Source organism: Clostridium sardiniense (assembly GCF_019753795.1).
Taxonomy (GTDB): Bacteria; Bacillota; Clostridia; order Clostridiales; family Clostridiaceae; genus Clostridium; species Clostridium sardiniense.
On the sequence record NZ_JAIKTU010000014.1, the window covers coordinates 1 to 107,754 of the forward strand.

Here is a 107,754-nt window from a genome sequence, read left to right on the forward strand (position 1 = left end):
GCACCTTATAGGTGCAGTTTGTAAAAGTATGCGGTTGGCAAACCGTTTCAATGTGCGAGTAGCACAGCCAGTAACATGCCCTTATAGGGCTAGAGCAAACCACCCGTTTTACGGGTGGTCATGATTTAATTTTATAATTAAGTTATAGTATGATAAATAAAGCGTGATTTATTATAAATAATAAAGTTATAAAAGGTAAGCAATTAATTAAAGGAATATATAAGTTAGTAAATTATATAAGTTGATACTATAAAATAACTATGTTATTCTAGTAAAATGAGGTGAGAAAATGGAATCATTATTAGATTTAATAGAGGATAAAAAAGACGTTTTAAAAACAGCTGAAGTAATGGAGTTTTTAGGTGTTAGTAAACATAAATTAAATAAGTTAATTAAAGATGGTAAAATAGAGGTACATAAAAATGAGAAGAATAGGAATGAATTTTATAAGGACGAAATTGAGAAATATAAAGAGGAGCATGGAGATAGTTTAGAACCTAGAGTAGATGCAAGAAATAATCTAAATGACCTTACAGGAAAAGAGTGGTTACCTGAAACTAAGAGTTTCTGGTATCAAAAAGGCTTAGGAGCTAGTCATCCACATGCTCAAATAGAAAAGCAACATCCAGCGCCATTTTCATTTCAGGATGTACAAAGATTAGTATTATTTTTTACTAAAAAAGGTCAAAAAGTGTTAGATCCATTCAGTGGCACAGGGTCAACTATTAAAGCATGTGCTCTTTCAGAACGTATTGGGGTAGGAATTGAATTATCAAGTCATTGGTGTGATTTATCAAAGCATAGAATTGAATATGAAGTAGGTGAAGGAGAATCATCAAAACATGTTTTTATTAATAAAGATTGTAGAGAAGCTTTAGAAAATATGGAAAATAACAGTATTGATTTAGTTATTACCAGTCCTCCTTATTGGTCGATTCTAAATAAAAAAATAGACCATAAAACTAAAAAAAGAGTTGAAGAAGGATTAGCGACAAATTACTCTGACGATAAGAAAGATTTAGCTAATATAGATGATTATCAAGAGTTTTTAGAAGAATTAAAAGATGTATTTATAAAAAGTGCAAAAGTATTAAAAGACAATAAATATATGTGTATTATTGTATCAGATTTTAGGAATCAATCAGAGTTTGTAAGTTTTCATAGTGATATTATTCAAATTATGAATAAATGTAAAATAGATGATAAACATGAATTAATGCTACAGGGAGTAAAGGCATTATTACAAAATCATAAAAGCTTACTACCTTATGGATATCCTTTCTCATATGTTGAAAATATACATCATCAATATATTTTGATATTTAAAAAACAAGTAAAGAAAGTTAAAAAGAAAGCTAAAGAGAAAAGTAATGGGGGAAGTAAATAGTATGGATTGGGAATATAATAGAATCTATAATGGAAGTTGTGATGATATATTACCTGAAATGTTGAAAAGTGGTTTGAAATTCGACTTAATTCTAACAGACCCTCCATATAACTTAAAGAAAGATTTTGGAAATGATAGTGACAATTTGACACTCCCACAGTTTGTTGAGATAAACAAGCAACGATTAGAAATATGTAAGGAATTACTTACTAAGGATGGAAGTGTAATTTGGTTTGGAATTCATCATTATATTTGTTTTATTCAATGTATTATGTATGAACTAGGCTTATTTTATAGGAGAATGAATATATGGAGATATGAAAATGGATTTTCGCGTTCTAAAAAGGTACCGGGAGCACAATATGAACCATTCTTATGGTTTTCAAAGTCAGATAAGAAATGGACTTATAATGTAGATGATGTTAGGGTGCCGTATAAAAGTGAAGAGAGATTAAAAAATCCGGTATATTATAAGAATTCAAAGGGTGAAACCGTAGAGTGGAGACCAAATCCGTTAGGAGCGATGAGAGGAGATATTTGGGAATTTCCGACATTAGCTGGTAAAATATTTAAAAATGAAAGAACTGAACATCCTACTCAAAAACCAGAGAGTTTAATTACAGAGTTAATAAAAGCATTTTGTCCTAAAAATAAAGATGGATTTTATGAAGGTCTTATTCTAGACCCATTTCATGGCTCAGGAACATTAGGAGTTTGCTGTGAAAAATTAAATAGACAAGGTCATAGAATAAAATGGATTGGGATAGAATTAGAAGAAAAATGGTGTGATGTTGCAGAACAACGTTTGTTAAATATATTGTAGTAGGACTTTGTAATTAAACCCTTAAAGTATATTTTCATTGTAGTTATATTTTAAAAGAAAATATTCATATATTGAATATTTTCTTTTTTTTTTGTTGTATAATAAAACATATACTACATGGAAGGAGTTGACAAATATGATTCGTTTTAGAAACCCAGGGGTACAATTTTCAACACAAATACAGGTTTTAAAAGAGTTATATATAAATTTAAAGGATAAACAACCGTTTACGTTAGATGATATGGCAACTGTAATTGCACAGGGAAAGTTAATGACAGCGTATGGATATGCAGGAACTGAGGCACTAAAATTAAGTAATACTGAAAAGGAAAGTATGAATTCAGCTAAGATGAATGCCAAAATGTATGCAGAAGTATTTAGAATGTTAGGTTGGGTAACACCAAGTGGAACAAAATCATACCCATTAGAATTTACATACATTGGAGCACATATTGCATTGGCAGATGGTGATTCAAAAATGTTGTATGAACAGTGTGTTTTAGGAATTAATAACCCTACAGAATTAAGCGTAAGATTAAGCTATAATGAACAAGTTAGATTTTTTAAGTGTGTACTTCGTAGTTTTGTTGATTTAGATGAAGTTATGTACAAACATGAATTCTGTTTAGGACCAATGAGTGTAGATGATATAAATGATGATGCTTACAAAAAAATGATAGAAAATATAAAGTCCTTACGTGGTGATGATAAAAGGTTGAAAAAGGCTTTTACGGAACTAGCTAAATCATTAGGAATGAAAGAAACACCGGTAGATAATTGTACACGTATACCTGTAGCGCTATTAAAAAGTTGTGGATTAGCTGAAGAATACTCTACAAAGAAATTATATCCTAATAGAACTAAAGTGTGCTTAAAAATTACTACTCATGGGAAAAATGTGTTAAGTAGTTTAATGAAAATGAAGGATTTGAGATTAGATGAATTTAATTCTTATGATGAAGAAGTAAAAATGGCATTGATTAGGCTGGGTATATTTTCTATGTTAAAGCGGGCTGATTATAATATAGAGCCAGTTAAAGAACAGTTTGAAGCTGATGAAAAATTATGTGAAGGCGTATTAGATGGGAAAGAGCTACTATTTTCACCGTATCAAACTATTAGGCATGATTTAATAGATAAGGCTATGGGATTTAAAAAAGTAGATAAAACAAAGAAAAAGGATTTAGACGTATTAGATGAAAATGATAAAAAAATAACCAAAAGAGATGCTGTGAGTATTGTTGAAATGTGGGAGTTAGATGTAGCTACTGCTGCTAGATTAGACTTATTAACATTAGAAGAAGATAGAAGGTTTTTAGATAAGGTCCATAAGCTCTTAAAAAATGGCAAGAATGTTCAAGAAATAGTAGATTATTTATTTAAATATTATAGAACAGCTAAACAAGATACATTTTACCCTTTAATTTCTACTTTGTTTAAAATTATGGGATTTGAATGTAGCTTTTCTAGAGCAGGAGATAATGGAGCTCGTTGGGATGCGATTATAGATGATATACAAAAAAGTATACCAATTGAAATTAAATCTCCAACAGAGGAAGAAAATATTTCAATAAAGGCAATAAGACAAGCCTTAGAGAATAAGATTATTCTTTTATCTAGAAAGACACATGCTACAATTCCGGAAGTAACTTCATTGGCTGTGGGATATTGTTTACCTAATGATAGAGCAGAGGTTGGTAAATTAATCAAAGATTTTAAAAAAACTTATAATGTTAAAATAGGAGTTATAGATTTAAGAACATTATTGAAAATTTCTATAAGTATTTTAGTTGAAGGGGTAGGATTTGACAAAGAAAAACTATATAGTTTGGAGGGGATAATAGGTGCAAATTCTTAATGAGAATAATAAAAGAACAAAATTAGTTTTATTAAAGTATTGGGTGGATAAGATTGAATGCCAACCGCAAAAAAAGACAGTTTTAGACACAGAACAAGGTAAAATAATTTCAGGCTGCTTAAGATGTGATAATCCTAAGTGCATGTATTTTTATGAAGAAAGAATAAAGTGTTCAAGGTTGGATGAGTTTCCAGGTGAGAGGGAAAATAAAGTTTGTCCAGTTGATGCTTTGCTTTGGGATAACCAAAATGAAATACCCATAATAAATCAAAAAAAATGTATAAAGTGCGGTATTTGCGCAAGTGAGTGTCCTATTGGAGCAATTTATTTCAAAGATAATCAGTTTTTGATAAATAACGTTGCAAATTCGCATGAATATATAGAAGTACCTTTTAATTCTGAGGGAGTAAATGCTCAAAGAGAAATTATAAGTGCATTAGAAAAGTTAAAAAAGTATGGGAAACTGATAGATGAAAATGATGCAATAATGCAAATAGTGTATAACAACACAATAGTATCTAAATTAGTACCTGAAAAGTTAATAAGAAATATATTAGTAAGTTTGGGATGTGAGTGCTCAACAAGACGTATAGGCGATGTATATACAAGAATGGATGCAATATATAAAACAACGAGTGGTACCTTTGGAGCTGTAGAGGTTGAATTTGGAACAGATACGCTAGATGCTTCTAGAGCTATATTAGATGATATAGCAGTTTTGGAATCTAGATATGGTATAGATAAAAGTGAAAATATTGCACTTGTAGTATGCTTGTCTCTACCAAACCTAAGGCAAGGCTATTGGCAGGTTATAAAAGATATAAAAAATGTTGTGAATCTAAGAGTAAATACTCAAACATTAGGAGCTATGTTAATTTTACTGTGGAATTTCTCGGAAATAGATTTGAATACGAATGACTATTATTCTGACTATGATACTCCAACTATTAGAAAATATCTTGAAAGAGATTTAGGACGAAAGGTTAGGATATCAGATAAGTTCTTAGGAATACTGGAACCAATAAAATAGGTAGTGTATATTATTAAATAAATTAAATTATAAGTATATATAATAATTATGATAAAGACTCTTACTAAATAAGGTAAGGGTCTTTTTATTAAGGAGATAATAAATTGAAAAAGATAACAAATAAAAAACAAGCAATGCAGCTTGATAAGTACTGTAAGAAAGTAATGGATATTATAGTAGATACCATAATAACATTAGATGAAAACTATGGAAAGGATATAAATGTATATAATAGTTTAGGAGGATGTAAGAAAGTTATTAAATAACTTTAGTGGTTATGTGATAACCAGAAATATTCCAGCGTGCAAAAAGTTTATATAGGACTTTGTAAAAGAAGTTATAGTTTATAAAGAACACATTGAAGTGATATTCAATGTGTCTTTTTATTTTGTTCCAAAATAGTGGAGGGATAGAGGTTATAAGTAAAATTAAAAGGTATCAATTATATGAAAGATATAGTAATAGCTTTTATATTAAGGTTAGTTAAAGTATAAATTAGCATTTTTATAAGCAAAATATATGATATTACATTTTTATAACAATTTATATTTAAAATATTACAAATAAGTAATATATATGATTTATTTATTATATTTAGTGATATAATATTATTTATATAAACTATAAAAAAAGGTGGGATAATATGCAATTGAAATTTGAATTACTTAATAAAGGAGATTCTGTCGTTAATGCATGGGATAATAAAATAGCAATTAAGAGGAAAAATGGTGAAGTGGAGATTTTTTCATTTGACTATGATGAAGATAACCTTCCAAGATTATTAAAACAAACGATACTAATAACTTACGGAACTGGATCAATATCTGTAAAAAGTTATGATAAGAACATAGAAATAGGCACATTTTAGGAGCTGGATTCATGGCATGTTCAATTTGTGGAAAAGCAGGTCATAATGCTCGAAATTGTCCTAGTAAACATGAACAGGATCAGAAAGACCAGGCATTATGGGTAAAGTTTGATAATATATCCGAAGGTGAAGCTACTGATTTACTTTATGAAATTATGAAAAATAAAAATAAAATAGCTCCAGATGCTAGAGGAACATTTGCAAAAGCAAATAAAAAGCAATTACCTTCAGAAATAAAAAAAGCACTACAGTTAATTGGTGATAAGGATGAGTAAAAGGAGAAATTCTAATCATTTAAATGCACAAAAACAAGGGAAACAGTTAGATGAATATATGTGTTTTTTTTGTTTAACTGTATGTAAGGGAAATCACGGACATCATATAATTTTATATAGCGAAAATGGAGATGGCAGTATTAATAACATAATTACATTATGTCCTGACTGCCATAGAAAGTATCATAATGGAAGGCTAAAAATAGAGATTGGAAGATTTTAGAGTTAATAGTATAATGTTTTTGTCTGTATTTAGCTTAATTATATAGTCTAGTGGTGGGTTTTAAAGGTTATGCTTCGCCTCCACCAAATAAGAACAGTAAAAGTGATACAATGGAAAAACTTGATTTCAGGGGTTTGACCATTGTTTTGATTTTCATGGGGAATTTTTAAAAGGACAAAAAGAAGAATTTAAAAATGAACTACTAAATTTAGAAAATGTAAGATTATTGGATGGCTACAGTGTAACTATAAGCTTGAAAACTGGTAAAAAGCTTTAAAAATACCATTTTTTAATATGGATGATGGATTTATAAGCGAAGATATAGTAGATAAAAAATAATTTACTACTGACTAGTGGAGTTTAGGGAGTAGGAGAATTGTTTTATGTTCCACAAATTGACTCTAATGATAGAGGAGAAGTGTGGATGAGAGACTTTAAGCCATTTCAAGTTGCATTTGTAGATATAGATTATTATAAAGAATTAATAAAAAAATTTTCAATAGATGAATGGTTAGATTTAATTATATCAAGTATGGGGTTTAATCCAAATGTATATTCTGAATAGCAAAAGATAGTATTAATAACTAGAATTTTACCAATGATTGAACCAAGTATAAATTTAGTATGGGTAATACAGAGGCTACAGAAGAAGCTGGATTTGGTATGCTTGGTAATATAACTTTGGATGAGAAAAAAACTTGTATATAATGATGAAGGGATTTTTAAAGAGATACCAAATTTCTTATAAGAAACATCATTTATAGATAGAATACATGGAATAATACCAGGGTGGGAAATGCCAAGAATATATAAGGACGCACCTTCATCATACTTAGGATTTAAGGGTGATTTCTTTTCAGAAATACTTCATTCTTTAAGAAGTGATATTTATTATACAGACTATGTTAATTTAAATATGAAATTAGAAAATTGTAATGATCTAAGGGATAGAAAAGTAATAACAAGATTAGCTACTGGATATTTAAAAATATTATTTCCAGATTTAAAACTAATTAATAGCGAATTTAATAAATACTGTGTGAAACCAGCAGTTGAATTAAGGCAGCGAGTTAGAGATGAATTATACAAAATGGATAAAGAGTATAAAAAAGTTTCAATAGAAGTTAGTGAAAGCTAATCACATAAGTTAAGTGATTATAAGATATATCTTAAAGTAAATTATTCACGAAGTACATTAATTTAAGAAGCCATCGGTTATTTTAATCGGTGGTTTTCTTTTATAAACTATTAAACTTTATTAATCATAATAATATAGAAAGTGAAAAACACTTCTGATATTGTATAATTATAGTAAATAAATGAAATAGCAGCTTATGTAATTACTAAGTTCTTAGTAGATACAAAGTAAGATAATAATGAGGGTGAAGATAAGTGATTGCAGAATTACATGGGAAAATTAGTAGTAGAGGGACAAACTTAAGAGAAACATTAGAAGATAATTTAACAGGTAACTTTTTTGGATCTTTAAGATATATTCCTTTTAGTAAAGGGATTAAAAAAATATTACTTCAAGTTATTGGAGAAAATAATTTTAACCAATACGAAGTAGAAGAGTGGGCAGAAAGAATTAAATTTTGGCCATATCATAATGATGGTGAAGTAGATTTAGTTATTAATCTAAAGTTAGTTACTATTGCTATAGAAGTTAAATATAATAGTGGATTATCTTCAGATGATGAAGTATTGAACGATGACGAGAACATAGAGAAAAGTAGAAATCAATTAGCTAAGGAGTCACGAATAGTTAAAGAGTTAGCAGAAGTTAATGGAACAAATCCTATTCTATTATTCATTGCTAAAGAAAATGAAGGTAAAGAAATTGTAAGTAATGTAATTAATAGAAATATAATTGAAGAAGGTGTAACATTTAAATTTATTTCATGGGAAGACATATGTTTAATAACAGAAGAAATATATAAGAGTACGAAATTAAACTACTTTGAAAAGTTAGTTATTGAAGATATATATAAGCTTTTGGTAAGAAAAGGCTTTAATAGTTTTAAGGACTTTAAGAGTAGAGCTAATAACAAAGTAATTGGTAAAGATAAGTTTTATATATTTAAAGTTGGTAAAAATGCAAAATATAGTGATAAATTTAAGTTTATAAGTGATGTTGAAATAGAAAAGGATGGATATTATGAATTCGTATAGTGAAAATATAAAAAATGCATTTGCAGTAGTGTATAACACATTAGAAAATGTTAAAAAACTGATGGAGTATTGTGATAAGGTTGCAGAAAGTAACGGATATTATGCATGTACGCCAAAGTTTTTAAGGAACAACACAGATGGCAGTATTGATGGTTGGGTATATAATAAATTTTTTAAGGTATATCAAAGTGGTGAAGATGAAGAGTTAGAAAATGGCTGGAGGAATGGACCGCTATATGTACTAGAAATAAATCTTGAAGAAGCACCATCATACTATGTGTCTAAATTTGAATATGAAGATATAAAAGGCTGGAAAGGTGGGATATCTCCGTCATCGTGGTGGGCATTTTATTTTCCAATGGATATTAGTGATAATAGAATAGAATTTAATAAAGTAGATGATATTTATACAGTAGGGGTACCAAAAGGACCATACAAAAAATCTTATTGGGGGCTTGAAAGAACTATTTTTAAAAGTGGATATTTAATAGAACTTAATAGTGACAATGTTAATACTAATATTTTTGGAGAATTTAATAAATTAAAAGAAAACTAATATTATGATAATATAGTTATATAAAAGTAAGTTTTTAAAATTGATGCATTATAAGGGGAGAGGGCCGTTATGGACATAACTAAAATTATGAATAACTTAAGCAATAAAAGAAAATATTTGTACTAGAAGCAGAAATAAGACTAGAATACTGCCCTTTAGATATTGATCCATAAATGCATATAGATATATAAGTTAAAATAGGACAAGGTGTTTATCCTATAGAATTAAAATATATGACTAAACCATGTGATGTTACTGTAGATTATGAAAGATATATTTTAAAGGATCAAGGAGCTTAGGATATTAAAAGATATTTCTAGAGTAGAAATATTATTAGAAACTATGGATAACTTCAAAGAAGGATAGTGGATAGCTATCACAAATGGCCCAAGCTATTTGAATACAAGTAGCAATAATACATGTGATGATGAATTTAGAATTAATCATAATAGTATTAAAGAAGGTAAGTTAGAATGGGAACCACGTACAGGAAAGGGTACAAATAAAAATAGAGAAGAAGCTTTAATACTTAAAAATAGATATTATAGTTATTTGCAAGAGTATAGCAACAAAAATAATATTATGTTTTTAATAAAACATTGGAGTTAATTTATATGAATAAAGAAATAAATATATTTAAAGTTTCAAATTACGATAAGTTTAAGTGTACAGCTGATAGATGTAAGTTTACATGTTGGAAGGATGGGGTATTAGTATAGACACTAATATTTATAATAAATAGAAAAAGTAAACGATGATTCAAATAATCTTTTAAATAATGTAAAAGTAAAAAAATGTTATAATAAGGCAGAGTATTCTATAAATAAATTTTATTAATAGGTGTGGAGTTTTAAAAATTATTTAATGTTACAATAGATAATTTAATAAATCATTCAGAGAAGAAGTCATGGATAACAACACCACCTAGAAGAAAACACTTTTTTGAAACTGTTGTAGTTGGAGAGAATGGACAAGTTATTATACCTGAAAAAGCAAGAGAGAGATGTAATATTAATGTAGGTAATTAAGTAGTATTTTTTTATTCTATAAGAAGTTATATATGTCAGTAATATTGATAAAAAACAAATTTAAATTAATATTTAAAATTTATCTATAATTTTAGGCTGTAATACTAAGAATAATATAGTATTCAATGACAAATATAAATATTATAAGAGGTGAAAAAAATGAGTAATAAACATAAAAATAGTAAGAAAAAAATGGCATCTTTAGGGCTTAGAAAAGATGAAAATGGAGATTATAAATATATTGATCCTAATGATACAACTTCAGAATTTGTTCCAGTAAGAAATAATATATCAAAGTCTACAAAGCATTAATGAGTATACATAAAAACTATATTAATATTCCTTTAGATTAGTCTAGGGGATTTTTTGTTTAATAATCATGTAAAATTCTAAACTAAAATAATTAAATCTAATCCTGAAACGCTGTTAAAAAATAATCTATCATATACTTATTATGTACAATTAAAAATATGGGAGCAGAAGGGTAGTAAAATATAAAAAAATAATTATTAAATGTTTAGCTATCTTTATGATTATTTAGGTATAGTTGAATGTACAAGTAGTGGGGTAGCTTTAAGTCAGGTACATATACTGGAAAATTAGCAGGAAAAATGGTGATGTTAAAGTAGAATTTAGTAACATAATTAGCAATATGTAATATATTATATTGTAAAGAAAATTAAAATAATAAGGAGGTAACTCAATATGTCAAATTGTTGTTGTCCAGATCATGAACTATTAGAATTTAGATCATTAATATTTAATGGTGGAAGTATGAATGATGGTACTGAGAGTATACCTGATACTGTACCACTAGGAAGCGCTAATTCTAGTATCAGTATATTGGGATGGCTTTTGCCTCAAGGTGATACAGATGAATATTCATTAACTTTTAGTGTACCAAGAGATGCTCGCAATAAATGGCAAAGAGCTAAAGTGTTTGTTCATTTATTAACTGATAATTCAAATACACCAACTGGAAATATGTTTGCAATTAGACTTTCATCATTATTCACTAGAGCTAATGGTGTAGTAAATGCAGCTAATATAATGGTTAATAATAGTGGAAATATCCCAATTCAAAACTCACCTGGAAATTTCCAATATAATCATTATGTTTTAGAGTTTGACTTAGACGATATTATTAGAGCAGAAGATTTTGCATTATTAAGCGTTGCTCGTATAGCAGTTAATAATGACTATGCTGGTGCATTACTTTTAACTAGTATAGAATTTAGGTATTTAAGCGACGAAGCATAAAAATTAATTTAAAAACAAGACTAGCTAATCAAAGTGACTATTAAAAAGTATTTTACTTGAAATTTTGCATGACAAATAAACTCTTATAAAACACGTATAATTACAGAAAATATAAATAATTAAGCTGTATGGTTAAGATACATTTTAGAATGTATTTTCTCATACGGCTTTTAATTTTTTATTACCCAAATAAAAATGATACTTAAATATTTGCTTTTCATAATAGTAGATATAATTAAAGTAATTAAATTAGTTAATAATATTTTCCTATAAATAATTTCATATGTAATATAAATTAAGTAGATAAGAAAAAAGAAGGCTGATATAATATTTTTTAGAATGTTTGTTCAATGTCTAGAAGATGTAATTCATATCTTATAAAAGTGGGATATAATAGTATCTACAATATTGGGCAAGATCAGCTAAAGATTAGAGAGGTTAAAACTCTCTTTGATTAAGTTTCAGTTATAAAGGAGTTAACAAATGAAATATTATTTAGCACCAATGGAAGGAATTACAGGATACATATATAGAAATACTTATGAGAAATTTTTTCATAATATTGATAAATATTTTACACCATTTATTGTTCCAAATAACAGTAGAAGCCTAAAAACTAAAGAATTAAGAGATATTTTGCCTGAAAATAATGAGGGAATGAATATAGTTCCTCAAATACTTACGAATGATTCAGAAGGTTTTATCTTTACTTCTAGAAAGTTACAACAATTAGGTTATAATGAGATTAATTTAAATTTAGGATGTCCTGCTGGAACAGTTGTATCCAAAGGTAGGGGTTCAGGATTTCTAGCAAAAAGGGAAGAACTTGATAAGTTTTTAGATGAAATATATAAAATAGATGATATGAAAATTTCTATAAAAACTAGAATAGGAAAAGAGAGCCCAGAAGAATTTTATGAGCTAATAAAAATTTATAATAAATATCCCTTAGAAGAATTAATTATACATCCTAGAACTCAAAAAGATTTTTATGGAAACAAGCCGAACTTAGAGGTATTTAAAGATGCACTATCATTAAGTAATAGTCCAGTATGTTATAATGGAGATATTTTTACAAAAAGTGATTATAATAAATTAATAAAAGCGTTTCCGGAAGTAGATACAGTAATGCTAGGAAGAGGGTTACTAGCTAACCCAGGATTAATGAATGAGATTAAAGAGAATACTTTCATAGATAAGAAAGTATTGAAAGATTTTCATGATGAAATTTTTAATACATATAGAGAAGTATTCAATGAAGATAGAAATGCAATACTTAGAATGAAAGAGTTATGGGGATATATGATTTACATATTTTCAGATAATAAAAAATACGCTAAAAGAATAAAAAAGTCACAAAAAATAAGTGATTATAATGAAGCAGTAACAAGTTTATTTAATGATCAGGATATTATAGAGGGTGCTGGATTATTTAGTAATCAGTATTAAAAAATATATATGTTTTATTAGAAAGTAGAATTAATGAAAATAATAAAAAATGAAATTGAAATAAATTTATATTATTTAATGTTTTTAAACATAACTTTTAATTTCAATAATAAGACCCACGACAATACAAAGAGATTTTGTCGTGGGTTATTTTAATTTCTAGGAACTTAGAAAAATATTTTATATTAAAAAATATTTTATATTAAAAAATATTTTATATTTGTAATTACTAGTAAAGAAGAATTTTATATTAAAATTAAACTTTGAATACATATTTTTTATATGATTAACCTTTTGGTTTAAATATCATTGCAGCAATAAATCCAAAGACTATTGCAGCAGAAACTCCTCCACTGACTGTTCCTAAAAGACCAGTAAATATTCCTATAAAGCCCGTTTGCTGAGCTTCAGTTATAGCTGCTGTTACAAGGGTATTACCAAAACTACTTATAGGTATAAATGCTCCTGCACCTGCAAACTTAACTAAAGGATCATATAGACCAAAGCCACCTAAAATTGTACCAATAACAACTAGGGTACAAGTTGTGTGTGCTGGGGTGATTTTCAAAGTATCCATTATAAGTTGCCCAATAACACAAATAAGACCACCTATGATAAAAGCAAAAATAAATTTTTCCATAACGTAACTCACACCTTCTTTTTACATTTCTATAGAAACAGCATGTGCAATACTAGGTATGCTTTCCTTTTGTTGATAGGATATAGGAGACATTAAAGCACCTGTTGCAACAATTAATATTTTCTTTAGTTCTCCTTTTCGCATACGATTAAGTAAATGCCCATAAGTTACAGTAGCAGAACAACCACATCCACTACCACCAGAAAAGCTTGGTTGCTCTTTTGTATATATTAAAAGTCCGCAATCTGTAAATATGTCTGTTGGCATATCTATACCATGTTTTTTTAATAAAGCATTAGCAATTTCATGCCCAACTTTACCTAAATCACCAGTAGCAATAAGATCATAATGAGAAGCATCAATATTCAAATCTCTAAAGTGAGCTTCAATGGTATCTACAGCTGCTGGTGCCATAGCTGCTCCAACGTTATAGGGATCAGAAATGCCCATATCTACTACTTTGCCTATTGTGGCAGAAGTTATTTTAGGCCCATCGCCACTTTCTCCAAGGATTGCAGCTCCAGCTCCAGTTACTGTCCATTGAGCACTAGGTGGTCTTTGTACACCATAGTCTGTAGGATATCTAAATTGTTTTTCAGCAGCTGCATTATGACTACTTGCTGATGCTATAACGTATTTAGCTGCTTTACTTTCTATTAATTGAGCTGCTAATGATAAACTTTCCATAGAGCTAGAGCAAGCTCCAAATACTCCTAAAAAAGGTATCCCTAAGGTTCTTGCAGTAAAGCTACTAGAAATTATTTGATTCATTAAATCTCCACTTATAAAAAAGTTAATATCTTCTTTTCTTAGACTAGATTTTTCTATTGCTCTTTGACAAGCATGTTCAAGCATAACTTTTTCTGCTTTTTCATAGCTATCTTGCCCAAGCCATAAATCTTCATAAAGTATATCAAAATCATTAGCTAAAGCACCATTACCTTCGAAAGGACCACCGACAGCTGCAGAAGCTAATATTGTAGGCTTAGAATTAAAAATCCAAGATTGATGTCCTTTAAGCATTTACATCGCCCCCAACCATAGTATTGTCATTTTTATTGTAGCAACTATAAAAGCAGCAAAAACTCCATAAACAACAATAGCACCTGCGAGACTGAACATATTCCCGGCTACTCCAAGTACAAATCCTTCACTTTTATGTTCAATTGATGCAGAAGCTATAGAATTGGCAAATCCAGTAATAGGAACGGCAGTTCCACATCCAGCCCATTGACTAAGATGATCATAAACTCCAAGACCGGTAAATAAAACTGCAAAAAAGATTAAAACTATGGAGGTAGGGGCCATTGATGTCTTTTCATCAAAATTTAAATAGTTAATAAATATCCACTGTAATCCTTGAGCAATTGTGCATATTGCACCACCTACTATAAAAGCTCTAATACAGTTAGTAAAAATAGGTCTTTTAGGTTCTATACTAGTTACTAATTCATCATATTGCTGCTGAGCTGTGGACATTCTTTTCTTTTTCATATTTGACATTTATTTCACCCTCTAACGTAATAAATATGGTTCTAATTTTTTTATGACTCTTTCTAATTTTTTAGCATTTTGTAAGTACATGGATTTTGCATCTTCATCATCACAATCTAAAGAAAATGACATAAGATCTGCTTGACTTTTTTGAATACTAGCATATACCATTTCTTTAACCTGTGGTTTAGGGACCTGTATCATATCATCAAAAAGATCAACATATAAGTCTCCAGAAGAATCTACTTGACCAAGAAAAACATTTTCAAGAGAAACTCCTTTGATTTCTAGCTGAGTTGTAAGCCAGCTACGATTTAATCCAGCATTAGTAAGTCCTTGATTTAATATATTTCCATCTAAAATAACTACTTGTGGTTCAGTTTTAGAGCCTACTTGTTTTCCTAGATCATATGGAGTAACAGGTTTCTTATCAGCTTTTAAGCTAACATTTATATCTCCGTTTGTTTCTAGTATGGCAAATTCAACATCAGCTAAGTTAAATGCTTTTTTTGAACGCATTTCTTGTAGAAATTCTTGACCTGTAATTCTTTCTTTAGATAAGTTATCTTCCATGATTTTACCGTTTTTAACTAATACTCTTTTTTTACTATGTATTAGGTTATAAATCCACTTGCTCCTCATGGAAACATAATCTAAAATAAGAGGCATAAGTGCCCAAACTGCAAGTGTAATTAGTCCAAAGTAATTATTATTAAGTATATTTAAGGAAATTAAAGTAATTATAATAGCAATGACAGCATAAGAAATAAAGTCAAAAGGAGTAGCCCTAGATAAGTTTTTTTTCTTCATATATTTTGTTATAACTATTGTTAAAAAAAATAAAACTATTGAATTAAATAATATTATTAACCAAGAATTCATAATCCACCTCACTTAGTTACCTTTGTATTGGGGTTCCTCAAACTCCATAAGTCCTATTCTTTTTTCTAAATCAGTTTTGATTTTATTTATTTCTTCAGATGCGAGATTATAAATAGCTCTAGCTTCCTTGTCACGTTCCTGTAATGAGTACATTTTTAAAGTAGCTTCGGCTCCTTTTAGTGTAGTTAATGTTTGTTTTACTTTTGAAATCGCAGTCATAAAAATTCTCCTTTGTATTTATTAAATTGATTTCTAATTTACTTTAACCAATAAGCCTACTTTTAATTCATTTCTTACTATAAGTGCTTACTTATAGCATTAAAGGTAATTTAATAAATATAGAGTAAATTTGAAAGGAATATATTTCATTATCAATAATTTGAATATTTAAATTGATTACGAACAAAAATATAGGTGCGATAAAAAATTATAAAGGAGGAACTTTTATGCCAACAGGGACTAAACTTGAGACAGCATTAGCTAGTGCTAAAGGATTAGCTGCTGATATGAAGACATTTTCTTTAGATACAGATAGTCAAGAAGCAAAACAAATATTTAATCAACTTGCAAGTAAAATGGAAGAGGTAGAACAAACTATTCATTCAAGACTTGATTTTGTGAAACAAGAAGAGCCTCAATATAATAAATAATGAATGTACTCCCATATCTAGTTGAATTAATATTTTATAGATATAGGAGTATATTTATTTATAATAGTTCCTATATTATGTTAAAATATTTTTAGAATTTATAATGAACTTTGATGGTATTTAGAGGGGACTAGATGATGGACAAGGTAAAGCTAAGAGAAGAAGTTAAGCATGGAACAGATAGGTTTCCATTAGCAAGTTATAAGTGGAATAACAAAAGAGAGTTTTTCGTTAAACTTCATTGGCATGATGAGATAGAATTAATATTTTTTAAGAAGGGGAAATTTACTGTATATATTAACATGCTAAAGTACGAAATCAATGCTCCCTTATTTATGTTTATTACCTCAGGAGATATTCATTCAATTATTGGTGAAGAAGGGTGCAGAGAAAGTGCTTTAGTTTTTGATTTAAAGATGCTTAGTTTTGAGTATTTTGATGGAATACAATATGAGATTATTAGACCATTAATTGAAAAAAAGATACAGTTTCCACAGTTTATTTTCAAGGATGATAGTATATGGAATGAACTGCAAAGAATATATAAAGGAATAATGAAAGAGCCCAGAAATGATGGATTAGGTGCATGTATTAGGATTAAATCATATATGTATGAACTTATTGCTCTCTTATATGAAAATAAAAAGTTTAAGTATTTAGATGATATTAAGAAAGATGAAACTTACAAAATATCAAATGTTAAAAAGGTTTTGACATATATACATGATAATTATAAACATAAAATATATACAGATGATCTGGCAAAATTAATAGGTATGAATACGCAGTACTTTTGTAGATACTTTAAGAAGTTAGTAGGTAAAACACCTACTAAATATATTAATGAAATCCGTATTGAAAAAGCTACAGAGATGTTAGCTAAGACAGATAGAAAGATTATAGATATTGCTATGTCTTGTGGATATGATAATATTGGGTATTTCATTAAACGTTTTGATGAGCATAAACATATGACTCCATCAGAATATAGGAAACAAATAAAGATGTCAAAATAGTATAATGTTTTGTCAAAATTAAATAAGAAACATCCCTAATATGTATTTATAATGTAATTATAAATTGAAAAGGAGTTAGAATTATGACAGAAAAAGAAAAAATGTTATCGGGAAATTTATATATGGCTAATGATGAGGAACTTAGAAGAGATAATAAAAAATCAAGAATGCTTACTAGATTATTCAATAATTCGACAGAGGAGCAAATTCAGTATAGAAAAGAGTTATTAAAAGAATTATTTGAGAAAACAGGAGAGAACTTATATATTGAACCACCATTTAGGTGTGATTATGGGTGCCACATTTCTGTTGGGAATAATTTTTATGCAAATTATGATTGTATTATTGTTGATGTGTGTAAAGTAGAAATAGGAGAGAATGTATTATTTGGACCTAGAGTAGGTATATATACAGCGGGTCATCCAATAGATGCTGAAATTAGAGATACAGGATTGGAGTTTGGTAAGCCAGTAAAAATAGGAAATAGTGTATGGGTTGGAGGAAGTACAGTAATTAATCCAGGAGTTACAATTGGAAATAATGTTGTTATAGGTTCAGGATCAGTAGTAACAAAAGATATTCCAGACAATGTAGTAGCTGCAGGAAACCCATGTAGAGTTTTAAGACAGATCACTGATGAAGATAAGGCTTATTGGGATATGAAAAAAGAAGAATATTATAATACTAAAGGTTAAAATATTTGAAACTATATTTAAAATAATAAAAAAGCATTCATAGTTAAAGCTATGGATGCTTTTTTTATTTATAATATTTCTAATATTTCTACAGTGTAAGTATATTCAGGTGCATTAACTGTAACTATATCTCCAACTTTGTGGCCAGATAGTGCTTTCCCTAAATCAGATTCCACACTTATAAGCATATTTTCTGGGTCTAAATCCATTGTAGTTACTAGAGTTACTGTAACTTCATCATCATCTTCTACAAATTTAATTCTAGCTTTACTATTAATACCTAAGACTGATTTATCTAAACTCGTATCATCTACTACTGTTGCAGTTGAAATCATAGTTAATAAATACTGAATTCTATTATCATTTTCTCTATAATTTGCACAAGCTTCTTTATATTCCGCATTTTCTGATCTATCACCATGTGCAGCAGCAATTAATTTTTCTTTTGCGATTTCACCTCTTTTAACTGTCATTCTATATTCTAATTCTTCTCTTAATTTTTTTACATTTTCTTCTGTTAGTTGATTATTCATAAAAACTAACCCTCCCCTGAAATATATTATGTTAATATTATATAATATATAAAAGAAATTGAAAGGGACTTATGGTCTTTAATAATATATATTGAATTATTTTTCAATATGGACTCCAAGAATAAGAGGTAAATATGACTTTAAAGAAGAGAAAAAAAGAACGAATAAAAATTAATAATGTAAATGAATTTAAGAATGCACTAAAAAAAGAAGGATATAAGATAGATGAATTAGATGAAGAAAAATTCAAAGAAGAAATTACTAAAAATTTTAAGGTAGATAGTAGTGTAATAGATAAATTATATAAATGCATAAGTGATACTGAGATTACTTATAGAGCAAATGATACTCGAGATTTTATTGACTATATAGAAAAAATCATGATATTTGAAAATGAACACAATAAATTATGTGAAAAAATAAGCAAAATAAAAAGATTAATCATAGATAGGATTGAATATGACCGAATACCAAGCTCACAAGATAATGTTGATGATATATTAAAAGATATAGAAGAAATAAAAAAAATTATATCAGTAGAAATAAGCAGAGAAGAGAAAGAAAAGCTTGAAAGTTTAGAAAAGGAATTAAATAATGATTATCTTTATGCAAAGGATATTGAACTTCTAAAGAAAATGGTGCTTATTAGAAAAGAAGATGCAAAAGAAAAATATAATGCTGAAACTAGAGTTAAAACAATATTAATAGAAATACCCAATGAAATAAATTATCACTATATGAAAGTGAAGAAAGGAACTGTAGAATATCATCATCATTTAACAAGTAACATACCAAGAATGAAACGCTTAATAAAGAATATACATAAATATATTAAGGTCTCCGAAAAAGAAAAAAATACATTTAAAATAGATCAAAGCAAAGCATTACAAGATTCTATAAATATAGCAGTAGCAACATATAATAATAAGGAATTTAAAGCAATAAGCGGTAGTAATGATGTAAAAGGTTATTGTACGGCACCTTTATTAAAAGAAGCAAGTTTTAAAAGTATGAAAGTTAATAAATTAGGTAAATTAGGAACAGGATATAATCGAGTTAATGATAGTGAAAAAAAGATACTTGAAGAAATAGATAAACAAATAGAAGGAAAAATACTTAAGAATGAAGGAAATCTTATTTTGTATAGTAAATGGGAACCTTGTCCAAGTTGTTATTTTGTAATTAGTCAATTTTGCAAAAAGTATCCAAATATAAAAGTACAGGTGAAATATAGTAAAAGGTACGGTGAACAATAGGTAATCATAAGGCTATAGCAACTAAATATCAGAGAAATCTTACTTGGTATTTAACTATAGTAGCATAAATATGTTTATTTATATTTAAATTTTTATTTTCCTATAAATAGGAAAGTTTACAGATGAATAAACGTATACTCATAATAAGGTTAATATATACAACCTGTAATTTGTTAAATTTAAATAAAGGATTTAATGCAGACCAAGGAGTGCTTTGAATGTATGAGTTTATAGAAAAATTAGTTGATGAGATGAAAGATAAAATAATTGGATACAGAAGAGATTTTCACAAATATCCAGAGTTTGCATGGACAGAATTTAGAACAGCTTCCTTGATTGCGAAAGTATTAATAGATAATGGGTATAAGATTAAAATAGGAAAAGAAGTTATAAATGATAAATATAGAATGAATATTCCATCTAAAGAGGAACTAGATAAAAGTTATAAAAGAGCAATAAATCAAGGTGCATATGAAGATATATGCAAGTTAATGCGTGGTGGATATACTGCAGTAGTAGGAATTTTAGAAAATGGAGATGGTCCATCTATATCATTAAGATTTGATATGGATGGAGTTAGAATAAAAGAAAGTGAAGATTATAGTCACATACCATTTAAAAACAGTTTTTCATCTAATAATGATGGGATAATGCATGCTTGTGGTCATGATGGACATATAGCTATAGGACTTGGAGTTGCAGAAGTTATTGTAAAGATGAAAAAATATTTTAAGGGCACAATAAAACTTATATTTCAACCAGCCGAAGAGGGTGTAAGTGGAGCTAGAGCAATATCAGAATCAAATTTGTTAGATGGTGTAGATTATATAATTAGTGGGCATATAGGAATAAAGGCAAGAAAATCAGGAGAAATAATATGTGGGACAGATGGATTCCTAGCAACATCTAAGATCAATGCTGAATTTAAAGGTAAATCATCTCATGCAGGAGTAGCTCCAGAAAAGGGACATAATGCACTTTTATCAGCAGCAACAGCAGTTTTGAACTTAGATGCTATACCAAGAAATGGTGAGGGTGATACAAGAATAAATGTTGGAAAGTTAATAGCTGGAAGCGGAAGAAATGTAATTCCAGGAAGAGCATTTATGGAAATAGAGACTAGGGGAGAGACAACTGAATTAAATCGATATATGGAAAATTATGCAGAAAGAATATTAATGGCTTCAGCAGAAATGCATGACACACATGTTAATATAAAATGTGTAGGAAAATCTATAAGTGCAAGTAGTGATGATGAGTTAGTAAAATTAATTAAGAATGTTGCAAATAATATAAAAGAATATACTATTATAAGGGAAAAAGATAGTTTTGGAGCTAGTGAAGATGTTTGTTATATGATGAATAAGGTACAAGCTAATGGAGGAAAGGCATCGTATATTATGTTTGGTAGTAATTTAAAAGCTGAGCATCATTCACCTATGTTTGATTTTAATGAGAAGGATATGCTATGTGCGGTGAAGCTTTATAGTGAACTTATATTAAAAATAGCTGCGGATAGAGATGTTTAATTTAAGTAATATTTAAATTAAACGTAAAAATACTTAAAAAGAAAAACAATAAAAAGTTAAATCGATTAATAATATAATCAATATATATGTATAAAATTATGAATTGATTTTTATCTCCTAACTAAAATAATACAGCATTATTTCAGTTAGGAGATTTTAATAATTTAACTTTAAAAAGGTCTAATTTTAAAACGGATTAATTATTTAATAAATAATTAGCAAAAAGAAAATTATAATTTAGTACATGAAATTTTTATTAATTGAGTAATTGCCTTAATAGATATATCTGATATGTTAGAGCCATTTAAAATTAAATCTGCTTTCCATTTAGTGGGCTCAACATACTCATCATGTCTGTAACGAACCATATCTAAGTAAACATTTGAAATTTCATCAAATGTAAGCCCCCATTCCATATTTCTTTTAAGACGTCTTACTATTCTTTCATCAGGTCGACAATCTATAAATAGCTTTAAAGCTAATTTTGAATAGAGTTCCTTATCCCATAATGTAAGTAATCCTTCAATTATAACTACATCATAATTGTTATTTAATGCATTAGATAGATCAAGCTTTAACTTTAGTAAATCAATTGTTTCCGGATGATTATCATCAATATACATAGTTCCTACAATTGGTGCTTCAGAATAGGGTCTTTCACTTTCAGGTTTAAAATAGTCATCCATGTGAAAGATTTTAAGTTTTAATTCTGAAAGCTCTTTCTCAAGAATATTACAAAAAGTTGATTTTCCACTAGCGCTACCACCAGCAATTCCAAGAAAAAAAGGTTTATTCATATTGGTTCCTCACTTTATAAAATATAATATAATACTCTTATTTACTTAATTATAAAAATAAGAATTTTATAGATTTAATTATATTAATTCTATAAATTGAAGTTTATTCCTTTAAAAATATAAATAAAAATAAGTATTATAGGATACTAGATTTATTCTTTAATTCTTTCTATGATTTCTTGAAATTCAGTATTTTCTTTTATCTTATCAAATGTCTTATTATCTTCTAAAAGAGTAGTTATAGTTTCTTTTAAATACTCTTTAGAGATAGTCTTTTTACTAATCTCTAAGGTATCAAAAAATATATTATTTGATAAATCTTCATAAATATTTTCTAATTTAGATTTTATAAGAGGTTCAGATTTCTTTAATGCTTCTATGGATTCTTTTTCGCAACCATTACGAGCATATGCTTCAGCTAGCGTTATATAAGCTGACATTCCATTACTTGGGGAGTCAAACAAATTATGAAGCTTTATTAGAACTTCTAATAATTTTATTGATTTGTCAAATTCTTTATTTTTTTCTGCAATACGAGCTAAAGATAATAAATTCATACCACAGTTTCCTAAGTTTTTAATAAGCATTTCTTGATACATTTTCTTTGATTTTTCAATTTCTCCTTTATTATAGTGAATAGTAGCAATTAATAGATTAGTATCTGTAGATTCAGATGGTAACTTTTGTGCAGTTTCTAAAGCTTTATCATTATCCTGCAGCATTATATAATAACTTGTTAAACTTAAAAGAGCTGATTTTGATATTTCTATATCTTCACATACGGAAGCTTCTTTAGTTAGTTCCATAACTCTGTCCATTAGAGAGTTCTGACTTTCTTCTGTAGTTATAAGGGGAAGCTGAGTAAAATATAAACTTGCTATTTTAAGCTTTAAACCTAAATCATTTGGATATTCTTTTAAGTAATTTTCACAATCTTCATAAGCTTCCTTATAATCTTTATTTGTAAAATTATTTGAGCATGTTGATAAAATTTCTTCTATGTCTTTATCTGTTAGCTTTTCTTTAAATTCTAATAATCCATCAATTGTAGTATCAAGTAGACGAGCGATTGGAGAGAGTAATGTAATATCAGGATAAGCGTATCCATTTTCCCATTTTGATACTGCTGGCTTTGATACACCTACTGCTTCAGCAAGCTGTTCTTGAGTTAGACCTTTTATTCTTCTTAATCTTTGTATGACTTTTCCAACATTTAAAATCATAAGTTTTACTCCTTTATTTTGTGATAAGAAAGCTTTCTGAGTAAAGTATAGCTAATAATACAAAATATTACAATTGAATAGAAAGTAACTTAGATTATTAAAAAGTAAACTAATAGTAAACTAGAATATTATATTGGTGTGGTGGTAAAATGTGAAGTAAATAAAACTTTAGAGTAGCATAGTAAATTACATAGCTATTTAACAAAAAAAATTTTTATTGAAATATATTGTAAAAATAATCCATAGGTGGTAATATTTTGATGTGTTTTGAAATATGGAATTCATAGTATTAAGAGAAATTAAATAATTGCTGTAGATAATAAATCTAATTGGAATTAAAGGACTAAAGTAAAATATAAAAATATTTATATTTTGATTACAGGAGGATCTTAAAATGAATAAAACATCGAGAATTTATGGGAAATTAAGCAAAGAGGAATTAAGTAAGATAGTAGAGAATTATTTTGGAATAGGAACTAATTTTAAAGCAAAATTAATATCAGGTGGATTATTTAATACTACTTATCACATAGAAATATTCAAAGATAAACAACAAGTAATATTAAGGGTAGGCCCTAGTAATAGGAATTTACTTTTACCTTTTGAGAATAATTTAATGAAAGGTGAAGAGTATGTTTATAAACTTTGCATAGATAATGAAATACCATGTTCAAAGATACTTTTATGTGATACAGAAAAGAAAATTATAAATAGAGATTACATGATAGTTGATTATATTGATAGTAAAGTATTATATGATGTTAAAGTTAGTAAAGATATAGAAGACAGACTTTATAATGAGGTTGGAGAATATATATCTAAATTACATAATATAACTTCTAAAAAGTTTGGACGAGTTTATGATATATCAAAAGGCGATGGATTTGATTTATGGAGTGAATACTTAATAGATGAAATTTCAAAACTTAATGATAAAATTAGAGAGTTTGATATATTTTATGATGAGCAGTTAGAGTTATTTAAATCATGTATCTATAAATATAAAGAAATGTTAGATGAAGTTAAAATACCACATTTAGTTCATGGTGATTTATGGGCTGGCAATATTTTAGTAGAAGAGAGGAATGATAATTATAATATAGCGGCTATTATTGATGCAGATAGATCAATATTTGGTGATGTTGATTTTGAATTTGCTAGTCCTTGGATAATAAATGAATCTTTCATAAAAGGTTATGGAACAGAATTAAGCAGTGATATAAAAAGCCAAACTCGTAGAAAAATATATAGTCTTTTATATGCCTTAATGGATTCATATGTTTGGTATATAGAATATGACAATCAGGAATCTGGATTAGAAAATAAAGATAAAGCTATGCAATTATTAGAGGAATTATTAAATCAGCAGTAATAAAAAAGACTTGGTTACCTAAAAGTAACTTGTTGTGATATTTTAAGAAAAGTGGTATATTCACTCTATATAAAATAATATTTTTAAATATTATAAAGGGAGTATAGGGGTATAAATTTATGAAGTTAAGTAAAGTTAGTAATTATATTTCTAATATAGCCATTGTTGTAGCTATATATGCTGGGTATAAAGTATTTCAAAGTCGTATGCATTTACCACAAGGAGCATGTCCGGTAGAAGATAATAGTACATTATTATATGTATCTATAGCAGTTTTGATTTTATCAATAATATTATCATTTATTTCAGATAAGTTTGAAGTTAAGAATAGAAAAGAAATAGATAATAATTAGTTTATAAAGATACATTTCTATTGTAGAAAGTAATAAAATTAAATTTAAATAGTATATAATATAAATAGTATATAATATAATTAATACTATATTAGTTAAAAGTTGTATTGAGAGATATTGTTTCTCAATACAACTTTTTATTTATATTAAATTTACTAAATAATAATTTTTAAATATTAGATTATCGTAGTATAATTATTTTCTTAATATAATATTGTTTAAATTATAAGATATATAAATATAATCGATTATTTAATAATGGAGGAAGATAGATGAATTTTGTTGCTATAGATTTTGAGACTGCAAACGAAAAGAGGAATAGTCCTTGTTCTATAGGTATTGTTGTAGTAAAGAATGGAGAAATTATTGAAAGAATACATCATTTAATAAAGCCAAAGGAAATGAGGTTTATGCCAATAAATATTGGTATACATGGTATAAGACCTAAAATGGTTGAAAATGAATTAGAATTTAATGAGGTATGGGAAAAAATTAAACATCATTTTGATGAAAGTTTAGTAATAGCTCATAATGCTGGATTTGATATATCTGTTTTAAGAAATACCTTAGAACTTTATGGAATTGAAGCACCAACTTTTAATTATATATGTACAATGAAACTTGCTAAGAATTTCTACACAGGGCTTAATAATGTAAGATTAAACACAGTAAATAATTTTTTAGGATATAAGTTTAAGCATCATGATGCTTTAGCAGATGCTCTTGCATGTAGCAATATATTACTTAATATTTCAGAGGAATTAGATACTAAAGATGTTAATGAGATATCTAAAGCTTTAGGGGTAACTCTTGGAGTAGTTAATAGTGATGGATACAAGCCTTCTTCAAGTAGAGGAAGAATATTAATAACATCAAGAAGAGAGCCATCAATAGATAGTAATAATCCATTTGAATGTTTAGATAGTAATGCATTTAGAGATGAAGTTGTAGTATTTACAGGAGGATTAGCTTCTATGACAAGAGATGAAGCTATGATGTTAGTTAGAAAACTTGGAGGATGCACAGGAAGTTCGGTAACTAAGAAAACAACATGCTTAGTAACAAATACAAAAAATATAGAAGAATTAGATAGGTGTGAAATGAGCAATAAGCTTAAAAGAGCATCAGATTTAAGAGATAAAGGTCAGAAGATAAAATTCTTAGATGAAGAGAGATTTTTAGATATGATAAAAAAAGCTAATTAGGATTAGTAGATTATCTAAGAGATGTTTTAAGAGAATATAAATTTTCTATATATCTATATACGAAAATAAATAATATAATAAAAAGAAATGATATAGATATAAAGAAATGTATAGGGAGTTATAATATATGGACTTTTTTAATCTTATAAATAAAAGGGAAAGTGTCAGAGGATACTTAGAAAAACAAGTTGAAAGAGAAAAGATTATAAAAATTATTGAAGCTGCTAGATTAGCACCATCAGCTTGTAATGCACAACCTTGGAAGTTTGTTGTCGTAGATGATAAAGAGATTACAAAGGAAGTTGCAAATAATTTATATGAACCAATGATTGGTTTAAATAAATTTGCACTTACTGCTCCAGTATTTATTGTTGTTGTAGGTGAAAAACGTAATTTAACATCTAAGATGGGTGAACTTATTAAAAAGAAAGACTATACATCTATAGATATAGGTATTGCTTCAGAACATATTTGCTTAGCTGCAACTGAGTTAGGACTTGGAACTTGTATGATGGGATGGTTTAAAGAAAAAGCAATAAAGAAGTTATTGAATATAAATACAAATAAAGAAATACATCTTGTTATATCTTTAGGATATTATGATGATAGAGAGCCAAGAAAAAAGGTAAGAAAAGCAATTGATGATATTCTTTCCTTTAATGAATATAAGTAAAATGATTGCATGCTAATTAAAGCATGCAATTTTTTATAATTAACTTTTCTAAAGTACACATACTATTTATATAAAATATTTAGGAGAAGTATTATGAGAAAGATATTATTACCACAGAAAGCAAAAGTGACTCCTAAGGTAGTGTTAGAAGAAATTAATAAGTTTGACCATATTAATAAAAGTCCATATAGTTCAAGTTATTATAATGTTCCAAATGTTACTTGGGAGTATAAGCCCGAAGGAAGTCTTAGAATATCAGATCATTGGAATTTCATGTCTCATGGGGAGAAACATTGTATTTTAGAAGTTACAGAAGAAAAAGTAGAGAATAATTGGATTCTAGCAAAGTATATAGAGGGAAGGTATCATATATTAAAAGAGTTTGGAGAAAATGTTCCAGGCTATAGATTTATGGAGATAAATAAAAATGAATTAGAGCTACTTAAGGATTTGTATGATTTAGGTGGCTTAGTTAGTTCGAAAGAATGGCATAAGATACATAAAGAAAAAATCTATGCAATAAAAGAAACTCATATAAAGAATAGAAAGAAAGTATTAAAGGATATTAACCCTGATAAATTAAAGGAATTTAAAGAGAAAAATAAAAAGGTTAAGAAGGTAGTTTATATTAGAGAAAATGATTTATATAATATAAAATTAGCATTAACTTTATATAAAATAAGTAGAGACTTAGATGAATTATGTAAGACTAAAGAGGGATCTAGCAAATTAATAAATACTTACAAAGGTTATAGATTTAATGATGAAGAAGTCGAATCCTTTGAAGAGAAGTATGTTTTAGTATTAGATAATAAAATAGCTGTTGATTTTAGTAAGGAATACTTAGAAAAGATATATAAAGTTACTGATAAAAATGAATCATAATATATAAAAGAATTTTAGTTTATAAATAAAAGTGAAAATTATTATATTTTTATGCTACTATCTTCCTAGTAATAAGAACTTCATAAAATTACAATATACTTATATTACATTAAAAAGGGGAGAATAGCATGGTTAATAGAATTGTATTAAATGAAGTTTCTTATCATGGAGCTGGAGCTATAAAGGAAATTGTAACTGAAGTAAAAAGAAGAGGATTTAAGAAAGCTTTTTTATGTTCTGATCCAGATTTAATTAAATTTGGAGTAACAGGAAAAGTTACTGATATATTAGATGAGGCTGAGCTTGGTTATGAATTATACTCTAATATTAAAGCTAATCCAACAATTGAAAATGTACAAGTTGGTGTAGAAAATTATAAAGATTCAGGTGCAGATTATATAATTGCTGTTGGTGGAGGATCATCAATGGATACAGCAAAAGCAATAGGAATTATTATTAATAATCCAGAATTTGAAGATGTTATAAGCTTAGAAGGAGTAGCGCCAACTAAAAATAAATCTGTACCAATTATAGCTGTTCCAACAACAGCAGGTACAGCAGCTGAAGTTACTATTAACTATGTTATTACAGATACTGAGAAGAATAGAAAATTTGTTTGTGTAGATACACAGGATATTCCAATAGTAGCAGTTATTGATCCTGAAATGATGGCAAGTATGCCAAAAGGTCTTACAGCTGCTACAGGAATGGATGCTTTAACTCATGCAATAGAAGGATTTACAACATTAGCAGCATGGGAAATGACGGATATGTTCCATTTAAAAGCTATTGAATTAATTTCAAAAAGTTTAAGAGGAGCAGTTGAAAATATAACTGAGGGAAGAGAAGGAATGGCTCTTGGTCAATATATTGCAGGTATGGGATTTTCTAATGTAGGACTTGGAATTGTTCATTCTATGGCACATTCATTAGGTGCAGTTTATGATACACCTCATGGAGTTGCAAATGCAATTATTCTTCCAACTGTTATGGAATATAATGCAGATAAAACAGGTGATAAATACAAATATATTGCAGCGGCTATGGGCGTTGAAAATACAGAGAGTATGAGTGTAGAAGAATATAGAAAGTCAGCTATAGATGCGGTTAAAAAGCTTTCTAATGATGTTGGTATACCATCTAACTTAACAGATATAGTAAAGGAAGATGATATTCAATTTTTAGCAGAGTCTGCATACTTAGATGCATGTAGGCCTGGTAATCCAAAGGAAACATCAGTAGAAGATATAATAAAATTATATCAATCATTAATTTAACTAAAATATATTAATATAAAATATACAAAAATGAGCTACAGTATAAATCCTTATGATTTATTGTAGCTCATTTTTATATTTACTAATATTTAAATAAACTTATAAATTAAAATAAGTGCTCTATATAACATTAAGTGAATATGCTTTCAAATACTGTTTTGGAGTTACATTTTTATATTTTTTAAAAGTTTTAATAAAATAGCTTACATCGTTAAAGCCACAATTAAAAGCAATTTCTGTAACGGGTAAGTCAGTAGTTATAAGTTGTTCCGAAGCACTTTCAATTCGGTAGTAGTTTAGATACTCAATTGGAGTTTTATTAGTCATCTCATGAAAAAATCTACAAAAATATTTTGGAGTCATTCCAGCAGCTCTAGATAAATCTTCAAGGGAAATAGGGTTAGAATATTCATTTTCAATTATAGATAAGACTTTTTTAAATTGTAGAATCTTTTGCTGATTTCTTTTAGTATTTTTATTCTTATTTATATATAACTCATGCTTTAATATAATTCCTAATAAGTGATACAAAGACCCTTGTGTAACAAATTCATATCCAGTATTTTTTATCTGCATAGAATCAAATAGATTATTACAGCATGTCCTTAACTCTGAAATATCAGTAGGAAGTCTAGGCTCAATTACTTTGTTATGATTTATAATATTTTGTATTTGTTTTGTGCAAGCATGGTTTTGCTTTAATAGTAAATTCATATTAAATACAATACAGTCATATACACAGTCTTTTGGTGTTCCACCATGAAATATTCCGTCATGAATGAAAAGAATATCTCCTTTTTTAGCTAATATTTTTTCTTCGTTAATTATTATAAGCATATCGCCTTCTAAGATTCTTATGATTTCACATTCAGTATGCCAATGATAGGGCATATTGTATCTAGGATGATTTGGTGTTACGTGATAAAGTTCTATAGGAAAATCGAAAGTGCCATGTTGTTTATTTTCTTTATAATCAAAATACTTCATAGGAATACCTCCAATTTAAGATTTAAATGAAAAAGTGAATATAATTATATTTTTTGACTATTATAGCACAAGAAAACGTTTAACGAAAGAATTATAATGAATTTAACAACAAAAATACTAAAAAATGTAAATTGAAAGAATTTAAATATAAGAATATTTAGGGAGGAGTTATTATGGCAAAAAGTAGATTAGTAGGAGAGTATCCTGTAATTGGAATAAGACCAACAATAGATGGAAGAAGAGGAGTAATTGATGTAAGAGGTTCTCTTGAAGAACAAACAATGAATATGGCAAAGTCAGCTGCAAAACTTTTAGAAGAGAATTTAAAGTATTCAAATGGAGAAAAAGTAAAGGTTGTTATAGCTGATACTACAATAGGAAGAGTGCCAGAAGCTGCAGCTTGTGCAGATAAATTTAGACGAGAAGGTGTAGATATAACTCTTACAGTTACTCCATGTTGGTGCTACGGTGCAGAAACAATGGATATGGATCCAATGACTATAAAAGGAGTATGGGGATTTAATGGAACTGAAAGACCAGGGGCTGTTTATTTAGCATCTGTTCTAGCAACACATGCACAAAAAGGACTTCCTGCCTTTGGAATATATGGACATGATGTTCAAGATGCAGATAACACAGAAATACCTGAAGATGTAAAAGAGAAGTTATTAAGATTTGGTAGAGCAGCAGTTGCAGCAGTTTCTATGAGAGGAAAATCTTATCTTCAAATAGGCTCTATATGTATGGGAATAGGTGGTTCTATTATAGATCCTAATTTTATAGAAGAATATTTAGGAATGAGAGTAGAATCAGTTGATGAAGTGGAAATAATAAGAAGAATGTCTGAAGGAATATATGACGAAGAAGAATTTAAAAGAGCATTAAAATGGACTAAGGAAAAGTGTATAGAAGGCTTTGATAAAAATCCTGAAAGTGTTCAAAAGACGAGAGAAGAGAAAGATTCTGATTGGGAATTTGTTGTTAAGATGATGTGCATTATAAAAGATTTAATGAACGGAAATGAGAATTTACCTAAAGGATGCGAAGAAGAAAGACTTGGACATAATGCAATAGCAGCTGGATTCCAAGGGCAAAGACAATGGACTGATTTTTATCCAAACTGTGATTTTCCAGAAGCACTACTAAATACTTCATTTGATTGGGATGGAGCTAGGGAGCCTTATATATTAGCTACTGAAAATGATGTATTAAACGGAATTGGAATGTTATTTAATAAATTGCTTACAAATAAGGCTCAAATATTTGCTGACGTTCGTACTTATTGGAGCCCAGATGCAGTAAAGAAAGCTACTGGATATGATTTAGAGGGTGTAGCAAAAGAATCAGATGGATTTATACATTTAATAAATTCAGGAGCAGCTTGTTTAGATGCGTGCGGACAAGCAAAAGATGATGATGGAAATGGAACAATGAAAGCATGGTATGACATAACAGAAAATGATCAAGAAGAAATTCTAAAAGCAACTACTTGGAATGCTGCTGACAATGGATACTTTAGAGGGGGAGGATACTCTTCAAGATTCTTAACAGAAGCTGAAATGCCAGTAACAATGATGCGTTTAAACCTTGTAAAGGGACTTGGACCAGTTGTTCAGTTAGTTGAAGGGTATACAGTAAAACTTCCAGATGAAGTATCAGATAAGTTATGGAAGAGAACAGATTATACTTGGCCTTGTACTTGGTTTGCTCCAAGACTTACTGGCAAAGGTGCATTTACATCAGCATATGATGTAATGAATAATTGGGGTGCTAATCATGGTGCTATAAGTCATGGACATATAGGTGCAGATATAATAACTCTATGCTCAATATTAAGAATACCTGTAAGTATGCATAATGTACCTGAGGATAAGGTATTTAGACCAGCAGCTTGGAGTGCATTTGGAATGGATAAAGAAGGACAAGATTATAGAGCTTGCAAAGCTTATGGACCAATGTATAAATAAAAAAATTAGTAGGTGATACTATGGATAATAAAAGTATAGAGAAGAAAGTATTAGCTTTTGATTTTGGTGCATCTAGTGGAAGGGCAATGCTTGGAACTTTTGATGGAAATAAAATAGATATTAAAGAAATTCATAGATTTTCAAATGATCCAGTTACTTTAAATGGGACTATGTACTGGGATGTTTTAAGATTATTTTTTGAAATAAAGCAAAGTCTTATAAAGGCTAAAAGGTTTGGAAAGATTGATAGTATTGGAATAGATACATGGGGAGTTGATTTTGCTCTTTTAGATGAGTTTGGTCAATTACTTGAAAATCCAATTCATTATAGAGATAAAAGAACAACTGGAATGATAGAGAAAAGTTTTGAGAAAATATCAAAGGATGAATTTTATAATATAACTGGTAATCAATTTATGGAGATAAATACTGTATTTCAACTATTAGCATTAAAGGAAAAAAGATCACATCTGCTTGAAAAGGCGGATGTGATGCTCCTAATGCCTGATCTATTTAATTATTTATTAACAGGTAAAAAGGTTACGGAAAATTCTATAGCATCAACAACTCAGCTATTTAATGCTAAAAATAGAGCTTGGTCAGATAAAGTAATAGAATCTTTAGAGCTCCCTAGAAGAATATTTACAGAAATAGTACCAAGTGGAACGATAATAGGCAATATATCAGAGGAGATAATTGAGGAACTTAAAATAGATATGTGTGATGTTATTGCGGTAGCAGGGCATGATACACAAAGTGCATTAGTTTCTGTTCCAACTATAGAAAAAGATTTTGTATTTTTAAGTTGTGGAACATGGTCTTTACTTGGGACTGAGATTGATGAACCAATTATTAATGAAAAATCAAATAATTATAATATCACAAATGAGGGAGCGTATGGAGATAAAGCATCATTCTTAAAAAATATTATTGGATTGTGGCTTATACAAGAAAGTAAAAGACAATGGGAAAGAGAAGGCAGAGAATATGAATTCTCACAATTAGAAGAGATGGCAAAAGAGGCCAAACCATTTAAATGCTTTATAGATCCAGATGATCCTGTATTTGTACAAACTGGTGATATTCCAAGTAGAATCAAAGATTATTGCGTAAGAACTAATCAAGAAGTTCCGCAAAGTGAAGGTGAAATTGTTAGGTGTATAAATGAAAGTTTAGCAATGAAGTATAGATATTCTTTAGAAGAAATAAAAGATTGTATCAATAAAGATTATTCAGTTATTTATATGGTAGGTGGAGGTATTCAAAGTAAACTTTTATGCCAAATGACAGCAAGTGCATGTAATTGTAAAGTTTCAGCAGGTCCTATTGAAGCCACAGTACTAGGAAATATAGCAATACAGTTAATGGCTACAAAGCAAATAGAGAATTTATATAAAGCTCGTGAAGTTATAAAAAATTCTCAGGATATATATCAGTATTATCCTAATGATTTTGATTTATGGAATGGGGCATATGAAAGATTTAAAGATGTAATTAAATCTAAGGAGGTAGTTAAATGTTAAAGGGTGTACCACAAATTTTATCCCCAAATCTTCTTAAAGTGTTGTGTGAAATGGGACATAGCGATCAAATAGTAATAGCAGATGGTAACTTTCCTACTGAGAGTATGGGAAAAGATTGTATAGTAATTCGTTGCGATGGGAATGGAATACCAGAATTACTAGATGCAATATTAAAGGTATTTCCACTTGATACTTATGTAGAGAAACCAGTGAACTTAATGGAAGTTATGGCTGGAGATACTGTTTTAACACCAATTTGGGATGATTATAAAAAGATTATTAGTAAATATGATAATCGTGGAGAAGAGACAGTAGGGACTATAGAAAGATTTAAATTTTATGATGAAGCTAAAAAAGCATATGCAATAATTGCAACTGGAGAAAAAGCGCTATATGCAAATGTAATACTACAAAAAGGAGTAGTGGCTGAAGCTTAGTTAAAGAGTAGGGGGAGAATTTATGCAAGGTGAAAATAATAATTTAATGTATATGGAAATAAGAGAGCAAATATGTGATGTATGCCACAAAATGTGGCAATTAGGGTGGGTTGCAGCAAACGATGGAAATGTAACAGTAAAATTAGATGATGGTACATTTTTAGCTACACCTACTGGAATAAGTAAAAGCTTTATAACTCCAGAAAAATTAGTTCATATTGATGCAAGTGGAGAAGTTCTTGATGGACCAGAGGGAGCGAAACCTTCTTCAGAAATAAAAATGCATTTAAGGTGTTATGAGGAAAGAGAGGATGTTTGTGCAGTTGTTCATGCACATCCACCAACTGCGACAGGATTTGCAGTTGCTCATATTGACTTGGATAGATATACAATGATAGAAACTGTAATTGCAATAGGATCTATTCCAGTTACACCATATGGTACGCCATCAACTTATGAAGTTCCAGAATCAATAGCGCCATATCTACAGGAACATGATGTTGTATTGCTTGAAAATCATGGAGCATTAGCAGTAGGGTCCGATTTAATAACAGCTTATTATAGAATGGAAACATTAGAATTATATGCAAAAATAAGTTTAACAGCACATTTGTTAGGTGGAGAAAAAGAGATATCAAGAGAAAATGTTGATAGATTAATTAGTATGAGAAAAGCTTATGGAGTAAGTGGAAGACATCCTGGATTCAAGCGTTATAGAAAAGAAAAATAAATATATTATCTATAAATTTGTAGGGGGAGTTCTTAATGGAAGGGAAAATAAAGAGTACCGAGAAAACTAGTATTGTGCCAAAGAAATATAGAGTACATTTCATAATGCTTATATCATGTTTTGTACTTTGGGGTCTTCTAAATAATATGACTGATAATCTTGTACCAGCTTTTGGAAGAATATTCATGCTTGAAGCAGCGGATTCTTCGCTGGTTCAGGTTGCTTTTTACGGTTCATATGCAGTACTTGCATTACCAGCAGCAATGCTTATTAAGAAATATTCATATAGAAATGGTGTATTAGTAGGTCTTGGATTGTATATAATCGGAGCTATGGGATATATACCGGCTGCAATGTTACAAAACTTCAATTTATTTTTAGTATCAGTTTTCGTTTTAGCAGGTGGACTTTCTATATTAGAAACTACTTGTAATCCATATGTAATTTCATTAGGAGATGAAGAGACAAGTGTTCGTCGTCTTAATTTTGCCCAAGCATTTAATCCTATTGGTTCATTAACAGGTATTATATTAGCTAAATATTTAATATTAGGAAATTTAAATGCAGCAACTTATGAAGAACGTTTAAGTATGAGTGCAGAAGCTTTAAGTGATATACGTAATACTGAATTATTATGGGTGTGTGTACCATATGTGGGTTTAGTTGTTATAGCTATAATAATTTGGTGTTTCTTTAAGAAAAATAAAAGTTCTGAAAAAGATGATTCTGGTGAGCTTAATATAATAGAATCAATAAAGAAACTTATAAAGATTCCACGTTATGCATTTGGTGTAGTTGCTCAATTTTTCTATGTTGGAGTTCAAATAGCTGTATGGACTTGGACTATAAAATATGTAATGGTTACATTAGGATTAGATGAAGCATCATCAGCTAAATATTATCTTATAGCAATAGTTTCATTTATAGTATGTCGTTGGCTATGTACAGCACTTATGAAATATATAGAGCCTGCTGTAATGATGGCTATCTTTGCAATCGGTGGAATATTATCTAGCTTAGGAACAATATTCTTACCAACAAATATATCAGTTTGGTGTCTAGTTGCAATATCAGCTTGTATGTCATTAATGTTCCCAACAATTTATGGTATAGCACTTGAAGGATTAGGAACAGAAGTAAAGGTTGGGGCTGCAGGTCTTATAATGGCAATATTAGGAGGAGCAGTAATAACACCTATTATGGGAGCTCTTATAGATAGTGGAAAATTATCAAGTATGGTTCCAGCATATCAAGGTGCTGAAGCTGCTATCCGTTCAGCTTTCTTTATACCAGTAATTTGTTTTGCTGTAGTACTTCTTTATTCAGTATGTTTTAGAAAGAAAAAATCAGTATAGTATAAAGTATTAAACGGATATTTATATAATATATTGATATAAAAATATAAATATATTAGTCTCTCAATACTCAAATTTTAGAGTATTCAAATAAAAGTAAAATTATTTTATAAAAAACATCTTATTTATTATTATAATAAGATGTTTTTTATTTTTTTAATTGATTATTAAATTTATTTAGTAGGATGAAATTTAATATTAGCATACTGCATAGGTAAATAATGTTTATTAAAGGCAATAGGATATTTACTATTTTTATAAAGGCCTTCCTCAACTAAATAAAATTGCTTCTCACAAGAGATTGGATGACCTTTAGTGACAAAGTTTCCAGCTGTTGAAAATTTTATATCAACTAATGCATCAGTACATTCAGTATAAACTTTATCTTCAATAAACTTAAGAAGTTCTTCTCTATCATTTAAATCAAGATTAAAAGTAGAGATAGCTTCTATTGGAATTATAGTAAATGTATAAGCGACAGTATCTCCACTACACATATACCATCTATCTATACCAACTGTTGCTACAGATTTTTTACCTAATATTTTAGTGAAATAATCTGAAGGTGGTTGTATCTTAAAATCAAATTCAATAGTATCTATTTTATGATCTAAGCATTTATAAACAACGTGTCCTATTTTTTCTAATCCACTTTTCTTAGGTGAAATTTCTTTTGTAATATAATTTCCTTTTCCACGTATATTTTTAATTAAGCCATCATCTTGAAGTAATGCTAGTGCTTGACGAAGGGTACTTCTACTTACCCCTAATGTTTTTGCAAGATCTGGTTCGGATGGGAGTCTACTATTTTTAGGGAAAGTTCCTTCATTTATCATTTTAAAAAGTTTATTATATACAGTCACATATCGTAATTCTTTTGCTGTATCAATTATATTAATATCAATATTATCCATCATAATCACCTTTCTAATAAACGGACAAGTTATATACAAGTTTAACTTTGAAAGTTCATTTATTAATATAAATTATAAGATATTTTATAAAAATAGCAAATAAAAAATATGAAAAAATATGTAAACGATTGACGAATGATAAATTATCATGGTATTATCTATATATAAAAACATACAACAAAATAGACAAGTTGTACTTGTCCTAACAATAGGAGGAATTTAAATGATTTATTCACAAGGTTCAGAAAAACAATATCATATAGATGTCGCAAAAGGTGAAGTTGGAAGATACGTAATAATGCCAGGAGATCCAAAAAGATGTGCTAAGATAGCTAAATATTTTGATAATGCAGAACTTGTTGCAGATAAGAGAGAATATGTTACATATACTGGTTATTTAGATGGAGTTAAAGTAAGTGTTACTTCAACTGGTATCGGTGGACCATCAGCTGCTATTGCATTAGAAGAATTAGTTAAATGTGGAGCAGATACATTTATAAGAGTAGGTACATGTGGTGGTATGGATCTTGATGTAAAAGGTGGAGATATAGTAGTAGCAACAGGAGCTATAAGAGCAGAAGGAACTACTAGGGAATATGTTCCAATAGAATTCCCAGCAGTTGCAAATTTAGATGTAGTAAACTCTTTAGTACAAGCGTCAAAAAATTTAAATGAAACTTATCATGCTGGAGTTGTTCAATCAAAAGATTCTTTCTATGGTCAACATTCACCAGAAACTAAGCCAATAGGATATGACTTAATTAATAAGTGGGATGCATGGGTTAAATGTGGATGTCTTGCATCTGAAATGGAAGGTGCAGCATTATTTATAGTTGGAAGTTACTTAAAGGTAAGAGTCGGAGCTGTATTCCTAGCTATAGCTAACCAAGAAAGAGAAAAAGCTGGACTTGAAAATAAGCAAGCGCATGATACTGAAGGAGCTATAAAAGTAGCAGTTGAAGGAATTAGAAATCTAATAAAATTAGACAAAGAAAAGGGACTGTTATAAAATAGCATTAAAAAGTATAAGGAGTTGTGATTATGAGTAAATATAAAAGAGTTTTTACTATAGTAATAGATTCATTAGGAATTGGAGCTATGCCTGATTCAGAAAAATATGGTGATGTAGGTGTTGATACACTTGGACATATAGCTGAATCAGTGGAAAGTTTTAATATTCCTAATCTACAAAAGATGGGTATTTCAAACTTACACAAAGTAAAACATGTAGATGAAGTTTCAAAACCATTAGGATATCAAATGAAAATGCAAGAAGCAAGTGTTGGAAAAGATACAATGACAGGCCATTGGGAAATGATGGGACTTCATATTACAAAACCTTTCCAAACATTTACTGATACAGGATTCCCAAAGGAATTATTAGATGAATTAAGTAAAAGAACTGGTCATAAAATTGTTGGAAACAAGAGTGCTAGTGGAACAGAAATATTAGATGAACTTGGTGAACATCAAATGAAAACTGGAGATATGATAGTTTATACATCAGCAGATTCAGTTCTACAAATTTGTGGTCATGAAGAAACATTTGGATTAGACGAATTATACAGATGTTGTGAAATTGCAAGGGAATTAACACTTAAAGATGAGTGGAAAGTTGGAAGAATAATTGCAAGACCATATTTAGGAAATAAAAAAGGTGAATTCAAACGTACTAGTAATAGACATGACTATGCGTTAAAGCCATATGGAAAAACTGTTCTTAATGAATTAAAGGATAATAACTTTGACGTTATTTCTGTAGGTAAGATTAAGGATATATTTGATGGTGAAGGAATTACAGAAGGACATAAATCAAAGAGTTCAGTTCATGGAATGGAACAAACATTAGAAATAATGGATAAAGACTTTAATGGATTATGTTTCGTAAACTTAGTTGATTTTGATGCCCTTTGGGGACATAGAAGAAATCCACAAGGTTATGCAGAAGAATTAGAAAAATTCGATGTTAATTTAGGTAAAGTACTAGATAAATTAAAAGAAGATGATTTATTAATAATAACTGCTGACCATGGTAATGATCCAACTTATAAAGGAACAGATCATACAAGAGAACATGTACCATTCTTAGCATACTCACCTTCAATGAAAGGCGATGGAGAATTAGAAACAGCAAAAAGCTTTGCTACAATTGGAGCAACTATAGCTGATAACTTTGATCTTAAGATGCCTGAAGGAACTATAGGTGAATCTGTTTTAGAGAAACTTGTATAGTAGTATAAATAATATAGTAAAAAGTAGCTTATTTTAAGCTACTTTTTTTATTGTTGAAATTAAATGGAATCATAATATGAAAATATTATATTATGAAGTAAATATTGGTATAATTAAATGGGGCTAATAACTAAATGGGGAGAGGATGTTATGAATTATAAAATATATATTGTAGAAGATGATGTATCAATTAGTCTTTTATTAAAAGATTATATTACTAAATATGGTTTTGATGTAAAAGTAGCTAATGATTTTGAAGATATAATGAAAGAGTTTAACGAGTTTAATCCTGATCTTGTATTATTAGATATTAATCTTCCAAAGTATGATGGATTCTATTGGTGTAGAAAAATAAGACAAAAGTCTAAGATACCTATAGTTTTTATATCAGCTAGAGATAGCGGTATGGATCAAGTTATGGCCCTTGAAAGTGGTGGGGATGATTACATAACAAAGCCATTTTATTATGAAGTTGTTATTGCGAAAATAAAAAGTCAAATAAGAAGAGCTTTTGGAGATTATGCACCAAAAATTAATGAAAGAATAGTGGAGTTAGATGGACTTAAATTTTATAAGGATAGGTCAGAATTAGAGTTTAATGATAAAATCCTAATAATTACCAAAAAGGAAGGGATATTATTAGAATATCTTATAAAGAGGTATCCTAAAGTAGTAAGTAGAGATTTTCTTTTAGAGAAGATATGGGACGATATTGAGTTTGTAGAAGAGAATACTTTAAATGTTAATGTAAGCAGAATAAGAAAAAGGCTTAAAGAACTTGGAATAGAAAATGGTGTAGAAACTGTAAGAGGATTAGGATATAAATTGAATAAAACATGGTAAGGAGAAATTTATATGAAGTTATTTATAAAAGATAATATAGGATATATAAGTATATATTTTATAAGTATTTTTCTTACGTTAGGATATTTAATTCTTCTAGGTACAGTTGAATTTAGTGAATGCCTATATATATTGTTATTTAATACATTTATTTTATTATGTTTTTTAACTTATAGATATTATAAAAATAAAGAAGTATACAAGTTCTTAGAAGATGGTATAAAAAATGTTGATGAAGCATTTATTGATATTGGTAATTCTCTTTTAGGAGAAAATATATCTAATGTTTTAAAGAAAGAGCATAGCCTATATGAAAGTGAGATTATAAAACTTAATAATACTCATGAAGAGCATTTAACTTTTATAAATCAATGGGTTCATCAGATGAAGACACCACTATCTGCAATACAATTATATATTCAAGAGTATGAGGGTGAAGAAGCAATTGAAAGCATGAAAGCAGAGGTAAATAAATTAAATAAAGGTTTAAACATGGCTATGTATTTTGCTAGGCTTGATTCTTTTAGAAAAGATTTTGTAGTAGAAAAGTTTTCGTTGAATAATTTAGTTTTAAGTAAAATTAATGAAGAAAAACAGATGTTTATAAAAAGCAGAATAATGCCAAGGATTGAAATAGATAAGGATATACAAGTAAATAGTGATGCTAAGTGGATAAAATTCATATTAGAACAGCTTATAGTTAATGGATTAAAATATTCTAAAGGATATGGAAAGGAATTAATTATAAAAGCTTATGAAAGCACTGATGATATAAAATTAACCATAAGTGATGAAGGTATAGGAATACCTAAGAAAGATATTAAAAGAGTATTTGATCCTTTTTTTACAGGTGAAAATGGACGTAAATTTGGTGAATCTACTGGTATGGGATTATATATATCAAAGAAAGTTTGTGATTATTTAGGTCATGATATATCAATAGATTCAAAAGTTTTAGAAGGAACAACTGTAATAATAACATTTAATAAGTAGGATGATATGTTTTTAATATATCATTCTACTTATTTTATTAATAAATAAGTGTGACATACGTGTCACGTTTATGTAAGGTTTGGAGATAGTAACTTTATGGAACTCCATTTAAACTAGTCATATAAGCGGTAGTAATGAAGGAGAAAGAAGTATGAGAGACTATAAAATAATTACACTTAAAAATATTTTATTAAAAGAAAGAAGTTTAAAGGGGGAGTAGAGACGTGGACATATTAAAGGTTAAAAATTTAAAAAAAGTATATGGAAAGAAAGTAACATTTAATGCTTTAGATAATATAAATTTTACTATAGAAAAAGGTGAATTTGTAGGAATTATGGGGCCTTCAGGAAGTGGAAAAACGACACTTTTAAATATGATTTCTACTGTTGATAAACCAACTTCAGGTGAAATAACAATAAAGGGTAAGAACCCTCTAAAATTAAGAGGCGATAAATTAGCCTTATTTAGAAGAAGAGAGCTTGGATTTGTGTTTCAGGACTTTAATTTATTAGATACAGTAACTATAGGAGAAAATATAGTATTACCGTTAACGTTAGATGGGGTACCAGTTAAAGAACAGGATGAAAAACTTGATAAAGTATCAAAGATTCTTGGAATAGAGGATTTATTAAACAAGAGAACCTTCGAAGTATCAGGTGGTCAAGCGCAGAGAACAGCAATTGCAAGGGCGTTGATACATGATCCTTCTATTCTTCTAGCAGATGAACCTACTGGAAATTTAGACTCAAAGTCATCAAAGACAGTAATGGAACTATTTGAAAAGGTGAATAAAGAAGAGAAGGTAACAACTATGCTAGTTACTCATGATCCTTTAGCGGCAAGCTATTGTAGTAGAATTCTCTTCATAAAAGATGGATATATATATAATGAAATTTACAAAGGGGAAAGTAGAGAACAGTTTTATCAAGAGATAATAGATGTACTTGCATTATTAGGAGGAACAAACTAATGAATTTTAGACAGTTTGCAACTAAGAATGTATTAAGAAATATAAGAGCTTATTTTGGATATTTTTTAAGTAGTACTATATCAGCAGCATTATTATTTTCCTTTACTATGCTAGTAATGCATCCTGATTTGAATATTATCATTTTGCCAGAGCATTTACAACAAGGCTTTAAATTAACATCATCAATTGCATACTTATTTTTATGTTTTTTTGTATTCTACTCTGTAAGTGTATTCTTAAAAAGTAGGTTCAAAGAATTTGGAATACTATATATTTTAGGAATATCAAAAAGACAGATAAGAAAGATGATTGCAATTGAAAATATACTTATAAGCTCCTCAGCAGGATTTTTTGGAGTTTTAATAGGATTAGTATTTTCTAAGATATTTTTGGCCTTAAGTGGAAAGTTATTAGGAATTGATGCTTTAGGATTTTATTTTCCTATTAAAGCTATAGTAACAATTTTAATAGCATTTATTTTAATGGGAATTATAATATCTATTTTTACTACATCAATAATAAAAGAGGATAAGGTTTTAGGATTGCTTAAAGGAACTCAGAAACCAAAGGAGCAACCTAAGAGTTCTATAATATTATCAATATTAAGTATAATTTTACTTGTAGGAGGTTATTATTTCGCTGTTACATCAACTATGAGAAATATATCTTATAGAATTATACCTGTAACAGTAGTTGTTATAATAGCCACATATTTTTTATTTTCACAATTTAGTATTTTTATTATAAAAGTTATGAAGAGTAATAGAAATTTTTATATGCATAAAACAGCTGTATTATGGGTATCAAATCTTTTATATAGAGTTAAGGATAATTCAAGGATGTTCTTTTTAATAGCTATAACATCATCAGTAGTATTTACATCAATTGGTGGAGTGACAGCTTTTTGGATGAATAAAGAAGATGAAGTTCAAAAAAACTTTCCTCAAACATTTTTCTATTCAGGAGAAAAGATAAATAGCAACAGAATAGATTTTATTGAAGATGCCCTAAAAAGAGATGGATATTATTATACTAAGGATCAAGGTACAGTTAAATTTGTATGTCCATTGGATAATACTATAGCACTAAATGTAATTAGCCAAAGTACCTATAATAATTTAGCTAAATCTCTTGGAGAAAAAGAAGTGAACATTAAAGATAACGAAGCTTTATTAAGTACTCCACTTAATAATATTAAAAGGAAAAATATTTTAACAAATAATATGGATATAAAAGTAATAGGAAAACTGGAAAAAAGAATAGTACCTGCATATTATGATGATGTTTATGTTATAAGTGATTATGATTATAAGAAAATTGAAGGATCAGAATCTGTATTTATTGCCTTTAATGTAAAGAGTTATAAAGATACTTTAAATATATGTAATGACTATAATGAAAAATTTATGGATGAAAGATATAGTGGAGAGTATACTCTACTAATGAAGGCTGAGATGCTAGAAGCAAGCAAGATTGAATATGGAGAAGTTATGTTTTTAACTATATTCATAGGAATAATATTCTTTGTAACTACAGGAAGCTTTTTATATAACAAATGTTATATGGATGTTGAAGAAGATAAGATTAAATATAAAAAGTTAAATAAGATAGGGTTAACTTTTAAGGAGATAAAAAAAGTATCAACTATTGAAATTGGAGTGCTATTTTTATTGCCATATGTAATAGCTGTTATTCATTCCATGTTTGCACTAGAGGCATTAAAGAGTGCTTTTAATATAAATATAAGCATAGCTGCTTTTATTGTTATGGGAAGTTTTTTATTAGTACAAATAATATATTTCTTAATTATAAGAGGAAATTATTTGTTAGAAGTAAAAAGAAGTTTAAATAATAAATAATGAAGCTTAAATAATATAGAAGGGTGGTTACATTTTAGTAGCAACCCTTCTATCTTATTTATGGGTCTTGAAGTGTTGTTGGAATAGTTTTTTTAGTATTTTCGTTATTAATTGAGGTAGCCTTTACAAGCATAGTTGCATAGAAAGGTATTCCACTATCCACTGATATTATATATCTAAAAGATATATAAATACTATTTCCATGAGCGATGTTATTTAATAATGATGATGTTATATTAGCAGAAGTGTTTTGAGGAATAGATTGTACAAATGTTTCACCAATATAAACATCATAGTCATATTTAATTGGAGTCATTTCTAATCTATAGCTATCAAATCCTTGACCTATATTAGTTAAAATATATTCTATTTTAGTTGGTTCTCCAAGCTGAGATAGATTAATTGCAGCATCACTACCAATTAGACTGTAAAATGATAATGGTAAGAATTGTATTAAGCTATTTATATATAATTCATTATTATAAATCAAATCAGAAGTATATATCTTACTTGTATATATTTTATTGTAATATTGATTTGCATGACCAGTTATAATTAGTTTATTTTCAGCAATAGGTCCATTTAAAATATTAGATTCAAATACTAAATATTTATTAGATAAAGCAGAAATATAATCTATATTTATAGATAATATATGAGTAATACTGTTGTAAGATGAAGTAACTCCATTAGAAGATAAGATAATATTATTAAAGTTTAAATAGTCTGGAATACTTACATTAGCATAAATATTAGCAGCATCAGTGTTCCCTAAATTAGAAGCTTGAACCTTAGTATATATTTTATTAAAGCTTCCAAGGATAAAGAATTGTGTAAATCCATTCATAACTCCAGAAGAGCCAATATTTAAGTCAATATGAGGATGATTTATTATAAGTGAATTATTTATGCCTAAATTGGTAGTTTCGTTTAGCATATTTATATAAGTCAAATTACCATAAAAACTTTCTGTAGTATAGAGTGGATTTTGACTTGATACTATTGAGTCACTTATTAAGCACTTAATCTTATAATTATAGATAATTGAGCTAGATATTGTATCTATATTAGTTATAGTGTCAAAAATTACGGTTCTATTTGCCAAAGAAGAATCTATAGGAACATCATTTAGCCATGCTTCATTTAAATAAGTTTGATATGATGGTATCAATATCAAGTTAGATAATGATGATAACTTTTGCCCCATAGGAATTGTAATTTTAAGAGTATAATATACAATATCACCTACAATTTTTGTAGGAGAATCACTATTTAGTTGAAGTGTAATAACCTCTGAACGAAGTGTTGTGCTTTGTGTTAAAGCACCAATATCATATTGTAAATTTTCTAGAGTTGAATTATAACTTTGAGTATATGGTGATGTTGTAGAACTAGTAAAAGTAAAGGATTCATTAGGGCCTAGAGTATTAGAGATTGATATTTTATAGCTTAGCATAAAAATATCATTTGGTCCTAATTTATCAATATTAATAACTATAGAATTATTTTGTATTGTAAATGGAACTATAGCATCATTTACTTTAGCAATTATAGAGTTTTGATCTAGTATTACAGAACTTGGAATTGATTCAGTAAAGGTAATATTAAATGCATCAGTTACGTTATTTAGAGAATTATCATTTTTAAGAGAAGCATTAAAAGAATATATTTCTCCAATCTTTACTTTATTTATATTATTTCCAAATACGTTTCTATTTAAAATTAAATTTGGTTTTCCAAAAATAAATCCTACTTGGCTTCTACTTGAATAACCTATCCCATTAGAGTTTACAACTTGTAACTTAAATAGATTATAAGGGAAATTAGTATCTGAATTTATATAATCTATTTGAGTAGTATAATCTATATCAAAGGATTGACCTCCAGATATACTATTTACAAACCATAATACACCGTTTGGAGATACTGGAACAATTCCAGTGCCAGGATATTCATTTGATGAATAATTATAATTAATATTAAGAATATCTTTAGTCATATAAGGGTAAAAATCAAATATTTTAACTTGGCTAGAAGGAGCCAGTATATTGCTACTATTATAAGTTGATTTATAACTTATATAATCACCAGGAGCGACAATATTAAAAGGCTTTGGTGTATTATCTCTATAATAATATCCAGTAATAACTTTAGAGGTCAATGGGAAACCAATTCTTAGGACAGTAGAATCTGATGAGCTTATAAGTTTGTTAGTAGCAGTACTTATGGCATTACAATTTGTTGAAACAGTAAAGGTATCACCAGATAAGATATCTAACCCATTAGATAGATATTTATTAAGAATGCTACCATTAATTTTTACAATTGCTGTTTGCCCGGCAGATATAGTTCCTACATTGAATAAAACTTGAGTTATTCCACCAGAAGAAGTAGTTTTTGAGGTATACATAGGAGTGCTAGTATCATCAAGTATTTGTCCATCGCTTGTAGTTAGATAACCACTAAGATTCAATAACCCATGATATAGATTGTTATAAAAATATACATAGTAAGTCAATTCTTCATTTATATCAACTATATATTTGGATAAAACTATATTTAAAATTACTTCAAAAGCAATAAGGGTATAAACTTGAGAAAAACTCACATTATCTATAACCCAAGATAATTCATTTGAAATTGATGAATTATTCTCAATATATGAACCTAATATAGTACCATTAGTGTAATATCTTTCATTAATTTTTATATCAAAACGTATTGTTACAGTAGTATCTTCCGGTATTGAGACATTATTCCAAACTAAACTGAAATTATTACTTAAAGTGTTTGGAGAGAGAATTGTAAAATTATTAAGTTCCTGCGATGAATAACCTAATATAGACAAATTGCCCAAATAATTTATCCCATTGCCTAAAATATCTGTAAAACTATCAAAGAATATATCAGAATTTTTAGCTGTTTTAATTATTATAGATGATGAATAAATTTTACCTAATAATAATTTAGATGGATTTACTTTATAAATAATATATCTGCTTGCATTAAATGAAAAGGTAGATATAGATTCTATAATTTCGTTATTATTATCATAAATTCCACGAGGCATAGTATCAGCAAATGCAGTAATACTACATGATATTAATGAGCCAAAAGGCATAGTATCACCATTATTAAATTCAGTATTGAGTTTTAAATTAAAATTAATGCCATAATCTATTTCATTAGGAGCTAGATCCTTTATATTTGTAAATAAATAAATATTATCTGATACGCTTGTATATGGTACTGAAGAGCTAACAAACGTGATTCCATCACCTAAATTAAGAGTAAATGATAAGTTATATAAAGTGCTAGTACTATCAGTATTAGATACGGTAGTTAATACTGAAATAGTTCCTCCAGTAGTTAAATTAATAATTGAGTCATTATTTATACTGATTAGAAAATTTGAAGGGTTATACATGTTGCACCTCCATAAAAAGATTTTTATATATTATATTCGGCTAAATGTAGTTTGTTATAACACATTACTGTGTTTATTAATATAATACATTATAATATTTGAAAATTTTGTGATTTTAAGTAGAAGAATAAAGGAGAGAACTTTTATGGCAACGATAAAACAAGATATTTATGTGCTCGGTCAATCTCAAGCTAAACAAATTAATAGTGTAGGCCAAGAAATTAGGTTAGACTTATCTTTAAGACCACAAGTATTAAATAATACAGGAAAAGTTACAGGAACGGTAACTTCAGGTGGAAACCCAGTCCCTAATGCTTTAGTTAAGATTATGGATTCTAATTATAATCCAATATTACATGCTGTAACTGCACTAGATGGGACTTATACATTAGATAATCTTCCAGCTGGAACAGGCTATAATATATTCTGTACAGCAGCTGGAATGGCACTTCAACAAGGAGTAAGCTTTAGTATTACTGCTGGACAAGTTATAAATAGAGATTTTAATCTTGTTAGTGATCCAGCAGCCCAGCTTGGAATAATTGCAGGAGACTTAGTTGACTCTTCAAGCAATACACCTATAGGCGGTGCAGTTGTTTCATTATATTTGGTTAATCCAGATAATACAGAAGTTCTTCAAGCTATAACTTATACTAATGAGTATGGACAATTCGTATTTAGAGAGCTTGCAATTGGAAATTATTCAATAAGAGTATCAGCTTTAGGATATATAGGAACATCTAGTACTGTATCTATAAGCACACCTGGTCAAATAGTCCCTTCACTAATTACAATAGTGCAGGATCCAAATGCTTCAAGAGGTACTGTTTCAGGTATTATTACAGATAATAATAATCAACCAATTGCTAATGCCGATGTTGTCTTATATAAAGTAAATTCAGATGATTCACTTACAGCTATTTCATTTGGTAAAACTAATGCTTCAGGAGTATATTTGTTTATTAATGTTCCACAAGGAAACTACAAAGTTAAAGCGAACCAAACACAAGATGTTATTGTACCTTAATAAATTTAAAGAACTGGATTTTAATTCAGTTCTTTAAATATACATATAAGTAATTTTAATAAAGGTGAATATAACATATGATTAATAGATTTTTATTTATATTAATACTGATGATATTACCTAGAGAAAAATATAAAATAAATAGTAGAATATATATTAAATTTAATGTCAGAGATGAGAATAATGTTCCTATAAAAGATGCTAAAATTTCAATTAGGGCATATAAATCAAAAAAAATTATAAATATTTTGACATGTTATAGAGGAAGAGCACTCACTAGTGGAATCTGCAAAAATACTTATAAAATTACTATTTCTAAGAAGGGATATACAGAAAAAACATTTATAATTAAGGCATTCAAAAATATTAATTGTAATATAAGTTTATGTCATATAAATACTAATAGAATATATGGATATATTACTGATATAAATAATAGAGTCGTTAATAAGGCGATTGTAGTATTGTATAAAGTAATTTCTAAAAAAGTATATATACCAAAAAAATTTACCTATACAGATTTTACTGGAGAATATAATTTTTTTAATATACCAAAAGGAAAGTATATTATTAAGGCAATAAAATAAATTATATAAATAGGTATTAAAATAAATTATTTTATTGAATAAATATATAGAATAAAACAAAGCTCCACAACAATAAATGTTTTGTGGAGCTTTTATGTTTTATATTATTTATTATTTTTCTTATCCTTCTTGTCTATTCCACAAGGTACCCAAGGATAATCAGGATGTGATGGATCACAAGGATCTGTTACATCTACCTTTTTTTCTTCTTCTACGATTTGATCAAAAAATTCTGGTTTTATAGTTTTTTCTTTATTACTCATATTTAACATCTCCAATTCTCAATAAATTCTATATTTAAATTATATATTAAATAATAATTATTATCAACAAATAATTTATTGAATATTTTATTAATAATAAAAATACAATAATTAGAAACATATTTTATACACTTTTATATAGTTTGGTAATTGTTTTATTTAGTATTTGTAATTAATATTTTAATAATTCATTGCATTTATTTTAAGGTAAAAAAATACTTGGTAATAAATAGTTGATTAAAGATTTATTTTATGAACACAAATTTTATAAAATGAACCATAAATGAATATAATTGCGTATAAATGAACAATTGTTAATAAATTGTGATAAAAAAGCTCTTATTTTTAACTGAATTTTAATAAATACTCAATAAAAATATTTATCTAATTATTTTTATTATTTTATTTGCAAATGTTGATATATTAATATAAAATGTTTACAATGAGAGTGTAAGTAAATGCTTACATGTACGATGATTATTAATACTTTGAGTGAGCGAAGGATAATAATTTAAAGAGGTAAATATAGGGGATTGGGATTTGGAGTTGTTATTTCATATAAAAATATAGATGCTGGGTATATTTTAAAAGGTATAGAACAATTTACCAATATATTTAGGCCCAATTAATTATTTATAAAGAGAATGTTCATTAAGGGTATTGTAAACGTTGTTGTAATTATTTTAAAAACAATAGATGACAATGAAAGAATAGGATGGTGTATTTAAATGAAGGTACTTGTTATAAATTGTGGTAGTTCATCTTTAAAATATCAATTAATTGATATGACAAATGAAGAATGTATCGCACAAGGATTAGTTGAAAGAATTGGACTTGAAGGTTCTGTTTTAACACAAAAATCAGATAAAGGTAAATATAAGATAAATGAAGAGATTAAAAATCATAAAGATGCTATAAATTTAGTACTTAAAGCATTAGTTGATGAAGAAAATGGTGTAATTTCATCTATGGATGAAATATCAGCTGTAGGACATAGGGTAGTTCATGGCGGAGAAAGATACGCAAATTCTGTTGTTGTAGATGAAGAAGTAATTAAATATTTAGAGGAATGCGCAAAGCTAGCTCCTTTACATAATCCACCAAATATTATTGGAATAAGAGCATGCCAAGAAATTATGGGTGATACTCCTATGGTTGTAGTGTTTGATACAGCTTTCCATCAAACAATGCCAGAAGTTGCATATATTTATCCAATAGAATATGCATTATATGAAAATTATAAAATAAGAAAGTATGGATTCCATGGAACTTCTCATAAGTATGTATCAAATAAGCTTGCAGAAGTGATGGGTAAAGATATTAGAGATTTAAAAATAATAAGTTGTCACCTAGGAAATGGAGCGAGCTTAGCTGCTGTAAAGGGTGGTAAATCTGTTGATACTACTATGGGCTTTACACCACTTGAAGGTATTGCTATGGGAACAAGATCAGGAAGTATAGATCCATCTATTCCAACATATCTAATTAGTGAATGTAATTATACAGCAGAGGAAGTAGCTAATTTATTAAATAAAAAGTCAGGAGTTCTTGGAATATCAGGAGTTAGCTCAGATTTTAGAGATATAGAAAAAGCAGCTTCAGAAGGAAATAAAAGGGCTCAATTAGCTTTAGATATATTCCATTATAAAATTAAAGGACAAATTGGAGCATATGCAGCACAAATGGGTGGAGTAGATGCAATTATCTTTACAGCAGGAGTTGGAGAAAATGGTCCAGAAACTAGAGAAGCTTGCTTAAGTGGACTAGAGTTTTTAGGAATTAAAGTAGATAGTGAAAAAAATAAAGTAAGAGGTAAGTTAGCTGAAATTTCATCAGATGATTCAAAGGTAAAAGTCTATGTAGTTCCAACTAATGAAGAGCTTATGATTGCTAAAGACACTGTGAGATTACAAAAGTAAAATTTTAAATATGTAAGAATCCTAATATGTTATTAGGATTCTTATTTAATTACAAGTACTTTTAGTTACATTTTTTGTATTATGTAAGACTAATAATACAAAATTATTATGATATAATATGAAAAAGAAATACTACTGTATATATTAGAAGGAGTGATAGCAGTGAATTTTTGCTGGAGTACATTGACAGTATCAGATATAGAAAAATCATCAAAATTTTATAAGAATATAATTGGATTAAAAGAATTAAGAACTCTAAGGCCTAATGAAGAAATGACTATAATGTTTTTAAAGGATAATCATAATTTTAATTTAGAGCTTATAGAAAATAAAAAAAATGATGAAGAAAAAATATTTAAAGGAATAACTTTAGCTTTTAGAGTAGATTCATTAGATGAATCTATTGAGGATATGAAGAATAAGAATATAGATATAGTAAGAGGACCAATTAAAGTCTCTAAAGATACTAAGTTCTTCTTTATAAAAGATCCAGATGGATTAGAAATACAAATTGTTGAAAGCAATGAACTTTAATAAAAAAGATTCTACCTTTATAAATAAGGTAGAATCTTTTTTTATTAGTTAATATGTTGACTTTGAAAACCTTCGCGTTTAACTGAGTGTTTCTTTTGAGTTCTATTATGATTTTTACCTTCTTCACTAGTTATTGATGTTTGGTAATTACATTTTTTCATTCTATCTTTTTTATTATCAGGCTGACTATCTTTTGTCATATTTTCACCTCCAGTAATTGATAATATTAGTATGCATAAAATATGTTAAAAAAACACGAGAAAAGATAAGGAAAATATTTTTAAATATTCACAAAAAACACAAAAATTAGAGTTAAAATAATAATAGAAATAATTTTTAAAAATGTGTTAATATGTTTAAAGAATATTATAAATTTAAAAGTTAAATTTATGAATTCTATATTGCCGAAGTATAAGTATACTGGTATTATTAGTTGTGAACTCAAACTAGTAAAATTTTATATTTATTTTAACTAGATATTAAACATATAAAGCTAAAATTTTAGTTACCTAAATATAGGTTTTCTAGAAATCGCATTTTAATACACATGCTATACTCAGAGAGGTCTTGATGGAATTATTTTAAAAGATGTATTATAAGTAACATCAACTATTAAAATCCACCATAGCAATATAGTGGATTTTTTATTTTGAAAATTTTATTCCGTATGTGAAAAGTATTACTTAATTAAGCAATACAGGAACAATAAAAATAGGTTTGTAGTTGATAAGTCTTAACTATAATATTTTATTCTTTTAAAGAAAGTAATCCTAATTATAAGTATTAGTACATATTTATAGAATGTATTACCTAAGTAAAGAGATATATTTAAAATAAAATTTATAATTATATAATGGGTTAGGATCTAATATATGAATAAATTTTTAAAAGTAACAAGCGTATTTCTAAGTCATAAGTTAAAAAGTAGAAGTATTAAAATAAAATTTTATGTTGTGTGTAACAAGTACAGGGGAGAGTAATCATTATGGAAAAAGAAAAAAATAATCGCAAAAAAATAATTACAGGTATTATAATTGCAGTTTGTATTTTACTAGTAGCGTATTTAGGTATGTCATTTTATTTTACTAACCACTTTTATTTTGGATCTGAAATTAACGGTATAAGTGTGTCAGGTGAAACTGTGGAAGAGGCAAATGAAAAAATATCATCACAAATAGGAGCATATAAGTTAGAGTTACAAGGTAGAGATAACTTAGATGCAGAAATTACAGCATCTGATATAGGATTGCAGTATAATTCAACAGATAAGATTCAAGAGTTAAAAGATAGCCAAAATCCATTTGCTTGGATTATTCATATTTTTAAAGCGAAGAATTCAGAGGTTACTGAAATGGCTTCATATGATAAACAAAAATTAGATAAATACATCAATGAGCTACCTTATTTCAAGAAGAAAAATATAGTTGAACCTAAGAATGTTAGCTTTAAGTATGAGGATGGTCAATATAAAGTTGTAGATGAAGTATATGGAACTAAAGTTAATAAAGAAACTTTATATAATGAAATAGTGAAAGCTATAGCTAGTGGTAGACATACATTAAATTTAGAAGAAGCTAATTGTTATGAAAATCCAAAATATACTACAAAATCACCAGAAGTAGCACAGACTAAGGACAAGCTTGATAAATATGTCAAAACTAATGTGACTTATACAATAGGATATAATAAAGTTAACTTAGATGGTTCTACAATAAATAAATGGCTTGAAGTTAATAACGATTTAAATGCTATTATTAATGAAAATAAAGTTAGAAATTATGTAACTAATTTAGCTAAAACTTACAACACATACGGAAAAACAAGAGATTTTAAGACTACATTAGGAACTGTAGTAAAAGTTCCAGGTGGAGATTACGGATGGGCAATTAGTATTCCAAATGAGACACAAGCATTAATGGAAGATATAAAGAATGGAGAAACTGTAAAGAGAGACCCTAAATATTCTCAAACAGCAGCAGCTTATGGTATAGATGATATTGGAAATACTTATGTTGAACTTGACATGACAAAACAACATCTATGGTATTATAAAGATGGAGTTCTTGTAGCTGAGGGTGATGTAGTTACAGGTAATGAAAGCAAAAAATGGGGGACACCTGTAGGTACTTATAGGTTAAAGTATAAGGAAAAAAATGCAATACTAAAAGGCGATAATTATAGTTCAAAAGTTGATTATTGGATGCCATTTAATGGTGGAATCGGTCTTCATGATGCAAGTTGGAGAAATAAATTTGGTGGAGAAATCTATAAAAATAGTGGTTCTCATGGTTGTGTAAATGCACCACATGCTCTTGCAGAAAAAGTATTTAATAATATAGAACCTAACACACCAGTTGTTTGTTATTTTGAGTAAATAACTATAATAAATTATATAAAAGAACCTACATTAAATAATAATGTAGGTTTTTTTATTTTAAATTATTTTAACACAGTAAGATTCAATACAAGTGTTAACTTGAATTAAATAAGCAATTTTAGGTACTGTCTTTCTAGATAAAATTTATATATAAAATATCACTTTAATTCAAATTAGGTTACAAATATTAGATTTAATGATATACTTTATATGATTTAACATATACTTTTTCATATTAATAGTACTAAATTATAGGTTTATTTTGTCGGTTTATAATACTTTAAAAAGAAATATAAATAAAATAAATGTAATTATATTAAATTTTATTATACAAAATGTATTTATAGATATAAAATATTGATATATACTAATAACTAAAGAAGTTTTTTTGAGACAAGTATATTTTATTCTCAAAAATTATTAGAAGGAGAGATAAACAGATGAGTGAATTAAATCATGATCTTGGAATAATAGCATTAGAAAGCTGTAAAGAATTAGGTAATGCTGTAGATAAATATATTCAAGAAAAAAGAAATTGCACAGAAACTTTTTTAATACCAACTAATGAAATAAGATTTTCAAATGGAGAAGGAAAGGTTAAAATTTCTGAAACTGTTAGAGGAAAAGATATTTACATTTTATGTGATATTGGAAATTATAGTTGTAAATATAAAATGTTTGGGTTCACAAATCATAAAGGACCTGATGAACATTTCCAAGATATAAAGAGAACTATATCAGCTATCAAGGGAAAAGCTTCAAGAATTACTGTAATTATGCCACTTCTATATGAGTCAAGACAACATAGACGTAAGGGTAGAGAATCACTAGATTGCGCATTAGCACTTCAAGAGCTTGAAAGATTAGGTGTTGATGAAATTATTACTTTTGACGTTCATGATCCTAATGTTCAAAATGCTGTTCCTTTATTATCATTTGAAAACATATATCCAACATATGATATAGTAAAATCACTTACAAGTGATCAATCTTCATTAGAATTAAATAAGGAGAAGTTACTTGTAATAAGTCCAGATACAGGAGCTATGGATAGAGCTATTTATTATTCAAGTGTATTAGGTGTAGATGTTGGTTTATTTTACAAGAGAAGAGACCATTCATTAATAGTTAATGGTAAGAATCCTATAGTTGAACATGAGTATATGGGAAGAGATGTTTCTGGAAAAGATGTATTAATAGTTGATGATATGATAGCATCAGGAGAATCAGTTCTAGATATTGCTTTAGAATTAAAAGCAAGAAATGTTAGAAATGTATATGTTGCAACTACTTTTGCTTTCTTTACAGAAGGATTAGAAAAGTTCAATAAGTTCTATCAAGATGGAGTAATATCAAAAGTTTACTCAACTAACTTAACATATATACCAAAAGAGTTAAGTAATTCAAAATGGTTCTACGGTGTTGATATGTCAGAATTCTTAGCAAGAATAATCAATAGATTAAACTATGGTAAATCTATTGCTAAGTACATGGATGCGACAGAAATAATACGTAGATTATTAAATGAATAGTTTATAATTATATAAAGCAAATAACAGCAGAAATATTTAATATTTCTGCTTTTTTTTAGAATAACTTATATTATTATCTTGATATGTTAGTATTAAGTTGCTACTAAAAGGTCTTAACATATCAAAAGATTTCATTCCATGAAATATAATTTAATATAAGTGCTTTTAGTAAAAGTGTTATTAATTAAGATAATAAGGTTAAGTTTGGATATTTTTAGAGTTACAATGAATATAGTATTTAAAAATGTTGGAGGTGAGTGTAATGATTAATTTTGCACATAGAGGAGCAAGTGGTAATTTCCCAGAAAATACATTACTTGCATTTGAGAAAGCAATAAATATTAAAGTATCTGGTATTGAGCTAGATGTACATAAGACTAAGGATAATAGATTAGTTGTGATTCATGATGAGGATATAGAACGTACTTTTTATGGAAAAGGATTAGTTAAAGACTTTACTTTAGAAGAACTTAAAAAGTTTAAATGCAGAAAAGAACTATTTAGAGATAATGAAAAGTGTAAGATACCTACCTTAGAGGAAGTATTAGACTTAACTAGGAAAGCTGATTTAATACTTAATATAGAGATAAAAACAGATAACATCCATTATAAAGGAATAGAAAAAGATGTTATTGACTTAATTAACAGATATTCTTTAAGAAATAGAGTAATATTATCAAGTTTTAACCATGAAACAATTCAAATATGCAAAAAAATAGATAAAGATGTAGCTACTGGAATGCTGTATGATGAACCTATAGAAAATGTAGTTGAATATGCAAAAAGGATTAAAGTAAATGCAATTCATCCAAGTAAGGATTTAGTATCAAAAGAATTAATAGAAGAAGCTCATAAGAATAATATTTTGGTAAATATATATACTGTTAATGAAATAGATGATATGAAGAGATTAAAAGAATATAATGCAAATGGATTATTTACAGACTATCCAGAAATACTAAAAGAAATATTTTAGAAAGAGAAGTAAGTTTATTAGTTATATTTTATAATATTTATGTATTAAAAAAATGAAATAAGTTAGGGATATATCAGAAGAGAGGAGTGTTAAAGTACTCCTCTCTTTATTTTAAATTATTTTCTTTTATAAATAAATGTAATTTAGAATTAGTATTATTTATGGCTAACTTTCTAATTTTATTAAACTAATAATTTAAGCTAGCATAAATATATTTAATTTAATAACGTAACAAGTAATATTAAATAATATTTTTATATAAAATTTATTTATAGATTTGTTATTAAAGTTATTTATGCTGTATAGAAGAATCCTATTTCTCATAAAAGATATATATTTGTATAATTTAAACTGCTTTCAATATTAACAAATAATATATTTATAAACTGGAGATGAGAAGAATTAATTATGTAGTTTTTGAGGATTTAGTTAAGAGGTATAAAGGTAGCAATAAAAATGTTATAGAAAATTTTAATTTATCGATAGATAAAGGTGAGTTTATCGTAATTGTAGGTTCTAGCGGAAGTGGAAAATCTACTCTTTTAGAAATGATTTGTGGATTTGAAGAAATAACTGAAGGTAGTATATCAATAGATAATAAAATTATAAATGATATAGAACCGAAGGATAGAGATATATCTATGGTATTTCAAAATTATGCATTATTACCTCATTTAACAGCTTATGAGAATATAGCTTTTGGTATGAAAATTAGAAAAGTAAATAAAGAAGAAATAGATAAAAAAGTAATGTGGGTAGCTAAAATTTTGCACTTAGAAGAATATTTAAATGTAAAACCTAAAAAACTATCTGGTGGGCAAAGGCAAAGAATAGCCTTAGCTCGTGCAATTGTTAGGAAACCAAAGTTATTTTTAATGGATGAGCCACTTTCAAATTTAGATGCTAAGTTAAGAAATGAAACCTGTAATGAGATAGTCGCATTACATAAAAAGATAAATGCAACAACAATTTATGTTACTCATGATCAAACAGAAGCATTAACCATGGCGGATAGAATAGTTGTATTAAATGATGGAAGAGTAGAACAAGTAGGAACACCAAAAGAATTATATACAAATCCAAGTAGTATATTTGTAGCAACATTTCTTGGTAAACCTCAAATGAATTTGTTTGAGATGAAAATAAAAGATGAAAGAGTAATATTAAATGATCTTATAGATATAGGTATTTTAGATGAATCTAATAGACTAAATAAAGATGAATACATAATTGGATTTAGAGCTGAAGATATACAAATCAGTGAAGAAGGAAATTCATCTATAAGAGCAATAATTGAGAAAATAGAGTATTTAGGAAGTGAAACAATTCTTTATTTAGATTATGAAGGAATAAAGTTTACAACTAAAACTTATAAAATAAAAGATTTTAAAATAAATGAGAAGATTAATATTAGTTTTAATTTAAAAAATGCTAATATTTTCAATAAACATAATAAAAGGAATATAAGGGGAGAACAAAATGAAGAAAAGAATAATTAGTATGATGATAATGCTACCTCTTTTACTTACAGGGTGCGCAAAAGGGGATTCTTCTACTGTAGAAGGAGAAATAGGTGGAACTATTACAGTAATAACAGATAGAACTGATGCTGATAAATTATTTGAAGAAATGGAAGCTAAGTTTAAAAAATTACATCCTAAAGTAGAAGATATAGTTTTTGAATCATCAAGTGATTATGATAATTACATCACAACTCGTATGAATACAAAAAACTATGGAGATGTTTTATTTGTACCATTTAGTATGAATGCAAATCCAAATGAATATGAAAATTATTTTGAACCTTTAGGTAAAGTTGATGAATTAGAAAAGAAGTATATAGATGTTACAGAGGCAGATTTTAATGGAACTTCCTATGGTATACCAGCAGCTCTTAACTCTTTAGGAATTATCTATAATGAAGATGTTCTAAAAAAGGCAGGAGTAGAAAAAATGCCAACTTCATTAGAAGAAATGGTTGAAGCATGTGAAAAAATTAAAAAGAATACTGATGCAATTCCATTCTATACAAACTACAACAACACACTTGGAGTTTGGGGAGGATCTTTAACTTCTTATGGCGGAGAGCAATATAGATCAGAAATGCTTAAAAAGGGAACTGCTTTTAAAGAAGGACAACCAATAAGACAAGTTATGGATTTATTCTATACATTATCTTCAAAAGGTCTTACTGAAAAGGATCCAATTACAGGAGACTATGCTAAGTCACAACAAATGCTTGCAGATGGAGAAGTTGCAATGTTTATGATGGGATCACAAGAGATTCCAGATATTCAGAAGCTTATTAAGAATGGAAACAAAATAAATATAGCACCATTCCCAGTTAAATTTAATGGACAAACAAGTATACCATTTGGAGCACCAGCTGTAGTTGGAGTTAATAAAAATAGTGAAAATAAAGAAACTGCAAAAGCTTTCTTAGAGTTCTTAGTGTCTGATGAAAGTGGATATGCAAAAGAATTTGGTGGAATGCCACCAAATAGAGAAGATTTAAATGAAGAACAACAAAAAATGTTTAAAGAAAATAATATAATATTAACTGTTCCGACAGAAACACCAGAAAATGATAAACTATATAGTACTATAGCTAATGAGGTTGGAGTTGGAAGACTTACAGATGTATTACAAAAGACTATAAATATAGGTTTATATCCAAATCAAAATGAAAGTTATGATGAATATGTCAATAAATTAGAAGCTAAATGGGAAAAAGCTGTAAAGAATAATGAAAAATAGTACCTTAAAAAAAGAAAGAAAGATTATATTTATCTTTCTTTTTTTTCCAATATTATTATTAATTCTATTTGGATTTTTACCTATAATATCTTTGATTAGTTACAGCTTTACTTCATGGAATGGGTTATCCACTACAAAAGAATTTGTTGGATTCGATAATTTTATAAAGATACTTACAGATCCTAGCTACATAGAAGTGTTTAAAAATAGTCTATATTATTTTGTATCTGGTATATTACAAATTATAATTGGATTAACCTTTGCAATAATATTATCTTTTAAGGTTAAATTTAAAGGATTTTTTAAAGCTGCTTTTGTATTTCCTTGCCTTATAAGTGGTGTTGCAATATCAATGATGTTTAGAGTTTTTTTCTCACCAGATGGAACATTTGATCAAATATTAACTTCTTTAGGTCTTGCAGATATTATTCACTTTTGGCTTGGTGATCCAAGATTTGTAAACTATACTTTAGCAAGTATATCATTATGGAGATTTACTGGAATGAGCTTTATTATGTACTTTGGAGCAATTCAGTCTATTCCAAAGGAATATTTAAAGTGTGCTGAAATTGAAGGAGCATCAATTCTTCAAAAGGTTAGATATGTTATATTACCAAACATACACACAGTAATTAAGATAAACTTTATTCTTTTGATTGTAGGTTCAATTTCTGTATTTGAAATACCTATGATAATGACAAATGGATCTAATGGGACAAGTACCTTCTTACTTATGACTATGAAGACAGCCTTTGAAAAGAAGCAGATAGGTCTTGCAGCTAGTATGGCAGTTATAATAACTATCCTAATCGTAGTTATGACTTTAATACAAAAGAGGATGTATAGAAATGATGAAGATGAATATTAGGAAAATAACTTTAAAGACAATTAAATATATAGCCTTAATTTTATGGTTATTAATTTTATTTACACCTATTATAACTATATTTTTTGGTTCATTTAAAACTTATAATGAATTTAATAATACAGCTGGAATAACACCACCTGATAGCTTTTTAAATTTATCAAATTATAAGGATGCGTTTATAAATGGGAAGATGTTAGTAGGATTTTTTAATACATTTATTCTAATTCTTTTTGGAGTTGGAGGCAGTGTAATAATTGGTTCTATGGTAGCATTTGCTATAAATAGATTCAATTTTAGAGGCAAAAAAATAATTTTATTTATGTATTTATTAGTATCAATTGTTCCTATGGAAATATCACAAGTTGCAACATTTAAAATTATTGATGCAATGGGTATATATAATACACGCCTTGCACCTATAGTTTTATATTTAGGGGCAGATGTACTTATGGTATATATATATCTTCAAATGCTTGAAAAGATTCCAAAGGATATAGATAAAGCGGCAAGACTTGAAGGGGCAAGCTATTTCAAGATATATTGGAAGGTTATTTTTCCGCTACTAAAGCCAGCAACTGCAACAGCATGTATGATAAAAATAATTTCAATTTATAATGATTTTTATATACCGTTTTTATATATGCCTGGTGAGGGGTTAAATACAGTATCAACAGCTTTATTTAAGTTTATTGGACCAGCAAGAACAGATTGGCAGATTATATGTGCTGCCATAATAATTAGTATGATACCTATGATTATATTCTTTTGTTTTCTTCAAAAGCATATATACGGGGGTATAACGTCAGGGAGTATTAAATGATGAAAGAAAATAATTTTTTTAAGAGAGTATATACAGTATTAGAAGTAAGAACTGGTTTTGCAACTGGACTACCTGTTTTAAGTGGTGGTTTATTTGGAGCTTATTTAGCAGGGAAGCTAGACATAGCTTTATTAGTTCTTATGTTTATTTCGGGATTTAGTTTCAACATAGTATCTAATATAGCAAATGAAATAAGAGGATATTTAAAAAGTGAAGAAAGCGAAGAAACACTAACAGGACATATAGGAAGTGAAGGTCTTGCTAGAGGTGCAGCTAAGCTTAAGGATGCAGTTATTGCACTTATATTTATGACTATGCTTGGAGGTGCATCAGGACTTCTTATAGTATTTATAACTAGAGATTTAAATATATTATTTATAGGAGTTCTTAGTGCACTAGCTGCTATATGCTATTCTTTGGGACCTAAGCCATATATTATATATCCGGTAGGGGAACTTATATCTGGAATTTTTGTCGGATTTATAAGTTGTTTTGTATCTATATATATTCAATTAGGTAAAGTCACTGTAGATGTAGTTCTATATTCAATTATAGCCATGATAATGACAGTATTTTTAATGTCTACTAACAATACGTCGGATTATAATAAAGATATGGGAAGTAGAACAACCCTTCCTCATGTTATTGGATTTAGAAATTCAATTAAGATAATAATACCAGAGGCTATAATCATGGTGTTATGTTGGATAGGATTATTCTTTAATGGAAGTATAATGCTTATTATGTTTATAACTGGAATTATTACTTTCTATTATTATGGATATGTTCGTTGGTATAAAGACTATTATAAGATAAAAGAAGTTTATAAAGAAATGGGAAGAGAGTGGGGACCAAGACCATTATTATTAATATATAGCTTTCATATAGCGTTATCTTTAGAATTTTTAATTATGATAATAGCAAAGTAAAGAGGAGAGAATTATGAGTGTAATTAATATTACTTTAATAAAGAAAAACCCATTATGCATACCTACAATTATGGCAAGTAAAATGGGAATATTTAAAAAGCATAATATAGAGGTTAACTTGGAGCTTCCAGAGGATTTTGATTTTGGTGGTAAGAAGCCATTTCTAGAAGGTAAATCTCATGCTATGATGGGAGATATAACATTCTTTTTCTATATGCTTAAAAGAGGAAAGGATGCTGTTATAACAGCAAATTTAACTCGTACTATAAGTTTTTTAGTAAGGAAGGATGCCCCTAAAGATTTAAGGGGATTAAGAGTTGGAGTAAATAGATCTGGACTTTTCAAATTATTTTTAGAAAATGATTTAAAAAATAAATTAGAAGATGTAAAAATTACTTGGATTAATAACACATATGAAAGAATTAAAGCAATTGATAATGGAGAAATCGATGCTTTAGTTGCTATAGAACCATTTATAGGAGAACTTGTAGATAAGGGCTATCAAAAGGTATGGAGTTTAAGAGAAAGTGAAAAAAATTTAGTTATGTGGTGTTTTGAAGAGGAATTCTATAGAGAGAATAAGGAAGCAGTTAAAAGCTTTCATAAAGCTTTAGAAGAGGCTAAAGTAATATTTAATGAATCTAGTAAAGAAGAGAAAGTAAAGATTGCTATAGACTATGCTGGATATAGCTTAAATGCAGCAAAGAGATTAGAAGGTTTTACCTTCGAAAAAGGGGAAGTTTATAGGGAAGAAGACTTTAATCTTTGCCAAGAGTGGATGTATAGAGAAGGGGATATTGATAGATTATATAGTCCTAAAGATTTAATAATTAAAGATACATTTATATAAAATAATAAGCCAAAAGTAAAATATATATTTTACTTTTGGCTTTAAAACTTTTAAGGTACTATTAGATTTTAAAGTTTAATTAGTTCTAAAATAAGGTATCTTTCTTAAGTGTGATAATAAATAGTTTGCAGATAAACCTACAAATATCCCAGTTCCTATACCTGCTAATGATAGGACAGGTAAATATAAAAACACACCGAAATTCTCTAGTATAAGGGAGGCTACAAAAAGCTGACCTATATTATGAAATACTGCAGCAGAAGCGCTAACGCCTATTATTGATACATATTTACCACCAAGTTCCTTAACTAAAACTATAATTGCAAAGCTAAGTAGACCACCAGCTGCACTATATAAAAGTGTTGATATACTTCCTCCTAACATAGTTGATAAAAGTAGTCTTAAAAGCAACACTAGGAATGAGTCTTTATAGCTATCTAATGTATATACTGATATCATTATTACAAGATTTGCAAGTCCAAGTTTGGCACCAGGTGTTATAAATGGTACTGGTATCATACCTTCAAATATGTATAAAATTAGAGCCATAGCAACAAGTAGAGCCATATAAAGCATTTTTGAAGTTTTGTTAAATCTCATAATATCTAATGGGAAAGTATAGTATCAGAATCACTATTACTTTCATCTCCTTTAATTTCTATTATTAATTCATTGGGTAAACAAACAATGGTTTGTCCTACCTTGGATATAACTCCTTGCTTAATACAAAGGTCATCCCTGCAATCAGCTTCTATTATTTTAATTGTATTATCTTTTATTGAAATAGTGTTGTTTCCATGATTAGTTTTTACTACTAAAGTCTTTTCACCTTTAAAAGATGAAAGTGGAATATTATCATATACATCGCCAGAAACTTTGATGTTAGCATAAGTACTACTGTAGTCTTTAGATAGAGTTTTTGCAAATATCAAATAAGGAACGAATGACAATATAATAAGAAATAATATTATAATTATGTCTAATTTCTTGAAGATCTTCATTTAACATTTCTCCTAAGTAAATTTAATTGTAGTTTTTTATTAAAGCTACGATTAGATTTTAAATTATATAAAAAGAAAGGGGTAATAGAAAAAACTTATACTGTATAAAAAATATATATTAATATAAAATGTCAAAATCGTTGTATAATCCTCTTGGGAATAATAAAAAATTAATCTATATATTTTTAGGAGGAAATTTTAATGAAAAAGAAGTTATTAGTAGGATTATGCACAGCTGCATTAGCAATATCACTTGTAGGTTGTGGTGGAAGTGATGATAAAAAGGCAGAAACACCAGACAAAGGTTCAGAAGTTACAATGAAAGATGGTACTTATGAAGTAGAAACAAAGAATGCTGATGATAATGGTGGAAAAGCTAAAGTTGTTCTTACTGTTGCAGATGGAAAAATAACAAAAGCTGCTTACAATGAATTTACTGACAAAGGTAATAAGAGAGAAGACAAAGAATATAATGACATGATGAAAGAAAAAGCAGGTACAAATCCAGCGGCATATGAAGTTGAATTAGAAAAGAAAATTGTAGAATCTCAATCAGGAGATTTCGATGCAGTAACTGGTGCAACAAGCTCATCAGATAAAGCTAAAGTTTTAGTTAAAGAAGCTATAAACAATGCAAATGAAGGAAAAGCAGAAAAAGAATTAATAGAAATTAAATAATTATAATTTATAAAACAAAATTTAAATTAAAAGATTTATTTAATAAATATAAGACTATTAATATAGTAAATTACCATATTAATAGTCTTTTTTTTATTGCTTTAACTTTAAAATAGAAAAAATGTTAATATTTATCAATAGGGGTTTGAGAAAATAGAGCAAATTAAAGAATAATTTGTTGTATTTTACCGGAAAAACTTATAAAATATAAAATACATATGAATAATATGAATAAAAAATTAACAATACGATGAATGGAATCAATTAAAATGATTTCTTTTGGAAGGAGAATACACTTATGGGCAAAAAAGTTATTACTTTTTTTATAACAACTATTTTGATCATTAGTTTAGTAGGGTGTACTAAAGAAAAATCGAAAGATACTAAATTGAAAGATCCCATTAGTAGAACTGAATTATTTATGGGAACTGCTATAAAGATAACACTTTATGATGGAGGAAGCGAAGAAATATTGGACAAGGCATTTAAAAGAGTTATTGATCTAGAGGATTTAGTTAGTATTAATAAGTCCGGAACAGAGATTGTAGAACTTAATAAAAATTCAGGGATAAATCCGGTTAAGCTTAGTGATGATAGTTTTAATATTATAGAAAAAGGGTTAGAATATTCAAAAGCATCCAAGGGCGGATATGATATTACAATAGGTCCTCTAGTTAAGTTATGGAGTATTGGACTTCCTGAAGCAAAGGTTCCAAATGAAAATGAAATAAAAGAAGCTATTAAACATGTTGATTATTCCAAATTAAAAATTAATAAAGATACTAATGAGGTATTTTTAAGTGAAAAGGGAATGATGATAGACCTTGGAAGTATTGCAAAAGGATATGCAGCAGATGAAATTGTAAAACTTTTAAAAGAAGAAGGGGTAACAGAAGCTATTGTTGATTTAGGTGGAAACATATATGCTCTAGGTAAAAAGGAAGGTAATAAAAACTGGAAAATAGGAATCCAAGATCCTAATACAGAAAGAGGTAATGTAGTCGGAATGGTTGAGACCTATAATAAATCTGTTGTTACCACTGGGGTTTATGAAAGATTTATAGAAAAAGATGGAGTTAAGTATCACCATATTTTAAATCCTAAGATAGGATATCCTTACAAAACTGATATTGCAGGAGTATCTATAATAGCTGATAAATCAATGGATGCAGATGCATTATCAACTTTAATATTCACTAAAGGATTAGATGAAGGTATTAAATTTATAGAAACTTTAGATGGTGTAGATGCAATATTTATAATGAATGATAGAAAGGTTTATATAACTGAAGGAGTAAGAGAGAGCTTTAAATTAACAAATGAAAGTTTTGAACTTGCAAACTAGAGAGGAGGAAAATTATGCAAATAGATAGTTTGAAATATTTTTATGAAGTGGCAGAACTAAAAAGTATATCAAAGGCCGCTAATAATTCACATATATCACAACCAGCTTTAAGTCATCAACTTTCTAAGCTTGAGAAGGAGCTTGGTGCAAGACTTCTTGAAAGAAGTAATAAAGGAGTTAAACTTACTAGTCAAGGAGAGATACTTTATAATTATGCTAGAGAAATTCTTATATCTCACAATAATTTAATTGAAGAGATAAGTGCAAATAATGTTAGTAAAGAAGAAATAGAAATAACTAATTCAAGTATGTATGCTAATTTTTTAGTATCTAATATTGCTAAAGATATTAGCAAAATATTCAAGAACTTTAATGTGATCATAAACAATCAATTAGAAATTAATGAGCAAGTTTTATTATTACATAATAGATCAGATGTAGTAGTCGGTTGCAAAATGATATATGATGTTGACTTATCATCAAATTATATAGGAAGTGATAAGTTAATACTTATAAGTAAACAAGAAATTAAAAAAGATAAGTTTGATAAATTATCTATTGCGTTACTAGATGATAATTTAAGTATTCCAAGAAGAGAACTTGAAAAATTAGATAAATCCAATATATGCTTAAAAACAAATTCAATAGATACGATAAGGGAATATTTAAATAACTCTAATACAGCTGCTATTGTTCCAAGAATATCAGTTCAAGCAGAATTAGAATCAGGAATATTTAAAGATTTAGAATGTAAAAGTTATGAAATAGAATATGATTTATTTATAACTTATAAAAAAGATATAGAAAACAGTTTGAAAAAGAAGATTAATCTATTCAAAGATGAATTAGAAAAGATTCTAAACAAAGAGATAGAGAGTAAGGTGAAGTTGTAAGTATTGAGTATGCCTAATATTTAAAATGTTCATACTTCATAAAGAAAAGTTATAACAAAATTGAATAAATTAAATTAAGTTATGTATCTAAAGCGCCTAAATATAAGGGGTTATAAAGTTTCGTTAAAATGAAACGTTATTCATAAATTATATTTATTTAGTAATAAAACATGCTAGACAGTTATAGTTATTAAATATAGAATAGACATGCAAAACAACTTTTGAGATTATTTTAACAAAAGAATATTGGTTAATAATTAAAATGAAATGAGGGAATTATATGTCTACGAAAATTGTTATTTTAGGCGCTGGTTATGCAGGTGTACATGCAGCCAAAAAGTTAGCAAAAAAGTATAAAAAGAATAAAGAGGTAGAGATTACTTTAATTGATAAGAATCCTTACCATACTTTAATGACAGAATTACATGAAGTTGCAGGGGGGAGAGTTCCAGAAGAGTCTGTAAAGGTAGAACTTTCTAGAATATTCCACAGAACCAAAGTAAATGTTGTTGTTGACTACATAGAAAATGTAGATGAAAATAAAAATATAGTAAAGACAAAACAAGGTGAGTATCAGTATGATTATTTAATGATAGGAACAGGAAGTGAACCGGCATTCTTTGGAGTACCGGGAGTAAAGGAAAATGGATTTACTCTATGGTCACTAGAAGATGCACTTAGAATAAAAGCTCATATAAAAGATAGAGTTAAAGAAGCTTCTTATGAAAGAAATGCTGAAAAGAGAAAGCGAATGCTTACTTTTGTAGTTGCAGGATCAGGATTTACTGGGATAGAAATGGCTGGAGAACTATTAGAATGGAAAGATACATTAGCAAAAGAGTATAGAGTTGATGTTAAAGAAATTAAGATATTGGTAGTTGAAGCAATATCTACTATACTTAATATGTTAGATAGAAAGCAAGCAGATAAAGCTGAAAAATACATGGTCAAGCATGGTGTAGAAATCTTAAAGGATTCTCCAATTGTAGAAGTTACTAAAAATACTATTAAGCTAAAGAGTGGAAAAGTAATTCCTACAGAAACTTTAATTTGGACTTGTGGAGTTCAAGCTAATCAAGATTTAGATCAAATTGAGATTAAAAAAGCTAGAGCTGGAAGATATGCTGCTAACAAATATATGCAAGCAGAAGGAAAAGAAAATATATTTGTAGTTGGAGATATTGCATATGTAGAAGAAACACCAGGCAATGGTAATCCGCAAATAGTTGAAGCTGCAGAGCAAACAGCAGTAACAGCTGTTAAAAATATAGTAGCTTCAATGGAAAATAAAGAAAAAGTAGAATTTAAGTCTAATTATCACGGATTTATGGTATCTATAGGTGGAAGATACGCTGTAGCTAATTTAATGGGAATGAAATTATCAGGCTTCTTTGCTATGGTAATGAAGCACCTTATAAATATGGTTTATTTATTTGGAGTAAATAATGTTCATGCAGTATATAACTATCTTCAACATGAATTCTTCGCTATGAAAGAAAGAAGATGTATAATGAGAGGACATTTATCATCTAAGGGAAATAGATTGTGGTTAGTTCCTTTAAGAGTTTATATAGGTTTCCTTTGGTTAATTGAAGGGCTTAAAAAATTAATTGGTGAAGAAACTTGGACTAAAGCTTTTGATTCAGCGTCTAGCGCATCAGATGCAGCTGGTGGAAGTATAACCGCTTATTTTGATGGTTTAAGCAGCAACTTAACAATTGGTTGGGATAGCTGGATGAAGATGGGGAATGTTAAGATGCCATTTTCCTGGCTTCAAGATACAGTCTCAGGAGCATCACAAGCAGCTGAAGGTACAGCAACAAATATGCCAACACCTATATTTGAAAGTATGCCAAAATTCTATGAATCAATAATGGAAATATTTATGCCAAATCCTGAAATTGCAGTTTGGTTCCAAAGAATAGTTGTTTTAACTGAAATAGCTATAGGGTTATGCTTAATTGTAGGATTGTTTACATTCTTAGCTTCAGCAGCATCTGCATTTATGACAGTTAATTTTATATTCTCAGCAATGGCTGGGTGGGATATATTATGGTTCACATTTGGTAGTATCGCATTAATGGCTGGTGCTGGAAGAACTTTTGGATTAGATTATTATGTAATGCCTTGGATCAACAAACTCGTAGGTAACTTCTGGATGGGAAAGAGAGAACCTATCTATGATATACATGGTGGAAATAAGTAAAACAATTTAAATAAAAAAGCAGGAATATATTCCTGCTTTTTAATTCAATAAAATTATAATGTTATTTGGAGATGAAACGAGGGGATAAACATGAGTAAGTTTTGGAGCAATTATCCTATAATTGATAGAGAAATTGAAGAGGTTAAAAAACAAATTAGCAAAAATGCTAAATGTAAAGATAAAATTATAGAAAAAAGTATATTAGAGTTATTGAATTCTGGTGGTAAGATGTTAAGACCCGCTTTTACAGTTATAGCTTCAAAATTTGGAGATTATAATGAAGAGAGAGTTATTGCGCTGGCATCAGTAATAGAAATGTTTCATATGGCCACATTAGTTCATGACGATGTTATTGACGATGCAGAGTTAAGACGTGGAAAAGAGACAGTTCAAGCAAAGTATGGTAAAAACTATGCCGTATACATAGGAGATTATCTTTTCTGCTTATGTTTTAGAATATTAGCTACAACTTCATCAATAGAAAGAGGAGTGGATATTGATACAAAGGTAATGTCTAGGATATGTATGGGAGAAGTTGAACAATTAAGCTCAAGGTTTAATAAAGATGTATCAATTAAGGATTATTTAAAAAGAATATCAGGTAAGACAGCAGAGTTATTTTCATTAAGTTTATATATAGGTGCTGCAGAAAGCTCATGTGATAAGAAAATCTGTAGATTATTTTGGGAGATAGGTCATAATATAGGTATGGCATTCCAAATAATAGATGATACATTAGATTATGTAGGAACAGACGAAGAGATAGGTAAAAAGTCTGGAAATGACATAAAGGACGGTATATATACTCTTCCATTACTATTAGCTATGAAGAATAATAAAGAAGTATTTGATAAAATATTAAAAGAAGATAATTATACTGATGAAGAGGCTAGAAATATAATAGAAAAAGTCAAAGAAAATAATGGGGTAGAAGAATCTATTAAAATTGCAGAAAAGTATTCTGAAAAATCTTTTAAATATATAAATAAATTACCTGATAATGAATATAAAGATATACTTTTAGAAGTAACGAAAAAACTACTTAAAAGAAAATATTAAATAAAAAATAACGGGCAATCCCGTTATTTTTTATTTTTAAAAATGATTGCTTATTTCTTCTCTTTGAATTCTTTTTAAATCTTTAAGTCTTAAGTGTGTTTTATCCATAATCTTTTCAAAAGTTTCTCCATCAATAATCATTTGTTTAGCCATATCGTGAGCAGACTTATTATTATCCATAACACATTCCTCCTATAAGTTTTTCATTAATTATTTTGTGATTATAGATAAAAGTATATTCATTAAAATTTAATATCTATAAAAGTTTGATGATTTTCATGAAGGAAGTTTAATATTCAATAAAAAAACTTGAAAAATCTAATAAAATAATTAAAAAGTTCTTAATATATCTTAAAAATACTTTAGTATATAATTTAGATATGAGTTTTAGTATATAATGGATATGAATAGAAATTTACTATATAAACTAATAATACGTAAGGATATAAAGAGATACTTTAGTACATATATGATATAATTTAAAACATTAATGTACTAATACAATTAATTTAAAATAAATAGTTAGATATTTATGATAGAGAGGATTAGGGGTGAAAAGATGAAGATTGATTGGAATAAAAAATATAATACCATTTCTGTTTATGCATTTCTTGTTGTATGTGCAATAATTTTATTTTATTTAGCAATATCTCAGCTAGGTTCTCTTATGAATAAGATACATGTTGCAATAGGTATACTTAAACCATTTATTTGGGGATTTGCTATAGCATATATACTAGATTTTGTTTTAAGGTTTTATGAAAATAAAGTATTAGAATTTTCATTTTTTAAAAAAATTTTTAAAAAATTTAATATTAGATCAAAAAGGGGACTTGGATTATTATTTACATATATAACTGCTTTTATAGTTGTTGGATTATTTATTCAATTTGTACTACCACAACTGATTAACAGTATAGTTGGTTTAGTTAATGATATACCATCATACATATCTAATACTAGTAAGTTTATTAATGATATAGTAAATAAATTAGATATTCAAGAACACTATTTAGTAATAATAAATGATAAGTTTAACGGTCTTATTGATTATGTAATTAAGGCATCAGCAAACTTAATTCCTATGCTTGGAGGAATACTTACAGTTATTTTATCAAGTATCTGGAATATAGTATTAGGGATAATAGTTTCTATATATCTTTTAATAGAAAAAGAGAAGTTTTTTGCCCTAAGTAAGAAAATGACTTATGGAATATTTCCTATGAAGGCAGCTGAAAAGATATTGGAGTTAACACATAGAAGTAACGATACTTTTGGAAAGTTTTTAAGTGGAAAAATATTAGATTCACTTATAATTGGAGTCTTAACTTTTGTTATTTTAACAATAGTCAAGATGCCATATACTCTTTTAATATCTGTAATTATAGGTATAACCAATATAATACCATTCTTTGGACCGTTTATTGGTGCAATACCATCAATTATAATAGTTCTATTTGTTTCACCAATTAAAGCACTATGGCTTGCGATAATTATTTTGATAATACAACAAATTGATGGAAATATTATAGGACCTAAAATACTTGGAGATTCCATTGGAATATCCGCTTTTTGGATATTATTCTCAATACTAGTTGCAGGTAAATTCTTAGGATTAGTTGGAATGGTTATAGGTGTTCCATTATTTGCAATTGTATATTCTATAATTAAAGAGATTGTAGAAGATAGGCTGAAGAAAAAAGGAATGAAAGTTCGTACAAAAGATTATATGTAAAAATTAAAGGTCATTACAATATTGTAGTGACTTTTTAATTTGTATTTTTGTGAGTATATCTTTATTATATATAAATTGAGAAAAGTATATCAGATATTGATGAGGATAATATAATGCATACAGTAAATATGGATATAGTATATGTGAGAAAACAAATTTAAAATAGATAAGAATATACAGTTTTAATTAAATACACTTGAATTATAAATATTTACAATTAAGATAATATATGATATATTGTGATGAGAATATAAGCAGTAAGGAGTGGTATTAGATGAAAAAAATTTTAGTGAAATCAGATAATGGAAATATAAAAAAATATACTGCTCTAGAATATTATATTGTTTAAGATGAAAAATTTTAATTAAGAGAGTATTATACCTCGGGCAGGAAAAAATTCTATGCTAAGGTATTTTTTTATACTTAAATTTAATATTTTAATAAGAATTATATTTAATTTATTTAAATAATCGTTAAGTAAAAAAAGGTAATCATTTTGGGCATAATAAAATATAAATGTTATTATCTGTAGAATACAAGTGAGTATTTAAATTAATTTTATAAAATGAAACAATAGGAGGAGATGAGGATTAATGAAATTAATTTTAAGGTATTTAAAAAACTACAAATTACTGTTCATAATAAATGTGATATCTGTATTTGGTTTTGCATTAGTTGAGCTCGGGATACCAACAGTAATGGCAAAGATAATAGATATTGGTATAGTTTATAATGATATACCGTATATAAGGAAAATGGGAATTATTATTGTAGTTATTTCTATAATAGGATCTATGGGAACAATTTTACTTGGATATTGTTCATCAAAGATTTCAACAAGTGTCACAAGAGATATTAGAAATGATATATTCGAAAAGGCACAAGAATTTTCTCATAGTGAATATGATAAGTTTGGCATATCTTCAATGATTACTAGAACTACAAATGATGCTTTCCAATTGCAACAATTCGTAAATACTGTTCTAAGGGTTGCACTTATAACTCCAATCATGTTTACAATTAGTTTAATAATGATAATAAGAACAAGTTTATCCCTATCTTTGGTTTTAGCTGTCACAATTCCATTTATAATTGCTGGAGTCGTAATCATAGCTAAGGTTTCTCATCCAATGTCAAAAAGTCAGCAAAAAGGTTTAGATAAATTAAATCGTATATCTAGAGAAAATCTAACTGGTATAAGGGTAATAAGAGCCTTTGGAAATGATGATCATGAAACTGAGAGATTTAAAGATACAAATGAGAGCTATGCAAAAATTTCTAAAAAGCTTAATAAACTTATGGCAATTACTCAACCGACTTTCTTTTTCTTACTTAATATAGCTATAATAGCTATATTCTGGATATCAAGCAAGATGATAAATGTAGGCTCATTAGAAGTTGGACAATTAGTTGCGTTTATAGAATATCTATTCCACGCAATGTTTTCAATTATGTTATTTTCACTAGTATTCGTAATGTATCCAAGAGCTGAAGTTTCAGCAAATAGAATACAAGAATTATTAGAAGAAGAACCTCTAATAAAGAGTCCTAAAAAAGGTGTAATAGATACAGTAGAAGAAGGATATATAGAAGTTAATAATGTTACATTTACTTATCCATATGGAGAAGAACCAGTACTTAAAAATATATCCTTTACTGCAAAGAAAGGGGAAACAGTAGCCTTTATAGGTAGTACTGGAAGTGGTAAGAGTACACTTATTAATTTAATACCAAGATTCTATGATGTTACAGAAGGTAGCATAAAAATAGATGGAGTAGATGTAAGGGAATATGACCTTAAGGCCTTAAGAAAGAAAATAGGTTTCATTCCACAAAAGACTTTACTATTTACAGGTAGTATAGGTCAAAATATAAAGTTTGGTAAAAGAGATGCAAATACAGGAGAGCTTGAACATTCAGCTAAAGTAGCTCAAGCTTATGAATTTATATCAAAGAAGCCACATAAATTTGATGAAGAAATTAGTGAAGGTGGATCTAATGTATCTGGTGGTCAAAAGCAAAGATTATCTATAGCAAGAGCTGTAGTTAGAAAACCAGAAATATATATATTTGATGATAGTTTCTCAGCATTAGATTTTAAGACAGATGCAGTTTTAAGAGCTAAATTAAAAGAAGAAACTCAAGATTCCATAGTTTTAATAGTAGCACAAAGAATAAGTTCAATTTTAGATGCAGATAAGATTATAGTGCTTAATGAAGGGGAAGTTGTAGGAGAAGGTACTCACAGAGAATTACTTAAAAATTGTGAAATCTATTATGAAATAGCAACATCCCAGCTTACAGAGGAGGAATTAAAAGATGCGTAGAATGAAAAATTTAAAAACAACTTTTAAAAATATTTCTCCATATGTTAAACCATACAAAATAGGATTTATAGCCTCTATATTATTTATAATAGGTGCAGCGACTATAAGTGCAGTATCACCTAAGGTTGAAGGGCTTATAATAACTCAACTTACTAAAGATGTAATAGAAATGGCAAAGGGTATATCAGGTGTTACTGTAAACTTTGCTTATATTACTAAAATACTTGTAATTCTTGGATGTCTTTATACAACTTATACTGTATTAACTTACGCAGCAAACTTTTTATTAACAAATGCAATTCAAAACACTATTAGGGACTTAAGAAATGCAGTACAAAATAAAATTAGAAAATTACCTATAAGTTATTTTGATAGCAATAGTTATGGAGATGTTTTAAGTCGTATATCAAATGATGTTGATACAATATCTAATGCACTTCAACAAAGTTTTAGCCAAGTAATAAATTCTATATTAGCTGTAACATTAGCACTTGCAATGATGTTTACTATCAATGTAAAAATGGCACTTTTAGCAATGCTTATAATTCCAATTAGCTATCTTGTTTCAAGATTTATTGTAGGTAAATCACAAAATTTATTTGAAAAACAGCAAAATGCTTTGGGAAAATTAAATGGTACAGTTCAAGAAATGTATACAGGATTTAATGAAATAAAATTATATGGAAAACAAGAGGATGCAATATCAGAATTTAAAGAAATAAATGAAGAGCTTTGTACTAATGGGTTTAAAGCACAATTTGTATCTGGTATTATGTCACCGTTAGTTTCATTAGTGACATATTTAGGAATAGCTGTAATGGCATTTATAGGTCCAGTTTATGCTATAAAGGGAATAATAACAGTAGGTAATCTGCAAGCCTTCATTCGTTATATATGGCAAATTAATCAACCTCTTTCTCAAATAACTCAATTATCTTCAACTATACAATCAGCTTTTGCAGCTATGGAACGTGTATTTGAAATATTAAATGAGAAGGAAGAGACACCTGATCCAGTAAGTTCAGTAAAGATAAAAGAATTACGTGGAGATGTCACATTTGAGCATGTTAAATTTGGATATAATGATGATAAGATATTAATAAATGATTTAAATGCAGAAGTAAAGAGTGGGCAGATGGTTGCAATAGTTGGACCAACAGGAGCAGGTAAAACTACATTAATAAATTTATTAATGAGATTCTATGATATTAAAGGTGGTTCAATTAAGATAGATGGGGTAGATACTAGAGATATGAAACGTGAGGATTTACGTTCCATGTTTGGTATGGTACTTCAAGATACATGGTTATTTAATGGAACAATACATGATAATATAGAGTATGGTAGATTTGGAGCAACAAAAGAAGAGATAGTGAAAGCTGCTAAGATTGCAAATGTACATCACTTTATTAAAACTCTTCCAGATGGATATAATATGTTCTTGAATGAAGAAGCATCTAATATATCACAGGGAGAAAAGCAGCTTTTAACTATAGCAAGAGCTATAATATCAGACCCGTCAATTCTTATACTAGATGAGGCAACAAGTTCAGTAGATACAAGACTCGAACAATTACTTCAAAAAGCTATGCAAAATATAATGAAAGGCAGAACAAGTTTTGTTATAGCGCATAGACTTTCAACAATACGTAATGCGGATTTAATTTTAGTTATGAATGATGGAAATATTATAGAACAAGGAAATCATGAAGAGCTTATGGCAAAGGGTGGTTTCTATGAAAAACTTTATAATAGTCAATTTGCAAGCAAAGAAGCAAAATAATCTCTAATACAAAGGAAGAAATTAAAGCATATATCAATTTTGATATGTGCTTTTATTTATTAGATATATGAATAGATATAATAAATAAAAGAAAAAGATATTAAATAATAGATTAAAAAGAATGATTTCTACTTTATGGTATAATAAGAATAATTTATTTCAAGGTATGGAAGGTGGTAGTATGTCTAATTCTTTAAGCACAAAGAAATCTTTAGCATGTTCATTAAAAAAATTAATGAGGAAAACTGAGTTAAATAAAATATCTGTAAAGAGTATAGTAGATGATTGCAAAGTCAACAGGCAGACCTTCTATTATCATTTTATAGATATATATGATTTACTTGAGTGGATTTATAAAACAGAAGCAATTGAAAGTATATCCGAATGTAAAAGTTATGAGACTTGGACTGAGGGATTTTATAAAATATTTGTTTATATAGAAAATAATAGAGAGTTTTGTATCAATTCATTAAATTCTTTGGGAAGAAATCATTTAGATAATTATATATACTCGGTAACTAATGATTTAATAATAGGAGTTATAAATGAGATATCAGAAGGGATGATTGTAGAAGATTCTGATAAGCAATTTATTGCAGATTTTTATACTGTAGCTTTTACAGGACTTGTTGTAAAATGGATGCATAATGGGATGAGAGAAAAACCAAAGGAAATAATAGAAAAGTTAAGCGAGTTAATAGAAGGCAATTTTTTAAGAGCCTTAGAGAGATATTCTAAAAAAGAGAATTGTAGTTAATAAAAATATAGTAATTTTAAATAATAAGAATAATAATTTATTATTCTTATTATTTATTTATTGCCTCTTATTAAAGGGAGTAAATTATCAGTAGAATATGTTTATTGACATAATAATACTATTATGATAAAATAAAAAATTTATATATATATTAAAAGTGTGGTATAATATATATATAGAAAAAAAGGAGGGATTAGTTGTTTAATATAGGAGATAAAATAGTTTATCCAAGTCAAGGTGTTGGAATAATTGATTTCATTGAAACAAAAGAATTCAAAGGTGAAATGAAAAAATATTATAGGATACATCTTTTTAATAACACAATGAAATTAATGTTACCATTTAGTAGAGTAGAGCAATCAAATATAAGGTTAGTTAGTGATATTAAAACAATGGATTATAATTTAGACAATATGGATAAATTTATAACTAAAGGTGATGATTTAATGAATCATAACTTTAAAGAAAGATTAGTTATTAATTCTACAAAAATAAAATCAGGTTTACTATCAGACTATTTTGAAGTTATATGTAATCTTAGTCAAATTGATTCTAAACATCCTCTAAATACTAGTGAAAAGCAGATGTTAACTAGTACAAAGAAAATTCTAATTGAAGAGATATGCCAATCTAAAAGTTTATCTAATGAAGAAGCTTCTAATTTATTGGAACTTTCTATAGTCTTTTAATTCATAATAATATAAGAAAATACTTCAATATTATTTATAAATAAACTAGGAAAAAGAAAATTTTTGATGTGACTATTTAAATTTTAAATAAAAAGGAGTGATTAATTGGGAAATTTAATAAAGATAAACATGTATGTAGAAAGAAAAGAACCTAAAGATATAGATATGATTCTATTAAAGGAAAATTTTCTTTCCTATAATAAGTGGTTAGAAAAAATGAATAAAGAAGATATTATTGAAAGTTATAAAATGTTTTTAACTACAATATCTTAATCTAAGAGGAATAAGGCAGAGTCTAAAGGCTTTGCCTTATTTTAATTTTAGTGATAACTTTATAAGTATAATAAATGTAATCTGGAGGGCTAGAATATGAAAATAATGATTATAAATGGACCTAATATAAATATGATTGGGGTTAGAGAAAAAGGTATATATGGCACAAAGAGCTTTGAAGAAATTTGTTCATACATAAGATCAGAAGGAGAAAAAAGAGGTCATGATATAACTCTTCTTCAGAGTAATTGTGAAGGTAAAATAATAGACTTCTTACAAGATTCATACTTTGAAAAGTATGATGGTGTGGTTATAAATCCAGGGGCATATACTCATTATAGCTATGCTATACATGATGCTATAAAAGGAAATACAGGAATACCAACTGTTGAAGTACATCTTTCAAATGTTCATGCAAGAGAAGATTTTAGAAAAGAATCAAAAACTGCAGCAGCTTGTATTGGACAGATTGCAGGGTTCGGAGAAAAAGGATATATACTAGCAATTGAAGCGTTAGAAGATTATAAGGAAAAAAATATTTAATTTAGATTAAATAATATAAAATTAGACATATTATATTGAGATAAGCAAATAGAGTTGGAATTATAAACCTTAAGTGTAATTATTTAAAGTTACACTTAAGGTTTATTATTTTTGTATGAAGATAAATATTTAAAAAGTATTATCTAATCTATTTAATGAAATAATAAACTTAGGTTTTATTATAAATAAGGAAGTGTTCTATATGGAGTTAGCTATATTAAATAAAGTAAAGAAAAGCTATGGAAATAGAGATATATTGTATATTGAAAAGTTTGAGATATTAGATGGGGATAGGATTGGGATAGTAGGTAGGAATGGCTCCGGAAAGACTACATTAATTAAATGCTTAATAGGAGAGATAGATATTGATGAAGGAGAGAGGTTTATTACAGACAGTTATTCTTATATAAGCCAGATTGAGGATGATTATGGGGATTGTACAGAAGGTAGGATAAAGAGTTTATTTGGAGCGTCGGATAAGTATAATGAGTTCTTATCAGGTGGAGAAAAGGTAAAAATAAAAATAGTAAATGCACTTAGTGAAAATAAAAATCTTATAATAGCAGATGAGCCAACATCAAATTTAGATAGCTCTAGTATTAAGGTATTAGAAAATATGCTAGAAGGTTATAATGGTTCATTGCTTTTAATATCTCATGATAGAGAATTCTTAGACTGTTTATGTAATTATATAGTAGAAATAGATGATGGAAAGATAAAAAGATATAAAGGCAATTATACAGATTATATAAATCAAAAAAGAGAGGAGAGAAAGAGAGAAGATAGAGAATATCATAGTTATATTAAAGAAAAAGAAAGGTTAGAAAAAGTTATATTAAAGAAAGAAGGGTTAAGAGATAGAATAAAAAAAGCTCCAAAAGGAATGGGAAAATCTGAAGCTAAAACTATAAAAATGGGTGATCAAAAGGGAAAGAAAAATATTGATAATAATATCAAAAATATAAAAAATAGAATAAATCATTTAGAAGTTAAAGAAAAGCCGAAGGATGAAGTAGAAATTATAATAAAAATAAAAGAAGAAAGAGATTTTAAAGCTAAAATACCAGTAAAGGTAAAAGACCTAAAATTAACTGTTGGAGATAAAGTTCTACTAGAGGAATGTGAGTTTAGCATAAACAAAGGAGATAAAGTTGCTATCATAGGAGAAAATGGATGTGGTAAATCAACTCTCTTAAAGGAAATAATAAAAAATGATAATGACAATATTAAAATTTCTAAAGGGGTAGAAATAGGTTATTTTGATCAAAGTCAAAAAATATTAGATGAAAGGAAGAGTGTGCTAGAAAATGTAAAAGTGGATTCCTATTATGATGAAAGTTTTATAAGAAGTAAATTAAATAATTTCGGATTTAAAGGAGAAGCTGTAAATAAAGAAGTTAATTTATTAAGTGGTGGAGAAAGAGTTAAGGTATCACTTTGTAAAATACTTTTATGCGACAATAATTTATTAATATTAGATGAGCCAACAAATTATTTAGATATAAAATCAATGGAAGCTCTTGAATCAGCATTAGTTAATACAGATAAAACAATTATATTAGTTTCACATGATAGAAAATTTATATCAAATATATGTAATAAAATTATAGAGATAAAAGATAAGAAAATAAATAAATTTGATGGAAATTATAAAGAGTTAAAAGAATCTATAAAGAAAAGAGGCGAGAGTAAAGTGGAAAAACATAATAAAGATGAAATTTTAGTATTAGAAAATAAAATTTCAGAAGTCATATCAATGCTTTCAATTGAAACAGATGTCAATAAAAAAGATAAGTTAGATAATGAATATAATATACTATTAAAAGATATAAAAAAACTCAAAGAAGAAAATATTAAGAATCTAAACAAGTAATTTGAAATATAATAGCATTATATAAAATTTAATTTAAAGGTTAAAAATAAGTTAAAATGATAAAAAAACTTTATATTTTTAACAAATTATAATACAATTATATTAATATTTGAAATATTCGGTAAAATTTATTAAACTTAGTAGAAGGGAATATCTACTTATATAATTAAATTTTACTTGTATATAAATATATTTTGGAGGTGGTAGATGTGATAAACTTGATGATCATTTGTGCTTTAATTCTACTAGTATGTGTAACCTCTACTAAGATTTTATACAAATTTGGGGTACCTATTCTTTTAATTTTCATCATATTTGGAATGTTATTTGGTTCAGATGGAGTTATAGGAATATACTTTGACAATTACGAATTAACAAGTCAATTATGTTCAATTGCATTAATTTTTATAATGTTCTATGGAGGTTTTGGTACCAGTTGGAAAATGGCCAAACCTGTCGCAGTACAATCTGTACTACTCTCAACAATAGGAGTTGTTATAACAGCAGGACTTACTGGATTATTTTGTTTCTGGGTGTTTAAGACAACTATATTAGAGGGACTGCTTATAGGTTCAGTAATTGCATCCACTGATGCAGCAGCAGTCTTTGCAATTTTGCGTTCTCAGAAATTAAATTTAAAAGGCTCTTTAGCATCAATATTAGAAGTTGAAAGTGGTAGTAATGATCCATTTGCATATATGTTAACAATAATCATATTAGGATTATTGGCAGGTAATGGTTATGGATCAATAGTGCCAATGCTTTTAACTCAAGTAATAATTGGAGTATTATGTGGAGCAATTTTAGCAAAAGGAACTGTATATTTATTAAGGCGTGCAAATTTCGAAATAGAAGGCTTTTATCCAATATTCGTTACAGCAGTTGCAGTTTTAGCTTATGCTTTAAGCGAATATTTAGGAGGAAATGGATATTTAAGTGTATATATTGCAGGTATAATAATAGGTAACAAAAAAATACCTCATAAAAAGAGTCTTGTTCATTTCTTTGATGGTATATCATGGATAATGCAAATAATGTTATTCTTTATACTTGGATTATTAGCATTTCCGTCACAGTTACCGGCAGTCGCATTTAAAGGTGTATCAATATCATTATTTATGATTATAATTGCAAGGCCAATTGCAGTATTTGGAATACTAAGCTTCTTTAAGATGACATTTAAAGAAAAGCTTTTTATATCATGGGTAGGACTTAGAGGTGCAGCATCTATGGTATTTGCAATCTTTGCTGTAACTTATGGAGTACCTATAAACAATGATATTTTTCATATAATATTCTTTTTAGCATTATTTTCAGTTGCTGTGCAAGGAACTCTTGTGCCAACTGTAGCAAAAAAGCTTGACCTAGTAGATGATGAATCACCTGTACTAAAAACATTCAATGATTATAAAAGTGAAAAAAGTACAAAGTTATTAGAAATTAAGGTTAAAAAAGGTAGTAAGTATGTAAATAAGTCAATTATGGATTCAGATATACCAGAAGAAATTTTAATTGTTATGATAAAACGTGATGGTAATGTATTAGTACCAAAAGGTTCTACTATAATAATGGAAGGTGACATAGTTGTATTAACTGGTGAGAATTTAGAACAATTAAATGATTTAGTATCTAATTGATAAAAGGACTAGTAAGTATACTAGTCCTTTCAATCTTTATTTTTTATATTTAATTTATTTATTTATTTATTTATTTATTTATTCCTGTGAAAATGAGAATAGAATCTCTTAAAAACTCTGCAAGGCCATCTTGTTCTTTATCATAATAAGCTTTAAATCTTTCATCATCAACATACATCTGTGCAAGACCTGCATGAGCTTCTTTGCTATATTTAGGCCAAGTATATAATAACCATTCTCTATGCATATTAGCTACTTTTTGAGCTAAATTACTTGAAGGATCGTTAGTTTTAAATGCTTCTAAAAGAGTTTTATTTATTTCTTCTGAAAGGGAATTAAATTTATTATAATCTTCTTCACTCATATTAGCGAATAATTTATTTGACTTATCTATTGTATCATTACCATACTTGTTTCTAATTTCTTTTCCATATTTTTTTTCATTATCATCTATGATTTTTTGTTTAAAGCCCTTAAATTTTTCTTTATTATCCATTTTTACATCTCCTTTTACTGAAGCAATAGTTTGCTCAACATTTTTAATAAGCAAGTCTAATTGCTTTCTTTTTTCAAGAAGTTTTTCATGGTGATCTTTAAGAGAATTTAATTTATTAAATGAAGGATTTTCTAATATTGATTTTATAGCATCTAGGTTTATACCAAGTTCCTTATAAAAAAGAATTTGTTGTAGAATATCAATTTCTTCCTCACCATAAATTCTATATCCAGATGAATTGATTCTTGCCGGCTTAAGAATTCCAATTTCATCATAATATCTTAAAGTTCTAGTACTAACTCCTGCTAGCTTGCTTAGGTTTTGTACTGTATATTCCATATTTCCACCTCCTGATAAGATAACTATATACCTTTACGTAGCGTTAATGTCAACAATATAAATAAAGAAATTTAGATTTAAAAAATAAACATAAAAAATCTATATAGTAACCTCTTATTAATAATAGGTTATATAAAATTATATTAATAGTTAAATACATATAAGTATATACTTATAATATATATAACATAATAATATTTTACTTAAGAAAAACTTTATGTATAATTTGAAGAAGGAAAATATACATAGAGGAGATATATAATTGAATAAAATAAAGAAAATAATCCCAGGAATAATAATTTGTATAATTATTGGGATAATATCAGAAGTACTTGGAAAAAATTTTACTACAATTGGAGCTGCAACATTTGCAATCTTCATTGGAATAGTAGTTGGAAATACAATTTTTCATGATAAAAAGTATGAGGATGGAACAAAGTTTGCAGAAAAAGACCTTTTAAATTATTCCATAGTACTTATGGGAGCAAATATAAATTTAACTGAAATATTGAGTTTGGGTTTTAGTGGATTAATTTTTATAATTATACAAATGACCTTAACAATATGTATAGCATATTTTATTGGGAGAAGACTTCAATTTAATAAAAAATATTGTCTTCTTATGGCATCAGGTAATGCTGTGTGTGGATCTTCTGCAATAGCAGCTACAGCGCCAGTTATTGAAGCAGATGATTCAGATAAGGTTATATCAATAACTATAGTAAACATAATTGGTACAATATTAATGATAACTTTACCCTTAATAGCATCATCATTATATTCTAATGATACACTTCAAACATCGGCTATTATTGGAGGAACCTTGCAATCTGTAGGACAAGTAATTGGTTCAGCTAAATTTGTTGGAGATAGTGTTGTAGGATTAGCTACAGTATTTAAAATAATTAGAATTATACTACTTGTAGTAGTTGTGTTAGTTTATGAAAAGATACATATTTCAGAATACAATAAAAATATAAAATATGATAAGAACATAAGAGATAATGAAAATATAAATATTAATAAGAAAAAGAAGAGAATTAATATACCTTGGTTTATAACAGGATTTTTCATAGTTTGTATTCTTTATACAATAGGAGTAGTTCCAGATTTCCTATCAAAATTATTTAAATGGATAAGTAGTAACTTTGAAATTATAGCGTTAGCTGGTATAGGGATGAGGGTAAATATAAGGGACCTTGTAAAAGAAGGGCCAAAAGCATTGTTATATGGAGTATTAGTAGGAATATGCCAAGTTATATTTGCAATAATATTAATTAGAATATTATTATAAACATAATAATAAGCATTAAATTGGAAAGTAGAAAGCTTTTAAGGAAGTTTTCTACTTTTTATTTTATAAGAGAGAATTCTTAAAGTGCTAAATATTGAAAAAGTAATATAAATAAAATTACATCACAATAGATTTACTGTATAAATACTATAAAAGTATATAAGTTTCTTATAGTATTTTAAAGGTTTTAGGGGGGATGATTATGAGAAAATTTATAATTGATACTGATACGGCAACAGATGATGTTGTTGCTATAATTGCAGCATTAAGAGCAAAAAATATAGAAGTTTTAGCACTTACTGTTGTGGCTGGAAATGTAGAATTAAAGCAAGCAGTTAAAAATTCATTAATTGCAGTACAAGTTGCAAACACATATAGACCACCTGTATATATAGGAATGGCAGAGCCACTTTGTAGAAAACTTGTTAAAGCTGAAAATGTTCATGGAGATGATGGAATGGGGAATACACATTTATTTCCTTCTAAATTAAAACCGAAAAAAGAGCATGCAGTATGTGCTCTAATAAGATTAATAGAAGAAAATCCATATGAGATAGAACTTATAACACTTGGGCCTCTTACTAATGTTGCTATGGCATGCTTAAGAGCTCCGAAAACAATGGAAAAACTTAAATCAATGACATTAATGGTTGGATCGGGACCTAATACGCCAGGAAATACTACAGAAACAGCAGAATTCAACGCATATGTTGATGCTGAAGCATTAAGTATAGTATTAGATTTAAATGTACCTAAATTTTTAGTAGGTTTAGATGTTATTACAAGAGATACATTTGTAGGGGGGGATAGTCTTAAGAATTTGCAAGAAAGTAACTTCTTCACAACAAAATTTATATTAAGAATCACAAAATCTATTAAAAAATTTAATGAAAATATGGGTAGTGAAGTATTTGATTTAGCAGACCCTACAGCGATGGCAGCCACAATATGGCCAGATATTGTAGAGCAGACAGAAGAGGTGTATGCAACAGTTGAAACTAATAATGAAGAGAATTATGGTCAGATGTTTTATAGAATAAATAAAAAGAATGAAGAAATATATAATGCAACAATATGCTTAAAAATACATAGAGAGAAGTACAGAAAGCACATGATAGATGTAATTTTTAATGATGGATATTTAGAATAATATTTTTTAGGTAGACAAATCCGAGTAAAAAGGTTATAATTGATAAAAATTATCAGTTAAGGAGGGGATGATATGAGTAATGTAGCAATGGCATTTTTACTAACACTAATTGCAGGATTAGCAACAGGAATAGGAAGTTGTATAGCATTCTTTGCTAAAAAGACTAATACAAAATTTCTTTGTGTAAGTTTAGGATTTTCAGCAGGAGTTATGATATATGTTTCAATGGTAGAAATATTTCAAGGAGCTAAAGAGGCATTAATTGGTGCAATGGGAGTTAAAGCTGGCAATATAATAACTGTAGTTTCATTCTTTGCAGGAATAGCAATTATAGCAATTATAGACAAGCTTGTGCCAAAGGAAGAAAATCCCCATGAAGTAAAAACAATAGAAGATGTTAATAGTTTAGATATTACTGATCATAAATCAAAACAAGACAAAATGCTTTTAAGAACTGGCTTAGTTACAGCACTTGCAATTGGAATACACAATTTCCCAGAAGGACTTGCAACATTTGTTTCAGCACTGGATAATGTTAGCCTTGCAATACCAATAACTGTAGCTATAGCTATTCATAATATTCCAGAAGGTATATCAGTTTCTGTACCTATTTATTATGCAACTGGAGATAGGAAGAAAGCTTTTATATATTCATTTTTATCAGGGATGTCAGAACCAGTAGGAGCTATTATTGGATATGTATTACTTAGAAATATTTTTAATGATGTAACTTTAGGAATTTTACTTGCAGCAGTTGCTGGTATTATGGTATTTATATCAATTGATGAGCTTCTTCCAACGGCTAGGAAGTATGGCGAACATCATTTATCAATATATGGATTGGTGGCAGGAATGGCAGTTATGGCAATAAGTTTAATTTTATTTATTTAGTAAATATCATATTTGTATGTCTAAAGAGTATCAGTTTTAACTGATACTCTTTAATATTTATTAAAAAATTATTCTTAAAACTAACATTTAATAGCAATAACTATTAGTTATTACTATGATATAATAAATTTCATGTAATATAATACAAAATTTACTTATGAGAGAAGAGGTTATATAGGAACAATAAATAATGGAGGTGATAAACAATTCATGGAGAATTGGAAAAGAAATCTAATAATTTGTTGGTTTGGAACATTTATAACAATGGTAGGAATGAGCCAAATAGCACCTATTTTACCTATATACATAAAGCAACTTGGTATAAGTGATGTTACAATGATTGAACAATTATCAGGTATAGCCTTTGGGGTTACCTTTGTAGTATCAGGGATATTTTCTCCAATTTGGGGTAAACTTGCTGATAAATATGGAAGAAAACCGATGCTTTTGCGAGCAAGTCTCGGAATGGCTATTGTAGTTTTACTTATGGGATTTGTACATAACGTATATGTTCTAATAGGGCTTAGGCTTCTACAAGGAACTATATCTGGATATAGTACTGCATGTACTACACTTATTGCAACACAAACTGATAGAGAACATGCTGGAACTGCACTTGGTACATTATCAACCGCTGGAGTTGCAGGTTCATTACTTGGACCGATGATAGGAGGGTATTTAGAAGGTGTAACAGGAATAAGGAGTGTTTTCTTTATAACTGGAGTATTATTATTAATAGTATTTATATCTACTATATTATTTGTAAAAGAAGATTTTCAAGTATCAAAAGAAAAAGCACTTAAGTTTAAAGAGGTATGGGATATTATTCCTAATAAGAATTTAATGATTGCAATGTTTGTAACATCATTTGTTCTTCAGTTAGCATTTTATTCTATAGAGCCTATTATAACTGTATATGTAACAGACTTATCTAAAAATGCTACTAATATTGCATTTATTTCTGGGATGGTATTTTCAACATCAGGACTTGCAAATATTTTAGCAGCAAGGAGACTCGGTAGATTATCAGATAGGATTGGTGCACATAAAGTTATGCTAGTAGCTCTTATATTTGCTGGAATTATATTTATACCGCAGGCCTTCGTTAAAAATCCATGGCAACTTATGGGGCTTAGATTTTTCTTAGGATTATCAGCAGCAGGACTTAATCCATCAATAAATGCAATAATTAAAAAAATAACACCAGATAAGATTGTTGGAAGAGCCTTTGGATTTAATATGTCTGCACAATATTTTGGAACGTTTGGAGGTTCAATATTAGGTGGACAAGTAGCTGCTTTTTTTGGAATTAAATATATATTCTTTATTACAAGTACACTTTTATTATTGAATGGGCTTTGGGTATATAAACTAGTTTATAAAAAAATAGAAGAATAAAATATCTTGAAAATATTATTTAATTATAGTAAATTTAAATTAAGTAAATAAAAGAAATCCACTAAGTGGTAGAGGTTCGAGACCATCCCTCTATAAAAAACTAGGCAAACATGACTTTTATAGGTTGCACGGTCTTTTCGTACAACCTTTTTTAGTTTTATTTTAATGCCTTGAGATAGTCTCAAGGTATTTTTTTGTTCAATTAATTATATAGAAGGAGAGTTTTTTATGGATAAAAGAAAGGTAATAATAGATTGTGATCCTGGTATAGATGATTCACTAGCTATTATGTTAGCACTAAACTCAGAGGAGCTTGATGTATTAGGAATTACGATTGTATCTGGAAATGTACATGGAGAAAAGGGAGCAAAGAATGCATTAAAGATACTAAAGAAGCTTAATAGATTAGATGTTAATGTGTATATAGGAGAAGTAAATCCAATAAAAAGAGAACTTATTACAGCTGAAGATACTCATGGGGAAGATGGACTTGGAGAAACATTTTTAGAAGAAGTGACAGAAGTATCATACAAAGAAGGGGCGGTAGATTTTATAATTGAATCATTAAAAAAGGAAGATGATATATCAATAATAGCATTAGGTCCACTTACTAATATAGCAATGGCTATTGAGAGAGAGAAGGAAGCTATGAAAAATTTAAAGGAATTAGTTTTAATGGGGGGAGCTTTTAAAAGTCATGGAAATTGCTCACAAGTTGCAGAATTTAATTTTTGGGTAGATCCTCATGGGGCAGAGAAAGTATTTAATGAATTAGAAAAAAGTATAACAATGGTGGGACTAGATGTAACAAGAGATATAGTATTGACTCCAAATTATATTGAAATGATAAAACAGTTTAATGAACCATTAGGAGATTTAATTGTTGACATAACTAGGTTTTATGTAGATTTCCATTGGATGCAAGAGAGAACCCTCGGTTGCGTTATAAATGATCCACTTGCAGTTGCATATTTTATAGATAGAAGTCTTTGTACTGGAGAAGAGTATTATGTAGATATAGTTACTGAAGGTAAGGCTATAGGTATGAGTTTAGTTGATGAAGGAAATTTCTATAGGAAGAATCCAAATTGTTTAGTTTTAAGAGAAGTAGATTCTAAAAAATTTATGAGAATGTTTTTAAGTAGATTGTTTAAAGAGCATATAAAAGATATAGATATTGTTTTAAATTCTGATAAATATAGTTATTAATAGTTTAAATAATAGATGAAATAAGATATATGTAGTAAGAAAGAGAGAGATAAGAAATGAAAAAAATTAATGTAAGTATGATTGTATTTATGGCACTATGTATAGTTATAAATATTTTAGGTGGTTTTATTGCGCTATCATTAAGATTACCAGTATACATAGATACAATAGGAACAATTATGTCAGCTATAACTTTGGGACCAATATATGGAGGAATAGTTGGAATATTGACATCTATAGTTAATGCTGCAACATTTGACCCAATATCAATTTTCTTTATACCAGTACAGTTAGTTGTAGGATTAAGCACAGGTTTATTATTTAAAAGTAGTAAATTTAATGGAATAAAATCTATTTTATCTATAATATTAATTACAGTTTTAGGATCGATCACAGCTTCTGTTATTGCAGCAATAGTATTTAATGGGGTTACTTCATCAGGTTCAAGTATCTTAGTCACTATACTTAAAAATTCAGGAGTAAATATAATAGCATCAGTATTCTCTACACAAATATTTACTGATTTATTGGATAAGGGAATTAGCTTTTTTGCTGTTTTTAGCATACTTAAAGCAATGCCTAATAGCCTTAAGCTAAATTTATGTAGAGAGAGTTAGTAAAAAAGAGGAGTTATTGACTTTAATGTTGAAGTAAGTATAATGAAAATAAAATTTCATTAGCAATAAGTAAATAGAAAGGTGATAAAAATGATAAGACAAGCAGAAAAAGAAGACGTAAAGCAAGTTGTACCATTACTACTAAATGCAATGTATGATATAGCTTTTATGTTAACTGGGGGAAAAACAGAAAGTGAGGTAGTTGAAAATTTAGAATACTTATTTAAAAAGAGAGGCAATCGTTTAAGTTTTGAGAACACGCTTGTAAAAGAAGTAGAGGGGAAGTTTGCAGGGGTAATTGTTTGCTATCATGGAAGTGATTCTAAAAAGTTAGATAGTCCAATTATTTATAACTTGAGAGAAAATACAGGAAAAGAAATTCATTTCTTTGATAAAGAAGCGGAAGAGGATGAATTCTATATAGATACTTTATCAGTTTCAAAAAACTTTAGAGGAAAAGGGCTTGGAACAGATCTTATAAAAGGAGCAGAAAGAATAAGTAAAGAAAGAGGACATAAAAAGATTTCTCTAAATGTAGATGTAGAAAATGTACGTGCATATAATCTTTATAGTAAATTAGGTTATAGAGTTGATAAAGAGATTCTAATAAATAACCATAAATATTTTCATATGATAAAAAAGATACATTAATTTAATTAATATAAATATAAAACACTAACTTTAATTAAAGTTAGTGTTTTATATTTATATTGTAGAATTTATATCAATTACTTAGATTTTATATTTAATTAATGTAAAATAATAACAATTAAAAACGATAATAAATAATAATAAACAATATGATATAATAAAAAATATTAATAAAATGAAAACTTAGATATATAGATTTAATATTATATATCTAAAGATTATTAATAATAGCAAAAATAGTAGTAGGCAGGAGAGATAAATATGATAAAACTAATTGCAACAGATATGGATGGAACTTTATTAGATGAGAATGGACAACTACCAAAAGAGTTTTTTGATACTTTAAACAAATTAATTAAAAAAAATGTAAAGTTTGTTGTTGCTAGTGGACGTTCTTATGTTAACCTTAAGGAAACATTTAAAGAGATGAAAGATAAACTCTATTATATATGTGATAATGGCGCTTTTGTAGTAGAAGACAATGAAATATCAAGTGTTGAAATTATCGATAAAAAAGAAGTAAATAATATAATAAAAGTTTGCTCGGATATAAAAGATATACAAATAGTTTTATGTGGAAAAAAGGGCGCTTATCAAACAGAATGTTCTGATGAATTTAATAAAGAAATAGATAAATATTATAATAAGAAATATATAGTTGAAGATTTATGCGATGTTGATGATGATATATTTAAAATAGCTATTTGTGATTTAGGCAATTCTGCTAAGAACTCCTATAAGGTTTTAGAGCAAATATTTGGACATGATCTTAGTGTAGTAGTGTCAGGGGCTGTTTGGTTAGATATAATGAATCAAAATATAAATAAAGGTAATGCTTTAGAAAAAATTCAAAATGATTTTAATATATCTAGAGGTGAAACTATGGTATTTGGAGATTTTTATAATGATGTGGAAATGTTAAAAAAGGCTCATTATAGCTTCGTTATGGAGAATGCCAATGAGGACATGAAACAATATGGAAACTTTATAGCTAAAAGTAATATAGAAAATGGAGTTATAGAAGCCATTAAAGAATACGTGCTAAATGAATAAATAAAATATATAATAATTATTATTAAACCATATCTTTTATCTTACAAAAGCTGTATAATAAAATAAATAACGATAATAGAAGCGAGGGATATATTTAATATGAAGTTTGAATTAACTATAAATGAATTAGGAAGATTACTTAAAAAATTAGGTGATGAATATAAATTAGAATTAATGACTAAAATGGAGTTAAGTGGTGGATGGATGACTATGCATGGAGAAGCTACAATAGAAAGTATTCCAGCTGAAAGTGTAGGATGCAAAAGTAAAAGTAATAATATAATAAGTATAAGAGTTAAGTCAAATGATAGTGAACATGGTACATCATTAAAGCTTACAGGAGCTAAAAACTTAAAGTTTAAGATTGATGTTGCATCAACAAGATATAAAGAGTTAGCTCCAGGTAAATTAACACTTAATCAAATAAAAGTTAATGATGAAGAATGTAAATTAAGAATAGATGAAAATATTATATTTAAAATTCCAGGAACAGTAGAAGAGGTAATAGATTTTATAGAAAAATAAAAGATGAAAAAATAGAGACGAATTAACGTCTCTATTTTATTTAATTATAAAGTACTTAATATTTAATCTTATCCATATTTTCTTGAACGTTTACCAAAGCTTCTCCAAATCTTTGGAAATGAACAATTTCTCTTTCTCTTAAGAATTTTAATATTTCTTTTATTTCGTAGTCATCTGATAAGTTTATTAACCATTGATAAGTTGCTCTAGCTTTTTCTTCTGCTGCCATATCTTCGTGAAGATCAGCAATGACATCGTCTTTATTTTGAATATAAGTAGCTGTCCATGGATTTCCAGTAGCATCTGTATAAAATAGACCCTTTCCATGATCAGTATAATGACCACCAAGACCAGCTTTTTTTATTTCATCAACGGTCGCATTTTCCATTAATTGATATACCATAGTTCCTATCATTTCAACGTGTGCCATTTCTTCAGTTCCTATATCAGTTAGTAATGCTTTAGATTTACCTGTAGGCATTGTGAAGCGTTGATTTAAATATCTTAAAGCTGCACTTAATTCTCCATCTGGTCCCCCATATTGAGATATAAGAAATTTTGCCATTTTAAGATCTTTAGATTTAAGATTTATTGGATACTCTAATGTTTTTACGTAATACCACATAAATTAATAATTCCTCCCTTTTAACAATTTTCCCAAGGCCATGGAGCATCTGTCCAAGCCTTTGGATTTTCTACAAAAGCTGAACCAAAGTTAGTAAGTGGTCCATAAAGATTTTCATACTTACATATTAAACAATTTAAGGTACTAGATATTGCAGCATAATCTTCTGTAGCTTGCTTATTTTCAGGGAAGTTATCAAGATAAAGGTTTAAGTCAATAGCATAAAATTGATGTTTCATAATTTTTTCTAATAATTCTTGTTTAGACATACATTTACCTCCAATAATTTATTTTTCATGATAGGGTTTATAAAGATCTTTAAATATAGTACCTTTTTTTAAAGCAGAATTTATTGTGAATAAATTTTCGTATAATTGAGGTAATACATATGCTTTTGCATAATAATTTTTTCTAGAGTTACCATCTTTACAATTTGGCATTAATTTATCGTAATTACACATTTGATATTTTCATCCTTTCGATAAAACTTATTTCATGATTATATTATGGTATTTAAACTCATGATGTGATATAAAAAAATGAAAAATGCAATTTAAAGGTATAAATTGTGGTACAAACTTAAATATAAAATATTAATGTAAAAAAATAGTGATTGAAATTATTTTTTTTGGTAGTATAATCATATTATTAACAGATTATTAAAGGAATAAGTTCTAGATAATTTGTATATTTAAAGACTAATAGGGGGTGGACATAATGTTAAGGGATTATTATGTAGAATTTCAGAATATTTCACGAATATTCAATGAGTATTGTAAAAATAATGAGGAGTGTATTAAAGAAGCTAAAGATGATATTATAGACTATTTAAGCAGATTAGATATGAAAATAATAAAGGATATTAAAGTAATATTACATATAGGAAAAAATGAATCAAACAATTGTATACATACACCAATTGAGTTATATAAAAGAACAATGACTACATTTGATGTGTTTAAAGGTTGGGGTGATAAAGAATCAGAAGTAGCAAGTATTATAGAAAATACTTCACTTAATGAATATTTTGATAATGGACTATCAGTTCTAGATATGAAGTAATTAATTATAAAAATAGCTGTGAATAGATACTATTATTTAGAGCTATTTTTATTTTTTGTAAAGAAAAATTTAATAGTGTTGCAATATAATACTTAAATACATACTAATATAATAAAAATATTTAGGTAAGGAAAATTAATATGTATATGATGGATCCCGTTGAACTTTACAACTCTTTTGATTATAGAAACTTTAATACTAATATGTTATTATTTGTTAATGAAAACAAGATAAAAAGCAGTACAGATTACTTGATAACAACTTCATTAAAGGAAAAATATACTTATATTTTTAAAAAGAATAATGATAAATGGATGCAACTATATAAATGGATATGTACAGTTGGCAAACCATCTACACCTACAATAAAGGGGATATTTTATATAACAGGAAGAAAGCCTGGATTTGGTACTGAAGACTACAGGGTAAAGTATGCTACTAGAATAATAAATGGATATTATTATCATTCTATTCTTTATGATAAGACTGGAAGATATGTAATAGATGGAAGACTTGGCATGGCATTAAGCCATGGATGTATAAGACTTTTAACTAGTAATGCAAAGTGGATATATGATAATATACCAAATGGAACAACCGTTATAATTGCATAGAGATTAAAATAATAATTAAAAATCTTTCTATATTAAGAGGAATGTATACTATTAAGTTTGTAAAGTAAAATGCTGTATATAATTTTTTTAATAACTAAGGAGTTTTTATTGAGTATAAGGTTTAAAATAACTAATAATAAGCATACTAAGGGTATAAAAGCTTTAAAAGAGGTGTTTTAAATGGAATCAAGTAAAGTAAAGGAACTTAACTCACAATTAGAGGGAGTTATAATGGGAGAAAAAGAATTTATTAAATTAATAGAGAAAGCTAAAGATGAAAAGCTAGTAGACTTATTAAATAATAATATGGATTCTATAAAGAGCCATAAAGAAGTATTAGTTAATGAAATAAATAGTTTAGATGAAGAGGCAACAAGAGATGAAGGAACTTTAGGTAAAGTAATCGAATTCTTTAGTGGATTCACTAACATGACAATAGATACAGATAAGAAAGTGGCAAAAGCAGCTCTAAAAGGTATAGAGATGGGATATACTTCTATAAATGATTTAATGATAAAGGATATAGAATTAAGCGAGGATTTAAGCAGTAGATTAATAGACATATCTAAATCATATTCTAAAGGCATTAATTCTATACAAAAATATTTATTTGAATAAATTAAAAGGCCGCAAATTGCAGCCTTTTAATTTTTAACATTTTTCTTTATTAATTTCATAAATGTATCAGGGGTAACTATTCGTACTTTTGAATTTTTATTAAGCTCATTAACTACATTTTGCACAGTATCCATATCTTTTGTCCATACATGGATATATACAAAAGTATAAGCATTAATATTAGTTATATCAGTATATCCAGAGTTAACTCTTTGATTTATTGTATTTACAAATTCAGATTCTTCTTCAAGTCCTCCCCAAATAAGATCTCTACAAGAAACTACAGGTTTGTTATTTGACCAAACTATTTCACCTTTATAATTGTTATTTCTAGCATAATCTAAATAAAATAAGCCGTGTATATTGTCTTCTTTAGTATATTTATCCCATAGTTTTATATTATTAAAGGATGAATCATCTATTATGGTGACATATTTTTGGTCAACATTTTTCATATAATAACTTAGCCTTTTAGTATAGAAATCAAGTTTATTATAAGGATATTTACTTGGATAAATATATCCAGTACCAGAAGGAGAAACTACAAAATTATCATTAAATTTACTATGATTTGAATCTTTATAGTAATTTTTAAATACAGTTGGTGCTAAATAATATAATGATGGACTAATACTCCAACCAAGATTAAAATTACCTCTATTTTTAGAGCCATACCATTTAGGAGAGGTGAAATTATCACCCATAAGCCATTGAAGATTATCACCATCGGACATCATAATTGTTACATAATGAACATCTTTTTCATTAGAAATGTTAGTTTTAGTATTTTGTTTTATAGGTTTAGAAGGAAAAGCACTAAGGACAGTTAGGTTATATGACCAATCAGCAGCCACCATATCAATACCATATTTAGAAGTTAAGCTTACATTTTTAAATTCATCAGGTCCCCAACCAAGGCATACACTATAGGAATTCATAGAGCTAAATATTTTTTCTCTAAAATCTAATGATGATGCATTATCTTCATAAAAAACAAGAGATTTAGTCATAATTGCATAATCTCTTAAAGCAGTAGCGTGGCTAGGAGATAGCTCAATAACAGTAGAATGATTTAAACCAGAATTCCATAAATTTTTATAAGCCCATTCTTTATCTGTGTTTCTACAATCGCCAATTAGTTTATTTATTCTATGATTTTTAATTGAATCTTCAAGCTCTTTAGTAACTACTAAGGAGTCATTTAAAGAAGCTAGTGAGCAAGCATTGTTAATTGAAGGATCATTTTTAGAATTACGCTCATAGAGTACATATCCATTTATATAGTTTTTGAATATGTCGATAAGTTCAAATGGATTAGAAATCATCTTATAATTAATATTATAGTTATCCTTTAAATCATCAAGCCATACTTTATAAGCAGGTTCACTAGAGGTTAATATATAGATTTGAGAGCTACTTTTATTTGATATAATACCTTGGAGCGATGCTATCATAGTCCTCTCATCCTTTTTTAATAAATTCTCGTTAATAACATATAAAAAGTTTGGAATTTTAGTATTTTTAATAAAAGATGATTCTATATTATTTGAATTAGTAGTAATACTTTCTTTTACTTTAGTATTCATGATTATAGAAAATATTATAAATATACTTAGAGTAATACTAATTAGTTTTGTGAATTTTTTCAATATACTCACCTCATATTCATAAAAAAAATTAAGTTAATTCTTATTTTTTATCCATTCAGACCAAGGTTCTGAACATGAATCAGAATTTTCTTTGCAATAAGTATAAAAATTCTTTAATAAATCCATACGTGGAGCACTAGCTTTAAAAGAATTTATAGTAGTATCTTTGAAGTTAGCCAAAAGTAATTGTCTATTTACTATATCATCATAAGAAACTTTATTAGAATTTTTTATCATATCATACATAATCATAAAGGTAGTTGTTCTCCCAATTCCACGCTTGCAATGAAAATATACCCATTTGTTATTGAATTTACTGTTTACTAATGAAACAAAATAATCCACCATATCATCTGTGGGGATTTTTCCATCTGTTACAGGAATTCTTATATATTTAAGAGAATTTTTGCTTACTAATGCATTTTCATCCTCTATAAAAACTGGAGTTATTATTTGGGGATGACTGCCACATAAAGTTAATGGAGTGTTTAGGGGGATACTTAATAATTGTGAAGTTTCACGTATTAGAACTTGATTTCTAGATAAACCTTCATTTACATTATTTAGTTTATTCATAAAGCTTATAGCTATGCTATTTATGAATCCATGAGATTCTTGGCGAAGGTCTACATCTATAATATCTAAAGTAGTTCCTGTTTCTTTTATTAAATTTTTAATATTATACCCAGAGAATTGCTCACTTCCTGAAATATTAAGTTTATCTAAGCCATAAAGATTTAAATTATTATAATTTTTAAGTATTTCAAGATTAGATGTTTTTCGAAAGTTACTTGGAACAATTTCATTTAAGGAAGAATCTTGTACTATATAAACAAGATTATTAGTAATAGGAGAAGCAAGTGAAGAAATTTCTGGACAAATAGTTATAAGTATTGTTAATAATATTATTAGAAATTTTTGTAGTTTTTTTATCATTTGTATCACCTCGATAAAGATAATATTTGTTATATATAAATTAATATGTATTATAGGTATGATATAAATAAATATTATGTAGATTTATAAACTTAATAATCTAGAGAATAATTTAATAAATTTATTCATATATTAATCAAATTACTATGATAAAATAAAAAAAAGTCTAAAGATGGAGAATTGAACATGAATTATTTAAATAATAAAAAAAAGAAAACCATAGTTTTAATTGTAGCTGGAATGGTAGTAGCGATTGCAGGTGGAGTAGCAGTTGAAGTATCTAGTAATTTAAAAAAAGCTCAAAATGATAGGATTATAGAAGAAGAGAAAAAATTAATGGATGATATAAAACAAAATAAAATAACAAGACCAAGTTATAATTATGGATATGAAGAAGATGATGAACATATCCATAATCATGGCGCTAATGGAGGAGAAACTAGTAAACATAATCATTAGTTAAAATATTAAAACTAATAGGAAAGATATTTGCATAACAATAAAACTAGATATCTTATAATATACAATTTTATTATTAAAGTATATTATTTTTAAAATATTAAGCCTAATACAATTAAAGTGTATTAGGCTTTTTTTATTTTATTATGTAAAGATTGTAATAAATTATAGTTTATATAAGTAATTATAAAGTAGAGGTGATCTCATGGTTAGAAGATTTATTATTATAAAAGGTATTGTTCAAGGAGTTGGATTTAGACCATTTATATACAAAATAGCTTTAGAGAATAATCTTTATGGAAGTGTATATAACACATCAAAAGGAGTTTATATAGATATAGAGGGGGATAAGAAAAATATAGATATATTTATTAAAGATATAAGAAAAAAAGCTCCTGTATTAAGCAAGATAGAAAATGTGTATGTAGAGGATAGAGAATTTATAGGATATAAAAAATTTAAAATAGTTGCTAGTAAAGATGAAGAAGGAATAACATTAATATCCCCAGATATCGGAATATGTGATGATTGTATAAATGATATAAGAAATAATATAGAAAATAGGAGATATAACTACCCTTTTACTAACTGTACAAATTGTGGACCAAGATTTTCTATAATTAAAAAACTTCCTTATGATAGAAAATTTACTACTATGAATGAATTTAATATGTGTGATGATTGCAAAGATGAGTATGAAAATCCATTAGATAGAAGGTTTCATGCAGAGCCTACTTGTTGCAAAAAATGTGGACCAAATATTTCTCTTTTAGATAAGAAGGGAGAAGCGGTTAAATGTGGTGATCCTATAGAGGAAGTTAGAAAGTATATTCTTAAAGGAAAAATAATTGCAATTAAAGGTATAGGTGGCTATAACATAGTATGTGATGCTGAGAATAAAGAAAGCATACTGAGATTGAGAGAGAGAAAAGTTAGAAAAAGTAAACCATTAGCTGTAATGTTTAAGGATGAAAACATTGTGAATAAATACTGTTATTCAAATGATGTAGAATTGAAGGTACTTAAAGGCAATAAAAAGCCTATAGTGCTTTTAAAAAAGAAGAATGAAGAGCTACCCTATAATATATCATTTGATAGTCCAAGCATAGGGGCAGTGCTTCCATATAGTCCACTACATTATTTATTATTTGATAATAAAATAGAAAGCATTGTTTTTACAAGTGGAAATATAAGTGGAAGTCCAATGATATATATGGATAATGAGGCATTAATTAAATTAAATAATATTGTAGATTATTATTTAGTTCATAATAGAGAAATTAATATGCCAGTTGATGATTCTGTAGTAAAAGTTATTAACTCAAAAGAGAGAATAATTAGAAATGGACGTGGATATTCTCCTTTATCAATAAATAAAGAGAGTAAAGATGAAATATTAGCACTAGGTGGGGAGCTTAAGAATACTTTTTCTATAAGTAGTAAAGGGTATATTTTTTTAAGTCCATACTTAGGAGATATGAACAACATACAGGGAAGATATAATTTTAATAAAAATATTGAACATATGATAGGTATGTATAATATAAATCCTAATGTTATATGTTATGATATGCATCCTAATTACTGGAGCAGAGAATATATAAAGGAGCTGCCATTAAAAAAAATAGGAGTATATCATCATCATGCTCATATTGCTAGCTGTATGGGAGATAACAATATAAAGGATAATGTTATAGGTATAGCCTATGATGGTGCAGGTTTCGGAGATGATGGCACTATATGGGGAGGAGAATTTATAGTATGTAATTATAAAGAATTTAAAAGAGTTGGACATGTGTCCACCTTTAAGCTTCCAGGTGGAGATAAGGCTACAGAAAATCCATGGAGGATAGGAGTAAGTCTAATTTATGAAACATTAGGTTATGATGATGAATCATTAGATAGAATGGTAGATGTTATATCTAAGGATAGAAGAGAGATAAAATTTATATTAGATATATTAGATAAAAAGATTAATACACCTGTATGCTCAAGTATAGGTAGATTATTTGATGGAATTTCATCAATGTTAGGTTTTACAATTAAGAGAAGTTATGAAGGAGAGGCGGCTATATATCTAGAGAATTTAGCATATAAATTTTTAGAAAATAATAATTTATATAAAGAGCATTATAGTTATGAAATTAGAAAAGATAACGAGATGTTACAAATTGATTTTAAGAGAATAATAATAGAAATACTGAAGGATATAGATAATAAAAAGGCTAAAGAGGAGATAGCATTAAAATTCCACAATACTGTAGTAGAGTTTACTATAAATTTAGCTATTAAATTAAGAGAAGTTTATAGATTAAATAATATTGCTTTAAGTGGAGGCGTATTTCAAAATGAAATTTTACTAAGTGGAATAAGTAGAGGATTAGAGGAGAAGGAATTTAATGTTATAACTCATAAACTTATTCCATGTAATGATAGTGGTATATCATATGGACAATTACTAATTGGAAATAATCAAATTTAAATGGAGGATAGTATGTGTGTTGCAATACCTGGACGAGTCATTGAATTATATAAAGATGAAGCTTTAGTGGAGTTTATAGGTAGCAAAAAGATAGTAAACACGTCTTTAATTAAGAATGTTAAGATTGGCGATTACTTGCTTATACATGTAGGTATAGCTATAGAGAAAATAGATAAAGATGAAGGCAGAAAGACAATTGATATTTTTAAAAGTATGATTTCAAAGTTAGAGGAGTAATATGAATAATCTAATTAAAGAAGAGATTAAGTTATGTAAAGATATAATTGAAGAAATAAAAGTTAATGCCAAGAAAAAGATAAATATTATGGAGGTATGTGGTACTCATACAAGGAGTATATATAAATATGGAATAGATAAGATATTACCTGAGAATATTAAACTAATATCAGGTCCAGGATGTCCAGTATGTGTTACAGGAGAATCTTTTATAGAAAATGCAATAGAATTATCTAGGAGGGAAAATATAATAATAGCAACCTTTGGAGATATGATAAAGGTACCTTGTAGTAAGGGTTCTCTTAGAAGAGAGAAGGCAAAGGGAAGAGACATAAGAGTTATAACATCACCTATTCAGGCATTGAATATTGCCAAAAATAATGAGGATAAATTAATAATTTTTCTAGGAGTAGGATTTGAAACTACAATGCCAGCTATAGCTGTTTTATTGAAAAAGATAAAAGAAAATAATATAAATAATTTTTATATACTTCAAGAGGGAAAGCAGATGCCTAAAGTAATTGAGACATTGCTAGAAGATAAAGATATTAAAATAAATGGATTTTTAGTTCCAGGTCATGTTAGTACAGTTATTGGGGTAGAGGAGTTTAGAGAATTAGGAGAGCGGTATAGTGTTCCTATGGTAGTTAGTGGATTTGGATGTCTAGATATTCTAGGAAGCATACTGATGATAGTTAAGATGATTAATAAGAAAGACTATAATTTAAAGAATTTATATAAAAGAGCTGTACGAAATAGTGGGAATATTGAGGCTAAAAATATACTAAACGAAGTATTTTTTACTTCAAGTGGAATGTGGAGAGGACTTGGAGAGATAAATGGAACTGGATATGACCTTAGAGAAGAATATGAAAAATATGATGCAAGGTTATATTTTAAATTAGATGATAATAAAGAGTATATGGATACTGGATGTATTTGTGGAGATATATTAAAGGGGAAAAAAACTCCAAATGAATGCAAGTTATTCAAAAAAGTTTGCAATCCTAATAATCCTAAAGGTCCTTGCATGGTATCTAATGAAGGGACATGCTCAATATTATATTCATATAGATAATTTAAAAATAAAGGAGAGAAGATGGATATTATAACATTAGCTTGCGGAAATGGTGGAGAAGAAAGCCATAGGTTAATTAATGACCTATTTTATAAATATTTTAGAAATAATGAATTATTAAAAGCAAATGATTCTGCTATTTTAGATACAATGAGTAAAAGGATGGCGGTTACAACAGATAGCTTTGTTATAAAACCTATATTTTTTAAAGGCGGAGATATAGGAAAACTTAGTGTTTGTGGAACAATAAATGATCTAGCTGTAAGCGGAGCTAAACCTCTTTATATGACAGTTGCATTTATAATAGAAGAGGGATTTTTAATAAAAGATTTAGAAAAAATAGTTGTATCAATAAGTGAAGAGGCCAAAAGAAATAATATATTAATTGTTTCAGGAGATACAAAAGTAGTTGAGAGGGGTAGCTGTGATGGTATATATATAAATACTACTGGAATAGGGATTATACCTAACGAAAAAGGAAAATTAGATTATAAAAACATTAAAGATGGCGATAAAATTATAGTAAGTGGAACTATTGGAGATCACGGAATAAGTATAATGTGTGATAGAGAGGAACTAGAATTAGATAGTGAAATAAAGAGTGATTGTGCAAGTATTTATAAGTTAACAGAAGAAATATTAAAATGTAGTAATAATATAAGGGTTATGAGAGATCCAACAAGAGGTGGAATTGCTACAACACTAAAAGAAATTGTTGACTCTTCTGGAATGAGTATGAGAATTAAAGAGGATAGTATACCTATAAAAGATAATGTTAATAATGTGTGTGACATGATAGGGCTTGACCCTTTGTATATAGCTAACGAGGGGAAACTTATATGTATAGTTTCTAAAGAGGATAGCAATAAAGTTTTAAAGACAATGAGATCTCTACAAATTGGGAAAGACTCAACTATTATTGGTGAAGTTATAGATGATGGAGCAAGAAAATTATATTATGAGACGCTGATAGGGGCAGAACGAACTTTAGAGAGAGTTAAAGGAGAACAGATACCAAGAATTTGTTAGAATGACATTATATTTATTTACATTATAATAAATATATGGTAATTTATTCTCATGAAGATTTAAGAATAATAAAAGGGGAGAAATTGTGTGAGTGGGAAAATAGCATTAGTTTATAAATCAAAGTATGGGAGCACTAAAAAATATGCTAAATGGATCCAAGAGGAATTAGATTGTGATATATATGAAAGAGATAAGGTTAATATTAAAAAGATATTAGAATATGACACAATAATATATGCTGGGGGATTGTATGCAAGTGGCATAAAAGGTTTTAAATTAATAAAAAAGAATATTGATAAGATAAGTGAAAAAAGATTGATTCTTCTTGCAGTTGGATATTGTCTTGGAAGTGAAAGAGATATAGATACAATAAAAGAAAGAAATTTACAAGATGGATTAGATAAAAAATTAGAGTTCTTTTATCTAAGGGGAGGATTAAATTTTAATGAATTAAAATTTTTTGATAAGACAGCAATGAAAATGCTTAGAAATAAATTAGCAAATAAAAAAGAACCATTAACAGAAGAAGAAACCTTACTATTAGGATGCTATGAAAAACCTCATGACTGGACAAGTAAGAAAAATATAATTCCTTTAATAGAATATATTAAAGGAAAATAAAAAAACCACCATATGGTGGTTTTTTATTTAATGAATATTAAGCTCTGTTTACTGAACCGAATAATTCCATTTTTTCTTTAACTATATCTTTAATAGCTTCAAATCCTGGAGCAAGAAGTTTTCTTGGATCGAATCCTTTTCCTTCTAAATCTTTTCCAGCTTCGATGTACTTTCTTGTAGCTTCTTGGAATACTAATTGACATTCAGTATTTACATTGATTTTTGAAACTCCTAATGAGATAGCTTCTTTAATCATATCAGCAGGGATACCAGTACCACCGTGTAATACTAAAGGCATTGGTGAAGTAGCATCATTTATAGCTTTTAATGCAGCAAAGTCTAATCCCTTCCAGTTTGATGGGTATTTTCCGTGGATATTACCGATACCAGCAGCTAACATTGTAACTCCTAAATCAGCAATTTGTTTACATTCTTGAGGATCTGCGATTTCTCCAGCTCCAACAACTCCGTCTTCTTCTCCACCGATTGATCCAACTTCAGCTTCTAATGAAACACCTTTTTCTGAAGTTAATCTAACTAATTCTGAAGTTTTTTCTATGTTTTCAGCTAATGGGTAGTGTGATCCGTCAAACATTACTGATGAGAATCCAGCTGCCATAGCTGCCTTAGCTCCTTCATAGCTACCGTGGTCTAAGTGTAATGCTACAGGAACTGTTATGTTTAATTCTTCTAACATTCCGTTAACCATTCCAACTATTGTTTTGTAACCACACATATATTTTCCTGCACCTTCTGATACTCCTAAGATTACAGGTGAATTGTTTTCTTGAGCAGTTAATAGAATAGCTTTAGTCCATTCTAAGTTGTTAATGTTAAATTGTCCAACTGCATATTTGCCTTCTCTAGCTTTATTTAGCATTTCTTTTGCTGAAACTAACATGTGCAAAACCTCCATATACTTATATAATTATTATTATTTTTGAGAAGTAAATGCTTTTTACATATATTTCTCTCTATCTAGTAGTATAACCCAAAATCATAATTATGAAAATAGTAAAATATATAAAATTACCATAGAATATCTTATAAAAAAGGCATTATACCCAAATATTAGGAAATTATGTCTAAAATATTAACCTTTTATTAAATAGCAATTTTGTTTCCAAAAATTAATCTTTTAAGTTGTTCAATGGTGGTAGAATATTTGTATAAATTAAAAAAATAAGCAGAAGATAAAGTAGAGGAACTGATTAAAGATGGAAATGGATAACAGAAACAGAAGAAGAATGGAAAAAAGAAAAAAATTTAAGAAAAGAAGGATTATTTCAGGAATTATTCTTGTAGCATTAATTGTTTCAGGTGTAGGTATTTATTCTTATGCTCATCATAAAAGTGATAGTAAGATAGCTACAGAGCAAAAAGACGGAGCAAAAAATATGATTGGGGATAACACAAAAGAGAAAGCGAAACCAAAACCAACTGATATCATGCCAGGAGAAAATATAATCTATGCAGCAGATAGCTATGCGGTGCCAGCAAGTGATGTTGATAAGATGATGAATTCTAAGGATCCAGTAAATAATGAAAAACAAGTATTTTTAACATTTGATGATGGTCCAAGTGAAAATACAAGTAACATTTTAAAAATACTGAAGGAACAAGATGTACATGCTACTTTCTTTGTATTAGGATCACAGCTTAAAGATAATCTTGAAAATCAAAAATTATTAAAAGATGAAATAGATAGTGGTAATTCTATAGCTAATCATACTATGAGTCACGAATATAAGAAATTATATCCAGGTAATAGTGTTGATGTACCAGTATTTATGAAAGAAATAAATGACAATAATGCACAGATGAAAGCTATATTAGGAGAAAACTTTGATACAAGAGTTTTAAGAATGCCTGGTGGATATATGTCTAGAAAATATTATAGAGATCCACATTTAAAACAATTAAATGAAGCAATGAATAAAGAAGGAATTATATCTGTAGATTGGGATGCTGAAACAGGTGATGCTGAATCAAATACATATTCAGTAGACTATTTAATCTCTAGAGCTAGAGGTTATATGAAGAGTGAAAAGCATGTTATTTTATTAATGCATGATGCAGCAGCTAAAAAATCAACCGTTAAAGCACTACCAGAAATTATAAAAATGTTTAAGGATAATGGATATAAGTTTAAGGTTATAAAAAATGCACCAATGAGTTACTTTGATTCAAAGAATAAAGAACAAAATTCTCAAAATAATAAAGATACACAAAAGAATAATACCCAAAATAATTCTCAAAAGGAAAGTAAGTAATAAAAAAGCAAGGAATTTAAATTCCTTGCTTTTTTATTTAATTATATAATATTTTTCTTGATGTATCATTGTAGTAAGGTGAACTTGGATATGAATCTTCTAAATGTTGAGCATATTTCTTGGCTTCAGCTTTATCACCTTTATCATTATAGTATAAACATAAGTTATATAATATTTCAGCTGTATAAAGATCAGAATGAGGATATTTATCTAAATATTCTTTGAAATATTTAGTACCATCATCTTTCTTATCTAAAGAATTTTCAGTTGATCCTAAAAAGTATAATACATGTGGTTCTAAGTAAGTTCCACCACAGTATTTATAAGCTTTTGATAAATTATCTAATGCTACATCAAATTTTTTATCTTTGTAAGCATTTAATCCATCGTTATAATATTTCTCTACACCGTCTTTTTTCATCATATCAAGGGCTTTATCATAACTATCTTTAGCATCAGCTGGTACCTTATCAGCTGGAGTTTCACTTAATAAAGTATAAAGGGTATTTATATCTTTACTTTCTATAGCTTTATCAAGATCTGCTTTTAGATTTGCTGGAACTTCTTGTACTTGCTCTTGACTTTGTGATTGCTCAGTTTTAGGTGTTGAATCCTTTGAACTAAAATGTTTAACACTTGCATAAGCTGCAACAACGACAATAAGTGCACAAGCTGCAATTATTGCTGATTTTTTACCTTTAGCTGAAGAGGTTTTAGTTTTACTTGTGGATTGTGATTCTGATTTATTAGTATCATCTAATTTTGATGAATGAACTTTATTTTCTATATTATTAGAAAGATTATCATCTACAGATTCGATTTTATCATCAATTGAATCATTATCACTTTTAACGTCATAATTACTAAAATTTTCAGATTCATCAATAACATATTCTTTAATATCTTCATTAGAAGTAATAGAATCCTCTTTATTAAACTCATCCATAGTAGTTATTTTCTCTTTATCTAAATGAGTAGTATCTATTTTAACTTCTTCTACATTTCTATCATGATCTATAGAATCTTCTTTAAGAGCTTCATCTACAGTAGTTATTTCCTCTTTATCTAAATGAGTAGTATCCACTTTAATTTCTTCTACATCTTCAGCAGTTTCAGCAGAATTTTCAGAAGATACTTCTTCAGAGGTATTAATATTAGTTGTAACTTCTTCGTTAATCTCATGGATTGTAGGCGTAGATGGATTTACAACATCTTCTATCTCATCTTCAGGTGTACTACTTACAGCATTTAAATTATCAAAACTTAAAGCTTGCTCCTTAGTAGATTTATCTATATCGTCAAGACGCATTTTGGCTGTTGGATTATTGTTGTATTCAGAATTAATCTTCCAGTTCAAAATTGCCTCGTCTATTCTGTCTAGCTTGTATAAAATTTCCCCCTCAAGTTCTAAAGCTTTTTCATTGTTATAATCTTTTGCTAAAATTTTATCACATAGTTTTAAAGCTTCTTTATATTTTTTATTTTCATAGTATTTGGTTGCCTTATCTAATTTCTTATCAAAATTACTCATATTTCCTCCTTAGTCAATCCATCCTTCTTATTATTTTAATACAAAATGTTAAATAAATTATTTCAAAAGTATTTCATTTGTAGTAATTTATCTAAAAATTTATAAATTATTATAGGTAAGATGTAAAAATAAGTTATATTAATGTAATATTTATATCATCTTACTTTAAAAGGAAGGACTATTCTAAATAAACAATTAAATAATATCACTAAATAAACAAGAATGTTGTTATTTTAATGAAATAATATATAATTAACAAAAAATTCACAATACACTTAGCTTTTAGTCTATATTATCATTGTAAGAGATATCAATTAGAGAAATAGAATCATCATTATTAGCTTTTTATTGACTAGTATAATTTTGTCTATATCAGAAAATTAGCATTAAAAAAGATAAGGTTGTTAAATGAAATGTTAAGTTAAGAATTATTTAAGGAAATATAAATAATTAATTTAAAAATATTTTGATAATATAATTATAAGGTTAAAAGATATAAGTATGGGGTTATGGGGGGATTAGAATATGGAAATTGAAATAATATTAGATTATTTTTCACAATATGGATTGACATTTCTTTTCGTTATTGTATTTTTAGAATATCTTAATTTACCTGGACTTCCTGCTGGAATAATTATGCCAGCTGTAGGAGTTTTAATTGCAAATGGAGAAAGTAATTTTTTTGTTGCAATAATTATTTCTGTAATTGCAGGAGTTTTAGGGAGTGTTTCATTATATATAATAGGAAGAGTAGGGGGAGCTAAATTATTAGATAAATATTTAAAAAAGTTTCCAAAGCAAAAGAAGTATGTTGATAAGATTGAAAAAATAGTTGAAGAAAAAGGGAATTTTGGAGTTTTTATAAGTAAACTTATTCCAGTTGCAAGAACATTAGTATCAATACCAGCTGGAGTTTTTAAATTAAACTTTGTTAGTTTCGTAGCATATTCTGCATTAGGAATATTTTTTTGGAACACAGCATTTATATCAGCTGGATATTTTTTAGGAGATATAATTTTATTTAGATAGAAT

The 107,754-nt window shown here is 27.7% G+C and carries 109 protein-coding genes and 1 riboswitch; of the genes, 85 read left to right on the forward strand and 24 right to left on the reverse strand.

Translation table 11 applies throughout. The features are described from left to right. Positions 1-289 precede the first annotated feature (289 nt). The 16 genes from K5V21_RS15355 to K5V21_RS15430 all read left to right on the forward strand — a co-directional run bounded on the left by K5V21_RS15355 (position 290) and on the right by K5V21_RS15430 (position 12,929). Positions 290-1,387: a DNA methyltransferase gene (locus tag K5V21_RS15355; RefSeq protein ID WP_221862040.1), complete on the forward strand. Its 1,098-nt coding sequence runs from the start codon at positions 290-292 to the stop codon at positions 1,385-1,387. Between the two features lies 1 nt (position 1,388). Then, positions 1,389-2,210, forward strand: coding sequence for a DNA-methyltransferase (locus K5V21_RS15360; protein ID WP_221862042.1), 822 nt, complete (start codon positions 1,389-1,391; stop codon positions 2,208-2,210). Between the two features lie 136 nt (positions 2,211-2,346). Then, the gene (locus K5V21_RS15365; protein ID WP_221862044.1) at positions 2,347-4,068 is read left to right on the forward strand and encodes a hypothetical protein; all 1,722 of its coding nucleotides are present in this window, start codon (positions 2,347-2,349) and stop codon (positions 4,066-4,068) included. Next, positions 4,055-5,098 carry a 4Fe-4S binding protein gene (locus tag K5V21_RS15370; protein WP_221862046.1) on the forward strand — a complete coding sequence of 348 codons (1,044 nt, stop codon included), beginning with the start codon at positions 4,055-4,057 and terminating at the stop codon, positions 5,096-5,098. Before K5V21_RS15365 ends, K5V21_RS15370 begins: the two co-directional genes overlap by 14 nt. 104 nt (positions 5,099-5,202) lie before the next feature. Next, on the forward strand, positions 5,203-5,364 hold the full coding sequence (locus tag K5V21_RS19410; RefSeq protein ID WP_245000744.1) for a hypothetical protein: 162 nt from the start codon (positions 5,203-5,205) through the stop codon (positions 5,362-5,364). Positions 5,365-5,741: 377 nt separating this feature from the next. Beyond that, positions 5,742-5,966 carry a hypothetical protein gene (locus K5V21_RS15380; RefSeq protein ID WP_221862048.1) on the forward strand — a complete coding sequence of 75 codons (225 nt, stop codon included), beginning with the start codon at positions 5,742-5,744 and terminating at the stop codon, positions 5,964-5,966. A gap of 11 nt (positions 5,967-5,977) precedes the next feature. Next, complete coding sequence (locus K5V21_RS15385; RefSeq protein ID WP_221862049.1) at positions 5,978-6,241, forward strand: C2HC-type zinc finger protein; 264 nt, start codon at positions 5,978-5,980, stop codon at positions 6,239-6,241. Beyond that, positions 6,234-6,464: an HNH endonuclease gene (locus K5V21_RS15390; RefSeq protein ID WP_221862050.1), complete on the forward strand. Its 231-nt coding sequence runs from the start codon at positions 6,234-6,236 to the stop codon at positions 6,462-6,464. The genes K5V21_RS15385 and K5V21_RS15390 overlap by 8 nt, the downstream gene beginning before the upstream one ends. A gap of 376 nt (positions 6,465-6,840) precedes the next feature. Continuing rightward, positions 6,841-7,029 carry a BREX system Lon protease-like protein BrxL gene (locus K5V21_RS15395; protein WP_221862051.1) on the forward strand — a complete coding sequence of 63 codons (189 nt, stop codon included), beginning with the start codon at positions 6,841-6,843 and terminating at the stop codon, positions 7,027-7,029. A gap of 195 nt (positions 7,030-7,224) precedes the next feature. After that, the gene (locus K5V21_RS15400; protein ID WP_307495042.1) at positions 7,225-7,602 is read left to right on the forward strand and encodes a BREX system Lon protease-like protein BrxL; all 378 of its coding nucleotides are present in this window, start codon (positions 7,225-7,227) and stop codon (positions 7,600-7,602) included. Between the two features lie 254 nt (positions 7,603-7,856). Next, positions 7,857-8,636 carry a hypothetical protein gene (locus tag K5V21_RS15405; RefSeq protein ID WP_221862052.1) on the forward strand — a complete coding sequence of 260 codons (780 nt, stop codon included), beginning with the start codon at positions 7,857-7,859 and terminating at the stop codon, positions 8,634-8,636. Next, positions 8,623-9,192, forward strand: a complete 570-nt coding sequence (locus K5V21_RS15410) for a hypothetical protein (RefSeq protein ID WP_221862053.1) — start codon at positions 8,623-8,625, stop codon at positions 9,190-9,192. Before K5V21_RS15405 ends, K5V21_RS15410 begins: the two co-directional genes overlap by 14 nt. A gap of 396 nt (positions 9,193-9,588) precedes the next feature. Further along, positions 9,589-9,801 (forward strand): hypothetical protein, encoded by a 213-nt coding sequence (locus tag K5V21_RS15415; protein WP_221862054.1) that lies wholly within the window; start codon positions 9,589-9,591, stop codon positions 9,799-9,801. 578 nt (positions 9,802-10,379) lie between these two features. Further along, the gene (locus K5V21_RS15420; protein ID WP_204594898.1) at positions 10,380-10,532 is read left to right on the forward strand and encodes a hypothetical protein; all 153 of its coding nucleotides are present in this window, start codon (positions 10,380-10,382) and stop codon (positions 10,530-10,532) included. A 393-nt stretch (positions 10,533-10,925) separates the two neighbouring features. Next, positions 10,926-11,480, forward strand: a complete 555-nt coding sequence (locus K5V21_RS15425) for a hypothetical protein (protein ID WP_204594899.1) — start codon at positions 10,926-10,928, stop codon at positions 11,478-11,480. Positions 11,481-11,963: 483 nt separating this feature from the next. Then, a complete protein-coding gene (locus tag K5V21_RS15430) occupies positions 11,964-12,929 on the forward strand; it encodes a tRNA dihydrouridine synthase (protein ID WP_221862055.1) in 966 nt (321 codons plus the stop codon). A gap of 286 nt (positions 12,930-13,215) precedes the next feature. On the opposite strand, the gene spoVAE is transcribed toward K5V21_RS15430, so the two are convergent. Genes spoVAE through K5V21_RS15455 form a run of 5 tightly spaced genes read right to left on the reverse strand, consistent with a single transcriptional unit; the run spans position 13,216 to position 16,164 of the window. Further along, positions 13,216-13,569, reverse strand: coding sequence for a stage V sporulation protein AE (spoVAE, locus tag K5V21_RS15435; RefSeq protein WP_221862056.1), 354 nt, complete (start codon positions 13,567-13,569; stop codon positions 13,216-13,218). Positions 13,570-13,590: 21 nt separating this feature from the next. After that, on the reverse strand, positions 13,591-14,592 hold the full coding sequence (gene spoVAD / locus K5V21_RS15440) for a stage V sporulation protein AD (RefSeq protein WP_221862057.1): 1,002 nt from the start codon (positions 14,590-14,592) through the stop codon (positions 13,591-13,593). After that, positions 14,593-15,072 carry a stage V sporulation protein AC gene (gene spoVAC, locus K5V21_RS15445; protein WP_221862058.1) on the reverse strand — a complete coding sequence of 160 codons (480 nt, stop codon included), beginning with the start codon at positions 15,070-15,072 and terminating at the stop codon, positions 14,593-14,595. Between the two features lie 12 nt (positions 15,073-15,084). Continuing rightward, positions 15,085-15,945 (reverse strand): DUF421 domain-containing protein, encoded by an 861-nt coding sequence (locus tag K5V21_RS15450; RefSeq protein ID WP_221862059.1) that lies wholly within the window; start codon positions 15,943-15,945, stop codon positions 15,085-15,087. A 12-nt stretch (positions 15,946-15,957) separates the two neighbouring features. Beyond that, a complete protein-coding gene (locus tag K5V21_RS15455) occupies positions 15,958-16,164 on the reverse strand; it encodes a DUF1657 domain-containing protein (RefSeq protein WP_221862060.1) in 207 nt (68 codons plus the stop codon). Between the two features lie 227 nt (positions 16,165-16,391). On the opposite strand from K5V21_RS15455, the gene K5V21_RS15460 reads away from it, so the two are divergent. The 3 genes from K5V21_RS15460 (at position 16,392) to K5V21_RS15470 (ending at position 18,306) form a co-directional block, all read left to right on the forward strand. Next, on the forward strand, positions 16,392-16,595 hold the full coding sequence (locus K5V21_RS15460) for a DUF1657 domain-containing protein (RefSeq protein WP_221862061.1): 204 nt from the start codon (positions 16,392-16,394) through the stop codon (positions 16,593-16,595). Positions 16,596-16,729: 134 nt separating this feature from the next. Then, positions 16,730-17,611: an AraC family transcriptional regulator gene (locus K5V21_RS15465; protein WP_245000745.1), complete on the forward strand. Its 882-nt coding sequence runs from the start codon at positions 16,730-16,732 to the stop codon at positions 17,609-17,611. An 83-nt stretch (positions 17,612-17,694) separates the two neighbouring features. Continuing rightward, positions 17,695-18,306, forward strand: a complete 612-nt coding sequence (locus K5V21_RS15470; RefSeq protein ID WP_245000746.1) for a sugar O-acetyltransferase — start codon at positions 17,695-17,697, stop codon at positions 18,304-18,306. A 68-nt stretch (positions 18,307-18,374) separates the two neighbouring features. Here K5V21_RS15470 and K5V21_RS15475 read toward each other — a convergent pair whose 3' ends face one another. Next, complete coding sequence (locus tag K5V21_RS15475) at positions 18,375-18,839, reverse strand: GreA/GreB family elongation factor (RefSeq protein WP_221862062.1); 465 nt, start codon at positions 18,837-18,839, stop codon at positions 18,375-18,377. A 134-nt stretch (positions 18,840-18,973) separates the two neighbouring features. Here K5V21_RS15475 and K5V21_RS15480 point away from each other — a divergent pair, with 134 nt between their 5' ends. Continuing rightward, the gene (locus K5V21_RS15480; RefSeq protein WP_221862063.1) at positions 18,974-20,095 is read left to right on the forward strand and encodes a deaminase domain-containing protein; all 1,122 of its coding nucleotides are present in this window, start codon (positions 18,974-18,976) and stop codon (positions 20,093-20,095) included. A 218-nt stretch (positions 20,096-20,313) separates the two neighbouring features. Further along, complete coding sequence (locus K5V21_RS15485) at positions 20,314-21,624, forward strand: M20 family metallo-hydrolase (RefSeq protein WP_221862064.1); 1,311 nt, start codon at positions 20,314-20,316, stop codon at positions 21,622-21,624. A 230-nt stretch (positions 21,625-21,854) separates the two neighbouring features. Here the strand turns inward: K5V21_RS15485 and K5V21_RS15490 are convergent, their stop codons facing one another. Then, positions 21,855-22,421: a uridine kinase family protein gene (locus K5V21_RS15490; protein WP_221862065.1), complete on the reverse strand. Its 567-nt coding sequence runs from the start codon at positions 22,419-22,421 to the stop codon at positions 21,855-21,857. Positions 22,422-22,573: 152 nt separating this feature from the next. Beyond that, positions 22,574-23,644 (reverse strand): helix-turn-helix domain-containing protein, encoded by a 1,071-nt coding sequence (locus tag K5V21_RS15495; protein WP_221862066.1) that lies wholly within the window; start codon positions 23,642-23,644, stop codon positions 22,574-22,576. 394 nt (positions 23,645-24,038) lie between these two features. Between K5V21_RS15495 and K5V21_RS15500 the strand changes: the two genes are divergently transcribed. The 6 genes from K5V21_RS15500 (at position 24,039) to fucO (ending at position 29,409) form a co-directional block, all read left to right on the forward strand. After that, the gene (locus K5V21_RS15500; protein WP_221862067.1) at positions 24,039-25,016 is read left to right on the forward strand and encodes a phosphotransferase; all 978 of its coding nucleotides are present in this window, start codon (positions 24,039-24,041) and stop codon (positions 25,014-25,016) included. 119 nt (positions 25,017-25,135) lie between these two features. Beyond that, positions 25,136-25,369: a hypothetical protein gene (locus K5V21_RS15505; RefSeq protein ID WP_221862068.1), complete on the forward strand. Its 234-nt coding sequence runs from the start codon at positions 25,136-25,138 to the stop codon at positions 25,367-25,369. A gap of 272 nt (positions 25,370-25,641) precedes the next feature. Then, positions 25,642-26,574: an exonuclease domain-containing protein gene (locus K5V21_RS15510; RefSeq protein ID WP_221862069.1), complete on the forward strand. Its 933-nt coding sequence runs from the start codon at positions 25,642-25,644 to the stop codon at positions 26,572-26,574. Positions 26,575-26,701: 127 nt separating this feature from the next. Beyond that, the gene (locus tag K5V21_RS15515; protein WP_221862070.1) at positions 26,702-27,247 is read left to right on the forward strand and encodes a nitroreductase family protein; all 546 of its coding nucleotides are present in this window, start codon (positions 26,702-26,704) and stop codon (positions 27,245-27,247) included. Between the two features lie 93 nt (positions 27,248-27,340). Next, positions 27,341-28,132 carry a hypothetical protein gene (locus K5V21_RS15520; protein ID WP_221862071.1) on the forward strand — a complete coding sequence of 264 codons (792 nt, stop codon included), beginning with the start codon at positions 27,341-27,343 and terminating at the stop codon, positions 28,130-28,132. A gap of 128 nt (positions 28,133-28,260) precedes the next feature. After that, positions 28,261-29,409 carry a lactaldehyde reductase gene (fucO, locus tag K5V21_RS15525; protein ID WP_221862072.1) on the forward strand — a complete coding sequence of 383 codons (1,149 nt, stop codon included), beginning with the start codon at positions 28,261-28,263 and terminating at the stop codon, positions 29,407-29,409. A gap of 120 nt (positions 29,410-29,529) precedes the next feature. Here fucO and K5V21_RS15530 read toward each other — a convergent pair whose 3' ends face one another. Continuing rightward, positions 29,530-30,396, reverse strand: a complete 867-nt coding sequence (locus tag K5V21_RS15530) for an AraC family transcriptional regulator (protein WP_221862073.1) — start codon at positions 30,394-30,396, stop codon at positions 29,530-29,532. A gap of 173 nt (positions 30,397-30,569) precedes the next feature. Between K5V21_RS15530 and K5V21_RS15535 the strand changes: the two genes are divergently transcribed. Genes K5V21_RS15535 through fucP form a run of 5 tightly spaced genes read left to right on the forward strand, consistent with a single transcriptional unit; the run spans position 30,570 to position 36,408 of the window. After that, complete coding sequence (locus K5V21_RS15535; RefSeq protein WP_221862074.1) at positions 30,570-32,363, forward strand: L-fucose isomerase; 1,794 nt, start codon at positions 30,570-30,572, stop codon at positions 32,361-32,363. A 20-nt stretch (positions 32,364-32,383) separates the two neighbouring features. Continuing rightward, positions 32,384-33,886: a rhamnulokinase gene (locus K5V21_RS15540; protein WP_221862075.1), complete on the forward strand. Its 1,503-nt coding sequence runs from the start codon at positions 32,384-32,386 to the stop codon at positions 33,884-33,886. Beyond that, complete coding sequence (locus K5V21_RS15545) at positions 33,880-34,323, forward strand: RbsD/FucU family protein (protein WP_221862076.1); 444 nt, start codon at positions 33,880-33,882, stop codon at positions 34,321-34,323. The genes K5V21_RS15540 and K5V21_RS15545 overlap by 7 nt, the downstream gene beginning before the upstream one ends. Positions 34,324-34,369: 46 nt before the next feature. Next, positions 34,370-35,053, forward strand: coding sequence for a class II aldolase/adducin family protein (locus K5V21_RS15550; RefSeq protein ID WP_221862129.1), 684 nt, complete (start codon positions 34,370-34,372; stop codon positions 35,051-35,053). A gap of 35 nt (positions 35,054-35,088) precedes the next feature. Continuing rightward, a complete protein-coding gene (fucP, locus tag K5V21_RS15555) occupies positions 35,089-36,408 on the forward strand; it encodes an L-fucose:H+ symporter permease (protein WP_221862077.1) in 1,320 nt (439 codons plus the stop codon). Positions 36,409-36,581: 173 nt separating this feature from the next. Here the strand turns inward: fucP and K5V21_RS15560 are convergent, their stop codons facing one another. Beyond that, complete coding sequence (locus K5V21_RS15560; protein WP_221862130.1) at positions 36,582-37,313, reverse strand: GntR family transcriptional regulator; 732 nt, start codon at positions 37,311-37,313, stop codon at positions 36,582-36,584. A 232-nt stretch (positions 37,314-37,545) separates the two neighbouring features. Between K5V21_RS15560 and udp the strand changes: the two genes are divergently transcribed. The 6 genes from udp (at position 37,546) to K5V21_RS15590 (ending at position 44,220) form a co-directional block, all read left to right on the forward strand. After that, positions 37,546-38,331, forward strand: a complete 786-nt coding sequence (gene udp / locus K5V21_RS15565) for a uridine phosphorylase (protein ID WP_204594923.1) — start codon at positions 37,546-37,548, stop codon at positions 38,329-38,331. 32 nt (positions 38,332-38,363) lie between these two features. After that, the gene (locus K5V21_RS15570; protein WP_221862078.1) at positions 38,364-39,554 is read left to right on the forward strand and encodes a phosphopentomutase; all 1,191 of its coding nucleotides are present in this window, start codon (positions 38,364-38,366) and stop codon (positions 39,552-39,554) included. Between the two features lie 150 nt (positions 39,555-39,704). Further along, complete coding sequence (locus tag K5V21_RS15575) at positions 39,705-40,397, forward strand: response regulator transcription factor (RefSeq protein ID WP_221862079.1); 693 nt, start codon at positions 39,705-39,707, stop codon at positions 40,395-40,397. A 12-nt stretch (positions 40,398-40,409) separates the two neighbouring features. Continuing rightward, entirely contained in the window at positions 40,410-41,390 is a 981-nt protein-coding gene (locus tag K5V21_RS15580) for a sensor histidine kinase (protein ID WP_221862080.1), read from the forward strand. A 224-nt stretch (positions 41,391-41,614) separates the two neighbouring features. After that, positions 41,615-42,361: an ABC transporter ATP-binding protein gene (locus K5V21_RS15585; protein ID WP_221862081.1), complete on the forward strand. Its 747-nt coding sequence runs from the start codon at positions 41,615-41,617 to the stop codon at positions 42,359-42,361. Then, a complete protein-coding gene (locus K5V21_RS15590; protein ID WP_221862082.1) occupies positions 42,361-44,220 on the forward strand; it encodes an FtsX-like permease family protein in 1,860 nt (619 codons plus the stop codon). The genes K5V21_RS15585 and K5V21_RS15590 overlap by 1 nt, the downstream gene beginning before the upstream one ends. 58 nt (positions 44,221-44,278) lie before the next feature. Here K5V21_RS15590 and K5V21_RS15595 read toward each other — a convergent pair whose 3' ends face one another. Beyond that, the gene (locus K5V21_RS15595; protein ID WP_221862083.1) at positions 44,279-47,647 is read right to left on the reverse strand and encodes an autotransporter outer membrane beta-barrel domain-containing protein; all 3,369 of its coding nucleotides are present in this window, start codon (positions 47,645-47,647) and stop codon (positions 44,279-44,281) included. 145 nt (positions 47,648-47,792) lie between these two features. On the opposite strand from K5V21_RS15595, the gene K5V21_RS15600 reads away from it, so the two are divergent. Next, positions 47,793-48,674 (forward strand): MSCRAMM family protein, encoded by an 882-nt coding sequence (locus tag K5V21_RS15600; protein WP_221862084.1) that lies wholly within the window; start codon positions 47,793-47,795, stop codon positions 48,672-48,674. Between the two features lie 77 nt (positions 48,675-48,751). Next, positions 48,752-49,261, forward strand: a complete 510-nt coding sequence (locus tag K5V21_RS15605) for a carboxypeptidase-like regulatory domain-containing protein (RefSeq protein ID WP_204594931.1) — start codon at positions 48,752-48,754, stop codon at positions 49,259-49,261. A gap of 104 nt (positions 49,262-49,365) precedes the next feature. On the opposite strand, the gene K5V21_RS15610 is transcribed toward K5V21_RS15605, so the two are convergent. Then, positions 49,366-49,524 carry a hypothetical protein gene (locus K5V21_RS15610; protein ID WP_204594932.1) on the reverse strand — a complete coding sequence of 53 codons (159 nt, stop codon included), beginning with the start codon at positions 49,522-49,524 and terminating at the stop codon, positions 49,366-49,368. Positions 49,525-50,252: 728 nt separating this feature from the next. Here K5V21_RS15610 and K5V21_RS15615 point away from each other — a divergent pair. After that, positions 50,253-51,443, forward strand: coding sequence for an acetate kinase (locus K5V21_RS15615; RefSeq protein ID WP_221862085.1), 1,191 nt, complete (start codon positions 50,253-50,255; stop codon positions 51,441-51,443). A gap of 162 nt (positions 51,444-51,605) precedes the next feature. Continuing rightward, positions 51,606-51,977, forward strand: a complete 372-nt coding sequence (locus tag K5V21_RS15620; RefSeq protein WP_221862086.1) for a VOC family protein — start codon at positions 51,606-51,608, stop codon at positions 51,975-51,977. A 44-nt stretch (positions 51,978-52,021) separates the two neighbouring features. Here K5V21_RS15620 and K5V21_RS15625 read toward each other — a convergent pair whose 3' ends face one another. Continuing rightward, entirely contained in the window at positions 52,022-52,177 is a 156-nt protein-coding gene (locus K5V21_RS15625) for a hypothetical protein (RefSeq protein ID WP_221862087.1), read from the reverse strand. Between the two features lie 785 nt (positions 52,178-52,962). On the opposite strand from K5V21_RS15625, the gene K5V21_RS15630 reads away from it, so the two are divergent. The 9 genes from K5V21_RS15630 (at position 52,963) to K5V21_RS15670 (ending at position 63,086) form a co-directional block, all read left to right on the forward strand. Beyond that, positions 52,963-54,351, forward strand: coding sequence for a L,D-transpeptidase family protein (locus tag K5V21_RS15630; RefSeq protein WP_221862088.1), 1,389 nt, complete (start codon positions 52,963-52,965; stop codon positions 54,349-54,351). Positions 54,352-54,794: 443 nt separating this feature from the next. Next, positions 54,795-55,886 carry a ribose-phosphate pyrophosphokinase gene (locus tag K5V21_RS15635; RefSeq protein WP_204593560.1) on the forward strand — a complete coding sequence of 364 codons (1,092 nt, stop codon included), beginning with the start codon at positions 54,795-54,797 and terminating at the stop codon, positions 55,884-55,886. A gap of 262 nt (positions 55,887-56,148) precedes the next feature. Then, entirely contained in the window at positions 56,149-56,862 is a 714-nt protein-coding gene (locus tag K5V21_RS15640) for a glycerophosphodiester phosphodiesterase (protein ID WP_221862089.1), read from the forward strand. 392 nt (positions 56,863-57,254) lie between these two features. Then, the gene (locus K5V21_RS15645) at positions 57,255-58,361 is read left to right on the forward strand and encodes an ABC transporter ATP-binding protein (protein ID WP_221862090.1); all 1,107 of its coding nucleotides are present in this window, start codon (positions 57,255-57,257) and stop codon (positions 58,359-58,361) included. Further along, a complete protein-coding gene (locus K5V21_RS15650) occupies positions 58,342-59,619 on the forward strand; it encodes an ABC transporter substrate-binding protein (protein WP_221862091.1) in 1,278 nt (425 codons plus the stop codon). Before K5V21_RS15645 ends, K5V21_RS15650 begins: the two co-directional genes overlap by 20 nt. Continuing rightward, the gene (locus K5V21_RS15655; RefSeq protein ID WP_221862092.1) at positions 59,609-60,487 is read left to right on the forward strand and encodes a carbohydrate ABC transporter permease; all 879 of its coding nucleotides are present in this window, start codon (positions 59,609-59,611) and stop codon (positions 60,485-60,487) included. The genes K5V21_RS15650 and K5V21_RS15655 overlap by 11 nt, the downstream gene beginning before the upstream one ends. After that, entirely contained in the window at positions 60,468-61,307 is an 840-nt protein-coding gene (locus tag K5V21_RS15660) for a carbohydrate ABC transporter permease (protein WP_245000748.1), read from the forward strand. Before K5V21_RS15655 ends, K5V21_RS15660 begins: the two co-directional genes overlap by 20 nt. After that, positions 61,304-62,236: a prenyltransferase gene (locus tag K5V21_RS15665; protein ID WP_245000749.1), complete on the forward strand. Its 933-nt coding sequence runs from the start codon at positions 61,304-61,306 to the stop codon at positions 62,234-62,236. The genes K5V21_RS15660 and K5V21_RS15665 overlap by 4 nt, the downstream gene beginning before the upstream one ends. A 13-nt stretch (positions 62,237-62,249) precedes the next feature. Beyond that, a complete protein-coding gene (locus tag K5V21_RS15670) occupies positions 62,250-63,086 on the forward strand; it encodes an ABC transporter substrate-binding protein (RefSeq protein ID WP_221862093.1) in 837 nt (278 codons plus the stop codon). 75 nt (positions 63,087-63,161) lie between these two features. Here K5V21_RS15670 and K5V21_RS15675 read toward each other — a convergent pair whose 3' ends face one another. Together K5V21_RS15675 and K5V21_RS15680 are read right to left on the reverse strand one after the other, a co-directional pair. Then, on the reverse strand, positions 63,162-63,686 hold the full coding sequence (locus K5V21_RS15675; protein WP_221862094.1) for a Gx transporter family protein: 525 nt from the start codon (positions 63,684-63,686) through the stop codon (positions 63,162-63,164). Between the two features lie 5 nt (positions 63,687-63,691). Beyond that, positions 63,692-64,087 (reverse strand): NusG domain II-containing protein, encoded by a 396-nt coding sequence (locus tag K5V21_RS15680; protein ID WP_245000750.1) that lies wholly within the window; start codon positions 64,085-64,087, stop codon positions 63,692-63,694. 201 nt (positions 64,088-64,288) lie between these two features. Between K5V21_RS15680 and K5V21_RS15685 the strand changes: the two genes are divergently transcribed. The 5 genes from K5V21_RS15685 (at position 64,289) to K5V21_RS15705 (ending at position 70,268) form a co-directional block, all read left to right on the forward strand. Continuing rightward, positions 64,289-64,765 carry an FMN-binding protein gene (locus K5V21_RS15685; protein ID WP_204593567.1) on the forward strand — a complete coding sequence of 159 codons (477 nt, stop codon included), beginning with the start codon at positions 64,289-64,291 and terminating at the stop codon, positions 64,763-64,765. A 298-nt stretch (positions 64,766-65,063) separates the two neighbouring features. Then, positions 65,064-66,110 carry an FAD:protein FMN transferase gene (locus tag K5V21_RS15690; RefSeq protein WP_221862095.1) on the forward strand — a complete coding sequence of 349 codons (1,047 nt, stop codon included), beginning with the start codon at positions 65,064-65,066 and terminating at the stop codon, positions 66,108-66,110. A gap of 14 nt (positions 66,111-66,124) precedes the next feature. After that, complete coding sequence (locus tag K5V21_RS15695) at positions 66,125-67,003, forward strand: LysR family transcriptional regulator (protein WP_221862096.1); 879 nt, start codon at positions 66,125-66,127, stop codon at positions 67,001-67,003. A gap of 280 nt (positions 67,004-67,283) precedes the next feature. Further along, positions 67,284-69,209, forward strand: a complete 1,926-nt coding sequence (locus tag K5V21_RS15700) for an FAD-dependent oxidoreductase (protein WP_221862097.1) — start codon at positions 67,284-67,286, stop codon at positions 69,207-69,209. A 90-nt stretch (positions 69,210-69,299) separates the two neighbouring features. Further along, the gene (locus tag K5V21_RS15705; RefSeq protein ID WP_221862098.1) at positions 69,300-70,268 is read left to right on the forward strand and encodes a polyprenyl synthetase family protein; all 969 of its coding nucleotides are present in this window, start codon (positions 69,300-69,302) and stop codon (positions 70,266-70,268) included. A gap of 36 nt (positions 70,269-70,304) precedes the next feature. Here the strand turns inward: K5V21_RS15705 and K5V21_RS15710 are convergent, their stop codons facing one another. Further along, entirely contained in the window at positions 70,305-70,448 is a 144-nt protein-coding gene (locus K5V21_RS15710) for a hypothetical protein (RefSeq protein ID WP_221862099.1), read from the reverse strand. Between the two features lie 379 nt (positions 70,449-70,827). Between K5V21_RS15710 and K5V21_RS15715 the strand changes: the two genes are divergently transcribed. The 9 genes from K5V21_RS15715 to K5V21_RS15755 all read left to right on the forward strand — a co-directional run bounded on the left by K5V21_RS15715 (position 70,828) and on the right by K5V21_RS15755 (position 81,885). Beyond that, positions 70,828-72,003, forward strand: coding sequence for an AI-2E family transporter (locus K5V21_RS15715; protein ID WP_221862100.1), 1,176 nt, complete (start codon positions 70,828-70,830; stop codon positions 72,001-72,003). A 593-nt stretch (positions 72,004-72,596) separates the two neighbouring features. Next, on the forward strand, positions 72,597-74,330 hold the full coding sequence (locus tag K5V21_RS15720) for an ABC transporter ATP-binding protein (RefSeq protein WP_221862101.1): 1,734 nt from the start codon (positions 72,597-72,599) through the stop codon (positions 74,328-74,330). A gap of 1 nt (position 74,331) precedes the next feature. Then, complete coding sequence (locus tag K5V21_RS15725) at positions 74,332-76,113, forward strand: ABC transporter ATP-binding protein (protein ID WP_221862134.1); 1,782 nt, start codon at positions 74,332-74,334, stop codon at positions 76,111-76,113. Between the two features lie 181 nt (positions 76,114-76,294). Continuing rightward, positions 76,295-76,870, forward strand: coding sequence for a TetR-like C-terminal domain-containing protein (locus tag K5V21_RS15730; protein ID WP_221862102.1), 576 nt, complete (start codon positions 76,295-76,297; stop codon positions 76,868-76,870). A gap of 197 nt (positions 76,871-77,067) precedes the next feature. Continuing rightward, the gene (locus tag K5V21_RS15735) at positions 77,068-77,559 is read left to right on the forward strand and encodes a CarD family transcriptional regulator (protein ID WP_221862103.1); all 492 of its coding nucleotides are present in this window, start codon (positions 77,068-77,070) and stop codon (positions 77,557-77,559) included. Between the two features lie 105 nt (positions 77,560-77,664). Next, on the forward strand, positions 77,665-77,832 hold the full coding sequence (locus K5V21_RS15740; protein WP_204593576.1) for a hypothetical protein: 168 nt from the start codon (positions 77,665-77,667) through the stop codon (positions 77,830-77,832). A 96-nt stretch (positions 77,833-77,928) separates the two neighbouring features. After that, positions 77,929-78,375: a type II 3-dehydroquinate dehydratase gene (gene aroQ / locus K5V21_RS15745; RefSeq protein ID WP_221862104.1), complete on the forward strand. Its 447-nt coding sequence runs from the start codon at positions 77,929-77,931 to the stop codon at positions 78,373-78,375. A 202-nt stretch (positions 78,376-78,577) separates the two neighbouring features. Continuing rightward, the gene (gene cplR, locus K5V21_RS15750; protein ID WP_221862105.1) at positions 78,578-80,248 is read left to right on the forward strand and encodes an ABC-F type ribosomal protection protein CplR; all 1,671 of its coding nucleotides are present in this window, start codon (positions 78,578-78,580) and stop codon (positions 80,246-80,248) included. Between the two features lie 209 nt (positions 80,249-80,457). Next, positions 80,458-81,885 carry a potassium/proton antiporter gene (locus tag K5V21_RS15755; protein WP_221862106.1) on the forward strand — a complete coding sequence of 476 codons (1,428 nt, stop codon included), beginning with the start codon at positions 80,458-80,460 and terminating at the stop codon, positions 81,883-81,885. Between the two features lie 70 nt (positions 81,886-81,955). Here K5V21_RS15755 and K5V21_RS15760 read toward each other — a convergent pair whose 3' ends face one another. After that, complete coding sequence (locus K5V21_RS15760) at positions 81,956-82,720, reverse strand: MerR family transcriptional regulator (protein WP_221862107.1); 765 nt, start codon at positions 82,718-82,720, stop codon at positions 81,956-81,958. Positions 82,721-82,982: 262 nt separating this feature from the next. On the opposite strand from K5V21_RS15760, the gene K5V21_RS15765 reads away from it, so the two are divergent. From K5V21_RS15765 to K5V21_RS15805, 9 genes are all read left to right on the forward strand, one after another. Beyond that, complete coding sequence (locus K5V21_RS15765) at positions 82,983-84,014, forward strand: YeiH family protein (RefSeq protein ID WP_221862108.1); 1,032 nt, start codon at positions 82,983-82,985, stop codon at positions 84,012-84,014. A gap of 202 nt (positions 84,015-84,216) precedes the next feature. Further along, positions 84,217-85,164, forward strand: coding sequence for a nucleoside hydrolase (locus tag K5V21_RS15770; protein WP_221862109.1), 948 nt, complete (start codon positions 84,217-84,219; stop codon positions 85,162-85,164). 72 nt (positions 85,165-85,236) lie between these two features. Further along, positions 85,237-86,055, forward strand: coding sequence for a zinc transporter ZupT (zupT, locus tag K5V21_RS15775; RefSeq protein ID WP_221862110.1), 819 nt, complete (start codon positions 85,237-85,239; stop codon positions 86,053-86,055). A gap of 210 nt (positions 86,056-86,265) precedes the next feature. Next, positions 86,266-87,453, forward strand: a complete 1,188-nt coding sequence (locus tag K5V21_RS15780; protein WP_221862111.1) for a multidrug efflux MFS transporter — start codon at positions 86,266-86,268, stop codon at positions 87,451-87,453. 65 nt (positions 87,454-87,518) lie between these two features. Then, positions 87,519-87,563: riboswitch (PreQ1 riboswitch) on the forward strand. Positions 87,564-87,681: 118 nt separating this feature from the next. Then, a complete protein-coding gene (locus K5V21_RS15785) occupies positions 87,682-88,662 on the forward strand; it encodes a nucleoside hydrolase (RefSeq protein ID WP_221862112.1) in 981 nt (326 codons plus the stop codon). Between the two features lie 56 nt (positions 88,663-88,718). Beyond that, positions 88,719-89,279, forward strand: coding sequence for an ECF transporter S component (locus tag K5V21_RS15790; RefSeq protein ID WP_221862113.1), 561 nt, complete (start codon positions 88,719-88,721; stop codon positions 89,277-89,279). Between the two features lie 90 nt (positions 89,280-89,369). Next, positions 89,370-89,930, forward strand: a complete 561-nt coding sequence (locus K5V21_RS15795; protein ID WP_221862114.1) for a GNAT family N-acetyltransferase — start codon at positions 89,370-89,372, stop codon at positions 89,928-89,930. 261 nt (positions 89,931-90,191) lie between these two features. Continuing rightward, complete coding sequence (locus K5V21_RS15800; RefSeq protein WP_221862115.1) at positions 90,192-90,983, forward strand: HAD family hydrolase; 792 nt, start codon at positions 90,192-90,194, stop codon at positions 90,981-90,983. A gap of 99 nt (positions 90,984-91,082) precedes the next feature. Continuing rightward, positions 91,083-91,508, forward strand: a complete 426-nt coding sequence (locus K5V21_RS15805; protein ID WP_221862116.1) for a UDP-N-acetylglucosamine pyrophosphorylase — start codon at positions 91,083-91,085, stop codon at positions 91,506-91,508. Positions 91,509-91,563: 55 nt separating this feature from the next. On the opposite strand, the gene K5V21_RS15810 is transcribed toward K5V21_RS15805, so the two are convergent. From K5V21_RS15810 to K5V21_RS15820, 3 genes are read right to left on the reverse strand one after another with little or no spacing between them, the layout of a single operon-like run. Then, a complete protein-coding gene (locus K5V21_RS15810) occupies positions 91,564-92,133 on the reverse strand; it encodes a manganese catalase family protein (RefSeq protein ID WP_204593590.1) in 570 nt (189 codons plus the stop codon). A gap of 20 nt (positions 92,134-92,153) precedes the next feature. Next, complete coding sequence (locus K5V21_RS15815; protein WP_204593591.1) at positions 92,154-92,402, reverse strand: spore coat protein CotJB; 249 nt, start codon at positions 92,400-92,402, stop codon at positions 92,154-92,156. A gap of 18 nt (positions 92,403-92,420) precedes the next feature. Then, a complete protein-coding gene (locus K5V21_RS15820) occupies positions 92,421-92,594 on the reverse strand; it encodes a spore coat associated protein CotJA (RefSeq protein ID WP_243424995.1) in 174 nt (57 codons plus the stop codon). A 256-nt stretch (positions 92,595-92,850) separates the two neighbouring features. On the opposite strand from K5V21_RS15820, the gene K5V21_RS15825 reads away from it, so the two are divergent. The 3 genes from K5V21_RS15825 to K5V21_RS15835 all read left to right on the forward strand — a co-directional run bounded on the left by K5V21_RS15825 (position 92,851) and on the right by K5V21_RS15835 (position 94,427). After that, complete coding sequence (locus tag K5V21_RS15825) at positions 92,851-93,195, forward strand: hypothetical protein (RefSeq protein WP_204593592.1); 345 nt, start codon at positions 92,851-92,853, stop codon at positions 93,193-93,195. Positions 93,196-93,341: 146 nt separating this feature from the next. Beyond that, entirely contained in the window at positions 93,342-93,809 is a 468-nt protein-coding gene (locus tag K5V21_RS15830) for a L,D-transpeptidase (protein ID WP_245000751.1), read from the forward strand. Positions 93,810-93,989: 180 nt separating this feature from the next. Continuing rightward, entirely contained in the window at positions 93,990-94,427 is a 438-nt protein-coding gene (locus K5V21_RS15835; RefSeq protein WP_204593593.1) for a DUF2383 domain-containing protein, read from the forward strand. A gap of 26 nt (positions 94,428-94,453) precedes the next feature. Here K5V21_RS15835 and K5V21_RS19415 read toward each other — a convergent pair whose 3' ends face one another. Both K5V21_RS19415 and K5V21_RS19420 read right to left on the reverse strand, forming a co-directional pair. Beyond that, positions 94,454-96,076: a GxGYxYP domain-containing protein gene (locus K5V21_RS19415; RefSeq protein WP_407927732.1), complete on the reverse strand. Its 1,623-nt coding sequence runs from the start codon at positions 96,074-96,076 to the stop codon at positions 94,454-94,456. A 33-nt stretch (positions 96,077-96,109) separates the two neighbouring features. Beyond that, positions 96,110-97,012, reverse strand: coding sequence for a fused DSP-PTPase phosphatase/NAD kinase-like protein (locus K5V21_RS19420; RefSeq protein ID WP_245000752.1), 903 nt, complete (start codon positions 97,010-97,012; stop codon positions 96,110-96,112). 186 nt (positions 97,013-97,198) lie between these two features. Between K5V21_RS19420 and K5V21_RS15845 the strand changes: the two genes are divergently transcribed. The 6 genes from K5V21_RS15845 (at position 97,199) to K5V21_RS15870 (ending at position 102,918) form a co-directional block, all read left to right on the forward strand. Further along, positions 97,199-97,471, forward strand: a complete 273-nt coding sequence (locus K5V21_RS15845; RefSeq protein WP_221862117.1) for a hypothetical protein — start codon at positions 97,199-97,201, stop codon at positions 97,469-97,471. Positions 97,472-97,676: 205 nt separating this feature from the next. Further along, entirely contained in the window at positions 97,677-99,953 is a 2,277-nt protein-coding gene (gene hypF / locus K5V21_RS15850) for a carbamoyltransferase HypF (RefSeq protein ID WP_221862118.1), read from the forward strand. Between the two features lie 12 nt (positions 99,954-99,965). Next, the gene (locus K5V21_RS15855; RefSeq protein WP_204593597.1) at positions 99,966-100,190 is read left to right on the forward strand and encodes a HypC/HybG/HupF family hydrogenase formation chaperone; all 225 of its coding nucleotides are present in this window, start codon (positions 99,966-99,968) and stop codon (positions 100,188-100,190) included. Between the two features lies 1 nt (position 100,191). Then, positions 100,192-101,268, forward strand: a complete 1,077-nt coding sequence (gene hypD / locus K5V21_RS15860) for a hydrogenase formation protein HypD (protein WP_221862119.1) — start codon at positions 100,192-100,194, stop codon at positions 101,266-101,268. A 21-nt stretch (positions 101,269-101,289) separates the two neighbouring features. Beyond that, positions 101,290-102,297, forward strand: a complete 1,008-nt coding sequence (hypE, locus tag K5V21_RS15865; RefSeq protein WP_221862120.1) for a hydrogenase expression/formation protein HypE — start codon at positions 101,290-101,292, stop codon at positions 102,295-102,297. An 87-nt stretch (positions 102,298-102,384) separates the two neighbouring features. After that, positions 102,385-102,918 (forward strand): flavodoxin domain-containing protein, encoded by a 534-nt coding sequence (locus K5V21_RS15870; RefSeq protein WP_221862121.1) that lies wholly within the window; start codon positions 102,385-102,387, stop codon positions 102,916-102,918. 37 nt (positions 102,919-102,955) lie between these two features. Here the strand turns inward: K5V21_RS15870 and fba are convergent, their stop codons facing one another. Continuing rightward, on the reverse strand, positions 102,956-103,819 hold the full coding sequence (gene fba, locus K5V21_RS15875) for a class II fructose-1,6-bisphosphate aldolase (protein WP_221862122.1): 864 nt from the start codon (positions 103,817-103,819) through the stop codon (positions 102,956-102,958). Positions 103,820-104,135: 316 nt separating this feature from the next. Between fba and K5V21_RS15880 the strand changes: the two genes are divergently transcribed. Then, a complete protein-coding gene (locus tag K5V21_RS15880) occupies positions 104,136-105,191 on the forward strand; it encodes a polysaccharide deacetylase family protein (RefSeq protein ID WP_221862123.1) in 1,056 nt (351 codons plus the stop codon). A gap of 37 nt (positions 105,192-105,228) precedes the next feature. On the opposite strand, the gene K5V21_RS15885 is transcribed toward K5V21_RS15880, so the two are convergent. Beyond that, on the reverse strand, positions 105,229-106,722 hold the full coding sequence (locus tag K5V21_RS15885) for a hypothetical protein (protein WP_221862124.1): 1,494 nt from the start codon (positions 106,720-106,722) through the stop codon (positions 105,229-105,231). Positions 106,723-107,247: 525 nt separating this feature from the next. On the opposite strand from K5V21_RS15885, the gene K5V21_RS15890 reads away from it, so the two are divergent. Next, positions 107,248-107,751 (forward strand): DedA family protein, encoded by a 504-nt coding sequence (locus tag K5V21_RS15890; RefSeq protein WP_221862125.1) that lies wholly within the window; start codon positions 107,248-107,250, stop codon positions 107,749-107,751. The last annotated feature ends 3 nt before the right edge of the window (positions 107,752-107,754 follow it).

Coding starts and splice junctions, on each gene's coding strand:
- K5V21_RS15355 (WP_221862040.1), top strand. CDS start 290: ATGGAATCATTATTAGATTTAATAGAGGATAAAAAAGACGTTTTAAAA.
- K5V21_RS15360 (WP_221862042.1), top strand. CDS start 1,389: ATGGATTGGGAATATAATAGAATCTATAATGGAAGTTGTGATGATATA.
- K5V21_RS15365 (WP_221862044.1), top strand. CDS start 2,347: ATGATTCGTTTTAGAAACCCAGGGGTACAATTTTCAACACAAATACAG.
- K5V21_RS15380 (WP_221862048.1), top strand. CDS start 5,742: ATGCAATTGAAATTTGAATTACTTAATAAAGGAGATTCTGTCGTTAAT.
- K5V21_RS15385 (WP_221862049.1), top strand. CDS start 5,978: ATGGCATGTTCAATTTGTGGAAAAGCAGGTCATAATGCTCGAAATTGT.
- K5V21_RS15390 (WP_221862050.1), top strand. CDS start 6,234: ATGAGTAAAAGGAGAAATTCTAATCATTTAAATGCACAAAAACAAGGG.
- K5V21_RS15410 (WP_221862053.1), top strand. CDS start 8,623: ATGAATTCGTATAGTGAAAATATAAAAAATGCATTTGCAGTAGTGTAT.
- K5V21_RS15420 (WP_204594898.1), top strand. CDS start 10,380: ATGAGTAATAAACATAAAAATAGTAAGAAAAAAATGGCATCTTTAGGG.
- K5V21_RS15425 (WP_204594899.1), top strand. CDS start 10,926: ATGTCAAATTGTTGTTGTCCAGATCATGAACTATTAGAATTTAGATCA.
- K5V21_RS15430 (WP_221862055.1), top strand. CDS start 11,964: ATGAAATATTATTTAGCACCAATGGAAGGAATTACAGGATACATATAT.
- spoVAE (WP_221862056.1), bottom strand. CDS start 13,569: ATGGAAAAATTTATTTTTGCTTTTATCATAGGTGGTCTTATTTGTGTT.
- spoVAD (WP_221862057.1), bottom strand. CDS start 14,592: ATGCTTAAAGGACATCAATCTTGGATTTTTAATTCTAAGCCTACAATA.
- spoVAC (WP_221862058.1), bottom strand. CDS start 15,072: ATGTCAAATATGAAAAAGAAAAGAATGTCCACAGCTCAGCAGCAATAT.
- K5V21_RS15450 (WP_221862059.1), bottom strand. CDS start 15,945: ATGAATTCTTGGTTAATAATATTATTTAATTCAATAGTTTTATTTTTT.
- K5V21_RS15455 (WP_221862060.1), bottom strand. CDS start 16,164: ATGACTGCGATTTCAAAAGTAAAACAAACATTAACTACACTAAAAGGA.
- K5V21_RS15460 (WP_221862061.1), top strand. CDS start 16,392: ATGCCAACAGGGACTAAACTTGAGACAGCATTAGCTAGTGCTAAAGGA.
- K5V21_RS15465 (WP_245000745.1), top strand. CDS start 16,730: ATGATGGACAAGGTAAAGCTAAGAGAAGAAGTTAAGCATGGAACAGAT.
- K5V21_RS15470 (WP_245000746.1), top strand. CDS start 17,695: ATGACAGAAAAAGAAAAAATGTTATCGGGAAATTTATATATGGCTAAT.
- K5V21_RS15475 (WP_221862062.1), bottom strand. CDS start 18,839: ATGAATAATCAACTAACAGAAGAAAATGTAAAAAAATTAAGAGAAGAA.
- K5V21_RS15480 (WP_221862063.1), top strand. CDS start 18,974: ATGACTTTAAAGAAGAGAAAAAAAGAACGAATAAAAATTAATAATGTA.
- K5V21_RS15485 (WP_221862064.1), top strand. CDS start 20,314: ATGTATGAGTTTATAGAAAAATTAGTTGATGAGATGAAAGATAAAATA.
- K5V21_RS15490 (WP_221862065.1), bottom strand. CDS start 22,421: ATGAATAAACCTTTTTTTCTTGGAATTGCTGGTGGTAGCGCTAGTGGA.
- K5V21_RS15495 (WP_221862066.1), bottom strand. CDS start 23,644: ATGATTTTAAATGTTGGAAAAGTCATACAAAGATTAAGAAGAATAAAA.
- K5V21_RS15500 (WP_221862067.1), top strand. CDS start 24,039: ATGAATAAAACATCGAGAATTTATGGGAAATTAAGCAAAGAGGAATTA.
- K5V21_RS15505 (WP_221862068.1), top strand. CDS start 25,136: ATGAAGTTAAGTAAAGTTAGTAATTATATTTCTAATATAGCCATTGTT.
- K5V21_RS15510 (WP_221862069.1), top strand. CDS start 25,642: ATGAATTTTGTTGCTATAGATTTTGAGACTGCAAACGAAAAGAGGAAT.
- K5V21_RS15515 (WP_221862070.1), top strand. CDS start 26,702: ATGGACTTTTTTAATCTTATAAATAAAAGGGAAAGTGTCAGAGGATAC.
- K5V21_RS15520 (WP_221862071.1), top strand. CDS start 27,341: ATGAGAAAGATATTATTACCACAGAAAGCAAAAGTGACTCCTAAGGTA.
- fucO (WP_221862072.1), top strand. CDS start 28,261: ATGGTTAATAGAATTGTATTAAATGAAGTTTCTTATCATGGAGCTGGA.
- K5V21_RS15530 (WP_221862073.1), bottom strand. CDS start 30,396: ATGAAGTATTTTGATTATAAAGAAAATAAACAACATGGCACTTTCGAT.
- K5V21_RS15535 (WP_221862074.1), top strand. CDS start 30,570: ATGGCAAAAAGTAGATTAGTAGGAGAGTATCCTGTAATTGGAATAAGA.
- K5V21_RS15540 (WP_221862075.1), top strand. CDS start 32,384: ATGGATAATAAAAGTATAGAGAAGAAAGTATTAGCTTTTGATTTTGGT.
- K5V21_RS15545 (WP_221862076.1), top strand. CDS start 33,880: ATGTTAAAGGGTGTACCACAAATTTTATCCCCAAATCTTCTTAAAGTG.
- K5V21_RS15550 (WP_221862129.1), top strand. CDS start 34,370: ATGTATATGGAAATAAGAGAGCAAATATGTGATGTATGCCACAAAATG.
- fucP (WP_221862077.1), top strand. CDS start 35,089: ATGGAAGGGAAAATAAAGAGTACCGAGAAAACTAGTATTGTGCCAAAG.
- udp (WP_204594923.1), top strand. CDS start 37,546: ATGATTTATTCACAAGGTTCAGAAAAACAATATCATATAGATGTCGCA.
- K5V21_RS15570 (WP_221862078.1), top strand. CDS start 38,364: ATGAGTAAATATAAAAGAGTTTTTACTATAGTAATAGATTCATTAGGA.
- K5V21_RS15575 (WP_221862079.1), top strand. CDS start 39,705: ATGAATTATAAAATATATATTGTAGAAGATGATGTATCAATTAGTCTT.
- K5V21_RS15580 (WP_221862080.1), top strand. CDS start 40,410: ATGAAGTTATTTATAAAAGATAATATAGGATATATAAGTATATATTTT.
- K5V21_RS15590 (WP_221862082.1), top strand. CDS start 42,361: ATGAATTTTAGACAGTTTGCAACTAAGAATGTATTAAGAAATATAAGA.
- K5V21_RS15595 (WP_221862083.1), bottom strand. CDS start 47,647: ATGTATAACCCTTCAAATTTTCTAATCAGTATAAATAATGACTCAATT.
- K5V21_RS15600 (WP_221862084.1), top strand. CDS start 47,793: ATGGCAACGATAAAACAAGATATTTATGTGCTCGGTCAATCTCAAGCT.
- K5V21_RS15605 (WP_204594931.1), top strand. CDS start 48,752: ATGATTAATAGATTTTTATTTATATTAATACTGATGATATTACCTAGA.
- K5V21_RS15610 (WP_204594932.1), bottom strand. CDS start 49,524: ATGAGTAATAAAGAAAAAACTATAAAACCAGAATTTTTTGATCAAATC.
- K5V21_RS15615 (WP_221862085.1), top strand. CDS start 50,253: ATGAAGGTACTTGTTATAAATTGTGGTAGTTCATCTTTAAAATATCAA.
- K5V21_RS15625 (WP_221862087.1), bottom strand. CDS start 52,177: ATGACAAAAGATAGTCAGCCTGATAATAAAAAAGATAGAATGAAAAAA.
- K5V21_RS15630 (WP_221862088.1), top strand. CDS start 52,963: ATGGAAAAAGAAAAAAATAATCGCAAAAAAATAATTACAGGTATTATA.
- K5V21_RS15635 (WP_204593560.1), top strand. CDS start 54,795: ATGAGTGAATTAAATCATGATCTTGGAATAATAGCATTAGAAAGCTGT.
- K5V21_RS15640 (WP_221862089.1), top strand. CDS start 56,149: ATGATTAATTTTGCACATAGAGGAGCAAGTGGTAATTTCCCAGAAAAT.
- K5V21_RS15645 (WP_221862090.1), top strand. CDS start 57,255: ATGAGAAGAATTAATTATGTAGTTTTTGAGGATTTAGTTAAGAGGTAT.
- K5V21_RS15650 (WP_221862091.1), top strand. CDS start 58,342: ATGAAGAAAAGAATAATTAGTATGATGATAATGCTACCTCTTTTACTT.
- K5V21_RS15655 (WP_221862092.1), top strand. CDS start 59,609: ATGAAAAATAGTACCTTAAAAAAAGAAAGAAAGATTATATTTATCTTT.
- K5V21_RS15660 (WP_245000748.1), top strand. CDS start 60,468: ATGATGAAGATGAATATTAGGAAAATAACTTTAAAGACAATTAAATAT.
- K5V21_RS15665 (WP_245000749.1), top strand. CDS start 61,304: ATGATGAAAGAAAATAATTTTTTTAAGAGAGTATATACAGTATTAGAA.
- K5V21_RS15670 (WP_221862093.1), top strand. CDS start 62,250: ATGAGTGTAATTAATATTACTTTAATAAAGAAAAACCCATTATGCATA.
- K5V21_RS15675 (WP_221862094.1), bottom strand. CDS start 63,686: ATGAGATTTAACAAAACTTCAAAAATGCTTTATATGGCTCTACTTGTT.
- K5V21_RS15680 (WP_245000750.1), bottom strand. CDS start 64,087: ATGAAGATCTTCAAGAAATTAGACATAATTATAATATTATTTCTTATT.
- K5V21_RS15685 (WP_204593567.1), top strand. CDS start 64,289: ATGAAAAAGAAGTTATTAGTAGGATTATGCACAGCTGCATTAGCAATA.
- K5V21_RS15690 (WP_221862095.1), top strand. CDS start 65,064: ATGGGCAAAAAAGTTATTACTTTTTTTATAACAACTATTTTGATCATT.
- K5V21_RS15695 (WP_221862096.1), top strand. CDS start 66,125: ATGCAAATAGATAGTTTGAAATATTTTTATGAAGTGGCAGAACTAAAA.
- K5V21_RS15700 (WP_221862097.1), top strand. CDS start 67,284: ATGTCTACGAAAATTGTTATTTTAGGCGCTGGTTATGCAGGTGTACAT.
- K5V21_RS15705 (WP_221862098.1), top strand. CDS start 69,300: ATGAGTAAGTTTTGGAGCAATTATCCTATAATTGATAGAGAAATTGAA.
- K5V21_RS15710 (WP_221862099.1), bottom strand. CDS start 70,448: ATGGATAATAATAAGTCTGCTCACGATATGGCTAAACAAATGATTATT.
- K5V21_RS15715 (WP_221862100.1), top strand. CDS start 70,828: ATGAAGATTGATTGGAATAAAAAATATAATACCATTTCTGTTTATGCA.
- K5V21_RS15720 (WP_221862101.1), top strand. CDS start 72,597: ATGAAATTAATTTTAAGGTATTTAAAAAACTACAAATTACTGTTCATA.
- K5V21_RS15725 (WP_221862134.1), top strand. CDS start 74,332: ATGAAAAATTTAAAAACAACTTTTAAAAATATTTCTCCATATGTTAAA.
- K5V21_RS15730 (WP_221862102.1), top strand. CDS start 76,295: ATGTCTAATTCTTTAAGCACAAAGAAATCTTTAGCATGTTCATTAAAA.
- aroQ (WP_221862104.1), top strand. CDS start 77,929: ATGAAAATAATGATTATAAATGGACCTAATATAAATATGATTGGGGTT.
- cplR (WP_221862105.1), top strand. CDS start 78,578: ATGGAGTTAGCTATATTAAATAAAGTAAAGAAAAGCTATGGAAATAGA.
- K5V21_RS15760 (WP_221862107.1), bottom strand. CDS start 82,720: ATGGAATATACAGTACAAAACCTAAGCAAGCTAGCAGGAGTTAGTACT.
- K5V21_RS15770 (WP_221862109.1), top strand. CDS start 84,217: ATGAGAAAATTTATAATTGATACTGATACGGCAACAGATGATGTTGTT.
- zupT (WP_221862110.1), top strand. CDS start 85,237: ATGAGTAATGTAGCAATGGCATTTTTACTAACACTAATTGCAGGATTA.
- K5V21_RS15780 (WP_221862111.1), top strand. CDS start 86,266: ATGGAGAATTGGAAAAGAAATCTAATAATTTGTTGGTTTGGAACATTT.
- K5V21_RS15785 (WP_221862112.1), top strand. CDS start 87,682: ATGGATAAAAGAAAGGTAATAATAGATTGTGATCCTGGTATAGATGAT.
- K5V21_RS15790 (WP_221862113.1), top strand. CDS start 88,719: ATGAAAAAAATTAATGTAAGTATGATTGTATTTATGGCACTATGTATA.
- K5V21_RS15795 (WP_221862114.1), top strand. CDS start 89,370: ATGATAAGACAAGCAGAAAAAGAAGACGTAAAGCAAGTTGTACCATTA.
- K5V21_RS15800 (WP_221862115.1), top strand. CDS start 90,192: ATGATAAAACTAATTGCAACAGATATGGATGGAACTTTATTAGATGAG.
- K5V21_RS15805 (WP_221862116.1), top strand. CDS start 91,083: ATGAAGTTTGAATTAACTATAAATGAATTAGGAAGATTACTTAAAAAA.
- K5V21_RS15810 (WP_204593590.1), bottom strand. CDS start 92,133: ATGTGGTATTACGTAAAAACATTAGAGTATCCAATAAATCTTAAATCT.
- K5V21_RS15815 (WP_204593591.1), bottom strand. CDS start 92,402: ATGTCTAAACAAGAATTATTAGAAAAAATTATGAAACATCAATTTTAT.
- K5V21_RS15820 (WP_243424995.1), bottom strand. CDS start 92,594: ATGTGTAATTACGATAAATTAATGCCAAATTGTAAAGATGGTAACTCT.
- K5V21_RS15825 (WP_204593592.1), top strand. CDS start 92,851: ATGTTAAGGGATTATTATGTAGAATTTCAGAATATTTCACGAATATTC.
- K5V21_RS15830 (WP_245000751.1), top strand. CDS start 93,342: ATGATGGATCCCGTTGAACTTTACAACTCTTTTGATTATAGAAACTTT.
- K5V21_RS15835 (WP_204593593.1), top strand. CDS start 93,990: ATGGAATCAAGTAAAGTAAAGGAACTTAACTCACAATTAGAGGGAGTT.
- K5V21_RS19420 (WP_245000752.1), bottom strand. CDS start 97,012: ATGATAAAAAAACTACAAAAATTTCTAATAATATTATTAACAATACTT.
- K5V21_RS15845 (WP_221862117.1), top strand. CDS start 97,199: ATGAATTATTTAAATAATAAAAAAAAGAAAACCATAGTTTTAATTGTA.
- hypF (WP_221862118.1), top strand. CDS start 97,677: ATGGTTAGAAGATTTATTATTATAAAAGGTATTGTTCAAGGAGTTGGA.
- K5V21_RS15855 (WP_204593597.1), top strand. CDS start 99,966: ATGTGTGTTGCAATACCTGGACGAGTCATTGAATTATATAAAGATGAA.
- hypD (WP_221862119.1), top strand. CDS start 100,192: ATGAATAATCTAATTAAAGAAGAGATTAAGTTATGTAAAGATATAATT.
- hypE (WP_221862120.1), top strand. CDS start 101,290: ATGGATATTATAACATTAGCTTGCGGAAATGGTGGAGAAGAAAGCCAT.
- fba (WP_221862122.1), bottom strand. CDS start 103,819: ATGTTAGTTTCAGCAAAAGAAATGCTAAATAAAGCTAGAGAAGGCAAA.
- K5V21_RS15880 (WP_221862123.1), top strand. CDS start 104,136: ATGGAAATGGATAACAGAAACAGAAGAAGAATGGAAAAAAGAAAAAAA.
- K5V21_RS15885 (WP_221862124.1), bottom strand. CDS start 106,722: ATGAGTAATTTTGATAAGAAATTAGATAAGGCAACCAAATACTATGAA.
- K5V21_RS15890 (WP_221862125.1), top strand. CDS start 107,248: ATGGAAATTGAAATAATATTAGATTATTTTTCACAATATGGATTGACA.